The sequence below is a fragment of the Streptococcus huangxiaojuni genome (assembly GCF_040930515.1).
GTDB classification, from domain to species: domain Bacteria; phylum Bacillota; class Bacilli; order Lactobacillales; family Streptococcaceae; genus Streptococcus; species Streptococcus huangxiaojuni.
In genome coordinates, this window is record NZ_JBFQEG010000001.1 from 173,015 (window position 1) to 288,357 (window position 115,343).

Sequence of the window (115,343 nt, forward strand, 5' to 3'; positions counted from 1 at the left end):
AAGTAAATATCATTTTACTAAAAAAGAAGAACAGATCTTATTTGACCTGTTCTTCTTTTTTGTTTTGTGCCTAATTGCTGTTTGCAAGCTGGAGCGGATATCAGTAAAATAAATTTTATTTATAAAAAATATATTGAAATTTATTTCAATAATGTTATAATAGGTTTGCGAGCAGTTTTCTGCTGCTCAAAATAACTATAGGCCTAAAGAGCTGTGAAGCGCCAATGGCGGACCGAACTTGAAAATGGAGAGTGAGGGGGCCTTATAAACTGTGTCATTGCTTTGCTCTTTTAACGGGCTTTGTATCGGTGAATTGAACACGGCCTAAGCTCTTTGCAAAAAAGATATGGCTAAGTTTAGAATTGATTTCAAGTTAGCTAGCCGTAAACGACTGAAAGTTTTGTCGCCTTAACAGTCGACCGCACCTTTCTAGTCGTTCTGGCAGGGGTGCGCCTACGAAATCACAGATTTCTGGCTTACCGCCATTTTTGCTGTGAGCTTTTAACGGGCTTTGTATCTTGTTGGAATTGAACACGGCCTAAAATCCTAGTGAAAAAGATGCCTGCCATCGTGATGCCAGCATCACTTGTCAGTCCCTATTTTCATACGGATTTTTTAACGGCCTTTGTATCTTGTTAATTGAACACGGCCTAAGAGCTGTGCAAAAAAGACAGCCCTCCCTTGAGTCTTTAGTGACTCGGCGGTCAGGCTCCTATTTTTGCTTTGCTCTTTTAACGGCCTTTGTATCTTTATTAAAGGAGAATGTCATGAATAAATTTATGGACATGCTGAGTCAGAAAATTTTGCCGCTGGCTACAGCTCTGGGGAACAATAAGTATCTTTTGGTTTTGCGTGATGCCTTCATGCTGTCTTTTCCCCTGACGATGTTTGGCTCACTGATTGTGGTTTTTAATAATCTGCCTTTTTGGCCTGATAGTTTAAAAACTCAGTTTGCTGATCTTTTTGGCAATGGGCAAAGTGCTACTATGTCAATTATGACTGTATTTGTATCGCTTGGAATCGGTTATTATATGGCTAAAGTGGAAGAGCTTGAAGAAGGGCTTTTCAGCGCTGTGGTTTCCCTAGCTGCATTCCTTATTTTAACGCCCTTTTTCTTTGACGTGTTAAATGATGACGGAGAAATGGTAGCTACAGCAACAGGTGCACTGAGTTTGGACCGGCTGGGTGCTAAGGGGATGTTTTTAGGTATCCTGACTTCTTTTTTTGCTGCTAAACTGTTTGTCTATTTAACTAAAAAAGGTTTTACTATAAAAATGCCTGACAGTGTTCCTCCGGCAGTTTCTAAATCTTTTTCTGCTCTGATTCCTGCTATTGGGACACTGATGCTTTTTCTGTTTCTTAATGCCGGAATGGCGGTTGTTTTTAAGACGAATCTGCATGATGTCGTTTACGATATTATCCAACAACCGCTTACCGGCTTAGGCACCAGCTTACCGGCAACGATATTGGCTGTCTTTCTGGTGCAGTTTCTCTGGTTTTTCGGCCTGCACGGGCAGGTTATCATCAACTCTGTATTTGAGCCTTTTTGGCAAGCTAATATGCTGGATAATGCCCGCCTGACTCAGCAGGGAGCAGAACTGTTGGCTCAGCAGGGGCATATTGTTACCAAATCATTTATGGATACCTTTACTGTCGGTTTAGGCGGATCTGGTTCAACATTAATTGTTGTCGTGATGATGGCCTTTATGATGAAGCAGAAGCAATATCGAGAGGTCGGCCGCTTTGCTTTGGGACCTGGGATTTTCAATGTTAATGAACCGGTCATCTTTGGTCTGCCTATGGTGATGAATGCCAGTATCTTTATCCCTTGGCTCTTAGCGCCGATTGTGTCAGCAGCCATTGCTTATCTTGGTTTTGCAAGTGGTTTGGTACCTTTGACAACAGGGGCTCAGGTTCCGTGGACCATGCCGATTTTTATTTCCGGATTTTTGGCAACAAATTCCATTATGGGATCCCTGCTGCAGCTGGTTCAGGTTCTTGTTATTGCGCTGATTTGGTTCCCATTTTTGAAATTAATTGACCGCGCACAGATTGCGGAATAATGGGAAAACAACAAAGGCAGAGCCGGAAAAAGCCATTCCGGCTTTTTCTTGGTAGGGAGAAATAATCAAAGAACGATTATTCATTGTGTTTAATTTTAAAAAAGGTGCTAGTATTTAAATTTTTACTCAATGGACATCCCTATTGCTATTAGCTTGCGATAAACTCTTAAGTTTGCAATTTGAAATGAGAGGAGAAAATAATATGGAAAAGTTGGTGTTTCCAGAGCATTTTTGGTGGGGGGCGGCGACCAGCGGCCCTCAGTCAGAAGGAAATTTTAAAAAAAAGCATCAAAATGTGATGGATTATTGGTATGCAAAAGCGCCTGAGGATTTTTACAATCAGCTGGGACCGGATACAGCCTCAGATTTCTACCACGATTTTCAGGAAGATATTAAACTGATGAAGGCCTGCGGCCTAAATACAGTCAGGACATCTATTCAGTGGTCGCGTTTGATTGATGATCTTGAAAAAAATACCGTTAATACAGAGGCGGCCGCTTTTTATAATGCAGTGATTGATGCTTTTATAGCAAATGGGATTGAGCCTTTTATAACCCTGCATCATTTTGATCTGCCTGCAGAACTCCTCCATAAGTATGGCGGCTGGGAAAGCAAATATGTGGTTGATCTGTTTGCTGGCTTTGCTGAGCAGTGTTTTGAGCTGTTCGGTGATCGTGTAAAACACTGGTTCACTCATAATGAGCCGCTTGTTGTAGTCGAAGGGGGTTACTTAGAACAGTTTCATTATCCTAAAAAAGTCGATGGGAAAGTGGCTGTTCAGGTTGCTTATAATCTGCAGCTGGCCAGCAGCAAGGCTATTGCCAAGTACAGACAGCTTAAGCAAGATGGGCAAATTGGGATTATTTTAAATCTCACCCCTGCCTATCCGGCCAGCCAGGATAAAGAAGATTTGGCGGCCAGTCAAAAAGCGGATCTATGGTATAACCGTCTTTTTATGGATGCCAGCAGTAAGGGAGAATTTCCCCCTACCCTAGTCAGACTTTTAGAAGAAGAAGGAGTCCTTTGGCAGACAGACGAGAGCGAGCTGGCTTTAATTCGGGAAAATACAATTGATTTGCTGGGGGTCAATTTTTACCATCCCAATCGTGTTCAAAGACCTAAATATTCCCCCAACAGTTTAGCTGTGGATTTTCTGCCGGATAAGTACTGGCAGAGATATGACCTGCCTATGGCGCGGATGAATATTGACAAAGGCTGGGAAATTTATCCTCAAGCGGTTTATGATATTGCTAAAGATATCCAAGAAAACTATGGCAACCTGCCTTGGTATATCAGCGAAAATGGCATGGGAGTGTCGAGGGAAGAGCGTTATCTGAATGCTGAAGGCATCGTTGAAGATGACTACCGTATTCAATTCATAAAAGAACATTTGTACTGGCTGCATAAAGGCATAAGTGAAGGGAGCAACTGTCTGGGCTATCACCTCTGGACACCGATTGACTGCTGGAGCTGGTCTAATGCTTACCGCAATCGTTACGGACTGATTGCCAATGATATTCACACACAGACAAAAAAATTGAAAAAATCCGCCCGCTGGCTGAGGAAAACCGCGGAGAGCGGACAGTTTGAAATAGAAAGTGCTATAATAAAAGGGTAAATAAAATTGCAAAGGAGCTGGTCAAATGGCAGAACCATTGTTTTTAGAGTCTGTGATGCAGGACAAAATCTGGGGAGGCACCAAGCTTAGGGATGAATTCGGCTACAGCATTCCGACAGAAACAACCGGTGAATACTGGGCGGTTTCTGCCCATCCTAACGGCGTATCCACAATCAAAAACGGTTTGTACTGCGGACAGAAATTAGACCTTCTTTACCGTGAGCGGCCAGATTTATTCGGTTATCCTAAAGATAAGGTCTTCCCGCTGCTGACAAAGATTTTAGATGCCAATGACTGGCTCAGCGTTCAGGTGCACCCTGATGATTCTTATGCTTTGGAGCATGAAGGAGAGTTAGGCAAAACGGAATGCTGGTATGTTATCGCCGCAGATCCAGGCGCCGAAATTATTTATGGGCACCAGGCAAAATCAAAAGAAGAACTGGCAGAGATGATTAAGGATGAAAAATGGGAAGAACTGCTGACCAGAGTCCCAGTCAAAGCCGGTGATTTTTTCTATGTTCCCAGCGGCACGATGCATGCCATCGGCAAAGGAATTATGATTCTTGAAACACAGCAGTCAAGTGATACGACTTACCGTGTCTATGACTTTGACCGTAAGGATGCCGGCGGCCATCAGAGAGAACTCCATATCGCTCAGTCACTGGACGTTCTGACAATAGGAAAGCCTGCTAATTCAACACCCGCCAGCCTGCAGGTTGATGACTTGCTGACAACGGTTTTAGTAGCCAATCCCTTCTTTACAGTTTATCATTGGCAGCTTACAGGCAGGGCTGATATGAAGCGGCCAGGTCCCTATCTGCTTGTCAGTGTCTTGCAAGGACAAGGGAAACTTACTTTAAGTGAAGACAAGAGTTATCGTTTACAGAAAGGCGATCACCTGATACTGCCGCACGACATTAACCAATGGACTGTTGAAGGAGACTTGGATATTATTGCCAGCCACCCTCATGCCAACTAGCTATTCTTAATGACTGTTAAGGGCTGCCTTAACAGTTTTTTAGTACGACATGCCCATCGTACAAAAAAGATAAACCGTCTTAAACTTAAAAATTTTGTCTACGACCTATAACATTTTATAAATATTTCAAAAACATTGAGTAATTTTAAGTGGAATAATACAATTTAAAAATAGTATACATAGTAGATGTGAAGGAAAAAGAAAAAAGTTGATTTTTTCTTTTTGACATAATTGAAATCTGAATTTACTTTACCACAATGTCTCCAGTTCTTACTCGAATAATTAAATGATTTTTTTCAGAAGTATTTTTTATATATGGTTTGATGACAGAATCTCCAAATTTTGAAGAAGTAGTCAACTTAATATCTTTTGCAGCTTCTTCCGATAAAGTAATATTTGAATCACCCAAATTAGCATAGAACTGAACATTTTCTAAAATGTTTAGTGATGTCGCTTCCCAATCTCCAGTATTAATATTGATTTTGAAATTTGAAAGTTTTGTATTTTTTGTTATAAGATCACCAATCTTTGTTCTTATTTCACCATGCATGCAATTTGAATTTAAAATTGTAATATCTCCTGTATCTTGAATAATTTTTATACTTGATAGCTTCTGATCTTTAATTGATATATTACTGATATAACTATCAATGGTAATATCATTTATAATAGATGATTTTGGAATTTGGATAGTTACATAATTAGAGTTGCTTGTATTAGCAAAGAAATTGGAATATTTTTTTGATGATTCTTTAACTAATAGTTGGTTATTTGAAATTTTATAATCAAATTTCTCATTTGTTTTTTTATCAAAAAGCAAGTGAGCGCTATTATCAGGACTAGTTTCTATATTGATATTTTTGAATTGTGTGATTATTTTAATTGAATTAAAATCAGGTAAAACCACACTTTTGCTATTATTAGTTGAAATTTTAGAGTTTGATAAATTATATAATAAGCTTAGAGAATATATAATTACTACTATACCGCCAATAATGCTAGATAAAATAAACTTTTTCATTTCGCCTCCTCAAAAAAAAGTTGATTATTCTAACTATCTGTCAATTTAATTAAAATTAAATTGACAGATAATAGAAAAAATAGTAAAATACAATTGTATTTTAATATAGAGAGGAGAAAAAATCAATGCAAAAGGAAGTAACACAGCTTCTTGATGAATTAGAATTGGATTTGCAATTCTCAGTTGTTGAACTTGAAGATGTTACAGCATTACCTGAGACAGCCGCTTCTAGTGGTTCAACATCATGTTCAGCATCATCAACATGTGGTTCAAGCTCTTGTTCTACATGTACATAGGATGTATTATTAAGAGCTGGTATTATCCCATTGAGCTTTCCATATTGATTGAGTGGAAAGCTCATTTTGTTGATTTTTTATAAATATGTTTTTAGAAGTATCAAATGTGAGTAAAATTATAGCTGGAAAGAAAATTATTGACAATGTCTCTTTCGAGTTAAAAGAGAATGAAATCTTAGGAATAGTAGGCCGTAATGGTTCAGGAAAAACAACTTTATTTAAAATTCTACTGTCTATGTGGGATTTTGATGAAGGTGATGTAGTATACTATTGTGAACCAAATTTAAATTTTAAACAAGACATTGGCTATTTACCAGAACAAAGGGGGCTGTTTAACAGAGAAAAAGTAATTAATCAATTGAAATTATTTGCTCAACTAAAAGGATTGAATAAACAAACTGCTTCAGAGAAAATCACTTTTTGGTTAGATTTTTTTGAACTAGGAGAATTAGCTGATTATCCTATAAATCAACTTTCAAAGGGAAACCAGCAGAAAGTACAATTTATTTTGAGTGTTTTAAACGAACCACGATTATTAATTCTTGATGAACCTTTTAGTGGTTTAGATCCTTTAAATAGATTATATTTTGAAAATGCGATAAAACTTTTAAAAAAAAGTGGAACGACTATTTTGTTTTCAAGTCATGATTTAAAAAACGTAAACAATCTATCAGACAGAATCTTAATGCTAAAAAATGGTGTTATTGCTGAACAAGGTAGAGTTGAAGATATTTTGAAATATTATACAAAATTTGTGACGATAAATTTAGAATATCAAAAATTAATTCCTGACTTACAGATTCAGCTAGAAGAAAAAAATATAAGGTACTCCATTCTAGCTACGGATATGACGATTAATTTATCAAAAGACATTGATCAGCAAATTTTTGAACAAATTTTTACTACTAAAAATCTAAAAATGAATTTTTTTACCCCAAACTTTGAAGATGTTTTTAAATTTATCAATTTGGAGGAGAGAATATGAGGAGATATTTTTCGTTTCTGAAAACATCTATGCTAACTATTTTGAATATGAAAACTAGTTTATTGGGATTAATCTTTAATTGTTTGTTAGCGACAGTTTTAGTAGTTATATCAAAGATTTTTGATATTAATATTTTTGATTATTTTGTTAGAAATATTTCTCTAGAAATTATTATTAAAGTTGTATTTTTTATTATAGCATTATTACTATTTGCGGGAGTTTCTGCACTAATGCAATCAATCATAGTAGATAGAGATAGCAAAGTATTTGAAGTAATTTCTGTTAATATGTCTGAAAATCACTATATAATAGGGAAAATCATCTCAGCAGTTTTATTGGTGTTTGTATCGTTTGTAAATCAAATTTTATCACTAGTATATATGTGGGGATTAAATGCGATTTTATATGGTAACTCTGTTACATCAAAAATTGACTTCAATGTTTCAGTATGGAGCTTATTGAGTTCAATATTGTTAATTATATTGAGTGTGATACTATCATCGTTCTTGGTGTTATCAATATCAATTAAAGTCAATAACATAAATGAAGCCTCAGGAACTGCGCTTGTTGTTTTAACTCCATACATTGTCTCTTTAATCGTTATTTTATTTTTACCAAATAACATTGAAGAGCTGTCTCGAGTAAGTGAATTGCTTCTATGCATACCGCTAATAACTCCAATATTTTTGTTATTAAATATTTTCGTTAACGGATTCAGTATAATACAAATAGTTGCTATTTTTTACATTATACTACAGATAGTTGCTATGTATTTTATAACACACAAAATATATAGAACTGCCTATTATAACAATAATAGTTATAAACTATTGGAGTTATTTAATTTAATTTTTGTAAAGGAAAAAAAATATGCTAGAAATAAGTAAAGTAAGTAAATCAATACAAGAAGGAAAGTCTAGAGAAATTTTGAAGAATGTTGATTTGAAAGTTACTCCAGGAGATTTTCTTGTTATTTTAGGGAAAAGTGGTAGTGGAAAATCTACATTACTAAATATACTTAGTGGTCTTGATAATGATCATACAGGAGATATATACTTTAGAGGGGATAAAGTTCATATTAAAAAATTAGAAGCATACAGGAAGAAAAACATAGGATTTATTTTTCAAAATTTTAACTTAGTTCCCTACATGACTGTTTATGAAAATATTGAGTTGTCGGCCAATTTAAATCCAAAACTAAAAACAAAAAAAGCAAAAAATGAAAAAATAAAAGCTTTATTGGATATATTAGGAATCAAAGATTTAGAAAAAAAGAACATCACACTCTTATCTGGTGGTGAAAAACAAAGAGTTGCGATTGCACGTGCCCTTGTGACAGATCCTTCTATTATTGTAGCTGATGAGCCTACAGGTTCCTTAGATGGAGAAAGTGCCAAAATTGTAAAAAAAATATTAAGAGAAATTGCTGAGTCAGGGAAAATTGTAATTGTAGCTAGTCATGATGAAGACTTTTTAAACTATGCTAACAGAGCATTTAAGATTGAAAATAAAAAGCTTAGAGAAATCCAAAAGAATGATAAATTAGCTGTTAAGACTAATTCATATACTTGCTCTAATGATTACGATAAAAAAATTCGATTACCTTCCATTAAACACGCTTTTAGTAATTTTAAAAAGAGACTAAAAAGAAATATTTTTATTTCTATTGGTATTTCTATCGGTGTTCTTGCGTTATTATTAAGTATGTCACTTGGAAGTGGTGTAAATAATGGGATTAATGATGCGATTGGGGGAATGGATCCAAGAGAAGTTAACGTTTTTTATGATGCTTTTGGAACAGGTTCTGGGAGTCCAGTCATTGGAATGAGTAACAATGAAGTTAAGAAAGCTGAAAGTTTATTGGAAAAAGCAGGAACGAAAGATATATATAGTACGTACTACTTACCTGTAAACAAAGTTTCATTGAATGGAGTAACTATTCAAAATACTAGTGAACTTTTACTATATGTTGAGGAAGCACAAAAAGGAATTTCAAAATACAATAGTTACTATGATAAAGATGATTTATTAATAGGGAAAAATTTATCAGAAGCAAATGAGGATAGTATTATTTTAACTTCAAAACTAGCTAAAGCAGTTGCAGAGCTTGAAAGTTATGAAACGCTAGATAAAGACACAGCCAGGGATTTACTTGGAAAAAAAATTAATATTGAATTTTCGCTAAGAGACAATTCTTTAGATGGAGAAAGTGATTCAAAAGAATTAGAAATAATTGGTGTTATGGATCCTAAAAAGGAATCACAAATTACAAATTCTGTAGTAACAACTACTACATTTAATAATTTTTTTAAAGTTGAGGGGCAGAAACAACCATTTATGATAAGTGGTGTCAGTTTATCGAAGCAGGCTAGCGATGATATTGTCTCTAAATACAGTAAAGATGCAAGGGATAATAAGCTTGTTCTGACTAATTCGTCACAGTTTTCAAGTATGCTACAGAATATCATTAATATTATTACAATCGTACTAGGATTTATGTCAGTCTTATCATTGATTGTATCAGGTGTTATGATAATGACTGTAAACTCTATGTCCATTTTAGAACGTCGACGTGAAATTGGTTTGCTGCGAGCTATTGGGTATTCTAAAGGATATGTAAAAACAATTTTTATTCTAGAAAATGTTTTTGTCATACTTCTCTCTAACTTGTGTGCAATTGTATTGACATTTTTAATTGCTTTAGGAGCAAACAGTCCATTAGAAATTTATATGGGAATTTCAAATATTATTTCAATGAATATTGTTAATATTATTGTTGCTTTAATGATTTCATTAGGATTAGTTTTGCTATTCTCAATGCTATCAGTTAGTAAATTATCTAAGTTAAATATTATTGAAAATTTGAGATATGAATGATAATATTATTGTTTTAGGGAAATTAATATTCTCTATGTCAAATTATGGACTACTAGAAGTCGAGTACATGAAGCAGATATGTGTGGATAATTCTATAGTTATTAGAGAAAATAAGTATAGATTGGAGTCTTGGCAATTAAAATTTGAAAATTTAATTAAGCTTTTAATAAGAGACCGCATTGGATTGGTTGTAATAGAAGGTTCATCTAGCTATTTGTCATTTATGAGACGAATAGCTAGATTTTTAGAAGCAACGCTGCAAATATCAGTTTTGATAAATAGCACATCAAAGAATGAGAATTTACCATCTGCAAGTCCATTTATTAACGGTCTAAGATTATTTATCACAGGCATATATCCAGTAGAGATGATATATGATGGAATAAAGCATATTGACGCATGTTTCTCTTCGCCATATAACCTAGCATCTTTAAACCTAAATAACTCATTAATTGATTTGAGTAATAGTGAATGTCGAAATCCAAATATTTCTGAATACTATCTTGAAAAATTAACTTTAATAGGTTCTTATGTAGTACATGAAAAGTTTAACTATCCCTCACAAAAAATCATCTTTTCGGATTTTAAAAGTCGCTTTGATAAATTTAGAGATTGGAAAAAAGATATCAATGTAGTTAATATTTCAACATTAGCTGACTTGGCATTAATGAATAATTTTTTTCAAAAGTCTTATAATCTTGGAACAATATCAGTTGCAGATTGTCAATGGCTGCTAAGCGATGAAGTTTATTGTTCCGACTACAAAGAGAGTTCCAATAGATTAGTGAATAATTCGTTTTTATCGATCAACAGAGATAAAATTAATGTTGATAGCTACATCCTGAAGGTTCGTCATGCAGTAAGAGGGTTATATAATTCAAAAAGCAAGAAAATTCAAGACCAAGATACCGTATCATTTTTATCTATAAAAAAACATAAAGAATTCTATCATTTGATAGATTCGTTAAATACGGTGAATAGAGAATTTTGTATATTCAAGATTAAGGGTGTAGTATATTTATTCTCAGGAAGAGAAAATAAGTATTATACTATTAATAAAGAATTACAAATAATTCTGGAAGCTTCCTTATTTTTTACTTCATCTAAAGATTTTTTTAGATTGCTTGATATGCTGCCTATTCGTTATAATAAAGAAATTGTTTTAAAAGTTTTATTAAAATACAATATAATATTTGAAAAGGAGTAAATAGAAATGTTGAAAAGAACTGTAAGATATCCGTTTCTCACTGAACAAAAGGAAAAAATACTCAGTAATTTAGTATCAGCAAAGGAAATTAGATTGAAGTCAATCGATGGAAAAACTTTTATTGATGCTATATCAGGTTTATGGAATGTTATTTTAGGGTACAACAATATATATATAAACAATGCAATAAAAGAACAATTGGACTCACTTCCATTTGTTAATCTATGGTCAAATACTCACGATGTTATTGAAAAGGTGGCCAAAAAATTAATTGATTTTACTAATCATAGATACACTGAGCTGATTTATAGCACCACAGGATCAGAAACTGTTGAGCTCGCCATAAAAGTTGCCAGAAAATACCAAGCAGTTAAGAAAGAAAATAGGAAAAAATATATCGTTAGCTTTAATCTATCTTATCACGGGACAAGCTACGTTACGATGTCTTTAACTGATATTGATAAAGAGTATTTAGAAGATATTGGCGTATCTGATTATGGTATTGCAGTATTACCATTTTTCAAAAAAGGTGATGATTTAGAGTTTTATATTAAAAAAATAGGCAGATTTTTTGAACTTAATTACAATAAAATTGCAGCAGTAGTAATTGAACCAGTTCTAGGTGTAGGTGGAGTCTTACTATATGAACAAGAAATTATAGAATTATTGCAAAGTGTAGCTGATATGTATGATATACTGATTATTTCTGATGAAATTACAACTGGCTTCTTTCGAACAGGTAATTTCTTAGGTTATGAAATTTATAATAACTTTTCACCTGATCTGATTTGTCTGTCAAAAGGGATTACAAACGGTTACTTACCACTAGGGGTAGTTATGTTAAATGAAAAGGTTGGCGATGTTTTAAAAAATGAGGTAATACCACATTTTTCGACTCAAAATGGGAATTTATGTGCAATGGCTGCTGCTAATGCTCTTCTAAGTTTATTAAATAAAGAAAACATAAAGAAAAATAACTTGGAGAAAGGAAGGTATTTGTATCAGAAAATGCTTTCGCTAGAAAAATGTAGTAAATTCAGCATTGAGGTTAGGTATATCGGTATGATGTTTTCGATAGATATTAGATCGATTGAAGATTCGAAAAAACTTACTTTTGATAAAGTTTGGGAAATTTTCCGAAAAATAAAAGAAAAAGGATTGATAACTTATCCCTTTGCAACTCCACAAAATTCAGGGATATTGTTGCTTCCTGCTTATACTACAGATTATAAAGATTTAGATGAAATATCACACATATTAAATGATGAGTTTCTAGGTTAGGAGGAGATTTTGACAACAGTACTTATAACAGGAGCAAAAAGTGATATTGGTCAGGAGCTTATTAGTTTATATCTAGATTTAAAATACAAACTAATATTATGTGATGTGCCGGAAGAAGCAAAAAAATTAAAAAGTATTTATGGAAAATTTGATACTGTGCAAATCTATGAAGTTAATTTTTTAGATGACTCCAGTGTAGATAATTTAATTAAGAAATTAGAAATGAGTTGTTTTGGGATTGATATATTGGTTAATATTGCTGGAATTAATATTTTAAAAAGTTTTTTAGAGTTAGATAGAGATACTGTTAATAATGTACTTAAGATTAATGTGACTAATTCAATTATGTTGACTCAAGCGGTTAGTAAAATGATGATAGCAAATTCTATTGAAGGAAGTATCATTTTCATTGCGTCACAACATGGACTGGTTGCTAACTATGATAGGGTACCCTACTGCATTTCTAAAGCTGTATTAATTCAACTAACTAAAAATTTGGCACTAGAATTAGCCGCATATGGTATTAGAGTTAATTGTATTTCACCAACATTTATTTTGACTGATAAAAACAGACATATTTTGGAAAGTACTTTGTATAAATCTACAATGCTTTCAGAAATTCCATTACAGAGATATTGTGAGGCTAAAGAAATTGCTAGTGCTATTGAATTTTTAACTAATCTTTCCTCAAAAAATATAACTGGACATAATTTAGTAATAGATGGCGGATGGACAATAAAATAGAAATTTAGGAGTGGGGTCATGCGTAAGCGATTATTTCCGTATACACTTTATAGAAAGTCCGTAGTTAATTTTGATTATTTAAATAACTTCGGTTCAAATAAAATTTTAGAAATGCAAAAAAATATTTTTAATTTAACAAGTGAATTAGAAGCACTGAAAATAGAATTACTAGATTCTCTTGAAAAACTTATTAATAATAGCTCTGAGAAAAAATTACTGAATTTTAAAAGGGATCTGTATAATGATAGGAAGGTTGAAAAATATTATAATAGGCTTAACCTTCCAAACGAACTCAATTTAATTTTAAATAATTATATTTATAAAAAAACACTTTTAGACAATAATATAAAAAAATTTGAAAATTATAAAAATGGTCTAATCAAAAAAGAAAGAATTTTTTTACAAAACATTTTTAAACAGAAAATAGGACCTGTAAGAAAATCTTTTAAATTTATTGACAGAGAAATAGAAAATAAATTAGAAAAATATATAAGTGTTCCAGCAAATGAACATAACAAAAAATTGAGGCAATTTGATAGAGTGCTGTTAAAATTAATAACAAGATCTGCTAGTAAGACGAGTCCCTTTAGTACAATGACTGTAAATGGATTTGGAGCAATTAAATTAAATGGAGAAAGTCAAGAAAACACGACTGGTGTTTTTAAAATACGCACAATAACGAAAATAAACGAAACTTTAATTTATAGAATATTAGAAAAAGTAATAAAAAAATATGGGTGTTACTCAGATTTTAAATTCAGAATAATTCCAAATCTTAGTATTGATGACAAAAATATATATTTTACTCCATTAGTTGACTACTCTGAGGAAACAAACAAAATTTATAAAACAAAAGATAGGTTAGTTATTCTTCCAATAAATAATGTGTTAAAAAAAATAATTTTTGAGTTTACTGAAAAAACTTTTACTTTTCAAAATATCATTAATTTTTTGAACAGTTTGGGGTTACATGATGAGGCAGCGACAAAATATTTTAAAAATTTACTGGAAGTGGGATTTATAGAAATTGAAAATGGACTTAGTCAAAGTTCAAAAAATTTATTAGAGGAGGGTTTAGTCCAAATATGTAAACTAGAAGACAGAATTCCCTATGAAATTCTTGAATGTTTAAAGAAAATAAATGAATATTTAATGGATTTTGATGATTTAGATGATGATCAACAGTTAATTTTTTTTGATAAAATTGTTTCACGTTCATACAGATTGTGTGAAATGCTAAACATCAAAAAAATGGACAAGAAGTATATTCTATATCAAGATGCAATTGACAGTACAACTACAGATAATTTAGTTTTATCAAGTTCTGATGTTGATTCATTAAATGAATTGTCTGATTTTTTTGAAATATTCAATGTTACTTTCTTTTTAAAAAAATTAATTACAGAAGAATTCATTAGAAAATATGGTTATAAAAAAATTTTTTTGAAGGAGTCTTGGGAAGAATCAGTAAGACTTTTGGTAGAGACTAATCTTTCAAATTTACATTTGTGGAATACTCAATATTTAATTACTGATGAAAAGTATAATGATGAAGAGTTAGTTCAATGTCAGAGTTTAAAAAATGAGTTTTTAAAAATGATAAAAGAAAAAGTTTTATCACAAAAATCGGAAGTGATAATATTAGAAGAAAACAAAATTAAAGAGTTTATTAGGCGACTACCTAATAGTTTGGTAAATAATAGGCAATCAAATAGTCTTTTTATACAAAAATCTAATACAGAAAGTACAATGGTTTTAAACCATTTCTATGATGGGACATTGAAGTATTTTCTTAGGTTTTTACGCTATTTTCCTGATATACATTCCAAAGATTCTGTACAAGAATATATTGAAACTACAATTAAACAGTATAATATTTTTGATATTTATGCAACATATGGATTTAATGCAAATAATAGAGATTTGATTACAGATAAAGAGATTGAATTATTAAATACTCCAGAATTTAGTAAAAGGATTAGTAAAGATATTGTTAAATTTCAAGATTTATATATAGAATATGATTCAGTAAAAGAAGTTATGTGTTTTAAAAATGTTAAAGATGAAATAATTGCGATTAAATTTTTAGGAAGTCTGATGCCAAATCTGTTACCAGGAATTGTCTCATCTATCTCTTCTTTTCATGCTGATAATGCGCTATATGAAGACTTTTCTAGGGGAATTGTTCGATTAATTATGGACCATACTGATTCTAAAATTAATTATTTGCGTATTCCAAGGGTTCAATATAAAAATATAATTCTATCTCGTAAAAAGTGGCTGATTAATCTTAGAGAAAATCTAGCGATAAAGAACAAGATAAACGATAGTAATTATCAAGATATTTTGCATTTTATAAATACTTATAGTATACCTACCAAAGTTTTTGTCAGGACAATAAAATCCGACGATGACTCCTATATTTCTGATAAACCCCAATATATTGACTTTTTGAGTCCTCTTTTTTTTAAGTTGTTTTGTCATATAATTTATAGTGCAGAATATTTAATAATTGAGGAAGTTTATCCAAATCTTGATGAAGAAAACTATTCTGATTATTTTGTAAAAGAAAATGTTATAGAAATAACAAGAAGTTAGGAAGGAATACTGGATGAAGATAACATCAAAGAAGATATTTATTTACGATAAGGAAATACAGAAAAAATATATTTTAGATATAATTAATTTAATAGAGAAATTTAAAAATAAAGCTGAATTTATATTGGAAAAAGGATGGAGTCATGGCTTGCATATCAATCTAGGATATACAAAATTTACTAATGATTACGATGAAAAAGTGTTTTTAGAAAAACTTGAAAGATTAAATTCAAGTTATATATGGAGGTATTCAAATCATTCAAAAGTTGATTATAAGTTATACGAGGAGTATGTGATTCGACTAAAGAAAATTGAAAAAATTTCTGATGAAGTGTTGCCGCTTGAAGAACAGTTTTCTGTTAAAACGGGACCTTATAAACTTAATCGAATAGTGTATAATGATGATTTTGTAGAGGATAAATTATTAGCAACTAGGTTACTTGTATTATTCTATAAAGAATATTACCATTCTTCCCCTGAAGTTCGCTCTTTGTTATTAGTTAAAATCATGATAATACTCACAAATTTAACTAATTTTGGTCCAGACTTTAGCGAGAGAAAGGGTGTCTTTTTAGCATATTACTCTTTCAAATCTCATGTAGAAGGATTCAAAAAATCATTTGACAGTTTTCCTAACGAAAAAAAAAGTAAATTAAATGCTAAAATTGAGTATTTAACTAAGGAAGAGGAAAAATTTATAAATTTTGGGTTTGAAAATTTTCTGATGTCAACTACTGATTTTGATAAGTGTAAAAAATTGGTTGCTATTGTCGAAAAAACCTTTAGTGAACAAATAACAATGGGGGAAGTGAAATTTAATGGAGATTATTTAATGAGCAATTATCTTGCCAACGATGAAGATTTAAGCAATTATCACACTAAATTGAAGTCCATTGCCGATTTAGAAATGTTTTTACAAAAGGAGTTTGTACTTGGAAGATGTATGTTGAATTGGTTCTACTCTATTTTACCAATGTTTGCTGTATCACCCCTTGAGAGACATAGATTGTGCAATATAATAGTTAAATGTGTTGAGGGGTACAGAAATAAAAATTGGGAAGAGTTATTAATTGACTTTTTTAGTTGAGGTTAATTTAAAAGACATTATAAATAGTTAGTTGTATATTTAAATTCAAAATGTGAAGGAGAATAATGATGACATACTCCATAAAATTCAATGATTCAGCCCTTATGGTTTATTTGAATTCCAAGATTTATAAAATACAAAATGAAAATATTTTAAATGTTTTGAAAGGGACAGATATTCAACAAAATAAATGGTTAAAAATTGAACTAAAATCTGCTAATTTAGTTTTACAATCAATTTATAATCAATTATCTTCTAATATAAAAGATAAAAACAAAATTAAAACATTGATTCACTATGCAGGTAATGATGAAGAAACAGTCGGCATTCTAGAACAAGTCCCAGATGTAAAATTAGTTAGTGAAAATGAACAATATTTGTGCAAAATCATAGATGAAGTGGACTATCAAAAATCAGCAGTTCAAAATAATAGTGATTTTCTTATTGTAGTTTCAAAGTCAGCTTCATTCGTGCTACTTGGAGACGAAAAAATTAATATTCCGCCTTCTGTTAATGAAAAAATGAGTTCAAAATTTGTTCTTTTGGCAAGAGCAATTAATGTTATAAATAACTTATTGAATATTTACTCAATTATGACATTCGGCAATATGATGATTGCTAACTATTCAAATTTAACACAATTGCAAGAGAAACATTATCATTTAAGTTTAAAAAATGAATTTATAAAGATTAAAGAACCATTTAATTTTTATACTAATGTTAACAAGAATGAAGCCTATGATAATCTTTTTAAAATGGCTAAAAAATATTTCAATCTAATGATAGAGGTGAATTTTGGTAAATTGAAGCAAATTCCATTTAACATTTTGGAGTCCAGATTTGGGAATAATTTAGAATATGCTGTTGCTGAAACTCCCTTTGATGCGGCAGTAAAGGCTTATCAAAAAGCCCTTGTTGGGACACTAGTAAACTCGGGGATAAAAGGTGATCTGTGTGATTTAAGCGATAAAGATAGTCTAAATAATACTCAGTGCAAGTTATTATACAATTTGATGGAGAGTGAAAAATATCCAATTGTAAAAAAGCTACTTTCTCTAAGTGATATAAAAAAATATAATTTAAATAATGTAGAATATACAATTGTATCAAAATTTTTAGGGAGGAAACATAAATTTGCAATAGTAGTTTCTCAGATTCAAAATTTTAATATTATAAAGGCTGAAATTATTAAGAATGATATACTAGCTTTTGAATTATTTGGATTTGATTTCCAACATATACTTACAGAATCCTACAGATATATTATTGCTTCCTCAATACAAAATTCATGTAGCGATTCTAATAAAACTAAAAAAATAAACACTGAAAATACTGAAGTATTATCAGTTGAAGAATACCTTAGTTTATTTAAAACTAATAAGTTTAATACAGAGTTAAAAAATATAATGGCATATTTGAAAAAAACTTTTTCATACTATAAATGGAATGACGAGGGGATACTCGAAAATACTGGGATAACCATTGGAAAAGTAGAATTAGAAGAGGAGTACTAGATGGAACTTTATTTTTACAATAACTCCGAACTAGGAATTAATATTGAAGGTGCTAAAATAGTGGATAGTCTTGAGGAGTGTTCAGAAAATACTTTTTTAGTAGTTTTCTCTCAAGGTTTTTCTAGTAAGTTTGAAAAATATATACATAATTTTGCTCTCAATAAAAATGTAACAATGCTGAGGGTACATACAACAATTAATAACGCTTTTATTGGTCCAATATACACGCAATCCTCAAATAGTATTTTTGACTTTATTGAAAAAGCTACTGCAAATTCTCCAGAAAGTGAGTTAGTTTTATTACAAGATTTAGATTTAACACAGGAGAAATATCCGGAACTCTTTTTAAATATGATTGGGCTGTCTATTCAACATATTATTCAACATTATAGAATCACTTTGGGAAGTAATCTATTTATTTTGAAAAAGGATAGCTTGGATTTAGTTGAGAAAAGACTAATTGACTGGGATTATGGTCGAAAAGTTGGTGATGAAGCTACTATTTTTAAATCAAAAAATTTAAAACTTTCCGAGAGTATCCATAGAATAAAGGAAATAGATACTGAATTTATTGAAAATGAGCTAATAGATATTGATTTTGGAATTGTAAAGCACAGATATATGGATCTTAATTCTACTTTTTCACCTTTGATAGGGGCTGAAAATAGATTAAACAATTCATCTGATAATAATGCTTATGGGAGGGCATCAGATTTTGAGGCGTCAAAGATTAGTGCAATTTTAGAATGTGTTGAAAGAAACTTTAACTCTTTTAATAAGCAAAATCGTGAATCAATATTTGATTCCTATAAAAATTTAAAAGGAAAAGCCATAAATCCTTATAGGTTTACGCTACACTCAGAATCAGAATATAGTAATAAGATGTTTAAATATTCTAAGTACAGTGAAGAAGAAAAATATCTATGGTATTGGGCTTGGTCAACTAAGAAAAAAACATATGTATTGGTTCCAAAACAGTTAATTCATTATCATGATACTGATGAAGAAGAAAGATCTAAGCGGTTTGTTTATGATACTTCAAATGGAGCGGCTGTCGGTAGCAGTGTAGAAGAAGCTCTATTATATGGAATTTTTGAACTACTTGAAAGAGATAGCTTTTTAGTTTCATTTTACACAAAAGAAAAACTAGTAGAAGTTGATATTAATATCTCAAATTTAAGTGAAGTCCAGATGATGAGACTGTATTTAGAATCTAAAGGATATAAACTATATTTCTTCGATATTACAAAAGAGACTAGAATTCCTGCGGTTTGGTGTCTTTTAGTTAATAGTGATGATGAAGGGATGGTAAAAACATATAGTGCAGCTGGATGTAATTTTAATCCAGAAAAAGCAGTTTTAAGTGCTTTTTATGAAGTCATCTCATCAGTACCTATTTATGAATCATTATATAATGATTCTGAGTTTTTAGACCGAAGAGAATTTTTACATAAGGACATTAAAAATGTAACTGAATTTGAGGATCATGTTCTATACTATAGCGACCCTAGATCTTTTCAGAATTATGATTATCTATTTACTTCATTGAAAAGCAGCAGCATGATTGACCTCTATCCAGAATGGTATGTAGAAAAAAAATACCATAATGAAGATTTAAATGATGATATTAGAGAATTATTAAGTGTTCTTCATGATAAATTTGACGATGTTATTTTCGCTGATTTAACTACAAACAAAATGAGCTCTCTCGGACTTTGCTGTGTTAAAGTCCTTATTCCAGGTGTTCAAGTTGTAACATTTGGGCAACAAAACGCTAGAATTAATTGGGAAAGGTTAAATAATTATGCTATTGATTTTAAATTTAATACACTACCGCATCCATTTCCTTAAAAATTAAAAAATAAAGGAGAATTCAAATTATGAAGTGGGATAGTTACCATATTTTTTATCATAACTACGAAAAACATGATGAATTAATAAATATTATTGATGATTATATGATAAAGGTAAATGAAAAGCAGTGGTTTTTTATTCGTTACTGGGATGGCGGTCCACATATCAGGTTTAGAGTAAAATCTGGTTTTGAAACAAAAAAATTATTTGTAAATGTAGAGGCTTTTATAAAAAGAAATCTCACCCAAATTAAAATAGACAAGGACAAGTTTTATAAAAGTTCATTAAAATACCGCAATTCAGGTGACGATGGCACTCAGTGGTACGAAGAAGGGGATATAAAAATTATTGACTATATTCCAGAATACGAAAGATACGGTGGTAAAGAACTTATGGAATTAACCGAAAAATTATTCATAAGTTCTAGTAAATTAAGTTGCTACCTGATAAAAAAACACAGAAATTTCTCAGTTAAATTACTTTTGGTAAAAGCACTGATAAGTATATTATTAGAATCCATTTTCGAAAAGTGTGTGAGTTCGAAAAAAAACTATAAAAGCACATTAAGGGATTATATGAATTTTTGGGATTTTAAAGACTCAATAGAGATTAACCGATTCTGGAGAAATAATGTCGAGAGCTTAAGCAAAATAAAAGGTTCTTTGAATATGGATTATAAAATTGGCGAGTTTTTACAAGAAATGATTGCCGGTTTTGAAAAAATTCAAGCTTATTTACAGAATGAACGATATTTTGCTTCGATTTTACTATCACACATACATATGTTTTGTAATAGGATGGGAATTGCACCTTTATACGAAATATCTATTCTGAGAGATAGTCTAGTTCTTTAGATTTTTATAATGGAGATTTGCATGTGGAAATATTCTATTAATCATGAAAAAATATTTAAAAGATATCATTACGATTCAATAAATGATATTGAATTTACAAATAGCCAAATATATTATTCATATCAGCAGAAAGAAATGGAGAGTACAGGAAAAGAAATCGGATTGTTTAGTATCCCCAAAGATAAAGCGTTATGGGATATTATTTCAAATAGAAGGAGCTATAGTGATTCAATTAAAACATCTTCAATATTTAATTTGTCTCTTTTAAGCGAGTTCTTATATCTGAGCTTTTTAGGAAATTCTGAGCGTTCTCATCGAGCTTATCCTTCTGGTGGAGGTTTATATCTTCTCAATATATATATAGTATTAAATAATAATAGAGTATCTAAAGAACTTATAACAGATGGCAACTACTATAAAGTAAATTTTTATAATAATTCTATCGAACTTATTGGAAATATTTCGTGGGAAGAACTGAGAGATTCCTATATTCAAAAAGAATTATTTGAAGAATCTCAGATGGCTATTGTTATGGCGGTAGACTTAGATAAAATTTCTTATAAGTACAATGATATAAGTTACAAACTAATCTATTTAGAAGCTGGTCATGCAGGGCAAAACGTTCAATTAGGTTCGGTAGTATTAGGATTAAAAAGTTTGCCGTTACAAGGTTTCTATGATGTTGAATTATCCAGAGTGTTAGGAAATAAGGAAGAAATAATATATTCCTTATTGGTGGGGTAAGAAATGTGAAAATTTTAGATTTAAAATATGAGGTTAGAATTTTTGATAATCTTTTTTTAATTCAAGACTGTATTACAAAGGAAGTTTTAAAGGGTTTTCAAATGAATAAATATCATAAAATGCTTAGAAATAGGTTGTATGGTTTTACTTTAGAAAGTGGGGCCTTAAATCTTTTAGTAGAGAAAATAAATGAAGAAATTCCTAAGGTATTCGTGGAGGTAGAATCAGAAATTGTAATAAAAAAATATCGCTATGTTCGAGAATTGCTTTCTATTTTTCAAGATAGCTTCATTAATAAGGACTATTATAAGAGTTTTATATATCAAGTGGGAAGTTTGATTGAATCAGATAAAAGAGTAAGATGTAAACTAGATGTTAGAGATAACATTTCAATTGATATATTTAACCCGTTTATTGATCTTATAGCTGAAGATTATGATATTGTAGTAACAGATAAGAGAAAGTATGTGAATTTAGATTCTGATGTTCTTTTGTTTAATGTTACACCAAAGTATATTGAAATTGGGCCAATTATGTATAATAAATTTAGTTACACTATTCCTGAATTAGATAGTTATGACTCATTGTATAATTCTGAATATCTTATTTTAAATTATTTTATAAATAAAATAATTGATATCTATGCTTTAAGATTGAATCACTATATAACAAGTTGTGATTACTACCCATCGAGATTTATGATATCATTAAACAGAGAAAGTTTAACTATTGAAGCTAAGGATATTGAAATTGGACTTGCCCAGAAAAAATAGACACAAAGTTTAGATAATTAGTTATTATTTTTTTCAAACTCTATTGGCAACTGATATCCTAAGGCAGAATGGAGACGTTTCGGATTATAACAGGTTTCAATATATTTAAACATTTCAAGCTGAGCTTGCTCAATGGTTGCGAAATTTGCATCATTGACAAGCTCTCTTTTTAACGTTTTATAAAAGGATTCCATGAGTGCATTATCATATGTAAAAAGCATTGCCTGTATCATATGTAAAAAGCATTGCCTGTATCATATGTAAAAAGCATTGCCATTCTTGAATTGGCTTCTGTTTTGTGATAAAATAAAACGATAAGATTTTCGAAAGGAAACAGGATGGCAAATATTCTACGTAAGGTCATTGAAAATGACAAAGGCGAATTAAGAAGATTAGAAAAAATAGCAAAGAAAGTAGAAGCTTATGCAGATGAAATGGCTGCTATGCCGGACGAAGAACTGCAGGCAAAAACACCGGAATTTAAAGAACGGTATCAAAAAGGGGAAAGTTTGGAAAGCCTTTTGCCCGAAGCTTTTGCCGTTGTCCGTGAGGCTGCTAAGCGCGTACTGGGGCTTTATCCTTATCATGTGCAGATTCTTGGCGGGATAGTCCTGCATAATGGCGATGTGTCTGAAATGCGCACCGGTGAAGGGAAAACGCTGACCGCTACTATGCCAGTCTACCTCAATGCACTGGCCGGCGAAGGGGTTCACGTCATCACCGTCAATGAATACCTGTCAACCCGTGATGCCACTGAAATGGGTGAAATTTACAGCTGGCTGGGGCTGTCTGTCGGTATTAATCTGGCGGCTAAATCAGCTGCTGAAAAGCGTGAAGCCTACAATTGTGACATCACTTACTCCACCAACTCTGAGGTTGGTTTTGACTATCTCCGCGATAATATGGTGGTCCGTCAGGAAGATATGGTGCAGCGCTCTCTGAATTTTGCGCTTGTCGATGAGGTTGACTCTGTGCTGATCGATGAAGCCAGAACGCCTTTAATTGTTTCCGGTGCTGTCAGTTCGGAAACCAACCAGCTCTACATTCGTGCAGACCGCTTTGTCAAAACTCTAGCTGAGACTGACTATGTGATTGATGTTCCGACTAAAACAATCGGCTTAACCGATTCTGGAATAGATAAGGCTGAAAAGTACTTTCGTTTAGAGAATCTTTATGATCTTGACAATGTTGCACTGACCCATTTTATTGACAATGCTTTGCGGGCCAATTACATTATGCTTTTGGATATTGACTATGTCGTCAGCGAGGCACAGGAAATTCTCATCGTTGACCAGTTTACCGGACGGACAATGGAAGGCCGCCGTTTTTCTGATGGTCTTCACCAAGCCATTGAAGCCAAGGAAAATGTCAAAATCCAAGAAGAATCGAAGACAAGTGCCTCGATTACCTATCAGAATATGTTCCGCATGTATAAGAAACTGGCTGGGATGACCGGGACTGCCAAGACGGAAGAGGAAGAATTCCGGGAAGTTTACAATATGCGTATTATTCCTATTCCGACCAACCGCCCGATTGCCCGTCTCGATAATGCGGATTTGCTTTACCCTACTCTGACAGCCAAATTTAAGGCTGTGGTTGCTGATGTTAAAGCCCGCTATGAAAAGGGGCAGCCGGTTCTTTTGGGGACAGTAGCTGTTGAAACCTCAGAGCTGATTTCAAAAATGCTGGTTCAGGCTGGGGTGCCTCATGAGGTGCTTAATGCTAAAAACCACTTTAAAGAAGCCCAGATTATTATGAATGCTGGTCAGCGCGGTGCGGTAACAATCGCTACCAATATGGCCGGACGCGGAACAGATATCAAATTGGGTGAGGGTGTCCGAGAGCTCGGAGGACTTTGTGTTATTGGGACTGAGCGCCATGAAAGCCGCCGGATTGACAACCAGCTGCGCGGGCGCTCGGGCCGTCAGGGAGATCCGGGTGAGTCACAGTTTTACCTATCGCTTGAAGATGATTTGATGCGACGTTTTGGTTCAGACCGTATCAAGGTTTTTCTTGAGCGCTTGAATATGGATGATGAAGAGACGGTTATCAAGTCAGGGATGTTGACCCGTCAAGTTGAATCAGCTCAAAAGCGTGTTGAAGGCAATAACTACGATACCCGTAAACAGGTTCTGCAGTATGATGATGTGATGCGGGAACAGCGGGAAATTATTTATGCTGAACGCCGTGATGTTATTACCGCTTCCAGAGATTTAGGTCCGGAAATTAAAGCTATGGTGAAACGGACCATTGCACGGACAGTAGACTCTCACAGCCGCAATACTGACCGAGATGAAGCGCTGGAAGCTATTTTAAACTTTGCCAAAACCAATCTTCTGCCCGAAGATTCTATTAAATTATCTGAATTAGAAAATCAAAAAGACAGTGAACTGAAGGAAGATCTCTATCAGCGGGCTCTGAAGGTCTATGATCAGCAGATTGCCAAGCTCCGCGATAAGGAAGCTGTTATTGAATTTCAAAAGGTTCTGATTTTAATGGTAGTTGATAATAAATGGACCGATCATATTGATGCACTTGATCAGCTGCGCAATGCTGTCGGCCTTCGCGGCTATGCTCAAAATAATCCTGTTGTTGAATATCAGTCTGAAGGTTTCAGAATGTTCCAGGATATGATTGGGGCTATTGAGTTTGATGTAACACGGACAATGATGAAAGCACAGATTCATGAGCAGGAACGTGAACGGGCAGCCCGTCCGTCCAGTACAACTGCTGCCAGAAATATCAGTGCCCGTCAGATCGCAGGTCAGCAGGCTGAAGGCCTTGATTTTTCTAAAGTTAAGCGCAATGATCCTTGTCCGTGCGGTTCCGGCAAGAAATTTAAAAACTGTCATGGCCGCAGGCGGCTGTCATAAGAGCAGTTGAATCTCAGGAGAAAGCATGTCATTCAAATCAACGAGCGAAAAAATTAATATTGAAGAAATAAAAAGCAGCACTACCTTAGACGGTGCTGCTCTGGCTAAAAAAAGAGAGCGCGACCGGCAGCTGACGGCCATTATCAAGGGAGAAGACGACCGGCTGTTGCTTGTTGTCGGCCCTTGTTCATCTGATGATGAAAAAGCCGTACTGGAATATGCCCGCCGTTTGGCTCAATTGCAAGAGGCCGTTAAAGACCGGCTCTTTCTTGTCATGCGGGTATATACAGCTAAACCGCGGACAAACGGCGATGGCTATAAAGGCTTAGTCCATCAGCCCAATGCCAAGGAGACCCCTCATTTAATCAATGGGATAAAGGCTGTGCGCCGGCTTCATTACCGCGTTATTGAAGAAACCGGTATGACAACCGCAGATGAAATGCTTTATCCGGAAAATCTCCCCTTGGTCGACGATCTCGTTTCTTATATTGCTGTTGGGGCGCGGTCAGTTGAAAATCAGCAGCATCGCTTTGTGGCTTCCGGGATCGATGTGCCGACAGGAATGAAAAATCCGACTTCCGGCAATCTGACTGTCATGTTTAATGGTATTTATGCGGCTCAGGCCCGGCAAAATTTTCTTTTTAACGGGGAGGAAGTTGCAACATCGGGCAATACATTGGCGCATGTGATTTTGCGAGGGGGGACCAATGAGTATGGTAAAAATATCCCCAATTACTACTATGACAATCTTTTAGAAACTATTGACCAATACGAAAAAATGGCACTTGAGAATCCCTTTATCATCATTGACACCAATCATGATAATTCAGGGAAAAATTATCTTGAGCAGATTCGTATTGTTCGGCAGACCCTTATCAATCGCGACTGGAGTGAAAAGATAAAACAGTATGTCCGCGGCTTCATGATTGAGTCTTATCTGGAAGACGGCAGGCAGGATAAGCCCGAAATTTACGGTAAGTCCATTACGGATCCTTGTCTTGGCTGGGAGAAGACCGAGGAGCTGGTTCGCGAAATCTATCAGACATTAGGAATGTAAAATGGGAATCCATCAGAAAAGTGCGGCTCTTGATATCGCACAAATCAAAGCGCTGTCTAAGCTGGAAGGCCGCTTTCTTGACCGTAAACTGGCCAGAGATCAAGAACTGGCTGCTATCATCCGGGGGGAAGACGAGCGTCTGCTTTTAGTTATCGGTCCGTGTTCATCAGACGATGAGAGGGCCGTGCTTGATTATGCCCGCCGTTTGGCTGAACTTCAGGAAGCGGTTAAGGATAAAATTTTTATGGTCATGCGTGTCTATACGTCCAAACCGCGGACAAACGGCGATGGCTATAAAGGGATGATTCATCAGCCTGATACTAAGTCGGCGCCCAGCTTGATTGACGGGATAGCTGCTGTGAGGCGGCTGCACAGCCGTATTATCACTGAGACCGGACTGACGACCGCTGATGAAATGCTTTACCCTTCTAATCTGTCTTTTTTGGACGATTTAGTTTCTTATCATGCGATTGGCGCCCGCTCTGTTGAGGACCAAGAACACCGCTTTGTGGCTTCCGGCTTGGATGTACCGACAGGAATGAAGAATCCTACATCAGGTAATTTGACTGTCATGTTCAATGCCATCTATGCAGCACAAAACAGGCAGACCTTCATCTTTCATGATGCAGAAGTTGAGACAGACGGCAACCCTTTGGCGCATGCTATTCTTCGCGGGGGAGCTGCTTCTTCGGGTGAAAATCAGCCTAACTATGCTTATGAAGATTTGCTTAAAGCCATCAGTCAGTATGAAAAAATGGGTTTAAAAAATCCTTTTCTGCTGATTGATGCTAATCATGACAATTCAGGGAAAAACTACCTTGAACAGATTCGAATTGTTCGGCAGACGCTTATCAACCGCGATTGGAATGAGAAAATTAAGCGCTGCGTCCGCGGCTTCATGATTGAATCTTATCTGGAAGACGGCAGGCAGGATAAGCCCGAAATTTACGGTAAGTCCATCACGGATCCCTGTCTTGGCTGGGAGAAGACTGAAAAGCTTGTCCGTGAGATTTATACCTTTTTAGGCATTGGTTCTTACGAAGAACTGATTTTCAAGTCATAGTGAGGAAAAAGAGAGACTGACCTCCTCTTTTTTCTGTCTGCTCTTATTTTTAAAGGAGAATTCATGATAGTAGGACATGGCATTGATTTGCAGGCCATAGATGCGATTGCAGCAGCTTATGAGAAAAATAATTCATTTGCCCGGCGAATTTTAACAGATGAAGAATTAACTGTTTTTCAGTCTTTATCTGCTCCTAAGCGGCAGATGGAATATCTGGCCGGCCGATGGGCTGCCAAAGAGGCTTTTTCTAAAGCTTTGGGGACCGGCATCGGTCCTGTCGGTTTTCGGGATATAGAAGTCCTGACTAACGACAAGGGAGCTCCTGTGATTACCCACTCGCCTTTTGCCGGGAAAAGCTTTATTTCCCTGAGTCACAGCGGCAACTTTGTTCAGGCCAGCGTTATTTTGGAGGCAGAAAAATGATTCCTGGTTTACATCGGCCAACTAAAGCCATTATTAATTTACAGGCTATTGCTGATAATATTAAAACTATCCAAGACCATATCCCTCGAGGGACGAAAACCTATGCTGTTGTTAAAGCCGATGCTTACGGCCACGGAGCTGTAAAAGTAGCTCATTTTATCCAGGGGACCGTAGATGCCTTTGCCGTTTCTAATCTGGATGAAGCGATTGAATTGCGGCAGTCCGGTATTACCAATGATATCCTGGTTTTGGGGCCAATCGTTCCGGCTGATATCAAGCTGGCTAAAGCCTTTGCGCTGACTTTAACGGTAAGCAGTCTAGAATGGCTGGATATGGCCCGGTCACAGGGAGCTGATTTTCGCGATTTGACGGTCCATATCAAAGTGGATTCCGGTATGGGGCGCATTGGTATCAGGACCGCCGAAGAAGCTAATTATTTACTATCAGAATTAAAAGAGGCTGGCAGCACAGTTGAAGGAATTTTTACGCATTTTGCTACAGCTGATGAGGCTGAGGATCAAAAGCTGCAGGAACAGCTGGCCTTCTTTAAAAAGATTCTAGCTCAGTTAGACGAACAGCCTGAGCTGGTCCATGCCAGTAATTCGGCAGCCAGTCTGTGGCATAAGGAAACTATTTTTAGTGCCGTACGGCTGGGACTGGCCATCTATGGTTTAAATCCGAGCGGCAGCACGTTAAGCCTGCCTTATCCCTTGAAACCGGCTCTGTCTCTGGAGTCCGCCCTGATTCAGATGAAAAAAATAGATGAAGGGGATAATGTTGGCTACGGTGCTACTTATACGGCCTCTTCAGCACAGTATATCGGGACGGTTCCTATCGGCTACGCTGACGGATGGACGCGCGATTTACAGGGTTTTTCGGTACTTGTTGATGGTCAGGAATGTGAAATTGTCGGCCGGATTTCAATGGACCAGCTGACAGTCCGCCTGCCGCAGGCTTATCCTTTAGGGACAAAAGTGACTTTAATTGGCACAGAAAAGGGCCGGAAGATTTCGGCAACTGATCTGGCACAGAAGCGCGGGACAATAAATTATGAAATCCTCTGCTTGCTCAGCAACCGTATACCTAGGCAGTACTTGGAAGCCTAACTCCCAAGAGACAAGCGAAAGCATTCTGCTTCTGCTGACTGGAACCGCAAAAGCTCTAAACAAGAGACTGCAGCCTTGGCACACTTGGCAAAAAGCAGGCAGTGCTCGATTCCAACAGTGGTCTGCTGGCTTTTAGTCCGGTCTTGCTGCAAGGCTGCTATAATGAGTTAAATGGTCTTGCCTCTTGATTAGTTGGTGGAGAATATATGGATTTACAATCATCTATTGCAGTTTTGAAGGGTTTAGGGCCCAAATCTGCTGAAAAATTTCAGAAATTAAATATTTACACCATAGAAGATCTCTTGCTTTACTATCCATTTCGTTATGAAGATTTTAAGGATAAGTCGGTTTTTGAGCTGGCCGATGGCGAAAAGGCCCTTATCAGCGGGACTGTAGTGACACCTGCCAATGTTCAGTATTATGGGCATAAGCGCAATCGTCTTTCCTTTAAAATGAAACAGGGAGAAGCTGTCATAAGTGTCAGTTTTTTTAACCAGCCTTACTTACAAGAGAAGGTGACAGTCGGCAGCAGGCTGGCCGTATTTGGGAAGTGGGATGCCCTGAAGTCGGCTGTTACAGGGATGAAAATCCTCGTCCAAGCGACTGATGATTTGCAGCCTGTTTACCGTTTAGGACAGGGAGTGACGCAAAATGCTTTGGTAAAGGCTATTAAGGCAGCTTTTGCAGTTGGAGCCCATCAGTGGCTCCCTGAAAATCTTCCTCAGGTCTTGCTGGATAAATACCGGCTTTTAAGTCGCAGTCAGGCAACGGCAGCTATGCATTTCCCAAAGGATTTATCCCAGTACAGGCAGGCCCTGCGCCGCATTAAATTTGAAGAACTTTTCTATTTTCAAATGCAGCTGCAGCTCCTCAAGGCAGCCAATAAAACAGAAAAAAGCGGTCTGGCAGTCAATTATGATCAAGAAGCTGTCCGGCAGAAAATTGCTGAACTGCCGTTTTCTTTGACAGCTTCTCAAAAAAGCAGTCTCAATGATATTTTAACTGATATGCAATCGGGCAGACATATGAACCGGCTCCTGCAGGGAGATGTCGGCTCCGGCAAGACGATTATTGCCAGTCTGGCCATGTATGCAGCCTATACAGCAGGCTTTCAGTCAGCTTTAATGGTCCCGACAGAAATATTGGCAGAACAGCACTATGAAAGCTTATCGGCCCTGTTCCCCGATTTATCTATTGCGATTTTGACTTCAGGTATGAAAGCTCCGGTCAGACGGACGGTTTTATCGGCTATAGCTTCCGGTTCAGTCAATATGATTGTTGGAACGCATGCCCTGATTCAGGAGGGTGTTGATTATCACCGTTTAGGTTTGGTTATTACAGATGAGCAGCACCGCTTCGGGGTTAGGCAGCGGCGGCTTTTTCGAGAAAAGGGGAGTAATCCGGATGTACTCATGATGACCGCTACTCCCATTCCTCGGACGCTGGCGATTACGACTTTTGGTGAAATGGATGTTTCAACGATTACTGAACTGCCGGCCGGACGCAGACCTATTCTGACCCGCTGGATAAAGCATGAAGAGCTTGAGAACGTTTTTTCCTGGATGAAATCAGAATTAAAAAAAGGCGCTCAGGCTTATGTCATCTCACCGCTGATCGAGGAGTCTGAAAGTCTGGATTTGAAAAATGCCACAGACTTGTATGAAGAGCTTTCAGCCTATTTTGCAGCGGAAGCTAAGGTGGCTCTTTTGCACGGCCGTCTAAAAAATGAAGAAAAAGAAGCTATTATGCAGGATTTTAAAAGCAAGCGGCTTCAGATATTGGTTGCAACAACAGTCGTTGAAGTCGGGGTTAATGTGCCTGATGCCACTATTATGCTGATCATGGATGCTGATCGATTTGGCCTAAGCCAGCTCCACCAGCTGCGCGGACGTGTAGGCCGCGGCAGCAAACAGTCCTATGCTGTCTTGGTAGCTAATCCAAAGACAGAATCGGGCAAAGAGCGAATGAAAGCAATGACTCAGACAACCGATGGTTTTCTTCTGGCAGAAGCGGATTTAAAACTGCGGGGGTCAGGTGAAATTTTTGGAACACGCCAGTCAGGCCTGCCGGAGTTTCAAGTAGCAGATGTGATTGAAGATTTTAATATTTTAGAAGAAGCCAGACGGGTCGCTGCCCTGATTGTTTCTGACAGCCACTGGCAGCAGGACGAGCGCTGGCAGGTGATTGTGCCCAACTTGAAACAAAATGACAGCTTTGATTAGACTGCCCTTTGGTATAAGAGGCATCAAAATAGCCGCAAACCCCAATAAACCTAAAGACTGAAAAATCAGGCGGTCTCAGCAAAGCTTAAGAAACTTGGAGAAAATAAAAGGCTGTTATGCTCTTATTACTGGAATTTTTGACGCTTTTTTGAAGAATTAACAGCGGACGGTTGCTTCCTTTTGAGCTCTTTAAACAGTCTGAGTGATAGTCGGCTGTTTAAAGAACTTGAGAAAAGCAAAAGTTTTTGCCTTGCCGTCAGCTGGCAAGGGCGGTTCTCATAATTGAGAGATAGGTCTAAAAATTTTTACTGATTTTTATAATAATGCTTGCAGGCAGGGCTTTTTGCTGAAATGTGTTACAATAAAGCTACGACAAAAACAAAGGAGTTATCTATGTCACAAAAAATCGGCCCTACTCAAGTTCAGACTGCGCCTATCGCTTTAGGCTGTATGAGAATGGGGGCCTTGGAAATCAGTAAAGCAGAGCAGGTCTTGACCGCTGCTTTAGAGCATGGTATCAATTTTTTTGACCATGCTGATATTTATGGTGCCGGTGAATCCGAGCGCCGTTTTGGACAGGCCGTCCGCAATCTGGGAGTAGAGCGTGAAAAGCTGCTGCTTCAGTCAAAATGCGGTATCCGTCAGGGATATTACGATTTTTCCAAAGACTATATTATTCAAACAGTTGAAGCGAGTCTTGAGAGACTGGGGACCGATTATCTGGATTTTTTCCTGCTTCATCGTCCGGATGTTCTGATGGAGCCGGAAGAAATAGCTGAGTCTTTCAGTCAGCTTCATAAAGAAGGGAAAGTGAAGTATTTCGGTGTCAGCAACCAGAACCGCTACCAGATGGAGCTGCTTCAGGCTTATCTGGAACAGCCGCTTGTCATCAATCAGCTGCAGCTCTCTCCCGCTCATACTGTCCTGTTTGATGCCGGCTTGAACGTTAATATGACCAATCAGGCTGCAATTGATCGTGAGAATGGGATTGTGGAGTACTGCCGCTTAAACCATGTAACCATTCAGGTTTGGTCCCCATTTCAAATTGATTTAGCGCAAGGGCTCTTTATGACTGATAAACGTTATAAAGCTTTAGCTCAGACTATTGAGAAATACGCTGAGCGTTACCACGTTTCGGCAGAGGCTATCATCATTGCCTGGATTTTACGCCACCCTGCTCGAATGCAGGCTGTTATCGGTTCGATGAACCCGGAACGGATTGACCGGATTATGCAGGCTCAGCATATTTCCTTAACACGCGCTGAATGGTATGATATTTACCAAAGCGCAGGGAACAAACTGCCATAGCGATTAAGCCTGTTTTTATGGGGGTCTAAAAACAGGTTTTGCTTTTTTAGAAATCTGATGAGCGTGTTTCACATTACTGGCTGGCCGCTGCTACCTGTTCTGAATTTGGCAGTCACTCTATTGGATTATTAAAAAGGTACTTGTAAAAATTTAGAGGACTTTCCTGTGAGTACAGGGCTGTCGGAAAGTCAGAAATCTATGATTTCGCAGGCGTGCCCCTGCCAGGATGACTAGGAGGGTGCGGTCTGCCTGGATATTTAAAAATGTGTTATTGTCTATTTCAGTATAAAGAGGAGTAAATGTGGTAGTTAAGGCAGTATTTTTTGATATTGACGGGACGCTTTTAAATGACCGTAAAAATGTCCAACGCTCAACCGAAAAAGCCATTCAGAGTCTAAAGGAACAGGGCGTTTTTGTAGGGCTGGCGACTGGCCGCGGTCCTGCTTTTGTGCAGCCTTATATGGAAAATTTAGGCCTTGATTTTGCGGTTACTTATAATGGTCAGTATATCTATACGCTCGATAAAATCCTGTATCAAAATCAGCTGCCAAAATCTTTGATCTACAAAGTTATCCGCTACGCAGGCGAAAAACGGCGGGAAATATCGCTGGGACTGGCTTCCGGTTTAGTCGGTTCCAATATTATTAATATGGGGACCAGCAGATTTGGCCAGATTGTCAGCAGCATTGTCCCTAAAAGGATGGCAAAAACCCTTGAGCAAAGTTTTAAACACTTAATCCGCCGATTTAAACCGCAAAACATGGAAACCTTAGTAACAATCATGCGGGAACCGGTCTACCAAATTGTTATGGTAGCAACTGCCGGAGAAACGGCAAAAATTCGGGAAAAATTCCCCCACATAACGATTACCCGCAGCAGTCCTTACTCAGCAGACCTGATTTCGGAAGGACAGTCTAAGATTGAAGGGATCGAGCGTGTCGGCCGTTTATTTGACTTTAGTTTGGCTGAAGTAATGGCTTTTGGAGATTCTGAGAATGATATTGAGATGCTTTCCGGTGTAGGGATAGGCGTGGCAATGGGAAATGCCTCTGAGACGGTCAAAGCAGAATCCCATTATACAACAGCAAGCAATAATAATGACGGAATTTCGAAAGCGCTGGCCCATTACGGCTTAATTCATTTTGATACAGAACAAAGCTTTAAGAGCAAGGATGAGAATTTCAATAAGGTTAAGGATTTTCATCAGCTTATGGACGGCGATACGCTGGAAACACCTCGGGTTTACAGTCTCAAAGAAGCAGTCCACCGCGCAGACTTTAAGGCTGAAGAAATTGTGGAGTTTTTATATGCTGCCAGTCAGGGAGACCGAGAACAGTTTAAAAATGCGGTGCTAGATCTGCATTATGCCATTGATAAAGCCAGAGAGAAAGTCCAGTCTAAAGAACATGCAGAGACACCTTTGGTCGGTCAGGTTGATGCTCTGACGGACCTATTGTATTTTACTTACGGTTCCTTTGTTTTGATGGGGGTAGATCCCAAACCTTTATTTGACACAGTTCATGAAGCCAATATGGGGAAAATCTTCCCTGACGGTAAAGCGCACTTTGATCCTGTGACACATAAGATATTAAAACCAGACGACTGGGAGGAACGCTTTGCTCCGGAAGCCGCTATTAAGGCAGAGCTGGACAGGCAAATCCAAAAATCCTTGCATAAAAAATAAAGCCATTTCAGTTCAGTCAGAACGAAATGGCTTTTTGGGATAGGGACTGCTGTAATTGAGAGAGAAATCTATTGTTTGCCTGAATGTGCATCCATTTTTCAGCAGCCATGATTGTTTTGTTTTTTGAATGGTTCAGGCAGATTGCAAACCTATTTTTTGACAGCTAAGGAAAAGGCATTATCAGAAAACTTTTTGACTGTCTCGGACAACCAGCAGATCCACTTTAGCATGGCGAAGGATGTATTCAGAAGAGGAGCCGATCAGCAAACGTTCAAAAGTATTGAGACCTGTCGCTCCGACCATAATCAAATCAGCTTTCTCTTTATCGGGGATATCTCTTGCTAAAAGCGATTTAGGATTGCCAAATTCAATAATTTGCTTGACTTTAGTCAGTCCGGCATCGCGAGCTTGTTTTTCATAGTCAGAAAGAACATCCTTTGCTTCCTGCTCTAGTTTTTCATATATATAAGTATCAAAGGTTGCAACACTTTGAAGTGCCCGCGTGTCAATGACATGTGTCAGAAGGAGTTCGGCATCATTACGCAGAGCCACATTCACCCCTTTTTGAAAAGCCAGTTCTGACTCATAAGAGCCGTCGATAGCAACCAGAATTCGTTCATATTTTTGTGACATATCCTGCGCCTCCTCTAATGAATTATCTCAAAGCAGCAAAGGCAGTAAGTAACTCGCACTTAAAGAAAAATTCGCGGACAAACAGTTTTCCCTTCTGCTCTATATCCCTATTATACTCTTTTAAATACGAAAGTGAAAGCGTTTTAAAGAAATTTCTGGATTTTCTGACAGAACAGTCTGGCTGCTTCACGCCTTTGTATCTTGTGAATTGAACACGCCCTAAGAGCTGTGCAGTGAAATCATCCAGTGGATGATTTCAGCTCGAACCTAGAAAAGGGAGAGTGAGGGGATTGGAAATCTGTATCGTTACCTAATTACCGCTAGCCGTAGACGTCTGAAGGCTTTGTCGTCCAAATGGCCGACCGCACCCTTCTAGCCGTCTTGGCAGAGGTGCGTCTGCGAAATCAAAGACTTCGGACTTACCGTCAGCCGTAGACGTCTGAAGGTTTTGTCGTCCTGCGGCCGACCGCACCCTTCTAGTCGTCTTGGCAGAGGGGCGCAGACGAAATCGAAGATTTCTGGCTTACCGTCATTTTTGCTTTGCTCTTTTAACGGGCTTTGTATCTTATTAATTGAACACGCCCTAAGCTCTTTGCAAAAAAGATAGCCCTCCCTAGAGTCTTTAGTGACTCGGCGGTCAGGCTCCTATTTTCCTTTTGCGTTCTTAACGGGCTTTGTATCTTGTGAATTGAACACGGGCTAAGCTCTTTGCAAAAAAGATAGCCCTCCCTAGAGTCTTTAGTGACTCAGCGGTCAGGCTCCTATTTTTGCTGTGAGCTTGAACGCCCTTTGTATCTTATGAAAAAGGATTTTCTAATGTTTGGTATTTTGGTAAAATAGAAGCGATAAAGATTAAGGAGCTTCTATGTTACAGACTGTTAAAGATGTTTTAAGAGACCTTTATTGGTATAAGTATACTTATATTTTGCGCGCTGCAATTTTACAGTTCCTGCTGACGACTGTCGGAGCTTATCTGCTTTCTTTGCTTTTTAGATTTATTCTGGTTAATAGCGGCCTTCCCGGACTGACGGCAGATAATGTTTTTACTTTTTTTGCTAATCCTTTGACCCTTATCTTAATGCCTGTTTACCTTCTTTTGCTGGCATTTCTCATCTATGTGGAATTTTCTGTTTTGGCTCAGATTATTACTGTTAAAGAGGGGGAGTTCCGGTCGGTTTTTGCTGGGGTGAAAGAAAAAACCCGCTATTTTTTCCGGATTGTATCAGGCTGGAATTTTCTGGCTTTTGTGCTTTATTTGCTGCTGTCCCTTCCTATTTTGAGTTTTTTCTACTCGTCTTTTCTGCTGGAAAATCTTTATATACCTAAATTCATTTCCGGAGAGCTGTTTAAGACAAGCAGCGGGACTTATCTGTATTACGCTGTCAATGCACTGTTTATCTATTTGTATTTTCGTTTTATTTATACTCTGCCGTTAACAGTTACCTACAATCAGCAGAGTTTTATTCAGAATATGAAAAGGAGCTGGCAGCTGACTAAAATCAGCAAGATAAAGAATCTGGGCGGTTTAGTTTTGGTTAATCTTGTACTGGCCGGAAGTCTGCTTCTTTTGTCGCTTCTGGGGATTGGGGCGGCTGCCATGCTTGATCGAAGCCAGGAGAATCTCTTGATTGAAAGTCTGTTCTTAACCTTTGTTTGGGGCTTCTTATTTACAGGCAGCCTTTTTATGAAGGTCGGATCGCTTGCCTATCTTTTAAGCAGTTTGAATCCGGAGAAGGAGACCAGCATCAGGCCGCCTCTAAAAAGGCATTCTCTTTTCCTTTTTCTTTTGATGATTGTTATTGGCTGTCTGGTCTATGTTTATAATAGCGGCCGAGTAGCAGGCGCTGATCCTAACAAAATTCAGATTTTGGCCCACCGCGGTTATGTGAACAAGGGGGTAGAAAATTCACTGGAGGCTTTGAGGGCAGCAGCAAAAGCCGGTGCTGATTATGTTGAGATGGATATCATTATGACCAAGGATAGGGAGTTTATGGTCAGCCATGATGACAATCTTAAACGTTTGACCGGAAAAAACATTGCCATCAGTGAATCTAAGGCAGCTGACCTTATCGGTCTGAAAATTAAGCAAAATGGCTTTAGCAGTCGTTTAGTCACTTTCTCGACTTATGTTGAAGAAGCGAAAAAATTGGGGATAAAATTATTAGTAGAGTTAAAACCGAGCGGAAAAGAGCCTGCTGACTATGAAGAGCTTTTTCTTGCCCGTCTGCAGGAGCTGGGGGTCAGCCAAGATTACAAGGTGATGTCCATGAATTTACCAACTATGGAACGTATTGAGACATTAAATCCTGCCATTGAAACAGGTTATGTTATTCCTCTGCAGCTCGGACAGTTTACCACACAGGCTGTTGATTTTTATGCTTTGGAAGAATTTTCTTACCGTGAGGCTTTAGCCCGATCTGCTAAAAAAGAAGGAAAAGAAGTCTATGTCTGGACGATTAACAGTGAAAATGAGATTGACAGCTATCTGCAATCCAGCGTTACAGGAATTATCACAGATTATCCTGAACTTGTTCGAAAAGAAAAACAGCGTATCGCCAATGAAGATTCTTATGTAGCTTATCTTTTGCGTCTGTTAAATCTATCGTAACCTGCATAGCTTGTTTTTAATATCATTGCAATTAGGATATAATTGTTACTGTGAGGTAGAAGAAATGAAAACATTTGAAAAATCATCGAAATTAGAACATGTCGCTTATGATATCCGCGGGCCGGTTTTAGATGAGGCCAACCGTATGATGGCTAATGGAGAACAGATTCTGCGTCTTAATACCGGCAATCCCGCTGAATTTGGTTTTACAGCACCGGATGAAGTCATCCGTGACCTCATTTTAAATGCCCGTAACAGTGAGGGCTATTCAGACAGCAAAGGGATTTTTTCTGCCCGCAAAGCTATTATGCAGTACTGCCAGATTAAGGGATTTCCAAAAGTAGATGTCGATGATATTTATATTGGCAATGGTGTCTCAGAATTAATTACCATGAGTATGCAGGGGCTGCTTGATGATGGCGATGAGGTGCTGATTCCCATGCCTGACTATCCTCTTTGGACTGCTGCTGTCAGCCTTGCAGGGGGACATGCTGTTCATTACATTTGTGATGAGAAGGCAGAATGGTATCCTGATATTGCTGATATTAAGGCAAAAATAAGCTCTAATACCAAGGCTATCGTGGTTATCAATCCTAATAATCCTACAGGAGCCTTGTATCCTAAGGATATCTTAGAAGAAATTGTTGATATTGCCCGACAGAATGATCTGCTGATTTTTGCCGATGAAATCTATGACCGGCTGGTTATGGACGAACTGCAGCATACGGCCATCGCCAGCTTGGCACCAGATGTCTTTTGTGTCTCTATGAACGGCCTGTCGAAATCTCACCGCATTGCAGGTTTCCGAGTAGGCTGGATGGTCTTGTCAGGTCCGAAAAAACACGTCAAAGACTATATTGAGGGACTGAACATGCTGGCCAATATGCGTCTGTGCTCCAATGTTTTATCCCAGCAGGTTGTGCAAACATCTTTGGGAGGGCACCAGTCGGTAGATGAACTTTTGCTGCCGGGAGGCCGGATTTATGAACAGCGGAATTTCATCTATCAGGCCATTAACGACATTCCCGGGCTGTCAGCTGTCAAACCAAAAGCCGGACTGTATATTTTCCCAAAAATTGACCAAGATATGTACCGCATTGATGACGATGAACAATTTGTTCTGCGCCTGCTGCAAAAAGAAAAGGTCATGCTTGTGCATGGCCGCGGATTTAATTGGAAAGATCCCGATCACTTTCGGATTGTCTACCTGCCGAGAGTAGAAGAACTAGCAGCCGTTCAAGAAAAAATCACACGGGTCCTGCACCACTTCCGCCGGTAACACCAAGATACAAAGCCCGTTCAAGCTCACAGCAAAAATAGGAGCCTGACCGCCGAGTCACTAAAGACTCTAGGGAGGGCTATCTTTTTTGCAAAGAGCTTAGGGCGTGTTCAATTCACAAGATACAAAGCCCGTCAAAAGAGCAAAACAAAAATGACGGTAAGCCAGAAATCTATGATTTCGTAGGCGCCCCCCTGCCAGGACGACTAGAAGGGTGCGGTCGGCTGTCAAGACGACAAAGCCTTCAGACGTCTACGGCTGACGGTAAGTCCGAAATCTCTGATTTCGCAGACGCCCCCCTGCCAGGACGACTAGAAGGGTGCGGTCGGCTGTCAAGACGACAAAGCCTTCAGACGTCTACGGCTGACAGATAGTCCGAGGGGCTTTTTCTTAGAAAAGAGACTCCGGCTTTATTTTTTTGAATTTAAGTCAGGAGGCAATACTAATAGAAGATGGCGCTTACAAAATAATTGTCTGAATTGCCCGTAATTTTCAGACAATTATTTGCAATTTGTATTGGGCTCTGCTATAATGAAGTTGTAAAATTATAAAAGGAATAGGACAATGGCTAATTTATTACAAAAAACAAGAAAAATCACATCGATTTTACAGCGTTCGGTGGACAGCCTGGAAACTGATTTGCCTTACAACACGATGGCTGCCCAGCTGGCAGACATTATCGATTGCAATGCCTGTATTATGAATGGCGGCGGTACTCTTTTGGGCTATGCGATGAAATATAAAACAAATACTGACCGTGTTGAAGAGTTTTTTGCGGCCAAACAGCTTCCGGAAGATTATGTTAAAGCGGCCAGCCGTGTCTATGATACAGAAGCCAATTTGCCGATTGACAGTGACTTGACAATTTTTCCTGTAGAATCAAAAGATATTTATCCTGACGGGCTGACAACAATCGCTCCGATATACGGAGGGGGGATGCGCTTAGGCTCCCTGGTTATCTGGCGGAATGACAAGGAATTCTCTGAAGATGACCTAATTTTGGCAGAGATTGCTTCAACAGTAGTGGGGATTCAGCTGCTCAACCTTCAGACTGAAAACCTGGAAGAGACGATCCGCAGGCAGACAGCGGTTAATATGGCAATCAATACCCTTTCTTATTCTGAGATGAAGGCTGTGGCTGCTATTCTCGGTGAATTAGATGGCAGTGAAGGTCGGCTGACAGCTTCTGTTATTGCCGACCGCATCGGTATCACGCGCTCTGTTATTGTCAATGCTCTTCGTAAATTAGAAAGTGCGGGCATTATAGAAAGCCGCTCGCTGGGAATGAAGGGAACCTATCTCAAGGTGATTAATGAGGGTATTTTTGATAAGTTAAAGGATTTTTAAGACGATGAAAGCTTTAATCTCAATTGACTACACCTATGACTTTGTTGCTGACGACGGTAAACTGACTGCCGGCAAACCGGCTCAGGCTATTGAAAAAGCTATCGCTGCTAAAACACAGCAGGCTTATGAAGCAGGAGACTATATCTTCTTTGCTATTGACGGTCACGATGAAGGAGATACTTTTCACCCGGAAAGCCGCCTCTTTCCGCCGCATAATATCAATGGTACTGCCGGGCGTGCTTTATACGGACGGTTAGGCCAGGTTTATGAGCAGATAAAGCAGGACGCAAAGGTCTTTTGGCTGGATAAAAGGCACTATTCAGCCTTTGCCGGAACGGACCTCGATATTCGTTTGCGTGAACGCCATGTGACAGAGCTGGTTTTAACGGGTGTACTGACAGATATCTGCGTTTTACATACAGCTATTGACGCCTATAATCTGGGTTACAGTCTTGAAATACCAAAAGACTGTGTAGCCAGTCTGACACCGGAAAATAATCAATGGGCGCTTAATCATTTGCAAAATGTTTTAGGGGCGGTCATTAAATAAAAAAATCTGCTGATAAAAAATCGGAATAAAATCGGTTTTTATGTTTACCGATTTTATTCCGATTTTTTTGATTTATCCGGAAAAATGTATAAGAAACGCTAGCAGATGCAGCAGCCAGAACTGCAGGGGATAAAAAATATAGAAAATCCATTTATGAATTGGCTTTTTACTCCCCTTTTTGCCATTGTATAAATAGATAAATGGCAAAAAGAGAAAGGTCAGGCTGTCGCTGTTATAGCAAAAATTAGCAAACCAGGCAGCAAAAGACGGTGCCTGACTGATATTAAAATCAGGCCCCATTAAAGCAAGGAGTAAGAGATTCCACAGCAAAAAAACAAGCACTTGTTTCTGCCGATTGCCATAAAAGGCCCAAAAAATCAGCATTGTAAAGAGAACTTGAATACCGCCTTCAACACCAAAACTGTAGCTGCCGATTATGATAGGCAGAACCGAAAAAATTAAGCCGCTAATAAACAGGAGCAGTCCTGCCAAATAAAACAGAAATCGATCTGTTGATTTGGATTTGCCTGTTTCAAAAAGAAAAATGACACTATAACCTAAAGCCAGTGTTAAGAAGATATTATCTGTAATTTGGTATACAGGGCCTAACAGAAGATAGGACAGAAAATTTCCCAGCTGCATGAGGCCGGCAGCCAGCCAAAGCCGCTTTAAATGATTTTTGCGGTTACTGCTGTGAAAAAAACCTTCAACGGTAAAAAAAGCAAACAAAGGGGCGACAAAGCGGGTGATCAGATGTATCCAAGTAGGAAAGACACCTGGAAAACTGAAAAATAACGAATCCAGAAACATAAAAACAAGCGCCCAATACTTCAGCTGATTAGTATTAAAGCCTTTAAAACTTTTCATCATACCCCTCCAAAAGATACAAAGCCCGTTAAAAACGCAAAAGGAAAATAGGGGACTGACTGACGAATCGTCAGATTCTAAGTCAGACCATCTTTTTCCCGCAGCGTTTAGGGCGTGTTCAGTTCAACAAGATACAAAGCCCGTTAAAAACGCAAAAGGAAAATGACGGTAAGTCCGAAATCTGTGATTTCGTAGACGCACCTCTGCCAAGACGACTAGAAGGGTGCGGCAGGCTGTCAAGACGACAAAGCCTTCAGACGTCTACGGCTAGCGGTAATTAGGTAACGATACAGATTTCCAATCCCCTCACTCTCCCTTTTCTAGGTTCGGGCTGAAATCATCCACTGGATGATTTCACTGCACAGCTCTTAGGGCGTGTTCAATTAACAAGATACAAAGCCCGTTAAAAGAGCAAAGCAAAAATGACGGTAAGTCCGAAATCTGTGATTTCGCAGACGCACCCCTGCCAGGACGGCTAGAAGGGTGCGGTCGGCTGTAAAGACTGCAAAGCCTTCAGACGTTTACGGCTGACGGTAAGTCCGAAATCTTCGATTTCGCAGGCGCTCTCTTGCTAGGTTTTATTTTGTTGATGAAATTGGTTTGCTATCATTTCTACCATTTTTGAGGCACTAGGGCTCAAATCGGAAAAATCCGTAGCAACTATTCCGAATTCAATTTCAATCTTAGGGCTAATATCAATTTTATGAATACTTTTTTGAGAGATAGAAGATAGAACAAACTCAGAAATAATTCCTATGCCATAGTTTTCTTCAACAAACTTTACTGCAGTTTCTGGTTGCTTGACAATAAAACTTCTGTCGAAGCTAATATTATATGAATGAAGAATTTCCATGGCAGTCTCTTGACCGGCTTGGCAAAAAATCAAATTTTCAGCAGCCTGATTATAAAGATTAATTTCATTTGATAATTTTTGGCTACTAATGGCGCACATTTTATCAGTCAGTAGAAACTTTGTTTCTAAATCTTGAAAAGGTGATGTTGAAAGTCCAAAGTCAACATGGTGGTTTAATACAGCCTCTCTAACTTCGAATGCAGTACCTTCGATTAATTCAATGTTGACTAAAGGATATTTTTCTTTAAAAATTTTGAAAATGGGAACCAATATCATAGTTGTGATGATTGGAAGAGCAGCGACCCTTATTTGCCCACTTAATAGATTATTTTCTAAATAGATTGCCTGATAGATTTTATTTTCAAGATTTTCCATTTGTCGGGCGTAGAGCAAAATTTCTTTACCTACATTGGTTAAGTTCAGTCCTTTTCTTTTGTCGCGCTGAAATAACTTAACTTGTAACTCTTCTTCAAGATTTTTTATGGCCTTACTGACGGCGGGCTGAGAGACAAAAAGTTCTTTAGCGGTTTTTGTAAAACTTTTATTTTTAGCGACTGTAATAAAAGTTTTTAAATTATCGTGTATAACCATTTGGTTATCACCTCATTCAAAAAAATGTATTTGACTTATGATAAATTATAACATATACTTCTTTTAGTGACAAGAAATAAAAAGAGCAGGGGGGCGATAAAAATGAATGATAGTGCTAAGAAAATGGCAGAAAAACCAATTGAAACTAATGCTTTTTTAATTTCTACACAGTTAAAAAATGTAGAAATAAGTCCAGAAATTTTGGAAAAAGAGTATGAAGTATCAAATAGATGGCATGAGGAAGGACTGATTGAAAATCTATTTGCCCGTGTTGAAAATGACGCATTAGGAGGTGGTATATTGGTAATGAGAGTAAAAACACTTGAGGAGGCTGAAGCTAGAATGTCAGAACTACCATTAGCGCCATATTTTGAAAAAATTGATTATGAAGCGATTGATAAAATTTATTGATACTGTCAAATAAATTGATAACTGTGAGGATACGAAGCTTTTGAACGGTTTTATCAGACGGTTAATTGTTTTTATCACAGTTCGTTTTACAAAAAATACAGATAAAGTTAGAAAGGAAAGGGGATAAATATGAAAAAAGTTAGCTTTTTTAACTATAACGGTCAAGGAATTACAATGTCTGCAAACCTGTATTTTCCGCCAGAATTTGATGATGCAAAGACCTATCCGGCTATTATTGTTACCCATCCTGCTGGAGGTGTAAAAGAACAGACTAGCGGTCTTTATGCTCAACATTTAGCGAAAGCTAATTTCATTACGATTGCTTTTGATGCCAGTTATCAAGGTGAGAGTTCTGGACTTCCAAGGCAGTTAGAAAATCCCTATATTCGTGTTGAAGACATCAGTGGAGTTGCCGATTATTTAACAACACTGCGCTATGTTGATTCTAATCGAATTGGTGCACTTGGTATTTGTGCAGGCGGTGGCTATACCGTTAATGCGGCTATAAATGACAGACGACTAAAAGCTGTAGCTACTGTTAGTGCAGCTAATTTTGGTGCTATGATGCGCAACGGATGGACGAATAACCAAAGTGATGCAGAAGCATTACCATTATTAGAAGCAGCATCAAATGCACGAACAGAGGATTGCTTGAAAAACACTAATCAAACGTTTCCTTTGATTCCGTTAAAAGAAGAAGACGCTCCCAGCGAAGAAATGCGCCAATCTTGGGAATACTACTGTACACCTCGCGGGGGCCATCCCAATGCAGTTGGATATGCAACGTTTAGGAGCTTTACTCAAGTATTAACCTATGATGCCTTCTTTAAAGCCGATGTATTTTTAACTCAACCGTTACTCGCTATTGTTGGAAGTGCAGCCGATAGTAAGTGGGTTAGCGATACATTAATCGAAAAAGCGGCTTCAACTGATAAAAAATTAGTTGTTATTGACGGAGCAAATCATATGGAGCTTTACGACATACCGGAATATGTCAGTCAAGCAGTAGAAGCGCTGAGTAAGTTCTTTACTGAAAGACTATGATAGTCAAGCGATAAGAAGGTTTCCTATGAAAAATGAATTGTTTGAATTAACAAGACGCAGACGAGCAGTAAGAAGGTATCAATCCACTAAAATCGATGATGATATTATTGATGAGATTATTAAAGTTGGTCTCACAGCTCCTACAGCATTTAAGAAAAAAACAGTAAAATTTATAGTTGTCAGAGATAAGGCGACAATCTTAAAAATTGGTGCATGTAAGATATATGGCGGTTCTCAGATTAATGGTGCAGATACTGTTATTGTAGTTATGGTTGATAATTCGTCAGAGTTTTGGATCGAAGATGGAGCAATTGCCTCCTCTTATCTTTGGTTAGCGGCAGAGCAGTTTAATATAGGTGCCTGCTGGGTGCATATTCGAAATCGAAATGGTAAAACCAAAACTTCAGACGAAGAAATACGGGCTCTCCTTAATGTTTCTGGTGACTATACCGTCTTAAATGTGATGGCGTTAGGTGAAAAGGCGGAATTGAAAAAATCATACACTGAAAACGATTTAGATTACTCTAAAGTTGAAAAAATCCTATAAGTGAACCATGATAATAAACTGCCCTTAAAAAGCCGGACAAAGCAACTGAAGGATTTAGTTCTCTGCTGTACAGAACTAGGTCCTTTTAATTTTATGCCTTGGCTCCAGTTTTTTGCTTAATGGCTAAAGCCGTTGAAAATATCAGCTTATTTAAAGGATTATCATATCTACTGTTACAGATGAAAATATGGTATAATTTTTAGGACTAGGTAAACTAAGAAGAGCCAAGCCTTAAAATAAGAAATATCTGCCAGCTCTGCTGCTTCTGTTTTTTCTGTTTTTTAACGGGCTTTGTATCTTGTTGAATTGAACACGGTCTAAGCTCTGTGCAAAAAAGATAGCCCTCCCTTGAGTCTTTAGTGACTCATCGGTCAGGCTCCTATTTTCCTTTTGCATTTTTAACGGGCTTTGTATCTTATTGGAATCGAACACGCCCTAAAATCCTAGTGAAAAAGATGGCTGTCAGCGTGATGCAGCATCACTTGCCATCCCCTATTTTCATACGGATTTTTAAACGGGCTTTGTATCTTGTTGAATTGAACACGGGCTAAACGCTGCGGGAAAAAGATAGCCTGACCTCGAATCTTTCTGGATTCATCGGTCAGTCTCCTATTTTCCTTTTGCGTTCTTAACGCCCTTTGTATCTTACATTAAAGGAGGAATGAATGAAAATTTCTGAAGAAGAAGTACGTCATGTGGCTAAGCTGTCCAAATTGTCCTTTTCTGAAGAAGAGACAGCAGAATTTGCAGACACGCTGACAAAAATTGTTGATATGGTAGAGCTGTTAAACGAAGTAGATACAGAAGGTATCCCGGTGACAACAACGATGGCAGAAAGTAAGACAGTGATGCGTGAAGATGTGGCTCAGAAGGGAGATGACCGGGATGCTCTCTTTAAAAATGTACCGCAGTCTGACAATTACTACATTAAAGTGCCGGCTATTCTGGAAGATGGAGGAGATGCTTAATGTCTTTTAATCATAAAACAGCTGATGAGCTGCATCAGCTTCTCGTCAAAAAAGAAATTTCCGCAACAGAATTAACAAAGGCGACACTGGAAGATATTAAGAAGCGCGAGGAGACAGTTGCCTCTTTTATTACGATTTCAGAAGATGCTGCTCTAGCACAGGCTGCTAAGCTTGATAAACAAGGGATTGATGCGGATAATCCCTTGGCCGGTATTCCTGTAGCCGTTAAGGATAATATTTCGACAAAAGGGATCTTGACAACGGCTGCGTCAAAAATGCTTTATAACTACGAGCCCATCTTTGATGCCACAGCCGTTGAAAAGCTTTATAGCAAAGATATGGTTGTCATTGGCAAAACTAATATGGATGAGTTTGCTATGGGCGGATCTACCGAAACCTCTTATTTTAAGAAAACAAAGAATGCATGGAATCAGGCCAAAGTCCCCGGCGGTTCATCGGGCGGATCTGCTGCAACTGTTGCTGCCGGTCAGGTGCGTCTGTCACTGGGCTCAGATACCGGCGGCTCTATTCGCCAGCCGGCTTCATTTAACGGTATTGTCGGCCTCAAACCCACTTATGGTACCGTCTCACGGTTTGGCCTGATTGCTTTTGGCAGCTCACTGGATCAAATCGGTCCGCTGTCGCAAACGGTTAGAGAAAATGCACAGCTTCTTAATGTTATCGCGGGACATGATGTTAAAGACTCTACTTCATCTAAGCATCAAGAAGAGGATTTTACTGCTAAGATTGGGCAGGATATCAAGGGAATGCGAATTGCTCTGCCTAAAGAATACCTTGGTGAAGGAATTGCGCCGGAGGTAAAAGAAATCATTCTTAATGCTGCTAAGCACTTTGAAAAACTGGGGGCAGCAGTAGAGGAAGTGACACTACCTCACAGTCCATACGGTGTGGCGGTTTACTATATCATTGCTTCGTCAGAAGCTTCTTCAAATTTACAGCGTTTTGACGGTATTCGCTATGGCTACCGTACTGAAAAAGCGGGCAGTCTTGATGACATTTATGTCAATACGCGCAGCGAAGGCTTTGGCGATGAAGTCAAGCGCCGCATCATGCTTGGGACCTTCAGCTTGTCATCGGGTTATTATGATGCTTATTTTAAGAAAGCCGGACAGGTTCGAACCCTTATCATTCGCGACTTTGAAAAAGTGTTTGCGGATTATGACTTAATTTTGGGGCCGACAGCGCCGACAGCTGCTTTTGATTTAGAAACACTCAACCATGACCCCGTTGCGATGTATCTGGCTGATATACTGACAATACCTGTGAATTTAGCTGGTCTGCCGGGGATTTCTATCCCTGCCGGCTTTAGCAGCGGTCTCCCGGTTGGTTTGCAGCTGATCGGACCTAAATATTCAGAGCCAGTCATTTATCAGGCAGCGGCAGCTTTTGAAGCTACGACTGACTACCATCAGCAGAAGCCTTTAATTTTTGGAGGTGAAGCCTAATGAACTTTGAAACAATTATCGGACTTGAAGTTCACGTTGAGTTGAATACCAATTCTAAGATTTTCTCTCCGACACCTGCCCATTTCGGACAAGAACAAAATGCCAACACCAATGTTATCGACTGGTCCTTTCCAGGCGTGCTTCCTGTAATGAATAAAGGTGTCATTGACGCCGGAATCAAGGCTGCGCTGGCACTCAATATGGCAGTCCATCAAAACATGCATTTTGACCGCAAAAATTATTTTTACCCCGATAATCCAAAAGCCTATCAAATTTCCCAATTTGATGAGCCTATCGGCTATGATGGCTGGATTGCTATTGAACTTGAAGATGGTTCCAGCAAAAAAATCCGCATTGAACGGGCTCACTTGGAGGAAGATGCTGGTAAAAATACTCACGGAAGCGATGGTTATTCTTATGTTGACCTCAACCGTCAGGGTGTCCCTTTGATTGAAATTGTCTCCGAAGCAGATATGCGATCGCCTGAAGAAGCTTACGCTTATCTGACAGCTCTTAAAGAACTTATCCAGTATACCGGCATTTCTGATGTGAAAATGGAAGAAGGTTCTATGCGTGTGGATGCCAATATCTCTCTTCGTCCTTACGGTCAGGAGGCGTTTGGAACCAAGACCGAACTGAAAAACTTGAATTCTTTCAGCAATGTCCGCAAAGGTTTAGAATTTGAGGCGGAGCGCCAGGCCAAAATTCTGCGTTCCGGCGGACAAATCCGGCAGGAAACCCGTCGTTATGATGAAGCCAGTAAGACAACTGTCCTGATGCGAGTCAAAGAGGGGTCGGCGGATTACCGTTATTTCCCGGAACCTGATCTGCCGCTTTTTGAAATTTCTGACAGCTGGATTGCAGACATGCGCAGGAGTCTTCCTGAATTTCCTAAGGAACGCCGTGCCCGCTATGTCGCAGAACTTGGATTGACAAGCTATGATGCCGGCCAGCTGACAGCCAGCAAGACAACCTCTGACTTCTTTGAGAAAGCTGTGGCGCTTGGCGGCGATGCCAAGCAAGTCGCCAACTGGCTGCAAGGGGAAGTTGCCCAGTTCCTAAACAGCGAAAACAAGACACTGGAACAAATTCAGCTGACACCTGACAATTTAGTTGAGATGCTGACGCTTATCCAAGATGCGACCATCTCATCGAAAATAGCCAAAAAAGTTTTCACACATTTAGCGAAAAACGGCGGCTCAGCGCGTGAATATGTTGAAAAATCAGGCTTGATTCAAATCTCAGACCCTGATGTTTTGATTCCTATTATCCATCAAGTTTTTGCAGATAACCAAGGAGCAGTTGCGGACTTTAAATCGGGCAAACGCAATGCCGATAAAGCTTTTACTGGTTTTCTCATGAAAGCCACCAAAGGCCAGGCCAACCCGCAGGTTGCTCAAAAACTGCTTAAGGAAGAGCTGGCTAAACTGCTGGAATAAAACTTATATTAATTAGGGACTAATTCTAGAAGAATATTTTAGAAAGGTATTGATAAGTTATCTTATCATACCTTTTCTTTAATAATTTACAAGGTGGAGTTGATATGCTTATTAATAAGAAAAATGAATTAGATGAAGAAACGCTCAAAAATATTATCGCTGTCGATTTAGATAATAGAGAAGTGGAGAATAATATTTTCTACTTTTTATTGAAGATTTCTAATGGTGAAATGAAACGTTTTAGTGTTAAAAACGATTTTACTAATACAAATTCACTAGTTTTTGCTGAAGAAACTGAAAGAATATTGTCTGAGATATATCAAGAATTACCAATAAATTTTGAGTATATAGAATTAAGCCGTTCAAGCAACTCACAATTGAGCAGAATAGTGGATATGTTTGAAGAGGCCTTGGATAGAAAAATTCAGCAGTATTATTATTCTTTTACTAGAGAGAAAGTGCTTCTATCGCTTTTACGATTTAGTTCTATTATAAGCAGATTGACTTTTTCAGCTTATGAAAAGGTTGATGAAACTAAGGAGATAAATACTATATGGGATAGAATGATAGTCTTATGGCAGACTTTTCATAGAGATCCTGTTATGGACAATCGTGGTTTTATTGGAGAATTAAAAGGGAGTTTAGAAGCGGCTGTTAACGATTTATTACTTGCGGAAATAACTTTTAGTAGAGATACAAGTCTAGAACCCGATTTAGAGAAAATACTAGTTTTGTATCATTCAAAAATTTATTTGTGGCAAATAAGACATTCAATCCCAATTCTTTTTGAGAGAAGGGGTGAGTTATTATTAAATTCGCAGATTGGAATAGGTATTCCTGCCTATATCTTAGAAGCTTTTTCCAACTATCAGAGAAGGCTCAAAAACGTAACTCAGAGAGTTATGAATGAAAAAAGCGATAATGTATTTTCTAGATTTGAAATTGAATATGGATTTCGACCAGAAGTAGTATTGGAATATCTTTCTTTGGCAGATGATCAAAGAGCCCATAAACTAGAAGGAATAGCTGTTAGCTTATCACCTAAAGAATTGTTAATAGAGGATATAAGGTTTAATAGGAAACTATCTAGACGAGGGGCGGAGGATGCTATTAATGTATTTGTTTTGAATGATAATAACTATTACCGCTTAAATTCTGATGGCCATTTTTGGAGTTCAAATAATAGACTGTTCAGAACTCCTCTGATTGAACTTGAAAGTTTTTACTTATTACCAACATTCACTTTTATGGAAGCAGCACTATACTTACCTAAAAGAATTTTGACGCGTGAAAATGGAACGAAAGGAAGCTATAATAAATTTGTAAAACTAAATGAATTTGATGAATATGATTTACCTACTCTTCAAGAGCATTTAAATAGCTGGAATATTAGCAGTCTGATAAATTTTGACTTGGCACAAATCAATCAGATAAAAGAAAAAATTGAGGAGAAAAAAATAACTAAAGAATATGATTTACTTTATGTATACAAGGAAAATCTTTTTATATGGAACTTAAAAAATTGGGGATTTGAGTACAACCTATTTGAAGTGAAAAAAATATTCAAAATATAGAAAAATATAAAAAAGGGAAGCAAAAAAATACCAAAAAATTTTTATTAGAAAACAAGAGTGATATTGAAGATTATTTAGGAGTCAAATTTAATGACATAATAATGGGAATTTTGACAGTTTATCCTACAGCTTATAATCATATAAAATCTATTCCTGATAAATTTGTAAAAAGTGTTGATGAATTTCTAAAAATTGAGTTCAAATAAACTCTTCTTAATTTGAAATTCAACTATTCTAATTTTAAATTATTTTTTCTTATAAAAGCCGCCAGATATTATTTTCTATAAATGAAGACTTATCTTTTAAGGCTAAAATATGTTACAATGATAAAATGGAGTCTGGGCAGGCAGAGGAGAGAATCAAAGGCAGAGTGCTGTTTCTGAAAGTGATTTTATCATTTGCTCTGCGGAGGCTCATCTGCTGTGGAGAAGCAAGGCGAAAGGCCTCTTTTTTTACAGCAGAATCTAATCATAAACAAAAAAGATTAGCATGATATATAGTCTGGCTGTTTTGTTCTTTTAAGAGCCTTTGTATCTTGTTGAATTGAACACGGCCTAAGAGCTGTGCAGTGAAATCATCCAGTGGATGATTTCAGCCCGAACCCAGAAAAGGGAGAGTGAGGGGATTGGAAATCTGTATCGTTACCTAGTTACCGCTAGCCGTAGACGTCTGAAGGCTTTGCAGTCTTTACAGCCTGCCGCACCCTTCTAGTCGTCTTGGCAGGGGCGCGTCTGCGAAATCAGAGATTTCGGACTTACCGCCATTTTTGCTTTGCTCTTTTAACGGCCTTTGTATCTTATATAAGGGGGTTTTTGATGTCACAGAGTGGGTTATCAAAGAAGCTGATTGCTGCTATTTTGGCAACGGGTTTGCTGTCATTTAGCGGTGTTTTGGTTGAGACGGCAATGAATATTACTTTTCCGACTTTGATGAGAGAATTTGGCATCGGGACAGCAACTGTTCAGTGGATGACAACGGTTTATCTTTTGGTTGTTGCTATTATTGTTCCGATTTCTGCCTATCTTAAGCGTTCTTTTAAAATGAAGTCGCTGTTTTTGGCGGCGAATCTTCTTTTTTTGGCGGGTCTTTTAATCGATATTTTGGCTCCAACATTTGTACTGCTTTTGCTGGGGCGTGTAGTCCAGGGAATAGGTGTCGGAATTGCCCTACCTTTGATGTTTAATATTATTTTAGAGCAGGTGCCGATGAATAAAATCGGTCTGATGATGGGGGTCGGAACCCTTATTACCGCTGTGGCACCGGCTATCGGCCCCACATTTGGCGGTTTAACCGCTTCTGCTTTGGGCTGGCGTTATATTTTTGTCCTTTTAGTGCCTCTGCTGCTCTTATCGCTTTTTTTAGGAATGACCAGTATTGAGCAAAAGTCAGAAGTGGCAGCGGAGCGATTTGATTTTCTAAGTTTTCTGGCCATCATGGCTTTATTTATCGGTCTGATTTTAGGGATTGAGGGGCTCAGTTCGCATCCTTTTTTCAGTTTTAATGTTTTAGGCACCTTGATTCTAGGCGTTTTAGGGCTTATTTTCCTGCTCATTCGTTCACGTCAGCTGGAGCAGCCGATTGTCAATCTTGCTATTTTGAAAAATCCTGTCTTTGCCGGTCATGTTGCAGCTTTTTTCCTCTTTCAGATTGTCAACCTAGGTTTATCTTTTTTGATTCCTAATTATGTTCAGCTGGTCAATGGTGCCGATGCAACAGCGGCGGGATTAATAGTACTTCCGGGGGCCTTGCTGGGGGCGTGCTTTTCTCCGTTTGGCGGCACTATTTTGGATAGATTTGGAGCTCGAAAACCGATTTGGCTGGGCGCGGGTCTCGTTCTTGCTGCTTTGCTGTTCTATGCAGTATTTGGTCTGCACCTGTCTAACGGGGCAATCTGCTTTATCTATTTCTTTAACATGGTAGGAACAGGTATGGCTTTTGGCAATATTATGACCAATGGGCAAAAACAGCTGACCTTTCAAGAGCGCTCAGATGCCAATGCTATTTTTAATACATTGCAGCAGTTTGCCGGAGCTCTTGGAACAACTGTAGCCGCTTTAATTGTCGCTATGAGCCAGACAAGCTCTGAATCGGCATACAGCAGAGCCACTGCTGTAGGTTCCCGGCACGCTTTTATCGTCTTTTTGGTTTTAGCTGTGATTCAGCTCGGTCTTCTTGTTTTAGTTGTCAAAAAAGAAGATTAGCCCTTTTTATGGCCTTTATGTTTTGGTTTTTTCAATTCCTAAATTTTATGCTATAATGAGGGGAAAATATAATTGTGGAGAGAAGCTTGAGTATAGATGATTATCGTCCGACCTTTGCGGTTGGAGCAGTTTATGATCTAAAGGCTGAAGACCTGCTGCGTCAGGGGATTCATGCGATATTGGTTGACTTAGATAATACGCTGATTGCCTGGAATAATCCGGACGGCACTCAAGAAGTGAGAGCCTGGCTGGATGAGATGACGATGGCGGACATTTCAGTTGTTGTCATTTCCAATAATAGCCATTCACGTGTTGAGCGTGCCGTGGCTCATTTTGGTGTGGATTTTGTCAGCAGGGCTATGAAGCCCTTTGCCCGCGGGATTAACGCTGCTATCGAGCGTTACGGTTTTAACCGTGATGAAGTGGTGATGGTCGGCGATCAGCTGATGACAGATATCAGAGCCAGCCATCGGGCTGGTATCCGATCTGTTTTGGTTAAACCTTTAGTCAGGACAGATGCCTGGAATACCAAGTTTAACCGCTGGCGGGAACGGCGGGTTTGGGCCAAACTGGAAGAAAAATACGGGAAGATTGAATACCAAAAGGGAATTTAAGTGGAAAAAATATTTTGCATAGGCTGCGGAGCTGAAATTCAAACAGAAGATAAAAACCGAGCGGGCTATACGCCAGCTGCAGCTTTGAAAAAAAGTCTTGAGGCAGAGACTGTTTACTGTCAGCGCTGTTTTCGCTTACGCCATTATAATGAAATTGAAGATGTCAGCATATCAGATGATGATTTTCTGAAGCTTTTGCATGAGGTTGGTGACAGTAAAGCTTTAGTTATTAATGTAGTGGATATTTTTGATTTTAATGGGTCAGTTATTCCGGGCCTGCAGCGCTTTGTCGCAGGCAATGATATTCTGCTGGTGGGCAATAAAAAAGATGTGCTGCCCAAGTCCGTCAAAGAAAGCAAGGTTCGCCACTGGCTGAGAGAACGTGCCTATGAAGAGGGCCTGCGTCCGCTTGATGTTATCCTGACCAGTGCACAGAAACATCAGTCGATCAAAGAGCTGATGGCTGCTATTGAGCGTCTGCGCCGGGGACGTGATGTCTATGTTGTCGGTGTAACCAATGTTGGCAAGTCAACATTGATCAATGCCATTATCCAAGAGCTGACCGGTGAAAAGTCACTCATTACCACCAGTCGTTTTCCGGGGACAACCTTGGATAAAATTGAAATTCCTTTGGAAGACGGCTCTTATATGTTTGACACCCCAGGCATTGTTCACCGCCAGCAAATGGCGCATTATTTAACTGCTAAAAGTCTGAAATATGTCAGTCCGAAAAAAGAAATAAAACCGAAAACCTACCAGCTTCTTCCGCAACAGACCCTGTTTTTGGGCGGCTTAGCACGGTTTGATTTTATATCCGGCCCTAAGCAGGGGGTGACAGCTTATTTTGACAATAATTTATCGCTCCACAGGACGAAGCTGGCAGGAGCAGGTGATTTTTATAAAAAACATCTGGGAGGTCTTCTGCAGCCTCCAACAGCCCAAGAAGCGGAAAGCTTTCCGGAGCTGGTTCGTCACGAGTGGTCAGTCACAGATCGTCTGGATATTGTCTATTCTGGTTTGGGCTGGATTCGCGTGCAAGGCAGCGAGGAAACCCCTCTTCAGATTGCAGCCTGGGCTCCTAAAGGAGTTGCCGTATTGTTGCGTAAGGCCTTAATTTAAGGTGAATGCTGAGAGATATTGAAAGAAAGGAAGCAAAAATACAAATAAAAACAGCTTTGCTCTTGTTTTTAGTCAGGAATTTTTGCGCAGGAAATAATGTTAACAAGCAAGCAGCGTGCTTTTCTTAAAGGACAGGCACAGCCCATGAAGGCCATCATTCAGATTGGGAAAAATGGCCTCAATAATCATATCAAGACCAGTATCCGTCAGGCTTTAGATGCCAGAGAGCTAATCAAGGTCTCTCTTTTGCAGAATACAGACGAAGATCTTCATGAGGTTGCCGAAATTTTAGAAAATGAAATCGGCTGCGAGACTGTTCTGAAAATCGGCCGGACACTGATCTTATATAAGGAATCGGCTAAGAAAGAGAACCGCAAATTATCTCCTAAAGTAAAGATGATTTGATTCTGTAAAGCGACAGCTTTTTAGACCGGTATAAACAGTAAAGCTGTCTAAAGAAGCAGGCAGGGGGACTGACTGATAAGCGGCATTTTGCTTTTATTGAATAGTCAATAACCGGAGGCTGGGATTTTTATCCCGGCCTTCTCTGCTGCTCAAGTTAAATCGGCAGTTCCGGTCTGACAGCAGCAGGCAGACAGTTCTCCTATATGGCAAAAACGAGAAGACTCTACGTTCCTATCAGGCTGGGGACCTGCCCCTTTTTGTCCAGTGACCGCAGCTTTTTCTTTCCCAGCTTTTGTGTTATAATGAAGGACGACTACAGACGAGGAGACTGACTATGGCTTTAGAGCTATTAACTCCGTTCACGAAAGTTGAACTTGAAACTGAAGTAAAAGATAAGAACCGTAAACAAATCGGTATTTTAGGCGGGAATTTCAACCCAGTTCACAATGCGCATTTGCTTATTGCTGATCAGGTCCGCCAGCGTCTGGGGCTGGATCAGGTTTTGCTCATGCCGGAGTACCAACCGCCCCATGTTGACCGAAAAACAACGATTTCAGAAAAACACCGGCTGAAAATGCTGGAATTAGCCATTGAAGGCGTTGCAGGCTTAGCGATTGAAACTATCGAATTGGACCGTAAAGGCGTCAGCTACACTTACGATACCATGAAGCTTTTAATAGAACAGCATCCTGAAGTGGATTATTATTTTATTATCGGTGCTGATATGGTTGATTACCTGCCCAAATGGTACAGAATTGCAGAACTGGTTCAAATGGTTCAGTTTGTTGGGATTCAGCGGCCCAAATATAAAGCAGGGACGTCTTATCCCCTCATTTGGGTAGATGTTCCGCTTATGGATATCTCTTCCAGCATGATTCGCGATTTTATTAAAAATGGCTGCCGGCCTAATTATCTTTTACCTCAGCCTGTTCTTGACTATATTGAAGAAAAAGGACTTTACAGATGACATATGAGCACTATATCGGATTAGAGCGCTCGGAGCTTTTGCCAAAAATACAAGCGAAGATGAGTGCAAAACGTTTCCGCCATGTTCTCGGTGTCGAGCAGGCAGCGAGGTCTTTGGCAGAGCGTTACCATTATGATACAGAAAAGGCCGGACTGGCCGGTCTCCTTCATGATTATGCTAAGGAACTGCCTGATGCCGATTTTTTAGCTCTTATTGACAGCTGCCAATTAGACCCCGAGCTTAAAAAATGGGGGAATAATGTTTGGCATGGTATGGTTGGGATTTATAAAATTCAAGAAGACTTAGGCCTGAGAGATCAGGAAATCCTGCGCAGTATTGAAATCCATACAGTAGGGGCAGCCCAAATGTCCCTTTTAGATAAAATCATTTATGTTGCTGATTATATTGAGCCCAACCGCACCCTGGCCTTAGCTGAGGAGGCGCGCAGGATAGCAGAGCAGTCACTGGATAAGGCGGTGGCTTTTGAGACAGTTCACACGGTTGCCCATCTCGCTCAGCGGGCGCAGCCGATTTATCCTCAAACCATTGCAACCTACAATGCTTTTGTAAAATACTTTTGAAGCGGAAATCCCAAACAGAGGAGAAATAAGAATTTGAACGATAAAGAATTATTAAAACTGATTGTTAAGGCAGCCGATGCCAAGCGGGCTGAAGATATTGTTGTTTTGGATGTCAGCGGTCTGACCAGCGTGACCGATTATTTTGTCATTGCCAGTTCAGTCAATACTAGGCAGCTGTCGGCTGTCACAGACAATATTCGCGAAAAAGTAAAAGAAGCCGGAGGAGATGCCAGCCGTGTGGAAGGCACTGGTGAGACAGGCTGGGTTCTTTTGGACTTTGGTGATGTTGTTGTCCATATCTTTTCAGAAGATGAACGGCAGCACTATAATCTTGAAAAACTGTGGCATGAGGCGCCGCTCGTAGATACAGCAGACCTCTTAGCTTAATATCGGACAGATCTTATGTTCCGGTGTTTTCGTTAATGGAAGGACAAAGTTTGGCGGGGCTGCTGCTGCCTATTTTACTGCAGGAGCTTCCTTATCTCTTGGGCTCTTTTTGTGTTGGAGACATGTTTTTTGGTGACCAGCAAGTTTTTGGGATATCGGTCAAGGCTGAACTGGTTTTTGTTTTTTCGTGACTGGTTTTTATGTCTCAGAAATTTAAAGTATTGCGGTGGTGTTGACTTTTTTGTTCTTATGCCGGCTCTTTTTTATATTTTATTGGATTCTGGCGTCAAAATTGGCTGCCGATACTTGCTCGGTTTGTCTTTCTGATTATGACATCAGAAAGGTAGATGAGGCTGGAATAAAAGTCCTGCCTCATTTCACTTTTTTAGATATGTGCGTTTGATGCAGTGGTTGATTGGAAGTTCTTATTCCTTGTTAAGCTAGGGATAGCGAACAACTGTGCGGAGGCGGGACAACAAAATAGAAAGTATCATTTTATGATGTTTTACCGATTTTTGTCCCACTCTCTAGATGACATTAAGGAGAAAAGATGGCAGCTTACGAAATGTTTGCTAAGGTCTATGATAGTATCATGGATCAAACACTGTATGATAAATGGACAGACTTCTCGCTTCGCCATTTGCCAAAAACAGCAGAGCGCAGAAAGTTATTAGAACTGGCCTGCGGGACAGGCATTCAGTCACTGCGTTTTGCAGAAGCCGGTTTTGAAGTGACCGGCCTGGATTTGAGTGCCGATATGCTCAAAGTTGCTGAAAAACGCGCTGCAGCTGCTAAAGCAGATCTTGTCTTTAAACAAGGAGATATGCTGGATTTATCCCAGCTAGGGAAGTATGACTTTGTAACCTGCTATGCCGATTCTATCTGCTATATGCAGGATGAGGCAGAGGTGGGTGATGTTTTCAGTGAAGTTTACAAGGTGCTTTGCGAGGGCGGTGTTTTCATATTTGATGTGCATTCGACCTATCAGACTGATAAGCATTATCCGGGTTTTTCCTATCATGAAAATGCAGAAGATTTTGCTATGGTCTGGGATACTTATGCAGATCAGGCCCCGCATTCTATTGTCCATGAGCTGACTTTTTTTATGCAGGACAGTGATGGACGCTTTACACGCTATGATGAAATTCATGAGGAGCGCACCTACGATATCCTGACCTACGATATTTTATTAGAGCAGGCTGGTTTCCGCTCTTTCCGCCTTTATGCTGATTTCAAAGATCAAAAACCAAAGGCAGACAGTCTGCGCTGGTTTTTTGTAGCTGAGAAATAAGACTGCTTGCTTCAGGAGTCTGTTTGAAACGGACAGTTTACCCTTGGTTTTGGCTTACTGGTAATCCGCCTTAACCTTTTGCTTAGCTGCAGATTGCCAGTAGTCCAAAGGAGTTTGTATGACAGTGACAGGTATTATCGCAGAATTTAATCCTTTTCATAACGGTCACCGCTACCTGCTTTCGCAGGCAGACGGCATCAAAATCATTGCTATGTCAGGGAACTTTGTTCAGCGCGGGGAACCGGCGCTCATTGATAAATGGACAAGAGCGCAGCTGGCACTTGAAAATGGAGCAGACCTTGTGGTTGAGCTCCCTTTTCTTATTGCAGTTCAGTCTGCTGATTATTTTGCAGAGGGTGCCGTGTCAATCCTGAACCGGCTGGGCGCAGACACCTTGACTTTTGGAACAGAAGAGCCGCTTGATTATCAAAAACTCTCGGCCCTTTACGCTAAACATAAAGCGGAGATGGACACCTTTCTCGCAGAGCTTCCTGAGGAACTCAGCTATCCCCAAAAAACTCAGAAAATGTGGGAGCATTTTGCGGGCATAGCTTTTTCAGGCAGCACTCCCAACCATATTTTGGGTTTATCCTATGCAAAGGCCAGTGCGGGAAAAGAGTTATGTTTACAGCCTATTAAGCGTTTGGGAGCCGGTTTTCATTCAAAGGATAAGGATCAGACAATTGCTTCTGCAACTGCTATTCGCAGCCATATTGCAGATAGTGATTTCATCACTCAGTCCGTGCCAAATCCAGCCCTTCTTTTGAGGGCTCCACAGGTGACTTGGGAAGATTATTACAGCTTGCTGAAATATCAGATTTTGACCAACCCCAGCCTGCCATCTGTTTTTCAGGTTAATGAAGAGTTAGCCAGCCGTATCCGCACAGCTGTCCGGACTGCAGAGACAGCAGAAGAGCTGGTTGAAAAAGTTGCGACCAAACGCTATACTAAGGCGCGTGTACGAAGGATTCTCACTTATATTCTTGTCAATGCACGCGACAGTCAGCTGCCGCAGGCCGTTCATGTTCTGGGTTTTACTGCAAAAGGCAGTGCTCACCTCAAAGCTGTTAAAAGCTCTGTTCGACTGATCACACGAATCGGAAGCCAGCCTTGGGATCAAATGACCCAGCAGGCTGACACTGTCTACCAATTGGGAAAGGCCAGCATTGCTGAGCAGACTTGGGGACGTGTGCCGCTTAAGATTTGAGATGTTTTAAAAACAGCAGATGACAAAAAGTTCATTAAATTCCTCAGACACCAAAAATCTGCATCAATAAAAAGACCATGTTATAATAAACCTATCAAATAAATGACAATGGGGGGGAATGATGACAACAATTGCAATTACAGGAGTAACAGGACAGTTAGGCGGTTTTGTTGCCCGCCGGATTTCTGAGGCCGGTTTGCCGGCCCGCCATTTAGCACGACGTCCTGAAAGGGCTCCTAAACTGGCTGGAGCAAGTCTTTTTAAAGCCAGCTATGAACATTCACAGGAGGCCGTGGCCGCATTATCCGGAGTTGATGTTCTCTTTATGGTATCTGCTAGGGAACATCCAGAACGTTTACGGCAGCATAAAGAGTTGATAGCAGCTGCTCGAGAGGCGGGAGTCAGACATATTGTCTATACTTCCTTTTATAATGCCAGCCCGGATTCGACCTTTACTTTGGCGCGTGATCATGCTGCGACTGAAAAATATATTAAGCAGCAAGGACTGACCTATACTTTTTTGAGAGATAATTTTTATTTGGATTTCTTTGTCGATTTGGCAAAGGAATACGGAGAAATCAAGGGGCCGGCCGGTCAAGGAAGAGTATCCGCTGTTTTACGAAGCGATGTTGCTGAAGTAGCTGCAGCGGTTTTGAAAAATCCGCAAAAATGGGAAAATCAAATCTTAGATATGACCGGACCGGAAGATTTGAGTCTGGCTGCTATTGCCCAACAGTGCAGTCACGTGCTGGGAAAGCAAGTCGTTTACACAGAAGAAACTGTTTCGGAAGCTTATACCTCCCGCAAAGCTTGGCCGGCTCAGCAGTGGGAATATGATTCGTGGGTATCAACCTACACTGCTATCGCAGCAGGGGAGCAGTCCGGCCTTTCTAAAGACATCGAACATGTTCTGGGCAGACGGCCAACCAGTTTGAAAGAGTATTTACAGACTTTAACCGAAGATGCCGATCCTTTTAAAAATAGATGAGAGTTTACAGACGCTAAAAATAATTATCAGCATGCCAACTCTGGAGCCTGCTGACGAACTAACTGAACACAGCCTAAAGCTGCGGGGAAAGAGAGCCCCATCAGGTGCTGACTTCACAGTTATCTAGCCGTAAACGTTCTGAAGGCTTTGTCGCCTTAATAGTCGACCGCCCCCTTCTAGCCGTTCTGGCAGGGGTGCGCCTACGAAATCAGAGATTTCTGGCTTACCGCCATTTTTGCTTTGCTCTTTTAACGGGCTTTGTATCTTGATGAATTGAACACGGGCTAAACGCTGCGGGAAAAAGATAGCCTGACCTCGAATCTTTCTGGATTCATCGGTCAGTCTCCTATTTTCCTTTTGCGTTCTTAACGCCCTTTGTATCTTGTTTGAACTGAACGCGCCCTAAGAGCTGTGCAAAAAAGATAGCCTGTCCTATAGCCTTGAGGCTCTTCGTCCAGTCTCCTATTTTTGCTTTGCTCTTTTAACGGGCTTTGTATCTTATTGTAATTGAACACGTAAGCTCTTTGCAAAAAAGAGACGCAGTCGTAGGAAGCGTAAGCTGACATACGAATGTGGCTGCTCTGTGAGTATAGCAGTATAGCCCTCTCTAGAGTCTTTAGTGACTCAGCGGTCGGGCTCCTATTTTTGCTGTGAGCTTGAACGCCCTTTGTATCTTATTGGGAGGGGATTTATGACGGAGTTTTATTATCGTTACCGCAGGACCGCTTTTATTTGGCCGTTTGTCTTTGGTCTTTTCTTTTTTGGGTTTATTTTGTTTTGGATGAAAGCTGCTTTTTTTATTATTATAGGCGGGTTTAGCAGTCTGTCTGCTATTCCTGATGGCAGTCCTTTTGCTGCGATTGGGTCTGTTTTTATTTTTGTACCTCTGATTTTGATTGCTGCAGGGCTATGGATAGTCATACCGGCTTTTATTAAGCTGTTTTTTCCCATAAAGGTGATTTTCGGAGATGAACAAGGGCTTACTGTCAGAGGCCCTTGGTTGAGGAGCTATCATCTGTCATGGGGTGAGATTGATTATTTGAGATATGAGCAGCGTCTGCGCTATCATCGGTCATCAAATAGGATGCGTACGGATTTGGAAACCTCTACGAGTGAGATTCTTCTGATTAAACCTTTGCAGGGGAAAACGGTTCAAGTTAATATCACTTATCTGGATGGCCGTATTGATGACATTGTCGCTGACATTCGACGCTATCTTCCAAATGTCAAAATAACCGGTTTAGAGATTTAATCAGCGGTTTTACTAACCTCTTTCAAAGTGTTATAATACTAGCAGACTAGTATACTTAAATTAAATAAAGGAGAATGACCAGTGGGACGTAAATGGGCTAATATTGTTGCCAAAAAAACAGCTAAAGACGGAGCAAACTCAAAAATTTATGCTAAATTCGGTGTTGAAATTTATGTAGCGGCTAAGCAAGGCGAGCCGGATCCAGAATCGAATTCGGCCCTTAAATTTGTACTGGAACGTGCTAAGCAGGCACAGGTTCCTAAACATGTGATTGATAAAGCGATTGATAAAGCAAAGGGCAATACCGATGAAACCTTTGTTGAAGGGCGTTATGAAGGGTTTGGTCCTAATGGCTCCATGATTATTGTTGACACACTGACTTCGAATGTCAATCGAACTGCTGCCAATGTCCGCAGTGCATATGGCAAAAACGGCGGGAATATGGGTGCTGCCGGTTCAGTATCTTATCTGTTTGACAACAAAGGGGTCATTGTTTTTGCAGGTCAGGATGCAGACAGCATTTTTGAACTGCTTTTGGAAGAAGATGTTGATGTTGATGATGTTGAAGCTGAGGAAGGGACTATTACGGTCTACACAGCTCCTTCAGATCTGCATAAAGCAATCGAAGTCCTGCGAGCTAATGGTGTTGAGGACTTTCAAGTCACTGAGCTGGAAATGATTCCTCAGTCAGAAGTTGAGCTGACAGGTGAAGACCTTGCAACTTTTACAAAATTAATCGATGCGCTTGAAGCGGATGATGATGTCCAAAAGGTTTATCACAATGTCGCCGACTTCGAAGCCTAATACAGACTTATCTGCAAAAAAAAGACCTGCCGTTTCGGGCGTTAACCGAAACGGCAGGTCTTTTTTATCAAGATACAAAGCCCGTATAAAACGCAAAAGGAAAATGACGGTAAGTCCGAAATCTTCGATTTCGCAGACGCACCTCTGCCAAGACGACTAGAAGGGTGCGGTCGGCCGTTAGGACGACAAAGCCTTCAGACGTCTACAGCTGCCTAACTGTGAAATCAGTTCTATATTTATTTGACCATGCTTTTTCCCGCAGCGTTTTTTAGCTGAGAGCTCTGACTGTGAACGGATTTTGTCCCATTTCTCATTAAGCTTTTACCTGTAGCTAATATCATGCTTTGGCAGAAAAGAGTTTTCCGTTCCCCTTGTCAGCTGCGCTGTCTCGATAGTTTGTTTCTATAGCTGTGATAAAAAATATATATTAGCCATTCCGGCAGATTTAGGATAAACTAATTTTATTAAAAACAGCTAATCTTTTGAGCGAATGAAAAGGAGGGAAGGCTAATGGGAACAGTTATTGTCGGAATTACAGGGAATGAAAAGGAAATGCCGGCAATGTCCGGACTGCGGTTTGATGCGGTATCACGGCATCTGTCAGACGGTATAAAGGCTGCCGGCGGCCTTCCTGTCATTATTCCAATCGGAACAGCAGCGCTTGCCAAAAGCTATGTCGCCATGATTGATAAATTGGTTTTGTCCGGCGGACAAAATGTTGATCCCCGTTTTTATGGCGAAGAGCGAACAGGCGATAGTGATGATTATTCGCTGGCCCGTGATGAGTTTGAATTTGCTTTGGTTAAAGAAGCTATCCGTCAAAAAAAGCCGATTTTTGCAGTCTGCCGCGGGATGCAGCTGCTAAATGTCGCCTTAGGCGGTACGCTAAATCAAAGTGTTGCCCATCATTGGCAGGAAAGCTATTTTGGGACATCACACGAAGTTGATGTCTTGCCTAACAGCCGTGTGAGCCATTTACTTGAGCCGGGAAGCTGGATTAATTCTATTCACCGCCAAAGTGTCAGAGAACTGGCTCCGGGCTTGATAGCAACAGCGCGGGATCCAAGGGATGGGACGATTGAAGCTTATGAAAGTAAGCAGGGTTTCCCAATTTTAGGAGTCCAGTGGCATCCCGAACTCCTTACGGAAGAAAGCCACCGTCAGCTGGTCTTTGACTATTTGGTTCAGACATTATAGGAGCTGCCGAATAAGACGGCCTCGCTGCTTTGGGTGATAAAAAATAGTTATCACGGTGATAGTTTTTAAATATTAGTTCAGAACAGATGAAGATGGTAAGATATTATCATGAGGCTTAAAAAGAGGATAGCTAAGGCTTTCTTCTTTTTAAGCCTGAATAGAATAATGGTGAAGAGGCCTGCCTTGAAGATTTATCTATTAATTATATAGGACAGGTTTTTTTAGTTAAAAATAAGGAGAGTAAAAAATGAAATTGAGAAAACTTCTCGGAATCGCTGGTTTGACTTTGGCTTCAGGACTTGTTCTGGCTGCCTGCAGTTCAAACTCTGATTCCGATGCTGCAGACAGCACAGGCAAAGAAAAAGTGGTCTTTGCGACAGTCGGTACAACCGCTCCCTTTTCATATGAGGAAGACGGTGAACTGACAGGTTTTGATGTTGAGCTCGCCAGAGCTGTCTTTGAAGATTCAGATCAATATGAAGTCAGCTTTAAGAAAACAGCTTGGTCCTCTATCTTTACCGGCTTGGATTCTGATAAGTATCAAATGGCCGGCAACAATCTTTCTTTTACAGAAGAACGTGCAGCCAAGTATCTGTATTCCTATCCTTTAGGAGCAACGCCATCTGTTTTGACAGTAACAAAAGACAGTGACATTGATTCTTATGAAGATATTGGCGGGCATTCCACTCAAGTTGTTCAGGGCAATACAACGGTTACTCAGCTGGAAGAATATAATGAAGACCACCCTAACAATGAAGTGGAGCTCAACTTCACAGATGAAAACATTACTCAGATTCTGACTAACCTTAATGAAGGAAAATATGACTTCAAGATTTTTGATGCGCCAACTGTAAATGCCATCATCAAAAATCAGAATTTGGATAACCTAAAAACGATTGAACTGGATTCATCAGAACAGCCTTTTATCTACTTTATTTTCGGTCAAGACCAGGAAGAACTGCAGGAATTTGTCAATGGCCGGATTAAAGAGCTTCTAGAAGACGGTACGATTGCTCAGCTGGCTGAAGAGTATCTCAGCAGTGCTGACTATGTCCCGGCTGCTTCTGATTTAGAAGTGCCGTCTCTTGACTAAAAATATGGAAAAACAAGCTGCTTGCCTGTTAGTTTGTCTTGTGAACTTGCGGGTCAGCAGGCTCTGTTTTTCTTTTTTATTAAAGAGTTATAGTTATAAACTATATAAAAACCCTAAAAATAACAATTTGCTAGCTATAGTGATGTATGAGAGAATAAAAACATTAGAAAAAAGAAAAGAGGATACCAATATGACATTTAAAAAAATTCTTGGGCTTGCAGGCCTTGTCTTAGCGTCAGCTTTGTTTTTAACAGCTTGCGGTAGCAAAAATGATGACAGCAATACTCTGACAGTTGGTGTTATGACTATGTCTGACTCAGATAAGGCTCGCTGGGATAAGATTGAAGACTTATTGGAAGAAGAAGATATTGATTTGGAATTTAAAGAGTTTACTGACTATTCACAGCCTAATAAAGCACTGGCTAACGGTGAAGTTGATATCAATGCATTCCAGCACTACAATTTTTTAGATAATTGGAACAAAGAAAACAAGGAAGATTTAGCCGTTGTGGCTGAGACCTATATCAGCCCGATTCATCTTTTCTCAGGAACAGAAAACGGTAAGGCTAAGTACACAGATTTGAAGGAACTGCCGGACGGTGCCCAAATCGCTGTTCCTAATGATGCAACCAATGAAAGCCGGGCACTTTATGTGCTTCAGGATGCTGGATTGATTAAACTGGATGTTTCCGGTCAAGAACTAGCAACGATTGCCAACATTTCAGAAAACAAGAAAAACTTAGATATTAAAGAATTGGATGCCAGCCAAACGGCCCGTGCTCTGTCTTCAGCAGATGCTGCTATCGTTAACAACAGTTATGCTGTAGAAGCCGGTGTAGACTATGATACCTCACTTTATACTGAGGAAGTCAATGATGCTTCAGAGCAATGGATCAATGTCATTGCAGCACAGTCTGACTGGAAAGATTCTGATAAGGCTGATATTATCAATAAATTAATAAAGGTTTATCACACTGATGAAGTCAAAAAAGTGATTGATGAAACATCCGAAGGTATTGACCAGCCGGTTTGGTAAGACAGCTTTCAGCCTATAGCTGAAAAAAAGGGAGAATCTGGTTAGTTTAGGTGATAGTTTGCTTTTACTCTCCGATTCTCTTGGCCGACTTTAGCTTTTTGAGTCAGTGCTTTTCTGCCTCTGTGCAGCTGCTTGCGGTTTTTAAAATTTAGTCAAGCAAAGAAGTCTGGAACATTTGTCCCAGACTCTTCGGCTGTTTGCAGAAGCAAAAACACTAATTGCCCAGATTTGATAAAGTCTTTGTATCTTGTTAATTGAACACGGCCTAAAATCCTAGTGAAAAAGATGGCTGTCATCGTGATGCTTAGGCATCACTTGCCATCCCCTATTTTCATACGGATTTTTTCACGGGCTTTGTATCTTGTTGGAACTGAACACGCCCTAAACGCTGTGTAAAAAAGATAGACTTCCCTCGAGTCTTTAGTGACTCAGCGGTCAGTCTCCTATTTTTACTTTGCGTTTTTCACGGGCTTTGTATCTTGTGTGAGGAGAGGGGAATGGTTTTTTCTGCACCTGAGGAACAAGTGGAAAAATTTAGGCAGGATGAGGTTGCTCAGCACTATTTTGAGGTGCTCAGAACATTGATTGCCAAAAAATCTATTTTTGCTCAGCAGATTGGTCTGCAGGATGTTGCTGCTTATCTTGGAGAAGTTTTCTCCAGTGTCGGCGCTGAGGTTACGATTGATGAAACCTACCCTGCGCCTTTTATTATTGCTGAGTTCAAGAGTCCGCGGCCTGACGCTGCCACCATCATTTTTTACAACCATTATGATACTGTACCGGCAGATGAGGATCAGGTCTGGACGGATGATCCTTTTAAGCTGACTGTACGCAAAGGCTACATGTACGGCCGCGGTGTGGACGATGACAAGGGGCACATCACAGCACGGTTGACGGCAGTCAGGAAATACGTACGGCAGTTTGGCTCTTTGCCTGTTAATATCATTTTTATGATGGAGGGAGCGGAAGAGTCTGCTTCAAAAGATTTAGAAAAGTATCTGGAAAAATACAGCGACCGCCTGCTGCCAGCCGATCTTTTGATTTGGGAGCAGGGCAGCAAAAATGTTTTGGAACAGCTGGAAATTACTGGCGGCAACAAGGGGATTGTGACCTTTGACTTATCAGTAATCAGCGCTGAAGTTGATATCCATTCCAAGTATGGAGCGGTCCTTGAATCGTCTGCTTGGTACTTGCTGCGGGCCATTTCCAGTATGCGGGATAACGACGGCCGGATTCTTATCGAAGGCCTGTACGACCATGTGCTTGAGCCTAGTGAACGAGAGTTGGACTTGGTTGATCGCTATGCTATTGAGAACAGTGAAGCTCTGCGCAAACTGTACGGTTTACGTCTCCCTGCTTTACAGCCGGAGCGGCGGGCATTCTTAAAGGCTTACTATTTTGAACCATCACTCAGTATTGAGGGCTTGTCATCCGGTTATCAGGGGCAGGGTGTAAAAACCATACTGCCGGCGGAGGCCAGCGCAAAAATGGAGATACGGCTGGTTCCGGGTTTATCTCCTAAACTGGTTTTTGATTTGCTGCAGAAACATTTATGGCAGCATGGTTTTGATCGTGTTAAATTAACTTATACGCTTGGGGAAGAAAGTTACCGCAGTGATATGAGCCATCCGGCTATTCTAAAGGTTATTGATTTAGCCAAGGGGCTGTATAAAGAAGGCGTTTCTATCCTGCCAACGACTGCCGGGACAGGGCCTATGCATACTGTATATGATATTTTGGCTGTTCCTATGCTGGCTTTTGGTATCGGTAATGCCAACAGCCGCGATCACGGCGGTGATGAAAATGTTGCTATCGCTGATTATTATACCCATATTGAATTAATTGAGGAGCTGATTAAGACTTATGAGCCATGAGATGATAAAATTAGACCATATTTCGATTGCTTTCCGCCAAAAAAAGCAGACAGTCGAAGCTGTAAAAGAAGTCACTGTTGGCATCAATCAGGGTGACATTTATGGGATTGTCGGCTATTCGGGTGCCGGCAAATCAACCCTTGTCCGTGCAATCAATCTCTTGCAGAAACCTTCTGCAGGGACTGTGACGGTTGATGGCGATCTGCTCTTTGCAGACGGGAAGAATCAGCTGTCTGCTGCTGAGCTGCGTGAAAAACGGCGGGATATCGGCATGATTTTTCAGCATTTTAATTTAATGGCCCGGATGACAGCCCGCGAAAATGTCGCTTTTGCTCTAAAACATTCCAAACTGACTAAGGCCGAAAAAAAAGCTAAGGTTGATAAGCTTTTAGAACTTGTGGGCCTGTCTGACCGGGCAGATAATTATCCATCGCAGCTATCCGGCGGTCAGAAGCAGCGGGTAGCCATTGCCAGGGCTTTAGCCAATGATCCTAAGATTTTGATTTCAGATGAAGCGACTTCAGCCTTGGATCCAAAAACGACCAAGCAGATTTTAAATCTTTTGCAGGAATTAAACCAGACTCTGGGTTTAACGATTGTGCTGATTACGCATGAAATGCAGATTGTTAAGGATATTGCCAACCGAGTGGCTGTTATGCAGAACGGCCGTTTGGTAGAAGAAGGGTCTGTTCTGGATATTTTTTCCAATCCTAAAGAGGAGCTGACACGTGACTTTATTGAAACGGCGACCGGCAGCCAGGAAGCCCTAGCTAAAATCGAGCGGCAGGATATTGTTGCCAATCTCCCTCAGAATGCCCTGCTGGTACAGCTGAAATATGCCGGGACATCAACAGATGAGCCGATTTTAAATGATATCTATAAGCGCTACAATGTATCGGCTAATATCCTCTATGCCAATATTGATATATTGGCTGATACGCCTGTCGGTGAGCTTATTGTGGTGCTGACTGGTTCGAAAGACAAGCTCGAACAGGCTCAGGCAGCGCTGACTGATTCTGATATCACTGTGAAAATTTTAAAAAGAGGTGCTTAGATGGCTGATTTGATACAAACCTATTTACCAAATGTTTATGACATGGGCTGGACAGGTGATGCTGGCTGGTGGACTGCGATTGTCAACACTCTCTTTATGACTTTCGTTTCTTTTGCCATCGGCGGCTTTTTGGGATTGATCGGCGGTCTTTTCTTAGTCCTGACAGCTCCCGGCGGAGTGATTGAAAATGCTTTTGTTTTTCAGGTTTTAGACAAGGTTGTCTCTGTTTTTCGGGCAATCCCCTTTATCATTCTTTTGGCTGTCCTCAGTCCTTTAACTTATATGATTGTCGGCACGAACTTAGGGGCAACAGCAGCGCTTGTTCCGCTGTCAGCGGCTACTTTTCCTTTCTTTGCCCGGCAGGTCCAAGTGGTTCTGTCAGAATTAGACAGAGGTGTTATTGAGGCAGCTCAGGCTTCCGGAGCAACTTTCTGGGATATCGTCAGTATTTACCTTAGTGAAGGCCTGCCTGATATTATTCGGGTGATGACAGTAACGCTCATTTCCTTAGTCAGTGAGACAGCCATGGCCGGTGCTATCGGTGCCGGCGGTCTGGGCTATGTGGCAATTTACTACGGCTATAACCGCTATAATCAGGATATTGTCTGGCTGGCAACGATTTTGATTGTTGTTTTGATTTTCGCCCTGCAGTTTTTGGGTGATTTTGTCACGCGAAAATTAGGCCGCAAGTAAGTTTTTCTGACCAGTAAAAAAGTTATTTTTAGAAATGAAAGACAGGACCTGAGCCTTGTGATACAATAAAGGCAAAAGCTAAAAGGCAAATGCGGAAAAAGCCCCATACAGGCATGGTGGAGACTTTGCTTATGACTGAACTTCCGCTGCTTTTTTAGGTTGGAACAGCAGAAGAAGAAAGGTATCATGTATGACTAATCATTTATTGGTGTTACAGTCTGATTTTGGTTTGGTGGACGGAGCAGTGTCTGCTATGGTGGGTGTTGCCCTGCAAGAGGAGGCCACTCTTGGGGTTCATCACCTGACTCACGACATCACGCCCTACAATATTTTTGAAGCTTCTTACCGTCTTTTTCAGACTATTGAGTATTGGCCGCAGGGGACAACCTTTGTATCAGTAGTTGACCCCGGTGTTGGTTCGAAACGAAAAAGTGTTGTGGCCCTGACAGAGTCAAATCAGTATATTGTGACACCTGATAACGGGACGCTTTCCTATATTAAAAAACATGTCGGTATTAAAGCTGTCCGTGAGATATCTGAGCTGTCCAACCGGCGTAGGAATACAGAGCTGTCTTATACATTTCACGGACGCGATGTTTACGCTTATACCGGCGCTAAGCTGGCCAGCGGGCACATCTCTTTTACCGAGGTGGGACCAGAACTTCCTGTTGACGCCATTATTGAGCTGCCGGTTGTTGAGACAGAATTCACCGAAAACAGTGTCAGCGGTGCAGTTGATATTCTGGATGTGCGCTTTGGATCGCTCTGGACATCGATTACTTATGATGAATTTCATCGTTTGGCACCTGAATTCGGCGACCGTTTCGAAGTAACGATTTACAATAATGATATGCTGGTTTATCAAAATCAAGTGACTTACGGCAAATCTTTTGCTGATGTTCGAATCGGTCAGCCGCTGATTTACATCAATTCGCTCTACCGTGTCGGCCTGGCCATTAACCAAGGTTCCTTTGCCAAGGCTTATAATGTCGGTGTTGGTTCAAACTGGCGGCTGGAAATTAAAACCATTGCTTAAAAAAACACTGCAGCGAAATTTTACGGAAGAGAGTGGGACAAAAATCGTTAAATCATCATAAAATGACGACTTGCCCCAGACACAATTGATTGGAAAATATAAAAACATATTTGAGGAAACAAGATGAAAAATAATTCTATAAAAACAGTTGTAGCAACAGGAATCGGAGCAGCACTTTTTGTTATCATCGGACTGTTTGTCAACATTCCGCTGTTTTCAAATACCAGTATTTCCCTGCAGTATGCTGTTCAGGCACTTTTTGCTGTCATTTTTGGACCTATTGCCGGTTTCTTTATCGGCTTTATCGGTCATATGGTTAAGGACATGTTTGCCGGCTACGGTATCTGGTGGTCCTGGGTTCTGCCAAGTGCCCTTGTCGGCTTTGGCATCGGTCTTTTAAAGAATCGCCTGCAGATTGAAAAAGGCATTTTCGGGAAAAAGGATATTATCATTTTTAATGTCTTTCAAGTATTGGTCAATATCCTGGCTTGGGCTCTTGTAGCTCCAATCGGTGACATTTTAATTTACAGTGAGCCGGCAAATAAAGTGTTTACGCAGGGCTTTATCGCTGCGCTGTCAAATTCTTTGACAATAGGTGTCGGCGCTACAATTCTTCTGGCTGTTTATGCTAAAACGAGAACTCAGTCTGGCAGTCTGACTAAAGATTAAAAACGGCGGCTGAGTTTTAAGGAGTTGCTTGTTATGCGTCCATTTATTGAATTCAAGGATTTTACGTTTAAATATGATGTTCAGGCAGAGCCGACCTTAAGAGGTGTTGATTTAGCTATTGAAAAAGGCGAGAAGGTTCTCATTTTGGGGCCTTCAGGGAGCGGGAAGTCGACCTTGGGCCACTGTCTCAATGGGATTATTCCCAATATTCACCATGGCGAGCGAAGCGGTTCCCTCTTAATTGACGGTCAGGATGTCTTTGATTTGTCGATTTATGAGAAATCCCATCTGATTTCAACTGTTTTACAGGATCCTGACGGCCAGTTTATTGGTTTGAGCGTAGCAGAAGATATTGCTTTTGCTCTGGAAAATGACTGTCTTGATCAGCAGTCTATGAATGAAAAAATTGCTGTCTGGGCAGAAAGGCTGAACTTACAGGACTTGCTTGAGAAAAGACCGCAGGATTTATCAGGCGGTCAAAAGCAGCGTGTCAGTTTAGCGGGGGTTCTGATTGATGAGAGCCCTATTTTGCTTTTTGATGAGCCTTTAGCCAATCTTGACCCTAAATCAGGCCAGGATACCATTGCCTTGATCGACCGGATTCACAAAGAAGAAGGAACCACAACTATTATTATTGAACATCGTCTGGAAGATGTCCTTTATGCTCCCGTTGACAGAGTTGTCTTGATAAATGACGGTCAGATTTTATTTAACGGCCGGGCGGATGACCTGCTTAAGACAGAGCTGCTGAGAGAAAATGGGATTCGTGAGCCGCTTTATGTGACGGTTTTGCGTGATTTAGGGCTGGATTTGCAAAAGACAGAGCATCTGGCACACCTAGCTGACTTGGACCTTTCTGGGATTCGTTTTGCCCAGCCTTCAGAAACCGCTGCCGAAGTCAAAAAAGAAGAGCTGCTTGAGCTTACTGATCTTCATTTTGCCTATGACCATCAGGATTTACTTTTAAAAGATATTAACCTGACTGTTCGAAAAGGAGAACGCATTTCTCTTGTGGGCAGAAATGGTGCCGGTAAATCAACTCTGGCCAAGGTTCTCTGCCGCTTTGTACCGACAGACAGTCCGGTTTTCTATCAAGGCCGTGATATTTCAGATGATTCTATCAAGGAGAGGGCGGACCGAATAGGCTATGTGCTGCAGAATCCCAATCAGATGATCAGCCAAACCATGATTTTTGATGAGGTCGCTCAAGGCCTGCGATTGCGAGGCAAGCCTGAAGAGGAGGTCGAACAGGAAGTCCTGTCTACTCTAAAGATTTGCGGCTTGTATGAATTTCGCAATTGGCCGATTTCTGCCCTTTCCTTCGGCCAGAAGAAGAGAGTAACCATCGCTTCTATTTTGGTGCTCAATCCGGAGGTGATTCTTCTGGATGAACCGACTGCGGGCCAAGATAAGAGAAATTATACAGAGATTATGAATTTTCTCAATGAGCTCAACGCCTTAGGGCATACGATTATCATGATTACCCATGACATGCAGCTGATGCTGGAGTACTCTGATCGGACTCTGGTTATTCATGACGGGCGCATTGTAGCTGACTGCCGGCCGGTGGAAATTTTTACCGATACAGATTTGCTGGCAAGGGCCAGCCTTAAGAAAACAAGTCTATTTGATTTAGCCCTGAAACTGCAGGCAGATCCTATTGCTTTAACCAATTTTTATATCGCCAATCAAGGAGGCCGTCATGACTAATCGTTTAATTGGCTATTACGGCGGTGATGGTTTTCTCTACCGCCTTTCAGGAGCCAGCAAACTGCTTTTTCTTCTTCTGGCTTCCATTGCCTGTATGACCACCTATGATACACGCTTGATTCTTTTTATCGGCATTTTATCGCTCATTCTTTTTAGAATGGCCCATGTACGCTGGCAGGATATCTCTTTTGTTATTAAATTTATCAGCTTTTTTGCTCTGCTTAATGTCATTGTCGTTTATCTTTTTGCTCCTGCCTATGGTGAGCAGATTTATGAAGCCAAGACGGTTTTATTTGAGGGCTGGGGACGATTTTATCTGACCAGTCAGGAGCTGTTCTACCTTTTCAATTTATCGCTGAAATACTTTTCAACTGTCCCTTTGGCTCTGCTTTTTTTACTGACAACCCATCCCAGCCAGTTTGCCTCAAGTCTCAATCAGATTGGGGTGCCCTATAAAGTGGCCTATGCAGTCAGTCTGACACTGCGCTATATTCCCGATGTGCAGGAAGAATTTTATATGATTCGCATGTCGCAGGAGGCCCGCGGCCTAGAGCTGTCAGCTAAGGCTAAGCTCCTCGATCGGATCAAAGGCAATCTGCAGATTGTTTTGCCCTTGATTTTCAGCTCACTTGAACGGATCGACACCGTATCGACAGCTATGGAACTGCGGCGTTTTGGAAAAAATAAAAAACGTACTTGGTATACCTACAAGAAATTCTCGACTTACGACTTGCTGGCTATTGCCCTGGCCTGCCTGCTTTTTACAGCCAGCTTGCTGCTCTTTCTTTTGAATCATGGCAGGTTTTATAATCCTTGGGCATAAGAAGATAAAAAAGAGGCGGGGACCAACAGTCTACCCTCTGTACCGATTGTATACATAAACACGGCCTTGTTCGAAATCAAAGAACAAGGCCGTGTTTTTAATTATGTCAGATAACTTAAGTAGCAGCAGAAAGAAGACTAAGCTGTTTTTCGCCTGATTTCTTTATTTTCGGTTGTCTGCTGGCTTCCAAGTCTTGATTTTTTGTATGTTTTTTAAACTATTTTTAGTTGACAGTCAGATTTTATTGCTATATAATTAATTAACTAAATTAACTTTCTTGTGAATAATGGAGGAATGAAATGACATCTACTGCACAGCTTTTTTCAAATATATATGACAAAGCGCTTATCCGCTACCAAAATAAGCAGGAGGGCCGAGAAAAATTTCCAGAATTAACAGCTAGGGAAGAGCATTATTTAGATATACTCTATGGCTTAGGAAAGACAAGTCCCAGTGATTTTTCTAAAAAAGCTAAGATTTCAAGACCTGCTGCAACAAAAATTATCCAATCTTTTTTGTCAAAAGATTATCTCATCAAGACCCCATCACCATCTGACGGACGTGTCTTTTATATTCAACTGACCCCTGAAATGGAAACTTATCGCCGTCAAAGTTTTGAATTGGCGGACCGCGTTTTTTTGGATATCCTACAGATCCTTACAAAAGAAGAACAGGACCAGCTTCACCAGCTCTTTGAGAAAGTGAATAAAAGTCTTGAGGGGGAGGAAGACGATGAACCTAAAAAAGATTGAACAAAAAAGTCTATGGGTGGGGATTTTGATCAATATTGCTATGGGAGCCATTGGCTTGGTCATTTATCGCATCACTCGGATTGAGGCTCTTTTTATAGACGCTTACTACACAATCATTGCAGTGGCATCTGGCTTGGTAGCCATTACCATTTCAAAAGTCAGTACTAAAAGAACACTCTTATTCCCCAACGGTTTTTTTATCTTTGAACCTCTATATGCTTTTCTTAAGTCCAGCTTATCCCTGATCCTACTTATGATATCCAGTATTACTGTTACAAAAAACGCTTATCTGTATTTTTTCCGAGGAGAAGGAAAGCTACTAGCTGCCGCACCTGTTGTCTTTTATGGTCTTATTATGGCTGCGATTTCACTTTTGCTTTCTTTTTACTATAGAAGACAGAATAAAAAAATCGGACAGGTCAGTACGATGTTGCTGTCTGAGACAAAAACGAGCCTAGTTGATAGTGCTATATCAGCCGGGATTGGTATAGGGGCCTTTCTCATTCTATGGATTGATGAGCAGTCTCCTCTTGGTTTTTTAAAGTATACAGGTGACTTTTTTATTACCATTGGGCTGGTTTTCTTTACCATCAAAGAACCGATTAGGCTTATAAAGAAGGCCCTCGTCGAGTTGACAGGGGGAAGATTGATAAAGGGAACTACCCTGCATCATATCGAAAGCCTTGTCCAGCCTCAGCTTTCAGAAAAGGATTTCATTCAAGACTGCATCGTCTATAAAGTAGGCATGTCTTTTCAGATCCACTTGAAACTAAATAGAGAGATGAAAACTGTCCATATGACGGAACTGGAAGATAAAAGACAGGCAATGCTGCAGACCTTGAAACCTTTCTACGCATTTGTTGATATTAACTATATTTATTAAGGAGGGCTAAAGTAATGATTCATATTTGCAACGAATACGACTCCCTGAAGAAGGTCATTATCGGTGATGCCAACTGGCTTTACTTCCCAGATAGCCATGCTATCGAAAATGAGGAGAATAAGCCCTGGTGGGAAAAACTGCGAAACAATATAATCTTTCCTTTGTTAAGAGATAAGAAAGTACCGCAGTTTATTACCAGACAGTTCCAAAAAGAGCTGGCTGCCTTTGAGGCCTTATTAAAGGAAAACCATATTGACGTTTTAAAGGTTGACCCTATTGACTACCCGTCTTCTCTGCCTCCTCAAGAAATGGGTATGGGGCAGATGTATGCCAGAGATAGTGCTATGGCTGTTGGAGATGTATTTATTGAGGGGAATCTTCAAATTGATATGCGCAAGAAAGAGAGGCTAGGCTACCAAAAAATTATTGACAAGATTAGGACAGACAGCAAGGTTGTAACCATGTCCCAATCTGATTCAGCCTATCTTGAGGGCGGAGACGTCTTAGTAGATTATCCCAATGTTTTTGTTGGAATTGGCAAATATGCCAGCAATATGTCTGGTATCAACTGGCTGCGAAAACAATTAGATGAGTCGTGGAATATTGTTCCGATTTACTTAAAAGATGACAGTATCCTCCATCTGGACTGCTGTATGACGATTATCGGACCGAAAACCGCTATCATTTGCCGTGAAGTTCTGGGAGAACTGCCTGAGGAACTATCTGATTTCACTTTTATTGACATAGATAAAAAAGTTAGGCAGGAGATGGCCGGTAATGTTCTGGTTCTGGGAGATAATAAAGTTGTCGTACAAAAGCGCCATAAAAAATTGCAGGAAGACTTGCGTGCTCATGGTTTTACCCCTCTGCCCCTGTCTTTTACCTGGCATGCCCTGCTAGAAGGTGCTTTCAGATGTGCTTCCTGTCCCTTGGAGAGAGGGAAGGACTAACTGACCTTCCATATTTTTAACATTATCGGCAATGGCTCAAACAAGATAAGCGCTTAGATAAAAAAGCTGACAGAAAGATTGATATGGTAATTTTCAAAAAAATTTTTCATATTTTTGGCATAATAGTGCTTGCCTATTCTCTCGCATTCATTCCACTGCTTTTCCTTGGTCTTGCCCAAATGTTTGCCAATAAGGGGCTGCTTGATTCCTACAGCTATGATCTGCTGGATTTATTTTCAACGGGAATGGCTATTCTTTTCGTTTATGTACTGTATCGTCGCGATTCTGAAATTCTTCTTTTGGAAAAAGACGGGCTGCTCAAGAAATACGGTCTTGGTTTCTTAGCAGGGGGAGGTGTTTTATTCTTCATTTGGATTATTGCTGTTTCCTTAGGAATTTATAGGACAGAATGGATTTTTAAATGGAGCTATTTACCGCTTTTGATACCTTTGTTAATCGGCTATATGATTCAAGGAATGAGTGAAGAAGTTATTTTTCGAGGCGTTATGCAAAGCAAATTGAATAAGCTGCTATCTTCAAAAGCCTCTATTATCCTGACCGCTCTGGCCTTTGCTGCCATGCATTTAGTCAATTCTGGTATGACGGTCATTGCTTTCCTTGACCTGATTGTTTTTTCGCTAATCATGGGGATGATTCGCCAACAGGCAGACAGCCTCTGGTTTGTCAGTGCTTATCATTCAGCATGGAATTTTTTCCAGGGCCCTGTTTTTGGTAGCAGTGTTTCTGGAAATACGGCCAATGCTCTAGTTTTTCATTCAACTAATCAAAGCTCTCAGGTCTGGCTCAGCGGCGGAGAGTTTGGCTTAGAGTCTTCGGCTATAACACTTACCGTTGATATTATTCTCTTAATCTGTCTTTACCGATATTACTACAGCACTAATGCTTGGCCAAAGAGCAAGTAATCAGGGGGAGAGTGGCTTTTGCCATTCCATCTGAATGGCAAAAGCAGGGAGACTCTCATTTCTTCAGTGCTTCAGTTTATCGGTTGAGACAGAGCATCAGCTGATACAGCTACATCGCAGACTCATCATCTTACCCATCGACCATTATTTATGGAGGAATGCCAATGGTTATTAATATTTATAACGAATACGCCCCTTTGAAAAAGGTCATTATCGGTGATGCCAGCCGCTTGTTTTTTCCGGATACCAGAGAGATAGATAAAGAACAAGGTATACCGCTTTGGAAACAACTGATGGCTCAGACCTTTTATCACCTGCTTAAAGGAAAGCAAGTTCCTAAATGGTTGACAAAACCTTTCCAGAAAGAATTGCTTCACTTTGAAAAACTTCTGAAAGACCACTAGGTTGAAGTGCACCGGGTAAGACCTATCCACCCGGAAGCCTCAGAAGAGCCTGGTATGGCGCAGATGTATGCTAGAGACAGCACTTTATGTATTGGAGACCTATTGATTGAAGGGAACCTGAAAATGAGTATGCGCAAGAAAGAACGCCGCGGCTATCAATCGTTAATAGCAGCTAGTCAAAAAGATGGTAAGGTTGCTACCATGTCGCAGACAAAGTCAGCCTATCTTGAAGGTGGAGATGTTTTGGTAGACTATCCTAATGTATTTGTCGGAATTGGTCGACATGCCAGCAATTTAGCAGGGGTTGAATGGCTCAGAAAATGCCTAGATGACTCTTGGATAGTGATTCCAGTCCGCTTAAAAGACGACTCAGTTTTGCATTTAGATTGTTGTATGACGATCATCGGGCCAAAGACAGCCATCATATGCCGTGAGGTGTTGGAGGAGCTGCCAGAGGAATTAGAGAATTATAGATTCATTGAAATTGATAAAAAAAGCCAGCTTGAGATGGCTGGTAATGTTTTGGTTTTGGGAAATAATAAAGTTGTCGTGCAAAAGCGGCATAAGCGATTGCAGGAAGACTTGCGTGACCATGGATTTATCCCTCTGCCACTTTCCTTTACGTGGCATACCCTGCTAGATGGCGCCTTTAGGTGCGCTTCTTGCCCTTTGGAGAGAGGAGAGTAAACGATGCCAAACTCTTTAAACAGTTTTCATTTAAAACTCATTGCCATTGTATCCATGTTTATCAATCATATCGGTTATATTTTTAAAGAGGAATATGCTTGGCCGATATGGACTTTTGCTTATTTAAGCATTGGACTTCTAACTTATCCAATTATGGCTTATTTGCTAGTCCAAGGTTTTCACTATACTCGTAATCGTTGGAAATATGCTGGACGGATGGCTCTTTTTTGGATACTATCAATTCTGCCTTTCCACTATGCATTTGGTTACAGCGGTGCGGTCAATCTTGTCAATAATGTCATGTTCACGCTGATGATGGGAATCTTTCTCATGATGGCTTGTGAGAAAGTCATCAATCAGCCCTACCAAATCCTGCTTGTCTGTCTCTTTTCACTGGTAACGCTCCAATCTGATTGGGCTATTATCGGTATTGTTATGATTTATGGCTTCTACATCTCGCAGAAAAAAGACTGGCATCCAGCTTGGGTAATCTGGCTCTCTGCTATTTTGCTGATGCTCATCTTCTCAACAGCTATCCCAGACCGTAGCCTTTTGACAGGGAATGTTACTATTGATAGCTTATCTCGTCTGGGTATTTTAGGAACTATTCCGCTTTTGAACTGTTATAATCGCCAGCGCGGGTATAATCCCCTTTGGGTGAAGTGGGGCTTCTATTGCTTTTATCCTCTCCATTTGAGTCTGTTAGCGCTTATACTTTAAGGAGAGCAGAAGTTGTTAGACAGTAAGAAACTCACTGGTTCAAATGCCAAAAACAGAAATTTTGGAAGGTGTTACCGATAAAATCGTAAGAGATTAATTAAGAGCTATTATAGCCAAAGGAAAATTGATTGTTTTTACGATTGGATTCTAACTTGTTGCCTTATTTTGCTTTAATTTCAAAAATTCTTGGTAAAAATAGGCTCTTATAAGTAACCCAGATAATCAAATTCTTCAAAGGTTCGTTTGCTGCCTACAGCATTGACAATCAGCTTTTCAGAAAAAACGTGATTGGGGTTGAAATTTGTTTCCAGTGGAGCTGTTTTGGAAGTGCGAAAGCCGATAATATTGAGGTCATATTTTTTGCGGACATTCAGCTGGGCCAAAGATTTTCCCAGCCATGATTCAGGCAGGGTGAATTCAATAAACGAAATATCGTCTTCGACATGGATAATATTGGCGATAGAATGGCGCAGCAGGCTTGAAGTCAGATCTTTTGCTGCGCTGCGTTCAGGGGAAATAATCTGATTGGCGCCTAGACCGTAAAGAACTTCTTCATAATTTTCACCCCGTGCTTTAGCGATAATATTGCCAACTCCAAGTTTCTTACAGTGGATAAGAGCTAATGCAGAGGCTTCCAAATTATTTCCGGTCGCGATAATGACAGTGTCACATTGGTCTATTCCTGCCGCTTTTAAGAATTCCAAATCGGTAATATCGCCTACCGCCCCTTTTGTCACATAATCCGCTACTTCCTGTACATGTTTTTCTCTATTGTCCAGAGCGATTACTTCTTGTTCAAAACTTGCTAATTCGTAAGCAAGCGTTTTGCCAAAAATGCCTAAGCCAAGAACGCCAAAAATTTTATGTGCCATAACTTTCCTTTCTGTCAGCCAAGAGAAATATCGGTAGGGGTGTAGTGAACAGTTTTTTCTTTTTTCTGTAAGAGACTTAGCAGGACGGTAATCGGCCCAACACGACCGATAAACATAAGCAGCATAATGATTAAGCGTCCAATTGCAGACAGCTCCGGAGTGACATTCATTGAAACCCCGACTGTCGCTATTGCAGAGATAACTTCAAAAAGAAGAGCCATTGGATTTAAGTGTGAATCAGACAGCAGCAAAAGAAAATAGCCGCCCGCTCCTAAAGCAAAGAAAAAAATCAGGACGGTTAAGGTTTGCTTAATCGTTTTATTGTGAATAACCCGGTGTCTGAAGGTGACTTCTGACTGGCCGGCCAACTCAGATTTAAACAGTAAAAAAGTGACAGCAGCAGTCGTTACTTTAATACCGCCTGCTGTACCTCCGGGGGCACCGCCTACAGCCATCTGCAGCATATAAAGAAAATTTGTTGCGGTTTCTGTGTCCAAATAATTCAGGGTTGAAAAGCCAGCTGTCCGCATGGTAACAGTTTGAAAAAAACTCATCATAAACTGCTGTAAAACACTGTGGTGAGCCAGTGTACCGGCATTTCTTATTTCTGTCAGCCAGGAAAGTAAAGTTCCTGTTAGAAGAAAGACTCCTGTAGTATAGAGAATTAAGCGGCTCTGATTGCTTATAAAGCGGGCGGCACTTCTAGGACGGCGAGGTTTTCCCTCAAAATAGTGTTTCAGAACCTGAAAAAGTTCCATCCATACAGCAAAGCCTAGACCTCCGGCAACAATGGCAAACATCAAAGTAAAATTGACCAGCGGATTCAATAGAAAATCCTGAAGACTGTTTGTGCCAAAATTATCAAATCCAGCATTACAAAAGGCAGAGACCGCCAGAAAGATACTGTTAAAAACTCCTGAACGCAGCCCGAATCTGGGAATAAAATCAAACATGAGGATAAGCGCAGTTGCACTTTCAAATATCAGCGTTATTTTATAAACATTAAAAAGATAATGCCTTAACTCTGTACTGTCAGGGCGGCTGAGAGCCGACTGCAGAACACTTTGTGCTGAAATGCCAAGTTTCTGCCGCAGTGCAAACATGCTGACAGCAATTAAAGTGACAATGCCAAGGCCTCCGATTTGAATCAGCAGCATAGCGATAAACTGCCCCAGCCCATTGTAAACGTCACTGATTGGGAAGACAGACAGTCCGGTCACGCAGACCATGGAAACAGTGGTAAAAAGATGGTCATAATAGGATGTGGCAGGCGCATCGGCATAGTGAGCCAGAGGGAGGGAGAGCAAGAAACTACCGATCAAAATAAGCGCTAAAAAACTGATTGTTAATTTTTGAGTGACTGAGACAGTCCTTAATTTTCTGTAGGAAAACATTCCAGTTCTCTCCGTTTATAAAGGTTTTTTATTAGGAATTCCGGCTTTACGGGGATATTTTTTAGGAGTTTCTTTTTTCTTTTCCAGAATGATTAGGGTTCTGCCGTCCCCGTTAGGAAGCTTGTAGCTGTCACTTTGCAGGAGCTGTGTAAACAGCAAGTGCAGAGCGTTTTGAGACTGGGCCATCTCTTTTTCTGCTGCCGATGCCTTAAGAGCAAGAAGGTGGCCCTTAATTTTTAAAAAGGGCAGGGTCAGTTCTGCCAAGACCGGCAGAACTGCAACCGCTCTGGCGGTTACTATATCAAATTGTTCCCGAAACTCTTTGCGGCGGGCAAAATCCTCGGCTCTGCCATGGTAAAAATGGACGTTTTCCAGTTTCAAAGCTTCAGCCAGTAAATTTAAAAAGTGAATCCGTTTATTGAGGGAGTCAATAATGGTGACATCAATTTTCGGATAAATAATTTTTATAGGAAGACTGGGAAAACCCGCTCCGGATCCGACATCCAAGAGCCTGATTCTGTCATCCTTGATGGCTCCACGCAAAATAGGTGCCAGTGAATCGTAGAAATGTTTGAGATAGACCTCCCTTTCTTCTGTGATAGCAGTAAGATTGACCTTTTGATTCCATTGAGTAAGCAGTTTAAAATAGAGGTCAAACTGCTGTTTCTGCCAATCGGATAGTGTGATGCCGGCCTGTGACAGCTCTGCATAGAATTCTTCTGGTGTCATGTCTTCTCCCTTAGAGTGTTTTCTCTTATTCTACCATAAAACAGATAAGGAAATCATGAAAAAAATGGAAAGAAGGTATTTGCTTTCCTAAAATCAGGGAAATTGCTATAATAATAGGGCAAGGCAGATAAAAAGAAAAAGTTAGCAGTTTACTGTTTTGCTTATCTTTTTCTGCTTACTGTTTTTGTAAAGTCAGATTAATTATTTTTCAGGGCAGAGAGGATTGCTTGTTTTATAACTCTAAACAAACTGCCCCTTATTTTTAGATATCAGAGGAGATTGTGAGATGGTACTGGTTCTTGTTTTAATTGCTGTTCTAATTTTGCTTGTTGTTTGGGTAATAGCGGCTTACAATGGCTTAGTCAGAGGTCGTATGCATACCAAAGAGGCTTGGAGCCAGATTGATGTGCAGCTGAAACGCCGAAACGATTTAATTCCAAATTTGTTGGAAACGGTTAAGGGTTATGCTGCCTATGAAGAAAAGGTTTTTTCACAGGTAACAAAACTGCGCGCTCAAGTTGCAAAGGCTCCTACACCAAATGAAGCAATGCAGGCGTCCGACGCTCTGTCAAAGCAGCTTTCCAGCATTTTTGCTGTAGCGGAGAATTATCCTGATTTGCAGGCTAATAAGAGTTTCGTTAAACTGCAGGAAGAATTGGCTAATACGGAAAATAAAATTTCTTATTCCCGTCAGCTGTTCAATTCGACAACTGCTAATTATAATACCAAATTGGAAGTCTTTCCAACCAATCTTGTTGGGTCACTGTTTGGCTTTAAGCCAAGTCAGTTCTTAGAAGTTCCTGAGGAAGAAAAAGAGACGCCGCAAGTCAAGTTTGACTTTTAATTTTATCCGAATAAGAAAAAACGGATAAGTCCTAAAAGCTCGAAAAAGATGTCCTTACCTTGTGTTTTGCAGCACATCGGCTGGGCTCTGTTTTTCGGCCGCTCTTTTAACGGGCTTTGTATCTTGTTTGAATTGAACACGGGCTAAGCTCTGTGCAGTGAAATCATCTAGTGGATGATTTCAGCCCGAACCTAGAAACGGGAGAGTGAGGGGCTGGAAATTTGTGTCGTTACTTAGTTACCATCAGCCGTAAACGTCTGAAAGCTTTGTCGCCTTGACAGTCGACCGCACCTTTCTAGTCGTTCTGGCAGGGGTGCGTCTGCGAAATCAGAGATTTCGGACTTACCGCCATTTTCCTTTTGCGTTCTTAACGCCCTTTGTATCTTGTTTGAATTGAACACGCCCTAAAATCCTAGTGAAAAAGATGGCTGTCATCGTGATGCCAGCATCACTCGCCATCCCCTATTTTCATACGGATTTTTAAACGGGCTTTGTATCTTGTTGGAGGAGGGGTTATGCTTTATCAGCAAATTTCCAGTAATAAGAGACGGACAGTTGTTTTGCTGCTGGTCTTTTTTGTGCTCCTTGCTTCTATTGGGGGAGCTGCTGGCTTTTTATTATTGGACAGCTTGGAGTTAGGCGTCACTCTGGCTCTAATTATCGGTGCTATCTATGCTATCAGTATGATTTTTCAGTCAACTAATGTTGTTATGTCTATGAACAACGCGCGTGAAGTAACAGAGAAAGAGGCACCTGAATATTATCATATTGTTGAGGATATGGCGATGGTAGCGCAAGTTCCCATGCCGCGGGTCTTTATTATTGAAGATAAATCATTAAATGCCTTTGCGACAGGTTCCAGTCCGGAGAATGCGGCTGTAGCGGCTACAACAGGTCTTTTAGCGGTTATGAACCGGGAAGAGTTAGAAGGTGTTATCGGGCATGAAATCAGCCATATCAGAAATTATGATATTCGAATCTCTACAATAGCTGTTGCTTTGGCTAGTGCTGTTACACTGATTTCAAGCCTTGGCGGTCGGATGATGTGGTTTGGCGGCGGACGCCGGCGCAGCAACAGCCGAGACAGCGGCGGTTTGGGTATTTTGCTGCTTATTTTTTCCCTGATTGCATTGATTCTTGCTCCTTTGGCAGCCAGTTTAGTGCAATTGGCTATTTCCCGTCAGCGGGAGTACTTGGCCGATGCGAGCTCAGTGGAGCTGACCCGCAATCCGCAGGGAATGATTAACGCTCTGCAAAAGCTGGAACAGTCTCAGCCCATGGCTCACCATGTTGATGAGGCCAGCAGCGCTCTTTATATCAATGATCCGCAGAAAAGAGAAGGTGTTAAGTCTCTCTTTTATACCCATCCTTCTATTGCTGATAGGATTGAGCGCTTGCGTCAGATGTAAACTAGCAGAAAAGTGTCCTGTTTTTTAATAAAAAATAAGAAAAAGTTCTGAGGAACTTTTTAATTTTCTCCTTTTAGGACTAAAGGAAGAAGCAGGAGAAAAGCCGTAATAATAGCGTTTGTAATAAAGTTGACATCTATCTTCTAAAGAGATGACATTTTATTATTGTATAATATAGAAATTAAGAGTGATTTATTAGAAGGGTAAAAGCTGATGTTTTCCATAGCTGAGCTGAAGAAAAGACCGGAAGGAATCGATTTTGACCAGATTTTATCTGTTAGAGATGAGCTGATCGCGCGTAATCCTGACATTTTAGATGTCAAGGATGTTCGGGCAAAGGGGAATATCTCTTACGATGATGGGCTGTTTTTATTAAACTATGAACTGACTTATCTCTTGGAACTTCCTTCAAGCCGTTCGCTTCAGCCGGTTGTTTTGAAGCAAAAGCAGATGGTAGCTGAGGTTTTTGCGGAACAGTCGGAACTGACTTCTAAAAAAGAGCTTGCTGATCAGGACTTGCTGCTGCTTGTTGATGGACCGAATATTGATTTAGCAGAAAGTGTTATTGACAATATTCTGCTGTCAGTCCCTTTGCAGGTGCTGGCCGACGATGAGCAAACTGCTGCTGATTTACCGGCTGGGGAGAGCTGGGCAGTATTGACCGAAGAGCAGTATCAGTCCCTGAAAGCAGAAAAGAGAGAGGCGTCAAGTCCTTTTGCTGCTCTGGACGGTTTATTTGATGAATGAAGCCGTTTTCTTTAAAAAATATGAGAATCCCAGTTGTGAAAGCTGAAATTCTTTGCTATAATTTTTTTACAATTGCTCATACATGTATTAAATTATTGAGAAGTGAGGGTTTTGTTTACTCTTCTTTTCTGGCGGGTATAACATGAGAAAGATTTAAGTTTGTAGGGGTCTGTTTTTCAATTTGGACTTAGCACCTATTAACTCAAAATCACAAAGAAAAAGGGAAGGTGTAAAGTGATTAAGAAAGTTTTAATTATTGAAGATGAAAAGAATTTGGCGCGTTTTGTTTCCTTGGAACTGCAGCATGAAGGCTATGAAGTTCAGATTGAATCAAACGGGAGAAAAGGGCTGGATCTAGCTCTTGAAAAAGATTTTGATCTGGTTCTTTTGGATTTGATGCTGCCGGAGATGGATGGGTTTGAAATTACGCGCAGACTTCAGGCTGAGAAAAATACCTATATCATGATGATGACAGCCAGAGATTCTGTTTTAGACATTGTGGCGGGCTTGGACCGCGGTGCTGACGACTATATTGTTAAACCATTTGCTATTGAAGAATTGCTGGCACGGGTTCGTGCTATTTTCCGCCGGCAAAATATGGAATCCAGTAAAAAGGCACATGCAGCGCAAGGCTCTTATCGGGATTTGACAATGAATCCTCAGAACCGTTCTGTTCTCAGAGGGGATGATGAAATTTCACTGACCAAACGTGAATATGACCTGCTGAATATTTTGATGATAAATATGAATCGCGTTATGACACGGGAAGAGCTACTGGCAAATGTGTGGAAATATGAAGAAGCAGCCGAAACAAATGTTGTTGATGTTTATATTCGTTATTTGCGCGGGAAAATTGATGTTCCCGGCAAGGAGTCATATATTCAGACTGTCCGCGGTATGGGCTATATGATTCGTGAAAAGTAAGAATGCTCAAAAAAACAGCCAATGATTTTATGGCTGTTGTTTTTTCTCTATTAAATAAACGGCAGAAACAGTGAAACACTTTTTGAGATTTAGGGAATAATATTTCTGTTCTTTAGTAGATGAGCCCGGGCGCCCTCAGACTCTAAGCTTTAAAATATGAGGGCTTTTTCTATGCTGTCTGCTGGCTTTTGTTAATAAAGAAAATATGATAAAATAAGGGTTAAACAGTACTAATAGAAATGAGGTGTCTGTATGCGTTGTCCAAAATGTCATTATAATAAATCCAGTGTTGTTGACAGCCGTCAGGCTGAGGACGGCAATACCATCAGACGCCGGCGGGAATGCGAAAATTGCCGGACACGGTTTACAACTTTTGAGCGAGTTGAAGAGCTCCCGCTTTTGGTAGTCAAGAAAGATGGGACACGGGAACAGTTTTCCCGTGATAAAATTTTAAACGGTATTATTCAAAGTGCGCAAAAACGGCCGGTATCCAGCAGTGATATTGAAGCAGTCATTTCACGCATTGAACAAAAGGTTCGCAGTGAATACGAAAATGAAGTGTCCAGTGTCGTGATTGGCAATCTTGTTATGGATGAATTGGCAGAACTGGATGAAATTACCTACGTTCGCTTTGCCAGTGTTTATAAAAGTTTTAAAGATGTCGATGAGATAGAAAAACTTCTGCAGGAAATAACAAGCCGTGTGCCCAATAAAAAGAAAAGCAGTGAAAAAAATGAAACCAATTGATGATTTTTTCTATATCAAGGGGAATGCCGTTTCTTATGATTCACTAAATCTTATTCAGCTGTATTTTCCCATTATTGGGCAAGACGCCATGTCGCTCTATGACTATCTGGTCCATTTTTTTGATGAGGGCCATAAGCGGCATAAATTATCAGAAATTCTTAACCACCTGCAATTTGGGATGAAACGTCTGGAAGATGCGGTGTCAGTTCTGGGGGCTATGGAGCTGCTCGAGCTGTACGAAAGCAGCGGCGTCTATCATTTCAGGCTTAAGCAGCCTTTAACAAGGGATTTGTTCTTAGCTCATCCGGCTTACCGCCGTCTGCTGGCCAATAGAATCGGAGATGTTGCCGTGCAGGAATTAGCTTTGCAGCTTCCAAAAAACGCCCGTAATATCTCAAAAAAGTTCTCTGATGTTTTTGACAATCTGGAGACAGACAAAGCTTCTGTTCAGACCAGACCTGCTCCTCGTCTTGATTTGCATAATTTCCAGCGCCTGATGCAGCGGGACGGTCTGCAGTTTAAGGATGAAAAAAAGGACATTATTGCTCTCTACAGTTTGGCTGAAAAATATGACTTAAACTGGTTTGCGCTTTATAATTTAGCTAAAGAGACAGCTGTTAACCATTTTATTTCGCCCAAGCGTATGACGGTTAAAAAACAGCAAACGGCAAAAGCGCAGCGGCAGAAACAGCAAGATGAGATTTTCAGCAAAGAAGAGCAAGTGATTTTACGGGAGGCCAAATCGGCAGAAGCAGAGCTTTTTTTGGCTAAAATTAAGAAGGTTAGACGGGCGCGGGTCACTTCCGGTGAGAAAAAAATATTGGAAGATTTGGCTCAGATGCCCTTTCTGGATGAAGTGATTAATGTCATGGTGCTCTATACCTTCAATAAAACGAAATCGGCCAATCTGAACAAGGCCTATATTATGAAAATTGCCAATGATTTTTCCTATCAGCAGATTGTCAGTGCTGAAGAAGCAGTTCTAAAAATGCGCAGCTTTGCGGAACGTCAAACTGAGGTTAAATCAAAACAATCAAAAGCGGGCAAAACGAACATTCCTGAATGGAGCAATCCTGATTACAAAAATGAAACAACAGCAGAAGAACTGCAGGAACTAGCAGAGTTCAAGAAAAGAACTTTGGCACAATTGCGAAAGGATGGTGAGTAGATGGAAAAAGTTGCTCAGGCTATAAAGCACAGCAATAAAGCTCATTTATCACAAATCAACACCGATGAACTCAAGCAAGCTATTTTAGCTGATAAAGAAGTTGCAGACTTCATTGCGACTCACCGGCTGTCAAACCGGGAAATTGAACTCAGTCTCTCCAAATTTAATCAGTTTCGTATAGAACGTGATAAATTTTTAGCCGGCGATGCAACTTATCTCGCTAAAGGCTATGAACCGATTTTGGTGATGAATGAAGGTTATGCAGACGTTACTTACCGCGAAACAAAGGCCTTGAAGCTTGCTCAGGCCAAACAGGCTGTTGCCGAGCGTGTCAGCCTTGTCAATTTGCCTAAATCTTATAAAAATCTTACTTTTGATGATATCAGTCTGGATGATAAACGCAGACAGCCTCTGTTTATAGAGCTAACTAAGTTTGTCGCTGAGTATCCCAGCGCTGACCAAAAAGGTCTGTACCTGTATGGCGATATGGGGGTTGGAAAGTCCTTTATGTTGGCTGCTATGGCCCATGAGCTGTCTAAAGCAAAAGGGGCTTCGACCACACTGCTTCATTTTCCCAGTTTTGCTATAGATGTCAAAAATGCCATCAATACCGGAACCGTTAAAGATGAAATCGATGCTGTTAAAAAAGCTGAAATTTTGATTCTTGACGATATTGGTGCTGAGCAGGCTACCTCTTGGGTGCGCGACGAAGTGCTGCAGGTCATTCTGCAGTACCGTATGCTGGAGGATTTGCCGACTTTTTTCACCTCCAATTACAGTTTTAAAGATTTGGAGAAAAAGCTGGCCAATATTAAAGGAACAGATGAGACTTGGCAGGCCAAACGTGTCATGGAGCGTATCCGCTATCTTGCTAAAGAATTCTACTTGGCAGGAGATAACCGCAGGAACTGACTTTGGATAAAGAGATTGGTTGTGCAGTTTGAGTTTAATAGCCGGATTGCTTATGGCAGCTGGTGCAGACATAAGCTGTTTCAGTCAGGCTTCTCCCCTGATTTTTGAAATCTTTTTGTCTTGCTGGATGTTCAGTCTGATGATAGTGTTTTTTAAGGATAAACGAAAACTTTTTAATGAGGAGGAAAGATGGCCCTACCAACAGTTGCAATTGTCGGCCGGCCCAATGTTGGGAAATCTACATTGTTTAACCGTATTGCCGGAGAACGCATTTCTATTGTTGAAGATGTAGAAGGCGTGACACGTGATCGAATTTATGCTGTCGGAGAGTGGCTTAACCGCAGGTTCTCCCTGATAGACACCGGAGGCATTGATGACATTGAAGCGCCTTTTATGGAGCAAATCAAGCACCAAGCTGAGATTGCTATTGCTGAGGCTGATGTTATCGTCTTGGTTGTCTCCGGAAAAGAAGGGATAACGAATGCAGATGAATATGTTGCCAAGATACTCTACCGAGCGCAAAAACCAGTTGTTTTAGCTGTTAATAAAGTTGATAACCCGGAAATGCGCAGCACTGTCTATGACTTTTATGCTCTTGGTTTGGGGGAGCCTTATCCGGTGTCATCTGTTCATGGGCTTGGGACAGGAGATCTTCTGGATGCTATTACTTCTAAGCTTCCGTCTGAGACAGAAGAAGAAGAGGGAGATGTTATTAAATTCAGTCTTATCGGCCGCCCTAATGTGGGAAAGTCCAGCCTTATCAATGCTCTCCTTGGTGAAGAACGCGTCATTGCCAGTCCGGTATCCGGAACAACTCGTGATGCTGTCGATACCCCATTCACTGATTCAGCCGGTCAGCAGTATATTATGATTGACACGGCAGGTATACGTAAATCAGGCAAGGTCTATGAAAAAACCGAAAAATATTCGGTCATGCGGGCCATGCGGGCCATTGACCGTTCCGATATTGTTTTAATGGTTATCAACGCTGAAGAAGGCATCCGAGAGTACGATAAGAGAATTGCCGGTTTTGCACATGAAGCTGGGAAAGGATTGATTATAGTCGTCAACAAGTGGGATACGCTTGAAAAGGACAACCACACCATGCATCAGTGGGAAAGGGATATTCGTGATCATTTTCAGTATATTCCCTATGCTCCGATTGTTTTTGTATCGGCACTGACGAAGCAGCGTCTGCACAAGCTGCCGGAGATGATTAAAGAAATCAGTCAAAATCAGAGTAAGCGTATTGCTTCAGCGGTGCTTAATGACCTTATTATGGATGCAGTCGCTCTTAATCCGACACCGACCGATAAAGGAAAGCGCCTGAAAATCTTTTATGCTTCTCAGGTTGCCGTCAAACCGCCGACCTTTGTCATTTTTGTCAATGAGGAAGAACTGATGCATTTCTCTTACCTCCGTTTTCTGGAAAATCAGATTCGTGAAGCCTTTGCCTTCAAAGGTACGCCAATCAAACTGTTAACCCGGAAACGCAAGTAGAACACCCTATCATAAGTAAAAAAGAAATCCGCCCTGACAGTATTTTAGTCAGGGCGGTTTTTCATTAAGATACAAAGCCCGTTAAAAACGCAAAAGGAAAATAGGGGACTGACTGACGAATCGTCAGATTCTAAGTCAGGCCATCTTTTTCCCGCAGCGTTTAGGGCGTGTTCAATTAACAAGATACAAAGCCCGTTAAAAACGCAAAAGGAAAATAGGGGACTGACTGACGAATCGTCAGATTCTAAGTCAGGCCATCTTTTTCCCGCAGCGTTTAGGGCGTGTTCAATTTATTTTTTGTTGCAATATGTTAACAAAACAATGAAAATCCCCGTTTTTTCAGAAAAAAGCTGATTGTTTTGCTATAATAAGGAGATAAGGTAAAGGTGGTATAGTATGAGTAGAATGATTCCGGGCCGTGTCCGCAATCAAGGTATCGCGTTATATGAACAGGGGCTCCTTAAGATTATCAGCCATCGTGATCGGCTTTTGCAGGCTGATGTCGATGGCTATTCTGTCCAGTATGCTCTTGAGGATGAAGACATCTCCTGCCAGTGCAGTTTATTTGCCCAAAAACAGTATTGTGAGCACTTGGCTGCTTTAGAATACTATTTAAAAAATGATTCAGAAGGAAAGGAAGCCGCAGAGCTCCTGTCTTCCCGAAGCGATGATTATCAAAAAAAGCAAAAAAAGCTGTCTTTTGGCAGTATTTTTCTTGATGGTTTATCTGTTAATGAAGATAGGGCAACCCAGTACCGTTTGGCTGTTTCTGCCGCCCAAAATCCCTATTCATCTGACTTTTGGTGGACTCTGAAAATTAATCGTCTGCCGGATGCACGTGCTTATGTGATACGCGACATTAGAGCTTTCTTGCAAATTATCAAAAAAGAGGATTATTACCAGATTGGCAAGAATTACTATGAACCGCTTTCGTTTCTGCAGTTTGATACAGCCAGCCAAGAGCTTATTCGTTTTTTGTGGCGGATTATTCCCGACAAGCCCTCTGACGGCACCTACATTCTTCCAAACCATGGACGGCATCTCACCTTGCCCGGCGGATTTTTTGAAGAAGGGCTCAGCTTGTTCAAAAACCTTTACGATTTTTCCTTTACTGTAGATCAGCAGCATTATGCTGATATTGTTTTTAAAGATCTCGATGGCTCAGAAGGACTTTATCAGTTTGAAGTACTGGTACACCGCCAATTAATTGAACTGATTGTCAAAGAAAAAGATATCCAGTCTTTCTTTGATAATACTTATCTTTTTTACCAGGGGACCTTCTATCGGCTTAATCTTAAGCAAAGTAAAATTGTAGCAGCCCTGAAAACCCTGCCTTTAGAATCTGATTTGGCTAAGCATGTCCACTTTGATTTAGACGATCAGGCTAAGCTGGCTGCCAGCCTGCTGGATTTTCGCTGTTTAGGAACAGTTCAGGCCCCGAAGAGTTTCGAAATCAGGGATTTTTCTCCGCTTTTTTATTTTGATTTGGAAGAGAATAAGGCAATCCACCTATCCTTGGTTTTTGATTACGGAACAGTTAAGGTGAGGAGTAAAAAAGAACTGGGGGAGCTTTCCTTTGCCAGTCATTTTAAACATGAACAGCGTGTTTTTAAACTGCTGGAAACCGCCGGTTTTACTAAAACCTTTTCCAGTTATCATGAACCTCTGCAGGCAGAAGAACTGTATCCTTTCTTCAGCCAAACCCTGACTGAGTTTGCCAGTCTGGGGAAGGTCTTTCTATCTGAAGAAATGAAAGCTCTGCGCTTTACAGAGAAGCCGCAGCTTGCCATTAGTTCTTCCGGCAGTCTGCTGGATATTTCCTTTGATTTTTCTACAATACTCGAAAATGATATTGATGAAGCCTTGGCAGCGCTTTTTACTAATCAGCCTTACTTTGTCAGTCAGTCAGGCCAATTAGTTGTTTTTGATGAGCAAACGCAAAAGATAGGCAGTGAGCTTAAGAAATTTCAGCCTAAGCGCTTAGAAAATGGCCATTTACAGCTTTCAGCCCTGTCTGCCTTTCAGCTGTCAGATGTTTTACAGGATAAGGACAGTGTCCATCTGACGCGCTCTTTTGTAGAACTGGCGCAGGACCTCCGGCAGCCTGAGCGGTTTGAACTGCCTGAATTTAAGGTTAAAGCCGATTTGCGTGATTACCAGCTGACAGGAGTCCGCTGGCTGTCGATGCTTGATAAATACGGCTTTGGCGGTATTTTAGCAGATGATATGGGCTTAGGGAAAACCCTGCAGACAATTGCTTTTTTGAGCGGCAAACTCAAGCAGGAGAAGAGGGTTCTAGTTTTATCGCCGTCAAGCCTCATTTACAACTGGCAGGATGAATTTAAAAAATTTGCTCCGGAATTGGACTTTACTGTTGTTTACGGCTCCAAATCTGTAAGGGATGACCTGATTAAAGAGGATCATCAGATTGTCATTACCAGCTACAGCTCCTTTCGTCAGGATTTTGCCAGTTATAATCAGCTTCATTTTGATTACTTGATTTTGGATGAGGCTCAGGTTATGAAAAATACGCAGACAAAGATTGCACAGTACTTGCGGTCCTTTGAAGTCGATAATTGTTTTGCTTTGACTGGGACACCGATAGAGAACAGGCTGCTGGAAATCTGGTCTATTTTTCAGATTGTTCTGCCTGGCCTCCTGCCGGAAAAGAAAGTCTTTGTAAAAATGTCAGCAGAGCAGGTTGCCCGCTATATCAAGCCCTTCATTATGCGGCGCAAAAAAGAAGACGTTCTGCCGGAACTGCCGGAACTGCTGGAAATCAATTATCATAATGAGCTTGCCGACAGTCAAAAAGCAATCTACTTAGCACAGCTCCGACAAATGCAGGACAGTATCCGCGGTTCATCCGATGCGGTGATTAATCGTAAAAAAATTGAAATCCTCTCAGGCATTACCCGTCTGCGGCAGATTTGCGACAGCCCCAGTCTGTTTATGGATTATAAAGGCGGCAGCGGGAAGGTAGACAGTCTGCGGGACCTCCTTTATCAAATTAAAGAAAGCGGACACCGCGCCTTAGTTTTTTCCCAGTTTCGCGGGATGTTGGATATTGCGGAAGAAGAGCTGCATCATCTTGGACTGACGGCATATAAGATGACCGGCTCAACCCCAGCTGCAGAGCGGCAGGAAATGACACGTGCCTTTAACAGCGGAGCAAAGGATATTTTCCTGATTTCGCTGAAAGCAGGAGGAGTCGGTCTTAATTTAACCGGTGCCGATACTGTTGTTTTGATTGATTTATGGTGGAATCCGGCAGTAGAACTGCAGGCTATCAGCCGGGCGCACCGAATCGGTCAGGAGAAGAATGTTGATGTTTACCGTCTGATAACAAGGGGGACTATCGAAGAAAAGATTTTAGATTTGCAGGAAACCAAACGCCATTTAGTGACAACTGTTTTAGACGGCAACGAAACACGAGCCAGCATGTCAGTTGAAGAAATTAAAGAAATCTTGGGACTTGCAGACTGACAGCAGCCAAAAGTCATTTTTGTCCCCCCTGCACAGCTGATTAGGGAAGCCGCCATCCCTTGCTTGATAAGTGATGAGAGCTTCCAAACACTGCGTCAAGCGCATATGTCTGGAAAAGTGAAATGAGGCAAGGACTTTTGTTCAAGCCTCTTTTTCTTATGCCGATTCCGCTCTTTTCAGATTTAAATTAAGAACATTTTGAAAAAATAGTAGTTTTAGTTTATAATAGGAGTACTGTATAAAGGCTGACGGCCGTTTTTTGATATCAGCAAATCGGCTGCCGCTTTCACCGCAGGTAATAGTTATAGTTCAAGATTAAAAGGAAGCGAGTCTTGATATGATGAGAAAAAAATTCCCTCTGGTTGCAGATGGGGAGCAAATTATGCAAGAGCCGATAAACATGCGGCTTTACAATAATGAAGACCTGATTAATAATATTCACGGGCCCTATCAAGATAAAGATTTCAGCGATGTTACTCAAGACTTCAATTTTGTTGACCAAACACCTGATGTTAAAAATAAAGCACCCGAACGTCTTCAAACCCTAAATGAAGGGAAGTCTTATGCACAGAAAGCCAGAGAAGAGGCAAGACGGGATATCAGGGAAAAGCGTCAGGCTTTTCTGGCCAATGAAGTTAAAATGCAGGCAAAGCCGTCTTTTCAGCGCCAGTCTTCTCAGCCGGCCTCGGCTCAATCCAAATCGGTTAAGCGAGGCAATGAATTGAGCCGTTTTTCGGAAAAACTTCATCAGGAATCCTATATTTTGGCAGAAATACCGCAGGTTTATACGGAACCTAGAAATTCTGTGCGGCCCAAACCTAAAAAAAATAATTACGATTTTCTTAAACGCAGTCAGATATACAATAATCAGGAGTTTGAAACACAAAAAGAACACCGTCTTACTCAAGAGCTGAATCTGACCCGTTTTGCAGAAACTGATTAAAGAATTGAGAGTGGGACAAAAATCGGTAAATCGTCGTAAAATGACGATTTCGATTGTGTTGTCCCACCTCCGCTATCTAAAAAAGTGAGCTGAGGCAGGACTTTGCCCCAGCCTCAAAGCTCTAAAAAATCTTTGTATCATCTGGCAATAAAAGCCCTAAAAAAGAGAACTGCGGTTTTTCACGGGCTTTGTATCTTGTTTGAACTGAACACGCCCTAAAATCCTAGTGAAAAAGATGGCTGTCAGCGTGATGCTTAGGCATCACTTGCCATCCCCTATTTTCATACGGATTTTTTCACGGGCTTTGTATCTTGTTGTAAGGAGTGGATATGTCGAAAGTTTATCATTTTATCGGAATTAAGGGGTCAGGTATGAGTGCTCTTGCCCTTATGCTTCAGCAAATGGGGTATAAGGTTCAGGGGAGCGATGTGGAAAAGTATTATTTCACACAGCGGGGGCTCGAACAGGCTGGTATTGCTGTCCTTCCCTTCTCTGAAGCTAATATTACACCTGATTTGGAACTGATTGCCGGTAACGCTTTTCGCGAAGATAATAATATTGAAGTGGCTTATGCGCTTAAAAACGGTTTTAACTTTAAGCGTTACCACGAATTTCTCGGCGACTTTATGACACAGTTTACAAGTTTTGGGGTTGCTGGTGCCCACGGTAAAACATCTACTACCGGACTTTTGTCGCATGTTCTTAAAAATATTACGGATACATCCTATCTTATTGGCGACGGTACCGGGCGAGGGCTGGCTAACAGTAAGTATTTTGTTTTCGAATCAGATGAATACGAACGCCATTTTATGCCCTATCACCCTGAGTATTCTATCATTACCAATATTGATTTTGACCATCCGGATTATTTTACTAGTGTTGATGATGTTTTTCGTGCTTTCAGCGACTATGCTCAGCAGGTTCAAAAAGGTCTTTTTGTGTACGGGGAAGATCCCTACCTCAGACGTCTAAAAACAAAAGCCCCGATTTATTATTATGGGTTTGCTCAAGATGATGATTTTGTTGCTTATGATATTATTCGTACAACAAATGGTTCTGATTTCAAGGTCAGCTATAGGGGAGAAGTGCTTGGCGAATTTCATGTTCCGGCTTATGGGCGTCACAATATTCTCAATGCAACAGCTGTTATTGGCAACCTTTATATTGCCGGCTTTGATATGGCTTTGGTTGCTGAACATTTGAAGACTTTCAAGGGGGTTAAGCGCCGCTTTTCTGAGAAAGTCATTACTGATACTGTTATTATCGATGACTTTGCTCACCATCCGACTGAGATTATTGCGACTCTTGATGCAGCGAGGCAAAAATATCCCAGCAAGGAAATTGTCGCCATTTTTCAGCCGCACACCTTTACTAGGACAATTGCTCTGTTAGATGAGTTTGCAGAGGCTCTTAATGAAGCAGACAGTGTTTACTTGGCGCAGATTTACGGCTCAGCCCGTGAGGTGGACAAGGGAGACGTCAAAGTGGAAGACTTAGCTCAAAAAATCAGTAAACCTGCTGAAATTGTAACTGTTGAGAATGTGTCACCTCTGCTTGATCATGACAATGCTGTTTACGTCTTTATGGGAGCTGGGGATATCCAGCTCTATGAGCGCTCTTTTGAAGAACTTTTGGCCAATCTGACCAAGAATATACAATAGCAAGATTCTGGCAGGGATAGGCCTGCTGAGAAATGAATTTTGAAAAGGTTCAGAAACATATCTTCTGTACCTTTTTGTTTTCATTTATAAAATCTTTCTATTTTCTTGCATTCTTTGCTTGTCTGTGTTATACTGTCATTAAATATTAAAAGAGAAAGGGGGGCGAAGTCAGGACTTCGCCTCTTATCTGTGTCAGAAGAAGGACTGTTAATATAAAAGGAGGATGCCTTATCGCAAACCATATTGTTGAACGTGTTACCGAACGGATTGCCCCTGTATTTGAAGATCCATTTGTATTGGTTGATGTTGAATATGAAAAAAAGGGGGGCGATTATATATTAAGTATTTTAGTAGATAAACCTGGTGGTATTACTGTAGATGATACAGCAGAGCTGACAGATATCATCAGCCCCCTGCTGGATACCATCGAGCCTGATCCCTTTCCTCAACAGTATTTACTGGAAGTTTCCAGTCCGGGTCTGGAGCGCCCTTTAAAAACCGCTGCCAGTTTAGCCCAGGCTGTTGGAAGCTATATCAATGTCAGCCTGTATAAGCCCATCGATAAAGTGAAGCATTTTGAAGGTGATTTGCTGGCTTTTGATGGACAAGTGCTAACGCTTATGTTTATGGACAAAGGGCAAGAAAAAACAGTGGATATCCCTTATCAGACGGTTGCTAAAGCCCGCCTTGCAGTTAAATTTTAAGAAAGGATTTTGCTTTTTCCTGTTACGCTAGCTAAAAGAACAGAAAAAAAGAGTGATAGAATTATGAGCAAAGAGATGTTAGAAGCCTTCCGTATTTTGGAAGAAGAAAAACATATTGACAAAAAAGATATTATTGAAGCGGTTGAAGAATCTTTAAAATCAGCCTATAAGCGCCGCTATGGTCAGGCTGAGTCCTGTGTGGTCGAATTTAATGAAAAAACAGGTGATTTTCAGGTCTATACCGTCCGTGAAGTGGTTGAAGAAGTTTTTGACAGCCGGCTTGAAATCAGTCTTGAAGATGCTTTGGCCATCAGTTCTGCCTATGAAATAGGCGACAAGATTCGTTTTGCTGAATCAGTGGCAGAGTTTGGTCGTGTGGCAGCACAGTCGGCTAAACAGACCATTATGGAAAAAATGCGGCGTCAGATGCGGGAAGTAACCTTTAATGAATACAAAGAGCGTGAAGGTGAAATCATGACCGGGACGGTTGAGCGTTTCGATCAGCGCTTTATTTACGTGAATTTAGGAACTTTGGAGGCTCAGTTGTCCCATCAGGACCAGATTCCGGGAGAAACCTTTAAATCGCACGACCGCATTGAAGTTTATGTTTATAAAGTTGAAAACAATCCTAAAGGGGTCAATGTTTTTGTCAGCCGCAGCCATCCTCAGTTTATCAAACGGATCATGGAGCAGGAAATCCCCGAGGTGTTTGACGGAACAGTCGAGATAATGAGTGTTTCCCGGGAAGCCGGTGATCGGACAAAAATTGCGGTACGCAGCCACAATCCCAATGTTGATGCAATCGGAACCATCGTCGGCCGCGGCGGCAGCAATATTAAAAAAGTAACCAGCAAATTTCATCCTAAGCGGATTGATCCTAAAACAGGTGCAGCTTTGCCGATGGAAGAAAACATTGATGTCATCCAGTGGGTTGATGATCCGGCTGAGTTCATCTACAATGCTATTGCTCCTGCAGAAGTTGATATGGTGCTTTTTGATGATGAGGATCCTAAACGGGCAACCGTTGTTGTGCCGGACAGCAAATTGTCGCTGGCTATTGGCCGGCGCGGACAGAATGTCCGCTTAGCGGCTCATCTGACCGGCTATCGCATCGATATTAAGTCGGCAAGTGAGTACGATGAAATGGAAGCTCAGCGAGAAGAACTGCTGGCTGCTGAAGCTGAAAATGCTGAAAGTGAACCGTCAGAACCTGTTCTTGACGGAACGGAATAAAAACAGAAAAAAGAGTTTTTTAAATGCCTAAAACAAGAAAGATTCCTTTAAGAAAATCAGTCGTCTCAGGTGAAGTTATCGATAAGCGCGATCTTCTTAGAATCGTCAAAAATAAGGAAGGTGACATTTTTATTGATCCGACCGGCAAACAAAACGGCCGCGGCGCTTATATTAAACTGGATAACACCGAAGCGCTGACTGCCAAGAAAAAAAAGGTTTTTGACCGTACTTTCGCTATGACAGTACCGGAAAGTTTTTATGACGACTTGATTGCTTATGTTGAACATAAAGTGAAAAGAAAAGAGCTGGGCCTTGAATAATTCAGAAAAAATCTCACAGCTTATCGGTCTGGCTTATCGCGCAGGCCGTGTCATTTCGGGTGAGGAACTGACTGTAAAAGCGATTCAGACCGGACAAGCTAAACTTATCTTTCTGGCTAGTGATGCCAGTCCTAATCTAAGTAAAAAGATAAAAGATAAAAGCAACTATTACAATGTAGAAGTCTCCACAGCGTTTTCTACGCTGGAATTAAGTGCTGCACTAGGTAAGCCTCGAAAAGTGCTGGCTATTGCAGATGCTGGATTTTCAAAGAAAATGAGGACTCTTATGGGATAGATGAATAGGAGGACACAAATTGTCAAAGAAAAGATTGCACGAAATTGCAAAAGAAATCGGAAAAAGCAGTAAAGAAGTTGTCGAACGGGCACAGTCGCTTGGCTTTGCTGTAAAAAGCCATGCTTCTAGTGTTGAAGAGGAAGATGCAGGCCGCATTATTGCAAGCTTTACCGCTGCAGCAAAGGAAGGAGCCGTATCGAAACAAGAACCGGCGAATGCACAGCCGCAGCCTGCTCCTAAAGCAGCAGCTTCAGAGCCGCGTCCAAAAGAGCAGCCACAAAAAACGGCGCCTGTGCCTAAAGCTGTTCAGCACACTGAACCATCAGCTTCCAAACCGCCGCTCAACCGTCCGAAAAGCCGCAACTTTAAAGCAGAGCGTGAAGCAAGAGCCAAGGCCGAAGCCCAACGCCGTCAGGCAGAGCAGCAGCAAAGAAAAGACCGCAAAGGGTCTTATCAAAAAGACGGCCGTCGGTCTGATAATGACAGGCAAAATAGAAACCGTGATCAGCGCTATCATTCTAATAACCGCCGCAATAACGACCGCCGTTATGACCGCACAGCACAGCCCAATCAGCAGACAGCTCAGCCGGCTAAGGGGAAGGGGCGGATTGATTTTAAAGCGCGTGCAGCTGCTTTAAAAGCAGAGCAGAACGCCGAATATTCTCGTCAAAGCGAGACACGTTTCCGTGAAGCACAGGAGGCAAAAGCCAGAGCTGCGCGTGAACAGGAAGCTGCCAGACAAGCGCAAATAAAAGCTCAAGAAGCAGCCCAGCAGCAGCTTGAGGAGCAAGCAGCTCTCTCGGCAGCTCCGGAACTTCAAGCAGCTCCTCCTTTAGCAGACGCTGTTCCGAAGGCACAGGACAGCCGCCGTAAAAAGCAAGCCCGTCCTGAAAAAAGTCGTGACTTTACTCATGAAAATGAAGATGGTCCAAAACAAGCAAAAAATAAGAAAAACTGGAATAATCAAAACCGCGTGAGAAATCAAAGAAATAGCAACTGGAATAATACTAAAAAGAACAAAAAAGGTCGAAATAACCGCAATAATCAGGCACCTAAACCTGTTACTGAGCGTAAGTTTCATGAGCTGCCAAAAGAATTTGAATACACTGCAGGCATGACTGTCGCAGAAATTGCTAAGCGCATAAAGCGTGAACCGGCTGAAATCGTCAAAAAGCTGTTTATGATGGGAGTCATGGCAACACAAAATCAATCGCTTGATGCTGATACAATTGAGCTGCTGATGGTTGATTATGGTATTGAAGCCAAGGCCAAAGTACAGGTAGATACAGCTGATATTGACCGCTTCTTTGTCGATGAGGATTATCTTAATCCTGAAGAGATGGTTGAGCGTGCCCCTGTTGTCACTATCATGGGACATGTCGACCACGGGAAGACAACGCTGCTGGACACACTGCGCAACTCGCGTGTTGTCACAGGGGAAGCTGGCGGGATTACTCAGCATATTGGTGCTTATCAAATTGAGACAGCCGGTAAAAAAATTACTTTCCTTGATACACCAGGGCATGCTGCTTTTACCAGCATGAGGGCTCGAGGTGCTTCAGTAACAGATATCACTATTTTGATTGTAGCTGCTGATGACGGTGTGATGCCCCAAACAATTGAAGCCATCAACCATTCTAAAGCGGCTGATGTTCCAATCATCGTGGCTATAAATAAGATTGATAAACCAGATGCTAATCCTGAACGGGTCATCGGCGAGCTGGCAGAACATGGCGTTGTTTCTACAGCTTGGGGAGGAGACTCAGAGTTTGTTGAAATCTCTGCTAAATTTGGCAAAAATATCGACGAACTGCTGGAAACAGTCCTCTTAGTCGCTGAAATCCAAGAGCTTAAAGCTGATCCAACAGTTCGGGCTATCGGAACTGTTATTGAGGCCCGCCTTGATAAAGGGAAAGGGGCAATCGCCACACTTCTTGTTCAGCAGGGGACTTTAAATGTGCAGGATCCGATTGTTGTTGGAAACACTTTCGGCCGTGTCCGCGCGATGACTAATGACTTAGGCCGCCGTGTGAAAGCAGCACCTCCTTCCACACCGGTATCCATTACAGGACTGAATGAGGCACCTATGGCCGGAGATCATTTTGCCGTCTATGAAGATGAAAAAGCAGCCCGGGCTGCTGGTGAAGAACGTGCTAAGCGTGCTCTTCTTAAGCAGCGGCAGACCACTCATCGGGTCAGCCTTGAAAATCTGTTTGACACTCTTAAAGCCGGTGAAGTGAAGTCGGTTAATGTGATTATCAAAGCAGATGTTCAAGGCTCTGTCGAAGCATTGGCAGCTTCTTTGCTTAAGATAGATGTCGAAGGGGTCAAGGTCAATGTCGTGCACTCTGCTGTCGGTGCTATTAATGAGTCAGATGTTACCTTAGCTGAAGCCAGTAATGCAGTCATTATCGGTTTTAATGTCCGTCCGACACCGCAAGCCCGCCAGCAAGCCGAAGCAGATGAGGTTGAAATCCGCCTTCACTCGATTATTTATAAGGTGATTGAGGAAGTTGAAGATGCCATGAAAGGAATGCTTGATCCGGAATATGAAGAGAAAATTATCGGAGAAGCAGTTATTCGTGAGACCTTTAAAGTTTCTAAAATGGGAACAATCGGCGGCTTCATGGTTCTCAGCGGTAAGGTGACCCGTGATTCAAGTGTTCGTGTTATCCGTGACGGTGTTGTTGTTTTTGATGGGAAATTGGTCAGTCTGAAGCACTACAAAGATGATGTCAAGGAAGTTGGCAATGCACAGGAAGGCGGACTGATGATTGAGAATTACAACGATCTGAAAATTGATGACAATATTGAAGCCTATATCATGGAAGAAATTACCCGTTAAAGCATCTGCAAAGCTTCAGTGAATCAGCTATAGACAAATGAAAACAGCAGATTTATTATCTGTATGACTGAATTGAACATGCCCTAAGAGCTGTGCGGTGAAATCATCCAGTGGATGATTTCAGCCCGAACCTAGAAAAGGGAGAGTGAGGGGCTGGAAATCATAGATTTCGGACTTACTGTCAGCCGTAAATGTCTGAAAGCTTTGTCGTCCTAGTGGCCGACAAAGCTTTCTAGTCGTCTTGGCAGAGGTGCGTCTGCGGAATCATAGATTTCGGACTTACCGTCATTTTCATACGGATTTTTAAACGGGCTTTGTATCTTGTGGAATTGAACACGCCCTAAGCTCTTTGCAAAAAAGATAAAACTTCCTAGAAACTGAAGTTTCTTCGTCAGTTTTCCTATTTTTGCTGTGAGCTTTTAACGGGCTTTGTATCTTATTGGAACTGAACATGCCCTAAGAGCTGTGCAAAAAAGACAGCCCTCCCTTGAGTCTTTAGTGACTCATCGGTCAGGCTCCTATTTTTGCTTTGCTCTTTTAACGGGCTTTGTATCTTATGTAGAAGGGGAGTTATGGGAAATTCGTTTCGTGTTGATCGTGTAGGTATGGAGATTAAACGTGAGGTCAATGATATTTTACAAAAGAAGGTGCGTGATCCGCGTGTTAAAGGGGTAACGATAACTGATGTTCAGATGCTTGGCGATTTATCCCTTGCCAAGGTTTATTATACAGTTATGAGTGATCTGGCATCTGAGCAGCAAAAGGCTCAGATAGGACTGGAAAAAGCGACTGGAACAATTAAGCGTGAACTCGGTCATTATTTGACGATGTATAAGATACCTGACCTGCAGTTCATTAAAGATGAGTCAATTGCTTATGGCAATAAAATTGACCAAATGCTGCGTGATTTAGAAAATAAGCAATAAGGCCGGCTAACTCTGCTTCTTTGTGAAATTGATGCTGCTGCGATGCGGAGCGTCATTGTCTGCCTTTTATCTGTATGATTCTGACAGTTAAAATAAGAAAAAAAGGGGCACAGCCCTTTTTTTATATGCTCTTTCGATATGGTTGGGGACATGCTGCCAACTGTTTATCTTAGTGATAAGCGTTTTAGTTGACAACTGTCATCAAATACCTTATAATGATGACAAAAGTAGACGAATGAGGGTGATTTTTCTATGATAATTGCCAATGCAGAATGGGAAATTATGCGCGTGGTCTGGGCTAAAGGTCAGACAACAAGTGGTGAAATTTTAGAAATTTTAAAGCAGAAAATGCAGTGGAGCCCTTCGACTGTCAAAACCCTGCTCAAACGTCTTGTGGCTAAGGGATGCCTGCTGACAGAAAAAAAAGGAAATCGGTTTATTTACTCAGCACAGGTTGATGAAAAATCCAGCATGGATATGCAGGCTGATGCACTTTTGACTAAATTTTGCCAGCGTCAGCATCCGGCTTTACTCGAGCATCTTTTGCATGCAAGCTCTTTAACTTTGGAGGATATTGAGCATTTGCAGAATGTGCTGGCTCACAAAAAAAAGCATGCAGCCGCGGAGATTCACTGCAATTGTATACCTGGTCAATGCCGCTGTAAAGAAAATATGGAGGTTTTCTAATGCAAGAAGACATTTTTCTTATTGATGGTATGACTTGTGCAAGCTGTGCTTCAACTGTTGAAAATGCTGTTCAAAAAATGGCGGCAGTTGATACTGCAGTTGTTAATTTAGCTACGGAGAAGATGAGGGTAACTTACGACTCTCAAAAAACGTCTCCGGCAGATATTGCAAAGACAGTAGCTGCCAGCGGCTACACTGCCAGCTTATATAATCCGGCCGAGGCTAAAAGTCAGGCAGAACGGCAGGAAGAAACCAGCCAAAAAATGCGGCAGCAATTTTTGCTGTCAGCTGTTTTTAGTCTGCTGCTCTTTTATATTTCCATGGGAAGTATGATGGGCTTATGGCTCCCTGAAGTCATCAGACCGAACAGCCACCCCTTAGTTTTTGCTTTGCTGCAGCTTTTTCTGACACTGCCAGTCATGTATTTAGGCCGCCGTTTTTATCGCAATGGCTTTCGCGCTCTTTGGCAGAGACATCCTAATATGGATTCTTTAGTAGCTCTGGCAACAGCTGCCGCTTTTGCTTACAGCCTCTATGGCCTTTATCATATTTTCTGGGGGCACAGCCACTATGTGCATGACCTTTATTTTGAATCTGTAGCTGTTATTCTGACTTTGATTACCTTGGGGAAATATTTCGAGAACCGCTCAAAAGGCCGCACTTCAGAAGCAATCGAACGCTTACTGACTTTGTCTGCTAAAGAAGCCAGAGTAATCCGAGACGGACAAGAACTGATGCTGCCTGTTGAAGAAGTAGTTCTCTCTGATACCCTGCTTGTCAAGCCCGGAGAAAAAATTCCTGTAGACGGCCGAGTGGTTGCCGGCCACTCCTCTGTTGATGAATCGATGCTGACAGGTGAAAGTATTCCTGCCGAAAAACAGATGAATGACTTGGTTTATGGAGCCACCATTAATGGGCAGGGAGTTTTGACTATAGAAGCTGAAAAAATTGGCAGTGATACCCTTTTGGCACAGATTATCAGCTTAGTTGAAGATGCCCAGCAAACAAAAGCTCCGATCGCTAAGATAGCCGATCAGGTATCAGGAGTTTTTGTGCCGATAGTTATCGGTCTGGCTTTATTAACCGGCCTTTTCTGGTATTTTATAATGGGACAAAGTTTTGTCTTTGCTATGCAGACTGCTGTTGCCGTGCTTGTGATTGCCTGTCCCTGCGCCTTGGGTCTGGCTACGCCGACCGCTATTATGGTAGGAACAAGCCGGGCAGCTGAAAATGGGATTCTCTATAAACGAGGAGATATTCTTGAGAAATTCCATCAGGTAGACACAATTGTTTTTGATAAAACAGGGACAGTGACACAAGGGAAACCGGAAGTCGCTGGACTGACTGCTTATACAATCAGTGAACACGATTTACTGCAGTTAGCGGCTTCGGTTGAAAAATTATCCGAACACCCCTTAAGTCAGGCCATTGTTGCCAAAGCTGAAGCAGAAGACATAGCCCTGCTGCCTGTCACTGACTTCACTGCCCTAACCGGACTGGGGCTGCAGGCTGAGATTAATGAAGAGACTGTCTATGTCGGGAATCAGCGGCTCATGCAAGAGCAGGGCGTTGATATAACAGCGGCAGCACAGACGGCTGCTGCGGCTACTGAGAATGGGAAGACACCGATTTATCTGGCCCGCAGTAAAGCGCTAGTAGGTTTGATTACAGTTGCTGATTTGGTTAAAGCCGACAGCCGGCAGACAGTTGCCGATCTGCAAAAAGCTGGATTTTCTGTTATCATGCTGACAGGGGACAACCAAAGAACGACCCAGGCTATTGCTAAGCAGGTGGGAATCAAAGAGACAATCAGTGACGTTCTTCCTGACCAAAAAGCGCAGGCTATTGAAGACCTACAAAACCAAGGCCGGCTGGTTGCTATGGTCGGCGACGGGATTAACGATGCTCCGGCTCTTGCCAAGGCCGATATCGGCTTGGCTCTTGGTTCAGGAACAGATATTGCCATTGAATCAGCGGATATTATCTTAATGCGCCCCGAACTTTCAGACGTTTTTAAAAGCCTGACCATTAGCCGGCTGACAATAAAGGTTATTAAAGAAAACCTATTTTGGGCCTTCATCTACAATATCCTTGCTATTCCGGTCGCTATGGGAGTGCTTTATCTGTTCGGCGGTCCTCTGCTCAATCCGATGATTGCAGGACTGGCAATGGGCTTTAGTTCAGTTTCAGTTGTCTTAAATGCTCTGCGTTTGAAACGAATGGTTTAAACAGAGGATTGATCTATTAATTTATGCAGGAAAAGAGGTTTCTATGGAAAAAACTTATGAGATTACAGGTATGAAATGTCAGGGCTGTGCTCAGACAGTGACAGAAAAACTGAGTTCAGTCCGAGGCGTAACGGATGTTCATGTCGATTTAGAGAAAAACCAAGCCACTGTTACGGGCCATCCCTTTAAATTTTCTTTGAAAAAAGCACTTAAAGGCAGCCATTATGCCTTAGGTAAAGAAATCTAGAAGCTCTGGAAACAAAAAACAGGCTAGGAAACTTTGAACTGTGGATATAATGGTTTGGCTGAACTTATTTTAACACTTAAGTAATGAAAGCAATAAAAAAGTCAAGTCTTGTTGAGACTTGGCTCTTTTTATGCCTGTCTAACGGCCTTTGTATCTTGTTGAACTGAACACGCCCTAAACGCTGCGGGAAAAAGATATGGCTAAGTTTAGAGTTGATTTCAAGTTAGCTAGCCGTAGACGTCTGAAAGCTTTGTCGCCTTAACAGTCGACCGCACCTTTCTAGTCGTCCTGGCAGGGGGGCGTCTGCGAAATCAAAGATTTCGGACTTACCGCCATTTTCCTTTTGCGTTTTTGACGGCCTTTGTATCTTGTAAATTGAACATGCCCTAAAATCCTAGTGAAAAAGATGACCTCCGTCGCGATGCAAGTCATCGCTCGTCAGTCCCTATTTTCATACGGATTTCTTGACGGCCTTTGTATCTTGTTTAGTGTGTGAAGCCGTAGTTTTTGATTTCTTTTTTCTCATGAAAGAGGATATGGGCTTGGTCGAGATCTGCTATGGCTGCTTTCATATCTTCTATATAGTCATGCGCCATGCCCATACCAAAGTCAGCACGCACAACCAGACGCTGTACTTCAGTTTGGTCCAGATCAGCAGGCAAAGGGTAGGCCGGAACTTGCCATCCTTTCATAGCCAGACGGTCGGCCAAATCATAGAGCGTCCATTCCTGCTGTTTTGTCTCTTTTTGCTTGTAGCAGATAATAGGCAGGTGTGCCCCATCATTAACAATCTCAAAACGATCTAAGGCCTTTATTTCTTTTGCCAAGTAGAGAGCGACATCGTGGGTTCGTTGATGAATTGCGCGGTAGCCGTCATAGCCGTAACGAATAAAATTATAATACTGGCCGATGATTTGTGAGGCACTGCGGGAAAAATTAATGGCCATTGTCGGGATTTCTCCCCCCAAATAACTCACCCTAAAGATTAATTCTTCCGGCAGAAAAGCTTCATCACGCCAAAGAATCCAGCCGATTCCTGGATAAACAAGCCCGTATTTATGACCGGAAGTGTTAATAGAGATGACATTTTTTAGGCGAAAATCCCAAGCGATTTCCGGTTCCATAAAAGGTGCATAAAAACCGCCGGACGCAGCATCAACATGGATATAAACCTTGAAGTCAGTTTGGCTGTTATAGGCTTCCACAAGGTCATTGAGCTGCTTAATATTGTCATAACGGCCTGTATATGTGATACCCATAATGCCGACAATACCGATTGTGTAAGGGTCAACATAATCCATGACCGTTTCCATATTTAGTGACTGGTGTTCCTTATCCATAGGAACAGTCCGCAGTTCAATATCCCAGTAGGTACAGAATTTCTCCCAACAGACTTGATAGCCGGTTGAAATAACTAAGTTTGGCTTTTGAGCACCGGTGTCCAGACCGAGACTTTCGGCCCGTTTGCGCCAGGCAAATTTCATAGCCAATCCACCCAGCATACAAGCTTCAGAAGAACCGACGGTTGATGTGCCCAAAAATTCTTCTCCGGGCTGAGCGTGCCATAAATCAGCCATCATATTTACACAGCGGTTTTCAATTTCTGCTGTACGCGGATATTCTGATTTATCAATAGCATTTTTTTCCAGCGTCTCGCCCATCAGCTGTGTCGCTTCAGGTTCCATATAGGTCTGGCAAAAAGTGGCCAAATTCAGACGAGCATTCCCTTCGTCAAGCAGCTGATCCTTGATAACCTGATAAGCGATTCTCGGCTCAACAGGCGTTTGGTTGAGCTTATATTTTGGTAAATCGTGATCCTCACTGACAGATCCAAAGATAGGACTGAGGACATCATGTTTTTCTTGATTCTGTTTACCGTAGAGTGCCATTAGATATCCGCCTCCTTATATAAGATACAAAGCCCGTATAAAACGCAAAGTAAAAATAGGAGACTGACCGCTGAGTCATTAAAGACTCAAGGGAAGTCTATCTTTTTTACACAGCGTTTAGGGCATGTTCAGTTATTAAGATACAAAGCCCGTTAAAAATCTGTATGAAAATAGGGGATGGCAAGTGATGCTGGCATCACGCTGACAGCCATCTTTTTCACTAGGATTTTGGGCCGTGTTTCTTTTCATTAAATAAAAATGAAAAGGTTTACACTTTTATTATACTACAAAACGGATAAAAGGGATTAATAAAATGTCTCCAAAAAAATCACGGTTCCTATAATACAGGGAGCGTGATTTTTTTGAAGACAATAATAAGCTGGAAGAAAGGGTTATGCTTCCTTTGATTGCGGATTTGGCTTTAGAATATGCGTCAGCTGTCCGTATTTTGTCAAATCTTCTTTGCGCACCGATGAATCAGTGATCAGAGCCGTAATATCAGTCAGCTGATAAAAAACGCAGAAATCATAGGTGTTGAATTTTTGGCTGTCAATCAAAAGAAATTTTTCTATAGAATTATCAAAAGCCAGCTTTTGGATATTCCCCTCGGCTTCGCTGTAAGTTGCAATATCATTATTATAGATACCATTGCAGCTGATAAAAGCCTTAGCAAATTTCAGCGATGCCACATTGCTTCTGGCCAGTGAACCTGTGAAAGCCCCAGTAATAGACCGGTATTCGCCGCCAATCAGTAGCAGATCAACAGTTGTGCTTTTAGATAAGATATTAAAAACCGGGAGGCTGTTAGTGACAATTCGGATATTTCTGTTAATCAGTTCTTTAGCAAGAAATTCCAGAGTTGTCCCCGGGCCGATAAAAATAGTTTCGCCATCGTTGATAAGGCTTGCCGCAGAGCGGGCAATTTCCTGCTTTTCTTTAATCTGGACAGTCTGCTTTTCTCTGTTGGATTTTTCTTGCTTTTGCAGGAAAGAAATACTCTGAGCGCCTCCGTGTACTCGGCTGAGGAGTCCCTCCTTTTCCAGTTCATCCAGATCTCTTCTGACAGTCATATCAGAAACCTCGAGTTCTTGGATAATATCATTAACGGTGACAACGCCTTTTTGGTTGACCCTATCAACGATGCGCTGCAGCCTCTCTCTTTTTAACATCATCTTACCTAATTTCATTTCTGATTATCTATTCAATATAGCACATACTTACCCATTTTTCAAGGCATATAAGCAAAAACAAACAATAAAAGAACACTTTATCTGGATAAATATAAAGACTATTATGAAGAAAAAAGGTTAAAAAAGCAGTTAATTTAAAATAATATTATAAAAAACAAAAAAATAAACACGAGTATGTTGACACATGTTGTATTCTTTGCTATTATAAAAGGGTAAAACAAACAAAAACAAACATTTTCTACCTTTTAAAGGGTAGCAGTCAGCAAAAGGAGGCTTGAAATGATGATTGTTATCGGTGCAGATGCTCATGGGAAAAGGCTCAAGGATGTTTTAAAGGCCCATCTTCTGTCAGCAGGCTATGAAGTGTCAGATGTCAGTGACGACACAAAAGATTTTATCGATAATACACTGACCGTGGCAGCTAAGCTGAAGGACACAGACAATCTTGGGATCATGATTGACGCTTATGGTGCCGGCAGCTTTATGGCAGCAACAAAAATAAAAGGGATGATTGCTGCAGAGGTCTCAGATGAGCGTACAGCTTATATGACACGCAGTCATAACAATGCCCGAATGATCACAATAGGTGCAGAGATTGTCGGTGACCGACTCGCCAAAAATATTGCTTCAGCTTTTGCAGAAGGCAGCTATGATGGCGGACGTCACCAAATTCGTGTCGATATGCTAAATAAGATGTGCTAGAAATGAGGAGAAAAAATGAAAATCGCTCTTGGATGTGACCACATTGTAACAGATGAGAAAATTGCTGTCTCGGATTTCTTGAAAGCCAAAGGTTATGATGTACTTGACTGTGGGACTTACGACCATACGCGGACCCATTATCCGATTTTCGGCAAAAAAGTGGGAGAAGCGGTAGTCAAAGGAGAGGCCGATTTAGGTATCTGCATCTGCGGAACCGGTGTCGGTATCACTAATGCCGTTAATAAGGTTCCTGGTGTTCGGGCTGCCTTGGTTCGTGATATGACATCAGCTCTTTATGCCAAAGAAGAGCTGAATGCTAATGTTATTGGTTTTGGCGGAAAAATTACCGGCCATCTCTTGATGTGCGATATTATCACTGCTTTTATTGAAGCTGAGTATAAAGAAAATCCAGAAAATAAAAAATGGATTGAAAAAATCGCTCAGCTGGAAAGTCTGAATGCTGACCAGCAAGACCCTCATTTTTTTGACGAATTTTTAGAAAAATGGGACCGCGGCGACTATCACGATTGAAGAAGGAAGGAGAAAAATGGTTCTTACTGTAACGATGAATCCTGCTGTCGATATATCTTATTCCCTGCCCCGCTTGGCGCTTGATACTGTCAACAGAGCAGCTGAAGTTAGTAAAACACCGGGTGGGAAAGGCCTGAATGTTACCCGTGTGCTGGCCGAACTTGGTGAAGATGTTATGGCTACCGGATTAATCGGCGGGAAAACTGGCCTTTATCTGCAGGATAAATTATCAGAAGCGGCTATCCATCACCATTTTTTCCCTATCCGCGGGGAAACCAGAAACTGTATTGCTATCCTGCATGAAGGGCAGCAAACTGAAATTTTAGAGAAGGGACCAAAAATCACCCCTGCCGAGGCAGAAAGCTTCCTTTCGCATTTTGACCGCCTGTGTCGGCCTTTTGATGTGATTACTATTTCGGGAAGTCTGCCGGATGGGCTTGCTTCTGACTATTATGCAGAGCTGATCCGTCGGGCTGATGCCTATCAGAAGAAAATCGTTTTGGACTGTTCAGGCGCACCACTGCTGGAAGTGCTGAAACATTCAGCTAAGCCTTTTGTTATTAAACCCAATTTAGAAGAGTTGGGTCAGCTTACGGGGGAGCCTCTTGCAGCTGACAATCAGACTCTGAAAGACTTACTCTCTCAACCTATGTTTGACGGCATCAGCTGGGTGATTGTTTCTCTGGGAGCTGCAGGTGCTTTTGCCAAACATAATGAGACCTTTTATCGTGTCAGAATTCCTAAAATTAAGGTTGCCAATCCGGTAGGATCAGGAGATTCAACGGTGGCCGGCATTGCATCAAGTCTTTTGCACGGGCTTTCTGATGCTGATTTGTTAAAAAAAGCTAATGTCTTAGGGATGCTGAATGCTCAGGAAAAAATGACCGGTCATGTTAATCTGGCTGATTATGAAAAATTATTTAAACAAATCCATGTAGAAGAGGTATAAAAATGGGATTTACAGAACAAAAACGACAATCATTAGAAAAACTCAGCAGTAAGGGCGTTATTTCCGCCTTGGCCTTTGATCAGCGCGGCGCTTTGCGCAAAATGATGGCCCAGTTTCAAGAAGAAGTACCGCAAAGGCAGCAGATGGAAGAACTGAAATCTTTGGTTTCAGAAGAATTAACACCCTATGCCTCTTCGATTTTATTGGATCCTGAATACGGTCTTGAGGCAAGCCAGCTGCGCGATCGGCAGTCAGGCCTTCTCCTTGCTTATGAGAAGACCGGTTATGATGCAAGCACAACAAGCCGTTTGCCGGATTGTCTGCCTGAGTGGTCGGCTAAACGGCTAAAAGAAGCAGGGGCAGATGCAGTAAAATTCTTGCTTTACTATGATGTTGACGGCGATTCTGATGTCAACCAACAAAAGCAGGCTTATATTGAGCGAATCGGTTCAGAATGTTTAGCAGAGGATATTCCTTTCTTTTTGGAAATTTTGACTTATGACGAAAAAATTGCTGACAGCAGCAGTGCCGCATTTGCCAAAGTGAAACCGAGAAAGGTCATTGAAGCGATGAAAGTCTTTTCTAAAAACCGTTTCAATGTTGATGTACTCAAGGTTGAAGTGCCGGTCAATATGGCTTATGTTGAAGGTTTTTCAGATGGTGAGGTTGTTTACAATCAGGAGCAGGCAGCGGCTTATTTTGAGGAACAAGAGGCAGCGACACATTTGCCTTATATCTATCTAAGTGCCGGTGTCAGCAGTAAACTGTTCCAAGAAACACTGATTTTTGCACAAAAGGCCGGGGCCCAGTTTAACGGTGTTCTTTGTGGCAGGGCGACATGGGCAGGTTCGGTTCCTGTTTATATTGAAAAAGGAGCAGAAGCAGCCAGACAGTGGCTGCGCACTACAGGCTTCAACCAGATTGATGAATTAAACAGCGTTCTGGCACAAACAGCGACACCTTGGACTGAAAAACTTTAAGACAGCGAAGGAGAAACGATGAACAGAGAAGAAACAACATTACTAGGCTTTGAAATTGTGGCTTATGCCGGAGATGCCCGCTCCAAACTGTTAGAGGCACTGACAAAAGCAGAAAACAAGGAATTTGAGGCGGCTCAAGAACTGATTGAGCAGGCTAATCAGTGTATTGTCGATGCTCATAAGGCCCAGACGGAACTTTTAACCAAGGAAGCTCAAGGTTCGGATATTGAACTCAGTGTTACCTTAATGCATGGGCAGGACCATTTAATGACAGCGGTCTTATTGAAAGATTTGATGAAACATTTCATTGCATTATATAAAAGAGGGAGTTAATCATGAATGCTTTAATTGCTCAAATTGAAAAAGGAAAGCCGTTTTTCGAAAAAATTTCACGCAACATTTACTTGAGGGCTATTCGTGATGGCTTTATCTCTGCTATGCCAGTCATTTTATTTTCCAGTATTTTCCTTTTAATTGCCTATGTTCCTAACATTTTTGGCTTTACATGGTCAACAGGCATGGAAAGCCTTCTAATGACGCCTTATAATTACACGATGGGAATTATCGGTTTTTTAGTTGCCGGCACAACAGCAAAATCCCTGACCGATTCCGTCAATCGAACGATGGAATCGACCAATCAAATCAACTATTTATCGACGATGTTAGCCTCTATGGCTGGTTTCCTGCTTATGGCGGCTGATCCAGCCGAGGAAGGCGGCTTTTTGAGCTCATTTATGGGAACCAAGGGACTTTTGACAGCTTTTATCGCAGCTTTTATTACTGTCAATGTTTACCGTTTCTGTGTCAAAAATAATGTGACAATTCCTATGCCAAGTGAGGTGCCGCCTAATATCTCTCAGGTTTTTAAAGATATTTTTCCCTTTGCCTTTTCCATTATTATTCTCTATGGTATCCAGCTCATAGTTCAAAGGCTTGTTGGTGTTAATGTGGCTGAATCGATCGGAACCTTACTGGCTCCTTTATTCTCAGCAGCAGACGGTTACCTAGGGATTACGCTTATTTTTGGAGCCTATGCCCTGTTTTGGTTCGTCGGGATTCATGGACCGTCAATTGTTGAGCCGGCAATTGCTGCTATCACTTATTCCAATGTAGAGCTCAATATGCAGCTGGTACAGGCCGGTCAGCATGCCGATAAGGTCATCACATCAGGCACACAGATGTTTATTGTTACTATGGGAGGCACTGGGGCAACCCTAGTCGTTCCTTTTATGTTCATGTGGCTCTGTAAGTCCAAACGCAACAGGGCAATCGGCCGCGCTTCCGTTGTACCGACTTTCTTTGGGGTTAATGAACCGATTCTGTTTGGTGCACCGATTGTCCTGAATCCGGTCTTCTTCATTCCTTTTATTGCTGCACCGATCGTCAATGTCTGGATTTTTAAATTCTTTGTGGATACGCTGGGAATGAACAGCTTTTTTGCTAATCTCCCTTGGACCACGCCAGGGCCTTTAGGGATTGTCATGGGAACCGGTTTTGCGGCCTTATCGTTTGTTCTTGCTGCTTTACTGATTGTAGTGGACCTGATTATTTACTACCCTTTTGTTAAGGTCTATGATGAGGAAATTTTGGCAGAAGAAGCGGCGGGGACAGATGGATCCGCACAGCTTAAGGAAAAAGTTGCTGCTAATTTTGATACACAAAAGGCAGAAAACCTGCTGGAAAAAGCTGGTGTCAGTGAAGAAAAGACAGATTCAAGCAGCCAGATTACAAAGCAAACCAATGTCTTAGTATTATGTGCCGGCGGCGGCACCAGCGGTCTTTTAGCCAATGCTCTGAACAAGGCTGCAGCTGAACATGGTGTTCCCCTTAAGGCAGCCGCAGGAAGTTATGGCGCCCACCGGGAAATTCTGCCGGAATACCAGCTGGTGATTTTAGCACCGCAGGTTGCCTCTAACTATGAAGATATGAAACTTGAGACAGACAAACTCGGTATTAAATTGGCGAAAACACAAGGGGCTCAGTATATCAGCCTGACTCGTGACGGGCAGGGGGCACTGGCTTTTGTGGAAGAACAGTTCAAGAACTAGGCTATTAGAGTGAGGTCATTGCAAATGAAAAGATTACCGGAAGACTTTATTTTTGGCGGAGCAACAGCAGCTTATCAGGCAGAAGGGGCTACTCATGAAGATGGCAAAGGTCGTGTCGCCTGGGATACTTTCCTAGAAGAAAATTACTGGTATACGGCTGAACCTGCCAGCGATTTTTATCACAAGTATCCACTCGATCTGCAGCTGGCTCAGGAATTCGGTGTCAACGGCATTCGCATATCCATTGCCTGGTCGCGCATTTTTCCGACTGGCTTTGGTGAAGTGAATCAAAAAGGAGTAGACTTCTACCATAAGCTTTTTGCAGAATGCCATAAACATCATGTTGAACCCTTTGTTACTTTGCATCACTTTGATACACCGGAAAGTCTGCATTCCAAGGGAGATTTCCTAAATAGGGAAAATATTGATCATTTTGTCGATTATGCAGCCTTTTGTTTTAAGGAATTTCCCGAAGTTAATTATTGGACGACCTTCAATGAAATCGGACCGATTGGCGATGGGCAGTATCTTGTGGGGAAATTTCCGCCGGGGATTCAGTATGATTTTGCTAAACTCTTTCAGTCTCATCATAATATGATGGTCGCTCATGCCCGTGCGGTCAAATTGTTCAAAGACAGCGGTTATGCCGGAGAGATCGGTGTTGTCCATGCTCTGCCGACAAAATACCCTTACAATCCAGCTGATCCAGCTGATGTCAGGGCAGCTGAACTGGAAGATATTATCCACAATAAATTTATCTTAGATGCGACTTATCTGGGCGATTACTCTAAAAAAGCGATAGAAGGTGTTCTTCATATCCTGTCAGTTAATGGCGGCAAACTGGACTTACAGGACGAAGATTTTGCGGTACTTAAGGCTGCTAAGGACCTCAATGATTTCTTGGGCATCAACTACTATATGAGTGACTGGATGCGGGCCTTTGACGGCGAAACTGAGATTACGCACAATGCAACCGGGGACAAAGGCGGTTCAAAATATCAGATTAAAGGTGTCGGCCGGCGGGAGTTTGATGTTGACATTCCTCGGACCGACTGGGACTGGTTGATTTACCCGCAGGGCCTGTATGACCAGATTATGCGGATTAAGCAGGATTATCCAAATTATAAGAAAATTTACATTACAGAAAATGGGCTGGGCTATAAAGATGAGTTTGTCAATGGCACCGTCTATGATGATGCCCGCATCGATTATGTCAAACAGCATTTATCAGCTGTTAGCGATGCTATACATGACGGTGCCAATGTGAAGGGCTACTTTATTTGGTCGCTGATGGATGTTTTCTCATGGTCAAACGGTTATGAAAAACGTTACGGACTTTTCTATGTTGATTTTGAAACGCAAGAACGCTACCCCAAAAAAAGTGCCTACTGGTACAGGGATTTGGCACAGAGGCGCGTGATTGAATAGGCTTACTTTTCCAAAATACATGAAACTGCTCTCGGATTTTAAGCAAAATTATTTGAACTGAAGGAGATTGTCTCTTG

General features: G+C 40.6%; 103 protein-coding genes and 1 pseudogene (1 of these 104 cut by a window edge). 94 read left to right on the forward strand and 10 right to left on the reverse strand.

The genetic code is table 11. The annotated features are described in order from the left end of the window. From AB3329_RS00830 to manA, 4 genes are all read left to right on the forward strand, one after another. A protein-coding gene (locus AB3329_RS00830; RefSeq protein ID WP_368393833.1) for a MurR/RpiR family transcriptional regulator crosses the window boundary here: on the forward strand, positions 1-6 show its final stretch. 771 nt of this gene lie to the left of the window's left edge; 6 of the gene's 777 nt are visible here — the last part of the coding sequence; its start codon lies off the left edge, out of view; it ends in the stop codon at positions 4-6. Between the two features lie 761 nt (positions 7-767). Further along, on the forward strand, positions 768-2,063 hold the full coding sequence (locus tag AB3329_RS00835; RefSeq protein WP_368393834.1) for a PTS sugar transporter subunit IIC: 1,296 nt from the start codon (positions 768-770) through the stop codon (positions 2,061-2,063). A 202-nt stretch (positions 2,064-2,265) separates the two neighbouring features. After that, on the forward strand, positions 2,266-3,681 hold the full coding sequence (locus tag AB3329_RS00840) for a glycoside hydrolase family 1 protein (RefSeq protein ID WP_368393836.1): 1,416 nt from the start codon (positions 2,266-2,268) through the stop codon (positions 3,679-3,681). A 25-nt stretch (positions 3,682-3,706) separates the two neighbouring features. Beyond that, the gene (manA, locus tag AB3329_RS00845; RefSeq protein ID WP_368393837.1) at positions 3,707-4,660 is read left to right on the forward strand and encodes a mannose-6-phosphate isomerase, class I; all 954 of its coding nucleotides are present in this window, start codon (positions 3,707-3,709) and stop codon (positions 4,658-4,660) included. Positions 4,661-4,904: 244 nt separating this feature from the next. On the opposite strand, the gene AB3329_RS00850 is transcribed toward manA, so the two are convergent. Beyond that, positions 4,905-5,681: a DUF4097 family beta strand repeat-containing protein gene (locus tag AB3329_RS00850; protein WP_368393838.1), complete on the reverse strand. Its 777-nt coding sequence runs from the start codon at positions 5,679-5,681 to the stop codon at positions 4,905-4,907. A gap of 125 nt (positions 5,682-5,806) precedes the next feature. On the opposite strand from AB3329_RS00850, the gene AB3329_RS00855 reads away from it, so the two are divergent. The 14 genes from AB3329_RS00855 to AB3329_RS00920 all read left to right on the forward strand — a co-directional run bounded on the left by AB3329_RS00855 (position 5,807) and on the right by AB3329_RS00920 (position 22,495). After that, a complete protein-coding gene (locus tag AB3329_RS00855; protein WP_082854379.1) occupies positions 5,807-5,977 on the forward strand; it encodes a thiazolylpeptide-type bacteriocin in 171 nt (56 codons plus the stop codon). A 106-nt stretch (positions 5,978-6,083) separates the two neighbouring features. Beyond that, a complete protein-coding gene (locus AB3329_RS00860) occupies positions 6,084-6,962 on the forward strand; it encodes an ABC transporter ATP-binding protein (protein ID WP_368393839.1) in 879 nt (292 codons plus the stop codon). Continuing rightward, positions 6,959-7,849 carry an ABC transporter permease family protein gene (locus AB3329_RS00865; protein ID WP_368393840.1) on the forward strand — a complete coding sequence of 297 codons (891 nt, stop codon included), beginning with the start codon at positions 6,959-6,961 and terminating at the stop codon, positions 7,847-7,849. The genes AB3329_RS00860 and AB3329_RS00865 overlap by 4 nt, the downstream gene beginning before the upstream one ends. Further along, a complete protein-coding gene (locus AB3329_RS00870) occupies positions 7,833-9,839 on the forward strand; it encodes an ABC transporter ATP-binding protein/permease (protein WP_368393841.1) in 2,007 nt (668 codons plus the stop codon). The genes AB3329_RS00865 and AB3329_RS00870 overlap by 17 nt, the downstream gene beginning before the upstream one ends. Then, positions 9,832-11,046 carry a hypothetical protein gene (locus AB3329_RS00875; RefSeq protein WP_368393842.1) on the forward strand — a complete coding sequence of 405 codons (1,215 nt, stop codon included), beginning with the start codon at positions 9,832-9,834 and terminating at the stop codon, positions 11,044-11,046. The genes AB3329_RS00870 and AB3329_RS00875 overlap by 8 nt, the downstream gene beginning before the upstream one ends. A gap of 6 nt (positions 11,047-11,052) precedes the next feature. After that, on the forward strand, positions 11,053-12,327 hold the full coding sequence (locus tag AB3329_RS00880; protein WP_368393843.1) for an aminotransferase class III-fold pyridoxal phosphate-dependent enzyme: 1,275 nt from the start codon (positions 11,053-11,055) through the stop codon (positions 12,325-12,327). Between the two features lie 9 nt (positions 12,328-12,336). Continuing rightward, positions 12,337-13,071, forward strand: coding sequence for an SDR family NAD(P)-dependent oxidoreductase (locus AB3329_RS00885; protein ID WP_368393844.1), 735 nt, complete (start codon positions 12,337-12,339; stop codon positions 13,069-13,071). An 18-nt stretch (positions 13,072-13,089) separates the two neighbouring features. Then, on the forward strand, positions 13,090-15,669 hold the full coding sequence (locus AB3329_RS00890; RefSeq protein WP_368393845.1) for a hypothetical protein: 2,580 nt from the start codon (positions 13,090-13,092) through the stop codon (positions 15,667-15,669). 13 nt (positions 15,670-15,682) lie between these two features. Next, positions 15,683-16,756, forward strand: coding sequence for a hypothetical protein (locus AB3329_RS00895; protein ID WP_368393846.1), 1,074 nt, complete (start codon positions 15,683-15,685; stop codon positions 16,754-16,756). Positions 16,757-16,821: 65 nt separating this feature from the next. Next, positions 16,822-18,270, forward strand: coding sequence for a hypothetical protein (locus AB3329_RS00900; protein WP_368393847.1), 1,449 nt, complete (start codon positions 16,822-16,824; stop codon positions 18,268-18,270). Continuing rightward, positions 18,271-20,121, forward strand: a complete 1,851-nt coding sequence (locus AB3329_RS00905) for a YcaO-like family protein (protein ID WP_368393848.1) — start codon at positions 18,271-18,273, stop codon at positions 20,119-20,121. A gap of 29 nt (positions 20,122-20,150) precedes the next feature. After that, complete coding sequence (locus AB3329_RS00910; protein ID WP_368393849.1) at positions 20,151-20,978, forward strand: thiopeptide-type bacteriocin biosynthesis protein; 828 nt, start codon at positions 20,151-20,153, stop codon at positions 20,976-20,978. Between the two features lie 21 nt (positions 20,979-20,999). Beyond that, positions 21,000-21,722: a SagB/ThcOx family dehydrogenase gene (locus tag AB3329_RS00915; protein WP_368393850.1), complete on the forward strand. Its 723-nt coding sequence runs from the start codon at positions 21,000-21,002 to the stop codon at positions 21,720-21,722. A gap of 5 nt (positions 21,723-21,727) precedes the next feature. After that, entirely contained in the window at positions 21,728-22,495 is a 768-nt protein-coding gene (locus tag AB3329_RS00920; RefSeq protein WP_368393851.1) for a hypothetical protein, read from the forward strand. A gap of 17 nt (positions 22,496-22,512) precedes the next feature. Here AB3329_RS00920 and AB3329_RS00925 read toward each other — a convergent pair. After that, positions 22,513-22,704 (reverse strand): annotated as a pseudogene (locus AB3329_RS00925) (IS3 family transposase); the annotation flags it as partial. Between the two features lie 129 nt (positions 22,705-22,833). Here AB3329_RS00925 and secA point away from each other — a divergent pair. The 8 genes from secA to AB3329_RS00965 all read left to right on the forward strand — a co-directional run bounded on the left by secA (position 22,834) and on the right by AB3329_RS00965 (position 34,231). Further along, positions 22,834-25,368, forward strand: a complete 2,535-nt coding sequence (secA, locus tag AB3329_RS00930; RefSeq protein ID WP_368393852.1) for a preprotein translocase subunit SecA — start codon at positions 22,834-22,836, stop codon at positions 25,366-25,368. 25 nt (positions 25,369-25,393) lie between these two features. Beyond that, on the forward strand, positions 25,394-26,425 hold the full coding sequence (locus AB3329_RS00935) for a 3-deoxy-7-phosphoheptulonate synthase (protein ID WP_368393853.1): 1,032 nt from the start codon (positions 25,394-25,396) through the stop codon (positions 26,423-26,425). A gap of 1 nt (position 26,426) precedes the next feature. Then, on the forward strand, positions 26,427-27,488 hold the full coding sequence (locus AB3329_RS00940) for a 3-deoxy-7-phosphoheptulonate synthase (protein WP_368393854.1): 1,062 nt from the start codon (positions 26,427-26,429) through the stop codon (positions 27,486-27,488). A 63-nt stretch (positions 27,489-27,551) separates the two neighbouring features. Beyond that, positions 27,552-27,911, forward strand: coding sequence for a holo-ACP synthase (gene acpS, locus AB3329_RS00945; RefSeq protein WP_368393855.1), 360 nt, complete (start codon positions 27,552-27,554; stop codon positions 27,909-27,911). Continuing rightward, on the forward strand, positions 27,908-29,017 hold the full coding sequence (gene alr / locus AB3329_RS00950; protein WP_368393856.1) for an alanine racemase: 1,110 nt from the start codon (positions 27,908-27,910) through the stop codon (positions 29,015-29,017). The genes acpS and alr overlap by 4 nt, the downstream gene beginning before the upstream one ends. A 206-nt stretch (positions 29,018-29,223) precedes the next feature. Next, a complete protein-coding gene (recG, locus tag AB3329_RS00955) occupies positions 29,224-31,239 on the forward strand; it encodes an ATP-dependent DNA helicase RecG (RefSeq protein WP_368393857.1) in 2,016 nt (671 codons plus the stop codon). Positions 31,240-31,632: 393 nt separating this feature from the next. After that, positions 31,633-32,547 carry an aldo/keto reductase gene (locus tag AB3329_RS00960; protein ID WP_368393859.1) on the forward strand — a complete coding sequence of 305 codons (915 nt, stop codon included), beginning with the start codon at positions 31,633-31,635 and terminating at the stop codon, positions 32,545-32,547. A 301-nt stretch (positions 32,548-32,848) separates the two neighbouring features. After that, the gene (locus AB3329_RS00965) at positions 32,849-34,231 is read left to right on the forward strand and encodes a Cof-type HAD-IIB family hydrolase (RefSeq protein WP_368393860.1); all 1,383 of its coding nucleotides are present in this window, start codon (positions 32,849-32,851) and stop codon (positions 34,229-34,231) included. Between the two features lie 180 nt (positions 34,232-34,411). Here AB3329_RS00965 and AB3329_RS00970 read toward each other — a convergent pair whose 3' ends face one another. Next, the gene (locus AB3329_RS00970) at positions 34,412-34,864 is read right to left on the reverse strand and encodes a universal stress protein (RefSeq protein WP_067060146.1); all 453 of its coding nucleotides are present in this window, start codon (positions 34,862-34,864) and stop codon (positions 34,412-34,414) included. Positions 34,865-35,729: 865 nt separating this feature from the next. On the opposite strand from AB3329_RS00970, the gene AB3329_RS00975 reads away from it, so the two are divergent. The 4 genes from AB3329_RS00975 (at position 35,730) to AB3329_RS00990 (ending at position 40,648) form a co-directional block, all read left to right on the forward strand. Beyond that, positions 35,730-37,472 (forward strand): glycerophosphoryl diester phosphodiesterase membrane domain-containing protein, encoded by a 1,743-nt coding sequence (locus AB3329_RS00975; protein ID WP_368393861.1) that lies wholly within the window; start codon positions 35,730-35,732, stop codon positions 37,470-37,472. Positions 37,473-37,536: 64 nt separating this feature from the next. Beyond that, on the forward strand, positions 37,537-38,751 hold the full coding sequence (locus AB3329_RS00980) for a pyridoxal phosphate-dependent aminotransferase (protein ID WP_368393862.1): 1,215 nt from the start codon (positions 37,537-37,539) through the stop codon (positions 38,749-38,751). 564 nt (positions 38,752-39,315) lie between these two features. Beyond that, entirely contained in the window at positions 39,316-40,098 is a 783-nt protein-coding gene (codY, locus tag AB3329_RS00985; RefSeq protein WP_067060152.1) for a GTP-sensing pleiotropic transcriptional regulator CodY, read from the forward strand. A 4-nt stretch (positions 40,099-40,102) separates the two neighbouring features. Next, positions 40,103-40,648 (forward strand): cysteine hydrolase family protein, encoded by a 546-nt coding sequence (locus AB3329_RS00990; protein ID WP_368393863.1) that lies wholly within the window; start codon positions 40,103-40,105, stop codon positions 40,646-40,648. A 72-nt stretch (positions 40,649-40,720) separates the two neighbouring features. Here the strand turns inward: AB3329_RS00990 and AB3329_RS00995 are convergent, their stop codons facing one another. Further along, positions 40,721-41,515, reverse strand: coding sequence for a TraX family protein (locus tag AB3329_RS00995; RefSeq protein ID WP_368393952.1), 795 nt, complete (start codon positions 41,513-41,515; stop codon positions 40,721-40,723). Between the two features lie 571 nt (positions 41,516-42,086). Then, entirely contained in the window at positions 42,087-42,959 is an 873-nt protein-coding gene (locus AB3329_RS01000; protein ID WP_368393864.1) for a LysR family transcriptional regulator, read from the reverse strand. A gap of 102 nt (positions 42,960-43,061) precedes the next feature. Here AB3329_RS01000 and AB3329_RS01005 point away from each other — a divergent pair, with 102 nt between their 5' ends. From AB3329_RS01005 to AB3329_RS01185, 37 genes are all read left to right on the forward strand, one after another. Continuing rightward, the gene (locus AB3329_RS01005) at positions 43,062-43,370 is read left to right on the forward strand and encodes a hypothetical protein (RefSeq protein ID WP_368393865.1); all 309 of its coding nucleotides are present in this window, start codon (positions 43,062-43,064) and stop codon (positions 43,368-43,370) included. Between the two features lie 129 nt (positions 43,371-43,499). After that, positions 43,500-44,414, forward strand: coding sequence for an alpha/beta hydrolase (locus AB3329_RS01010; RefSeq protein WP_368393866.1), 915 nt, complete (start codon positions 43,500-43,502; stop codon positions 44,412-44,414). A gap of 25 nt (positions 44,415-44,439) precedes the next feature. Beyond that, positions 44,440-44,961 carry a nitroreductase family protein gene (locus AB3329_RS01015; protein WP_067060165.1) on the forward strand — a complete coding sequence of 174 codons (522 nt, stop codon included), beginning with the start codon at positions 44,440-44,442 and terminating at the stop codon, positions 44,959-44,961. Between the two features lie 665 nt (positions 44,962-45,626). After that, complete coding sequence (gatC, locus tag AB3329_RS01020; RefSeq protein ID WP_368393867.1) at positions 45,627-45,929, forward strand: Asp-tRNA(Asn)/Glu-tRNA(Gln) amidotransferase subunit GatC; 303 nt, start codon at positions 45,627-45,629, stop codon at positions 45,927-45,929. Continuing rightward, complete coding sequence (gatA, locus tag AB3329_RS01025) at positions 45,929-47,395, forward strand: Asp-tRNA(Asn)/Glu-tRNA(Gln) amidotransferase subunit GatA (RefSeq protein WP_368393868.1); 1,467 nt, start codon at positions 45,929-45,931, stop codon at positions 47,393-47,395. Before gatC ends, gatA begins: the two co-directional genes overlap by 1 nt. Then, a complete protein-coding gene (gene gatB / locus AB3329_RS01030; protein ID WP_368393869.1) occupies positions 47,395-48,834 on the forward strand; it encodes an Asp-tRNA(Asn)/Glu-tRNA(Gln) amidotransferase subunit GatB in 1,440 nt (479 codons plus the stop codon). The genes gatA and gatB overlap by 1 nt, the downstream gene beginning before the upstream one ends. A gap of 104 nt (positions 48,835-48,938) precedes the next feature. Further along, a complete protein-coding gene (locus AB3329_RS01035) occupies positions 48,939-50,408 on the forward strand; it encodes a hypothetical protein (RefSeq protein ID WP_368393870.1) in 1,470 nt (489 codons plus the stop codon). An 815-nt stretch (positions 50,409-51,223) separates the two neighbouring features. Next, the gene (locus AB3329_RS01040) at positions 51,224-52,609 is read left to right on the forward strand and encodes an MFS transporter (protein WP_368393871.1); all 1,386 of its coding nucleotides are present in this window, start codon (positions 51,224-51,226) and stop codon (positions 52,607-52,609) included. A gap of 86 nt (positions 52,610-52,695) precedes the next feature. Beyond that, positions 52,696-53,223 (forward strand): YqeG family HAD IIIA-type phosphatase, encoded by a 528-nt coding sequence (locus AB3329_RS01045; RefSeq protein ID WP_368393872.1) that lies wholly within the window; start codon positions 52,696-52,698, stop codon positions 53,221-53,223. Then, positions 53,224-54,342, forward strand: a complete 1,119-nt coding sequence (gene yqeH / locus AB3329_RS01050; RefSeq protein ID WP_368393873.1) for a ribosome biogenesis GTPase YqeH — start codon at positions 53,224-53,226, stop codon at positions 54,340-54,342. A 96-nt stretch (positions 54,343-54,438) separates the two neighbouring features. Next, complete coding sequence (gene yhbY / locus AB3329_RS01055; protein WP_368393874.1) at positions 54,439-54,747, forward strand: ribosome assembly RNA-binding protein YhbY; 309 nt, start codon at positions 54,439-54,441, stop codon at positions 54,745-54,747. Between the two features lie 334 nt (positions 54,748-55,081). Then, positions 55,082-55,714, forward strand: a complete 633-nt coding sequence (locus AB3329_RS01060) for a nicotinate-nucleotide adenylyltransferase (RefSeq protein WP_368393875.1) — start codon at positions 55,082-55,084, stop codon at positions 55,712-55,714. Then, entirely contained in the window at positions 55,711-56,295 is a 585-nt protein-coding gene (gene yqeK / locus AB3329_RS01065; protein ID WP_368393876.1) for a bis(5'-nucleosyl)-tetraphosphatase (symmetrical) YqeK, read from the forward strand. The genes AB3329_RS01060 and yqeK overlap by 4 nt, the downstream gene beginning before the upstream one ends. A 33-nt stretch (positions 56,296-56,328) precedes the next feature. Further along, positions 56,329-56,682 (forward strand): ribosome silencing factor, encoded by a 354-nt coding sequence (gene rsfS, locus AB3329_RS01070; RefSeq protein ID WP_368393877.1) that lies wholly within the window; start codon positions 56,329-56,331, stop codon positions 56,680-56,682. 35 nt (positions 56,683-56,717) lie between these two features. Continuing rightward, positions 56,718-56,873, forward strand: coding sequence for a hypothetical protein (locus AB3329_RS01075; protein ID WP_368393878.1), 156 nt, complete (start codon positions 56,718-56,720; stop codon positions 56,871-56,873). Positions 56,874-57,232: 359 nt separating this feature from the next. Beyond that, positions 57,233-57,973 (forward strand): class I SAM-dependent DNA methyltransferase, encoded by a 741-nt coding sequence (locus AB3329_RS01080; protein ID WP_368393879.1) that lies wholly within the window; start codon positions 57,233-57,235, stop codon positions 57,971-57,973. A 118-nt stretch (positions 57,974-58,091) separates the two neighbouring features. Next, the gene (locus tag AB3329_RS01085) at positions 58,092-59,180 is read left to right on the forward strand and encodes a nucleotidyltransferase (RefSeq protein ID WP_368393880.1); all 1,089 of its coding nucleotides are present in this window, start codon (positions 58,092-58,094) and stop codon (positions 59,178-59,180) included. A 121-nt stretch (positions 59,181-59,301) separates the two neighbouring features. Beyond that, positions 59,302-60,168 carry an SDR family oxidoreductase gene (locus tag AB3329_RS01090; RefSeq protein WP_368393953.1) on the forward strand — a complete coding sequence of 289 codons (867 nt, stop codon included), beginning with the start codon at positions 59,302-59,304 and terminating at the stop codon, positions 60,166-60,168. A gap of 691 nt (positions 60,169-60,859) precedes the next feature. Further along, entirely contained in the window at positions 60,860-61,420 is a 561-nt protein-coding gene (locus tag AB3329_RS01095) for a hypothetical protein (RefSeq protein ID WP_368393881.1), read from the forward strand. A gap of 81 nt (positions 61,421-61,501) precedes the next feature. Then, positions 61,502-62,224: a YebC/PmpR family DNA-binding transcriptional regulator gene (locus AB3329_RS01100; protein WP_067060197.1), complete on the forward strand. Its 723-nt coding sequence runs from the start codon at positions 61,502-61,504 to the stop codon at positions 62,222-62,224. Between the two features lie 510 nt (positions 62,225-62,734). Next, complete coding sequence (locus tag AB3329_RS01105; RefSeq protein ID WP_368393882.1) at positions 62,735-63,421, forward strand: gamma-glutamyl-gamma-aminobutyrate hydrolase family protein; 687 nt, start codon at positions 62,735-62,737, stop codon at positions 63,419-63,421. A 247-nt stretch (positions 63,422-63,668) separates the two neighbouring features. Beyond that, entirely contained in the window at positions 63,669-64,514 is an 846-nt protein-coding gene (locus AB3329_RS01110; RefSeq protein ID WP_368393883.1) for an amino acid ABC transporter substrate-binding protein, read from the forward strand. Between the two features lie 190 nt (positions 64,515-64,704). Beyond that, positions 64,705-65,550 carry a MetQ/NlpA family ABC transporter substrate-binding protein gene (locus AB3329_RS01115; protein WP_368393885.1) on the forward strand — a complete coding sequence of 282 codons (846 nt, stop codon included), beginning with the start codon at positions 64,705-64,707 and terminating at the stop codon, positions 65,548-65,550. A gap of 497 nt (positions 65,551-66,047) precedes the next feature. Continuing rightward, on the forward strand, positions 66,048-67,424 hold the full coding sequence (locus tag AB3329_RS01120; RefSeq protein WP_368393886.1) for a M20/M25/M40 family metallo-hydrolase: 1,377 nt from the start codon (positions 66,048-66,050) through the stop codon (positions 67,422-67,424). Beyond that, a complete protein-coding gene (locus tag AB3329_RS01125) occupies positions 67,414-68,478 on the forward strand; it encodes a methionine ABC transporter ATP-binding protein (RefSeq protein WP_368393888.1) in 1,065 nt (354 codons plus the stop codon). The genes AB3329_RS01120 and AB3329_RS01125 overlap by 11 nt, the downstream gene beginning before the upstream one ends. After that, positions 68,479-69,171 carry a methionine ABC transporter permease gene (locus AB3329_RS01130; RefSeq protein ID WP_368393889.1) on the forward strand — a complete coding sequence of 231 codons (693 nt, stop codon included), beginning with the start codon at positions 68,479-68,481 and terminating at the stop codon, positions 69,169-69,171. 190 nt (positions 69,172-69,361) lie between these two features. Beyond that, positions 69,362-70,207: an SAM hydrolase/SAM-dependent halogenase family protein gene (locus AB3329_RS01135; protein ID WP_368393890.1), complete on the forward strand. Its 846-nt coding sequence runs from the start codon at positions 69,362-69,364 to the stop codon at positions 70,205-70,207. A gap of 123 nt (positions 70,208-70,330) precedes the next feature. Further along, entirely contained in the window at positions 70,331-70,876 is a 546-nt protein-coding gene (locus AB3329_RS01140; RefSeq protein WP_368393891.1) for an ECF-type riboflavin transporter substrate-binding protein, read from the forward strand. A 33-nt stretch (positions 70,877-70,909) separates the two neighbouring features. Beyond that, positions 70,910-72,586 (forward strand): ABC transporter ATP-binding protein, encoded by a 1,677-nt coding sequence (locus AB3329_RS01145; RefSeq protein ID WP_368393892.1) that lies wholly within the window; start codon positions 70,910-70,912, stop codon positions 72,584-72,586. Further along, complete coding sequence (locus AB3329_RS01150) at positions 72,579-73,409, forward strand: energy-coupling factor transporter transmembrane component T family protein (protein ID WP_368393893.1); 831 nt, start codon at positions 72,579-72,581, stop codon at positions 73,407-73,409. The genes AB3329_RS01145 and AB3329_RS01150 overlap by 8 nt, the downstream gene beginning before the upstream one ends. Before the next feature lie 299 nt (positions 73,410-73,708). Beyond that, positions 73,709-74,161: a MarR family winged helix-turn-helix transcriptional regulator gene (locus AB3329_RS01155; RefSeq protein ID WP_368393894.1), complete on the forward strand. Its 453-nt coding sequence runs from the start codon at positions 73,709-73,711 to the stop codon at positions 74,159-74,161. After that, positions 74,142-75,044: a cation efflux transmembrane domain-containing protein gene (locus AB3329_RS01160; protein WP_368393895.1), complete on the forward strand. Its 903-nt coding sequence runs from the start codon at positions 74,142-74,144 to the stop codon at positions 75,042-75,044. Before AB3329_RS01155 ends, AB3329_RS01160 begins: the two co-directional genes overlap by 20 nt. A 14-nt stretch (positions 75,045-75,058) precedes the next feature. Beyond that, the gene (locus tag AB3329_RS01165) at positions 75,059-75,994 is read left to right on the forward strand and encodes a dimethylarginine dimethylaminohydrolase family protein (RefSeq protein WP_368393896.1); all 936 of its coding nucleotides are present in this window, start codon (positions 75,059-75,061) and stop codon (positions 75,992-75,994) included. An 83-nt stretch (positions 75,995-76,077) separates the two neighbouring features. Then, positions 76,078-76,917: a CPBP family intramembrane glutamic endopeptidase gene (locus tag AB3329_RS01170; RefSeq protein WP_368393897.1), complete on the forward strand. Its 840-nt coding sequence runs from the start codon at positions 76,078-76,080 to the stop codon at positions 76,915-76,917. 164 nt (positions 76,918-77,081) lie between these two features. Further along, entirely contained in the window at positions 77,082-77,321 is a 240-nt protein-coding gene (locus AB3329_RS01175) for a hypothetical protein (RefSeq protein WP_368393898.1), read from the forward strand. A gap of 54 nt (positions 77,322-77,375) precedes the next feature. Then, complete coding sequence (locus AB3329_RS01180; protein WP_368393899.1) at positions 77,376-78,008, forward strand: dimethylarginine dimethylaminohydrolase family protein; 633 nt, start codon at positions 77,376-77,378, stop codon at positions 78,006-78,008. Between the two features lie 3 nt (positions 78,009-78,011). Beyond that, positions 78,012-78,728 (forward strand): TraX family protein, encoded by a 717-nt coding sequence (locus AB3329_RS01185; protein ID WP_368393900.1) that lies wholly within the window; start codon positions 78,012-78,014, stop codon positions 78,726-78,728. 203 nt (positions 78,729-78,931) lie between these two features. Here AB3329_RS01185 and AB3329_RS01190 read toward each other — a convergent pair whose 3' ends face one another. From AB3329_RS01190 to rsmG, 3 genes are read right to left on the reverse strand one after another with little or no spacing between them, the layout of a single operon-like run. Beyond that, entirely contained in the window at positions 78,932-79,600 is a 669-nt protein-coding gene (locus tag AB3329_RS01190; RefSeq protein ID WP_368393901.1) for a potassium channel family protein, read from the reverse strand. A gap of 14 nt (positions 79,601-79,614) precedes the next feature. Next, positions 79,615-80,994, reverse strand: coding sequence for a TrkH family potassium uptake protein (locus AB3329_RS01195; protein WP_368393902.1), 1,380 nt, complete (start codon positions 80,992-80,994; stop codon positions 79,615-79,617). A 15-nt stretch (positions 80,995-81,009) separates the two neighbouring features. Next, positions 81,010-81,723 carry a 16S rRNA (guanine(527)-N(7))-methyltransferase RsmG gene (gene rsmG / locus AB3329_RS01200; protein WP_368393903.1) on the reverse strand — a complete coding sequence of 238 codons (714 nt, stop codon included), beginning with the start codon at positions 81,721-81,723 and terminating at the stop codon, positions 81,010-81,012. A 286-nt stretch (positions 81,724-82,009) separates the two neighbouring features. Here rsmG and AB3329_RS01205 point away from each other — a divergent pair, with 286 nt between their 5' ends. From AB3329_RS01205 to AB3329_RS01300, 20 genes are all read left to right on the forward strand, one after another. Then, positions 82,010-82,567 (forward strand): LemA family protein, encoded by a 558-nt coding sequence (locus tag AB3329_RS01205; protein ID WP_368393904.1) that lies wholly within the window; start codon positions 82,010-82,012, stop codon positions 82,565-82,567. Positions 82,568-83,082: 515 nt separating this feature from the next. Then, entirely contained in the window at positions 83,083-83,976 is an 894-nt protein-coding gene (gene htpX, locus AB3329_RS01210; protein WP_368393905.1) for a zinc metalloprotease HtpX, read from the forward strand. Positions 83,977-84,189: 213 nt separating this feature from the next. Then, positions 84,190-84,723 carry a YceD family protein gene (locus tag AB3329_RS01215; RefSeq protein ID WP_368393906.1) on the forward strand — a complete coding sequence of 178 codons (534 nt, stop codon included), beginning with the start codon at positions 84,190-84,192 and terminating at the stop codon, positions 84,721-84,723. Between the two features lie 234 nt (positions 84,724-84,957). Then, the gene (locus AB3329_RS01220; RefSeq protein ID WP_368393907.1) at positions 84,958-85,647 is read left to right on the forward strand and encodes a response regulator transcription factor; all 690 of its coding nucleotides are present in this window, start codon (positions 84,958-84,960) and stop codon (positions 85,645-85,647) included. A 252-nt stretch (positions 85,648-85,899) separates the two neighbouring features. Further along, positions 85,900-86,394 (forward strand): transcriptional regulator NrdR, encoded by a 495-nt coding sequence (gene nrdR, locus AB3329_RS01225; RefSeq protein ID WP_368393908.1) that lies wholly within the window; start codon positions 85,900-85,902, stop codon positions 86,392-86,394. Next, the gene (locus AB3329_RS01230; RefSeq protein WP_368393909.1) at positions 86,381-87,562 is read left to right on the forward strand and encodes a replication initiation and membrane attachment family protein; all 1,182 of its coding nucleotides are present in this window, start codon (positions 86,381-86,383) and stop codon (positions 87,560-87,562) included. Before nrdR ends, AB3329_RS01230 begins: the two co-directional genes overlap by 14 nt. Continuing rightward, a complete protein-coding gene (dnaI, locus tag AB3329_RS01235) occupies positions 87,563-88,474 on the forward strand; it encodes a primosomal protein DnaI (RefSeq protein ID WP_368393910.1) in 912 nt (303 codons plus the stop codon). Between the two features lie 189 nt (positions 88,475-88,663). Beyond that, the gene (der, locus tag AB3329_RS01240) at positions 88,664-89,974 is read left to right on the forward strand and encodes a ribosome biogenesis GTPase Der (protein ID WP_368393911.1); all 1,311 of its coding nucleotides are present in this window, start codon (positions 88,664-88,666) and stop codon (positions 89,972-89,974) included. 396 nt (positions 89,975-90,370) lie between these two features. Then, positions 90,371-93,460 carry a pilus expression-regulating Snf2 family helicase gene (locus AB3329_RS01245; protein ID WP_368393912.1) on the forward strand — a complete coding sequence of 1,030 codons (3,090 nt, stop codon included), beginning with the start codon at positions 90,371-90,373 and terminating at the stop codon, positions 93,458-93,460. 337 nt (positions 93,461-93,797) lie between these two features. Continuing rightward, positions 93,798-94,403, forward strand: a complete 606-nt coding sequence (zapJ, locus tag AB3329_RS01250; RefSeq protein ID WP_368393913.1) for a divisome accessory protein ZapJ — start codon at positions 93,798-93,800, stop codon at positions 94,401-94,403. A 329-nt stretch (positions 94,404-94,732) separates the two neighbouring features. Next, positions 94,733-96,064 carry a UDP-N-acetylmuramate--L-alanine ligase gene (gene murC, locus AB3329_RS01255; protein ID WP_368393914.1) on the forward strand — a complete coding sequence of 444 codons (1,332 nt, stop codon included), beginning with the start codon at positions 94,733-94,735 and terminating at the stop codon, positions 96,062-96,064. A 230-nt stretch (positions 96,065-96,294) separates the two neighbouring features. Further along, on the forward strand, positions 96,295-96,768 hold the full coding sequence (rimP, locus tag AB3329_RS01260) for a ribosome maturation factor RimP (RefSeq protein WP_368393954.1): 474 nt from the start codon (positions 96,295-96,297) through the stop codon (positions 96,766-96,768). 63 nt (positions 96,769-96,831) lie between these two features. Further along, positions 96,832-98,001 carry a transcription termination factor NusA gene (gene nusA, locus AB3329_RS01265; RefSeq protein ID WP_368393915.1) on the forward strand — a complete coding sequence of 390 codons (1,170 nt, stop codon included), beginning with the start codon at positions 96,832-96,834 and terminating at the stop codon, positions 97,999-98,001. A gap of 23 nt (positions 98,002-98,024) precedes the next feature. Beyond that, positions 98,025-98,321, forward strand: coding sequence for an RNase P modulator RnpM (rnpM, locus tag AB3329_RS01270; RefSeq protein WP_067060264.1), 297 nt, complete (start codon positions 98,025-98,027; stop codon positions 98,319-98,321). Next, positions 98,314-98,616 (forward strand): YlxQ-related RNA-binding protein, encoded by a 303-nt coding sequence (locus tag AB3329_RS01275; RefSeq protein WP_067060266.1) that lies wholly within the window; start codon positions 98,314-98,316, stop codon positions 98,614-98,616. Before rnpM ends, AB3329_RS01275 begins: the two co-directional genes overlap by 8 nt. Before the next feature lie 19 nt (positions 98,617-98,635). Beyond that, positions 98,636-101,461 (forward strand): translation initiation factor IF-2, encoded by a 2,826-nt coding sequence (gene infB / locus AB3329_RS01280; protein ID WP_368393916.1) that lies wholly within the window; start codon positions 98,636-98,638, stop codon positions 101,459-101,461. Positions 101,462-102,033: 572 nt separating this feature from the next. Further along, on the forward strand, positions 102,034-102,387 hold the full coding sequence (gene rbfA / locus AB3329_RS01285) for a 30S ribosome-binding factor RbfA (protein ID WP_368393917.1): 354 nt from the start codon (positions 102,034-102,036) through the stop codon (positions 102,385-102,387). 252 nt (positions 102,388-102,639) lie between these two features. Continuing rightward, complete coding sequence (locus AB3329_RS01290; protein WP_368393918.1) at positions 102,640-103,074, forward strand: CopY/TcrY family copper transport repressor; 435 nt, start codon at positions 102,640-102,642, stop codon at positions 103,072-103,074. Continuing rightward, positions 103,074-105,302, forward strand: a complete 2,229-nt coding sequence (locus AB3329_RS01295) for a heavy metal translocating P-type ATPase (RefSeq protein WP_368393919.1) — start codon at positions 103,074-103,076, stop codon at positions 105,300-105,302. The genes AB3329_RS01290 and AB3329_RS01295 overlap by 1 nt, the downstream gene beginning before the upstream one ends. A 43-nt stretch (positions 105,303-105,345) precedes the next feature. Next, positions 105,346-105,549: a heavy-metal-associated domain-containing protein gene (locus AB3329_RS01300; protein WP_368393920.1), complete on the forward strand. Its 204-nt coding sequence runs from the start codon at positions 105,346-105,348 to the stop codon at positions 105,547-105,549. Positions 105,550-106,034: 485 nt separating this feature from the next. Here the strand turns inward: AB3329_RS01300 and gad are convergent, their stop codons facing one another. Together gad and AB3329_RS01310 are read right to left on the reverse strand one after the other, a co-directional pair. Further along, positions 106,035-107,438 carry a glutamate decarboxylase gene (gene gad, locus AB3329_RS01305; RefSeq protein ID WP_368393921.1) on the reverse strand — a complete coding sequence of 468 codons (1,404 nt, stop codon included), beginning with the start codon at positions 107,436-107,438 and terminating at the stop codon, positions 106,035-106,037. A gap of 392 nt (positions 107,439-107,830) precedes the next feature. Then, the gene (locus tag AB3329_RS01310) at positions 107,831-108,607 is read right to left on the reverse strand and encodes a DeoR/GlpR family DNA-binding transcription regulator (protein ID WP_368393955.1); all 777 of its coding nucleotides are present in this window, start codon (positions 108,605-108,607) and stop codon (positions 107,831-107,833) included. A gap of 300 nt (positions 108,608-108,907) precedes the next feature. Between AB3329_RS01310 and lacA the strand changes: the two genes are divergently transcribed. Genes lacA through lacG form a run of 7 tightly spaced genes read left to right on the forward strand, consistent with a single transcriptional unit; the run spans position 108,908 to position 115,266 of the window. Further along, on the forward strand, positions 108,908-109,330 hold the full coding sequence (lacA, locus tag AB3329_RS01315; protein ID WP_368393922.1) for a galactose-6-phosphate isomerase subunit LacA: 423 nt from the start codon (positions 108,908-108,910) through the stop codon (positions 109,328-109,330). 15 nt (positions 109,331-109,345) lie between these two features. Next, on the forward strand, positions 109,346-109,861 hold the full coding sequence (lacB, locus tag AB3329_RS01320; protein WP_368393923.1) for a galactose-6-phosphate isomerase subunit LacB: 516 nt from the start codon (positions 109,346-109,348) through the stop codon (positions 109,859-109,861). Between the two features lie 16 nt (positions 109,862-109,877). Then, complete coding sequence (locus tag AB3329_RS01325) at positions 109,878-110,810, forward strand: tagatose-6-phosphate kinase (protein WP_368393924.1); 933 nt, start codon at positions 109,878-109,880, stop codon at positions 110,808-110,810. A gap of 2 nt (positions 110,811-110,812) precedes the next feature. Further along, complete coding sequence (gene lacD, locus AB3329_RS01330) at positions 110,813-111,790, forward strand: tagatose-bisphosphate aldolase (RefSeq protein ID WP_368393925.1); 978 nt, start codon at positions 110,813-110,815, stop codon at positions 111,788-111,790. Between the two features lie 18 nt (positions 111,791-111,808). Continuing rightward, positions 111,809-112,123, forward strand: a complete 315-nt coding sequence (locus tag AB3329_RS01335) for a PTS lactose/cellobiose transporter subunit IIA (protein WP_368393927.1) — start codon at positions 111,809-111,811, stop codon at positions 112,121-112,123. A gap of 2 nt (positions 112,124-112,125) precedes the next feature. Beyond that, positions 112,126-113,838 (forward strand): lactose-specific PTS transporter subunit EIIC, encoded by a 1,713-nt coding sequence (locus tag AB3329_RS01340; protein ID WP_368393928.1) that lies wholly within the window; start codon positions 112,126-112,128, stop codon positions 113,836-113,838. Positions 113,839-113,862: 24 nt separating this feature from the next. Next, positions 113,863-115,266 (forward strand): 6-phospho-beta-galactosidase, encoded by a 1,404-nt coding sequence (gene lacG / locus AB3329_RS01345; RefSeq protein WP_368393929.1) that lies wholly within the window; start codon positions 113,863-113,865, stop codon positions 115,264-115,266. Positions 115,267-115,343 lie beyond the last annotated feature (77 nt).

Excerpts from the sequence above, each read along its gene's own strand:
- AB3329_RS00835 (WP_368393834.1), top strand. The coding sequence starts at position 768 with ATGAATAAATTTATGGACATGCTGAGTCAGAAAATTTTGCCGCTGGCT.
- AB3329_RS00840 (WP_368393836.1), top strand. The coding sequence starts at position 2,266 with ATGGAAAAGTTGGTGTTTCCAGAGCATTTTTGGTGGGGGGCGGCGACC.
- manA (WP_368393837.1), top strand. The coding sequence starts at position 3,707 with ATGGCAGAACCATTGTTTTTAGAGTCTGTGATGCAGGACAAAATCTGG.
- AB3329_RS00850 (WP_368393838.1), bottom strand. The coding sequence starts at position 5,681 with ATGAAAAAGTTTATTTTATCTAGCATTATTGGCGGTATAGTAGTAATT.
- AB3329_RS00855 (WP_082854379.1), top strand. The coding sequence starts at position 5,807 with ATGCAAAAGGAAGTAACACAGCTTCTTGATGAATTAGAATTGGATTTG.
- AB3329_RS00865 (WP_368393840.1), top strand. The coding sequence starts at position 6,959 with ATGAGGAGATATTTTTCGTTTCTGAAAACATCTATGCTAACTATTTTG.
- AB3329_RS00870 (WP_368393841.1), top strand. The coding sequence starts at position 7,833 with ATGCTAGAAATAAGTAAAGTAAGTAAATCAATACAAGAAGGAAAGTCT.
- AB3329_RS00875 (WP_368393842.1), top strand. The coding sequence starts at position 9,832 with ATGAATGATAATATTATTGTTTTAGGGAAATTAATATTCTCTATGTCA.
- AB3329_RS00880 (WP_368393843.1), top strand. The coding sequence starts at position 11,053 with ATGTTGAAAAGAACTGTAAGATATCCGTTTCTCACTGAACAAAAGGAA.
- AB3329_RS00890 (WP_368393845.1), top strand. The coding sequence starts at position 13,090 with ATGCGTAAGCGATTATTTCCGTATACACTTTATAGAAAGTCCGTAGTT.
- AB3329_RS00895 (WP_368393846.1), top strand. The coding sequence starts at position 15,683 with ATGAAGATAACATCAAAGAAGATATTTATTTACGATAAGGAAATACAG.
- AB3329_RS00900 (WP_368393847.1), top strand. The coding sequence starts at position 16,822 with ATGATGACATACTCCATAAAATTCAATGATTCAGCCCTTATGGTTTAT.
- AB3329_RS00905 (WP_368393848.1), top strand. The coding sequence starts at position 18,271 with ATGGAACTTTATTTTTACAATAACTCCGAACTAGGAATTAATATTGAA.
- AB3329_RS00910 (WP_368393849.1), top strand. The coding sequence starts at position 20,151 with ATGAAGTGGGATAGTTACCATATTTTTTATCATAACTACGAAAAACAT.
- AB3329_RS00915 (WP_368393850.1), top strand. The coding sequence starts at position 21,000 with ATGTGGAAATATTCTATTAATCATGAAAAAATATTTAAAAGATATCAT.
- secA (WP_368393852.1), top strand. The coding sequence starts at position 22,834 with ATGGCAAATATTCTACGTAAGGTCATTGAAAATGACAAAGGCGAATTA.
- AB3329_RS00935 (WP_368393853.1), top strand. The coding sequence starts at position 25,394 with ATGTCATTCAAATCAACGAGCGAAAAAATTAATATTGAAGAAATAAAA.
- AB3329_RS00940 (WP_368393854.1), top strand. The coding sequence starts at position 26,427 with ATGGGAATCCATCAGAAAAGTGCGGCTCTTGATATCGCACAAATCAAA.
- acpS (WP_368393855.1), top strand. The coding sequence starts at position 27,552 with ATGATAGTAGGACATGGCATTGATTTGCAGGCCATAGATGCGATTGCA.
- alr (WP_368393856.1), top strand. The coding sequence starts at position 27,908 with ATGATTCCTGGTTTACATCGGCCAACTAAAGCCATTATTAATTTACAG.
- recG (WP_368393857.1), top strand. The coding sequence starts at position 29,224 with ATGGATTTACAATCATCTATTGCAGTTTTGAAGGGTTTAGGGCCCAAA.
- AB3329_RS00960 (WP_368393859.1), top strand. The coding sequence starts at position 31,633 with ATGTCACAAAAAATCGGCCCTACTCAAGTTCAGACTGCGCCTATCGCT.
- AB3329_RS00970 (WP_067060146.1), bottom strand. The coding sequence starts at position 34,864 with ATGTCACAAAAATATGAACGAATTCTGGTTGCTATCGACGGCTCTTAT.
- AB3329_RS00975 (WP_368393861.1), top strand. The coding sequence starts at position 35,730 with ATGTTACAGACTGTTAAAGATGTTTTAAGAGACCTTTATTGGTATAAG.
- AB3329_RS00980 (WP_368393862.1), top strand. The coding sequence starts at position 37,537 with ATGAAAACATTTGAAAAATCATCGAAATTAGAACATGTCGCTTATGAT.
- codY (WP_067060152.1), top strand. The coding sequence starts at position 39,316 with ATGGCTAATTTATTACAAAAAACAAGAAAAATCACATCGATTTTACAG.
- AB3329_RS00990 (WP_368393863.1), top strand. The coding sequence starts at position 40,103 with ATGAAAGCTTTAATCTCAATTGACTACACCTATGACTTTGTTGCTGAC.
- AB3329_RS00995 (WP_368393952.1), bottom strand. The coding sequence starts at position 41,515 with ATGAAAAGTTTTAAAGGCTTTAATACTAATCAGCTGAAGTATTGGGCG.
- AB3329_RS01000 (WP_368393864.1), bottom strand. The coding sequence starts at position 42,959 with ATGGTTATACACGATAATTTAAAAACTTTTATTACAGTCGCTAAAAAT.
- AB3329_RS01005 (WP_368393865.1), top strand. The coding sequence starts at position 43,062 with ATGAATGATAGTGCTAAGAAAATGGCAGAAAAACCAATTGAAACTAAT.
- AB3329_RS01010 (WP_368393866.1), top strand. The coding sequence starts at position 43,500 with ATGAAAAAAGTTAGCTTTTTTAACTATAACGGTCAAGGAATTACAATG.
- AB3329_RS01015 (WP_067060165.1), top strand. The coding sequence starts at position 44,440 with ATGAAAAATGAATTGTTTGAATTAACAAGACGCAGACGAGCAGTAAGA.
- gatC (WP_368393867.1), top strand. The coding sequence starts at position 45,627 with ATGAAAATTTCTGAAGAAGAAGTACGTCATGTGGCTAAGCTGTCCAAA.
- gatA (WP_368393868.1), top strand. The coding sequence starts at position 45,929 with ATGTCTTTTAATCATAAAACAGCTGATGAGCTGCATCAGCTTCTCGTC.
- gatB (WP_368393869.1), top strand. The coding sequence starts at position 47,395 with ATGAACTTTGAAACAATTATCGGACTTGAAGTTCACGTTGAGTTGAAT.
- AB3329_RS01035 (WP_368393870.1), top strand. The coding sequence starts at position 48,939 with ATGCTTATTAATAAGAAAAATGAATTAGATGAAGAAACGCTCAAAAAT.
- AB3329_RS01040 (WP_368393871.1), top strand. The coding sequence starts at position 51,224 with ATGTCACAGAGTGGGTTATCAAAGAAGCTGATTGCTGCTATTTTGGCA.
- yhbY (WP_368393874.1), top strand. The coding sequence starts at position 54,439 with ATGTTAACAAGCAAGCAGCGTGCTTTTCTTAAAGGACAGGCACAGCCC.
- AB3329_RS01060 (WP_368393875.1), top strand. The coding sequence starts at position 55,082 with ATGGCTTTAGAGCTATTAACTCCGTTCACGAAAGTTGAACTTGAAACT.
- yqeK (WP_368393876.1), top strand. The coding sequence starts at position 55,711 with ATGACATATGAGCACTATATCGGATTAGAGCGCTCGGAGCTTTTGCCA.
- AB3329_RS01075 (WP_368393878.1), top strand. The coding sequence starts at position 56,718 with ATGGAAGGACAAAGTTTGGCGGGGCTGCTGCTGCCTATTTTACTGCAG.
- AB3329_RS01080 (WP_368393879.1), top strand. The coding sequence starts at position 57,233 with ATGGCAGCTTACGAAATGTTTGCTAAGGTCTATGATAGTATCATGGAT.
- AB3329_RS01085 (WP_368393880.1), top strand. The coding sequence starts at position 58,092 with ATGACAGTGACAGGTATTATCGCAGAATTTAATCCTTTTCATAACGGT.
- AB3329_RS01090 (WP_368393953.1), top strand. The coding sequence starts at position 59,302 with ATGACAACAATTGCAATTACAGGAGTAACAGGACAGTTAGGCGGTTTT.
- AB3329_RS01095 (WP_368393881.1), top strand. The coding sequence starts at position 60,860 with ATGACGGAGTTTTATTATCGTTACCGCAGGACCGCTTTTATTTGGCCG.
- AB3329_RS01105 (WP_368393882.1), top strand. The coding sequence starts at position 62,735 with ATGGGAACAGTTATTGTCGGAATTACAGGGAATGAAAAGGAAATGCCG.
- AB3329_RS01110 (WP_368393883.1), top strand. The coding sequence starts at position 63,669 with ATGAAATTGAGAAAACTTCTCGGAATCGCTGGTTTGACTTTGGCTTCA.
- AB3329_RS01115 (WP_368393885.1), top strand. The coding sequence starts at position 64,705 with ATGACATTTAAAAAAATTCTTGGGCTTGCAGGCCTTGTCTTAGCGTCA.
- AB3329_RS01120 (WP_368393886.1), top strand. The coding sequence starts at position 66,048 with ATGGTTTTTTCTGCACCTGAGGAACAAGTGGAAAAATTTAGGCAGGAT.
- AB3329_RS01125 (WP_368393888.1), top strand. The coding sequence starts at position 67,414 with ATGAGCCATGAGATGATAAAATTAGACCATATTTCGATTGCTTTCCGC.
- AB3329_RS01130 (WP_368393889.1), top strand. The coding sequence starts at position 68,479 with ATGGCTGATTTGATACAAACCTATTTACCAAATGTTTATGACATGGGC.
- AB3329_RS01135 (WP_368393890.1), top strand. The coding sequence starts at position 69,362 with ATGACTAATCATTTATTGGTGTTACAGTCTGATTTTGGTTTGGTGGAC.
- AB3329_RS01140 (WP_368393891.1), top strand. The coding sequence starts at position 70,331 with ATGAAAAATAATTCTATAAAAACAGTTGTAGCAACAGGAATCGGAGCA.
- AB3329_RS01145 (WP_368393892.1), top strand. The coding sequence starts at position 70,910 with ATGCGTCCATTTATTGAATTCAAGGATTTTACGTTTAAATATGATGTT.
- AB3329_RS01150 (WP_368393893.1), top strand. The coding sequence starts at position 72,579 with ATGACTAATCGTTTAATTGGCTATTACGGCGGTGATGGTTTTCTCTAC.
- AB3329_RS01155 (WP_368393894.1), top strand. The coding sequence starts at position 73,709 with ATGACATCTACTGCACAGCTTTTTTCAAATATATATGACAAAGCGCTT.
- AB3329_RS01160 (WP_368393895.1), top strand. The coding sequence starts at position 74,142 with ATGAACCTAAAAAAGATTGAACAAAAAAGTCTATGGGTGGGGATTTTG.
- AB3329_RS01165 (WP_368393896.1), top strand. The coding sequence starts at position 75,059 with ATGATTCATATTTGCAACGAATACGACTCCCTGAAGAAGGTCATTATC.
- AB3329_RS01170 (WP_368393897.1), top strand. The coding sequence starts at position 76,078 with ATGGTAATTTTCAAAAAAATTTTTCATATTTTTGGCATAATAGTGCTT.
- AB3329_RS01175 (WP_368393898.1), top strand. The coding sequence starts at position 77,082 with ATGGTTATTAATATTTATAACGAATACGCCCCTTTGAAAAAGGTCATT.
- AB3329_RS01180 (WP_368393899.1), top strand. The coding sequence starts at position 77,376 with ATGGCGCAGATGTATGCTAGAGACAGCACTTTATGTATTGGAGACCTA.
- AB3329_RS01185 (WP_368393900.1), top strand. The coding sequence starts at position 78,012 with ATGCCAAACTCTTTAAACAGTTTTCATTTAAAACTCATTGCCATTGTA.
- AB3329_RS01190 (WP_368393901.1), bottom strand. The coding sequence starts at position 79,600 with ATGGCACATAAAATTTTTGGCGTTCTTGGCTTAGGCATTTTTGGCAAA.
- AB3329_RS01195 (WP_368393902.1), bottom strand. The coding sequence starts at position 80,994 with ATGTTTTCCTACAGAAAATTAAGGACTGTCTCAGTCACTCAAAAATTA.
- rsmG (WP_368393903.1), bottom strand. The coding sequence starts at position 81,723 with ATGACACCAGAAGAATTCTATGCAGAGCTGTCACAGGCCGGCATCACA.
- AB3329_RS01205 (WP_368393904.1), top strand. The coding sequence starts at position 82,010 with ATGGTACTGGTTCTTGTTTTAATTGCTGTTCTAATTTTGCTTGTTGTT.
- htpX (WP_368393905.1), top strand. The coding sequence starts at position 83,083 with ATGCTTTATCAGCAAATTTCCAGTAATAAGAGACGGACAGTTGTTTTG.
- AB3329_RS01215 (WP_368393906.1), top strand. The coding sequence starts at position 84,190 with ATGTTTTCCATAGCTGAGCTGAAGAAAAGACCGGAAGGAATCGATTTT.
- nrdR (WP_368393908.1), top strand. The coding sequence starts at position 85,900 with ATGCGTTGTCCAAAATGTCATTATAATAAATCCAGTGTTGTTGACAGC.
- AB3329_RS01230 (WP_368393909.1), top strand. The coding sequence starts at position 86,381 with ATGAAACCAATTGATGATTTTTTCTATATCAAGGGGAATGCCGTTTCT.
- dnaI (WP_368393910.1), top strand. The coding sequence starts at position 87,563 with ATGGAAAAAGTTGCTCAGGCTATAAAGCACAGCAATAAAGCTCATTTA.
- der (WP_368393911.1), top strand. The coding sequence starts at position 88,664 with ATGGCCCTACCAACAGTTGCAATTGTCGGCCGGCCCAATGTTGGGAAA.
- AB3329_RS01245 (WP_368393912.1), top strand. The coding sequence starts at position 90,371 with ATGAGTAGAATGATTCCGGGCCGTGTCCGCAATCAAGGTATCGCGTTA.
- zapJ (WP_368393913.1), top strand. The coding sequence starts at position 93,798 with ATGATGAGAAAAAAATTCCCTCTGGTTGCAGATGGGGAGCAAATTATG.
- murC (WP_368393914.1), top strand. The coding sequence starts at position 94,733 with ATGTCGAAAGTTTATCATTTTATCGGAATTAAGGGGTCAGGTATGAGT.
- nusA (WP_368393915.1), top strand. The coding sequence starts at position 96,832 with ATGAGCAAAGAGATGTTAGAAGCCTTCCGTATTTTGGAAGAAGAAAAA.
- rnpM (WP_067060264.1), top strand. The coding sequence starts at position 98,025 with ATGCCTAAAACAAGAAAGATTCCTTTAAGAAAATCAGTCGTCTCAGGT.
- rbfA (WP_368393917.1), top strand. The coding sequence starts at position 102,034 with ATGGGAAATTCGTTTCGTGTTGATCGTGTAGGTATGGAGATTAAACGT.
- AB3329_RS01290 (WP_368393918.1), top strand. The coding sequence starts at position 102,640 with ATGATAATTGCCAATGCAGAATGGGAAATTATGCGCGTGGTCTGGGCT.
- AB3329_RS01295 (WP_368393919.1), top strand. The coding sequence starts at position 103,074 with ATGCAAGAAGACATTTTTCTTATTGATGGTATGACTTGTGCAAGCTGT.
- AB3329_RS01300 (WP_368393920.1), top strand. The coding sequence starts at position 105,346 with ATGGAAAAAACTTATGAGATTACAGGTATGAAATGTCAGGGCTGTGCT.
- gad (WP_368393921.1), bottom strand. The coding sequence starts at position 107,438 with ATGGCACTCTACGGTAAACAGAATCAAGAAAAACATGATGTCCTCAGT.
- AB3329_RS01310 (WP_368393955.1), bottom strand. The coding sequence starts at position 108,607 with ATGTTAAAAAGAGAGAGGCTGCAGCGCATCGTTGATAGGGTCAACCAA.
- lacA (WP_368393922.1), top strand. The coding sequence starts at position 108,908 with ATGATGATTGTTATCGGTGCAGATGCTCATGGGAAAAGGCTCAAGGAT.
- lacB (WP_368393923.1), top strand. The coding sequence starts at position 109,346 with ATGAAAATCGCTCTTGGATGTGACCACATTGTAACAGATGAGAAAATT.
- AB3329_RS01325 (WP_368393924.1), top strand. The coding sequence starts at position 109,878 with ATGGTTCTTACTGTAACGATGAATCCTGCTGTCGATATATCTTATTCC.
- lacD (WP_368393925.1), top strand. The coding sequence starts at position 110,813 with ATGGGATTTACAGAACAAAAACGACAATCATTAGAAAAACTCAGCAGT.
- AB3329_RS01335 (WP_368393927.1), top strand. The coding sequence starts at position 111,809 with ATGAACAGAGAAGAAACAACATTACTAGGCTTTGAAATTGTGGCTTAT.
- AB3329_RS01340 (WP_368393928.1), top strand. The coding sequence starts at position 112,126 with ATGAATGCTTTAATTGCTCAAATTGAAAAAGGAAAGCCGTTTTTCGAA.
- lacG (WP_368393929.1), top strand. The coding sequence starts at position 113,863 with ATGAAAAGATTACCGGAAGACTTTATTTTTGGCGGAGCAACAGCAGCT.